Genomic DNA, 115,343 nt, shown 5'->3' with positions numbered 1-115,343 from the left:
GAGAACGCGGGGCCAGACCGGGCCTCTGTCTGTTCTGATCGGTGAGCCGATCAGCGGTGGATCAGGCCGGGATCATCCAGCCGAGCACCGGCGTCGACTGCAGGAACACGATGATGCAGACCACCAGCAGAAGCCCGAGCGACCACGGCAGGGCCTTGCGCAGGATGGAAGACTCCTGACCCTTGAGATCGACCGCCGTTGCGGCGATGGTGAGGTTCTGCGGGCTGATCATCTTGCCGACCACGCCACCCGAGGTGTTGGCAGCGGTGAGCAGGTGCTCGTTGATGCCGATCTGGTTTGCCGCGGTCTGCTGCAGCTTGGCGAACAGCGCGTTGGCCGAGGTGTCAGAGCCCGTGACCGCCGTGCCGAGCCAGCCGAGGATCGGAGAGAGGAACGCGAAGAACATGCCGGTCGCCGCGAGCCATTTGCCGATCCAGATGGTCTGGCCCGAGAGGTTCATCACGTAGGCGATGGAGAGCACCGTGGCGACTGTTGCGAGCGAGATGCGCGACTTGACGATGGTGTGCCAGAACTCGGCCAGGGCCTGGCCGACCGTCATGCCGAACTTGCCCTGGGCGGTGAAGGCGCTGTACACGATCGCGACGATGATGCCGGCGATGAGCAGGGTCGTACCCGGTGACGAGAGCCACGTGAAGGTGTACGTGGCCGATGGCGAGATCTTCCCGTCGGCCGTCATCAGGCCCTGGCTGAGGCCCGGCCACGGAATCTTCAGGTCGGTTGCGGTGAGGGCCTTGGGCACATCGACTCCGATGGTCCAGAGCTTCGTGATGCCGAAGAGGGTGATCACGATGATGTAGGGCAGCAGGGCCATCCACACGCGGACGCCGCTGAGCGGCTCTTCCTTGACCTGGGACATCTGGTCTTCAGGCGTGCTCGGCTTCCAGAACTTCAGCAGAATCGTGGCGATCAGGAACCCGCCGAGAGCGGCGACCACGTCGGTGAGTTCGTAGACGAAGTGGTGCGCGCACCACCACTGCAGCACAGAGAACGTGAGACCGGTGACCAGCGCCGGGAACCACAGCTGTCTGACGCCGCGGAACCCGTCGAGAATGAGCAGCAGCAGAATCGGCACGATCCAGGCGATCAGCGGAGTCTGCACGCCGACGACCTGTGCGATGGCCTCGGCCTGGGCGCGCTTGTCGCCATCGCCGGCGGTGAGGTTGCCGGCAGTCGTGATCGGCACGGCCATCGCACCGAACGCGACCGGCGCGGTGTTCGCGACCAGCACGGCGAGAGCGGCGCGCAGCGGCGGCAGACCGAGCGCGACCAGCATGACGCCGGTGATGGCGACGGGTGCGCCGAAGCCGGCGAGCGCCTCGAGCAGGCCGCCGAAGCAGAAGGCGATCAGCACGGCCTGAATGCGCATGTCGCCGCGGCCGACGCTCGAGAAGATGCGTCGCAGGTCGTCGCTGCGCCCGCTGAGCACGGTCACCTCGTAGAACCAGATCGCGGTGATGACGATCCACATGATCGGGAAGAGCCCGAAGATCGCACCCTGTGTGGCGGCGGCGACGGTGAGCCCGACTGACATCTTCATGCCGAAGATGGCGACGAGCATCGCCGTCAGCAGGGCTCCGAGGCCGGAGCGCAGGGCGCTGATCTTGAACCCTCCCAGCAGCACGAAGAACACCACGAGGGGGATGAGTGAGACGAGAGCAGTGAGCGGAAGGCTGCCGCCGATGAGGCTTGACTCCAGATTCGGAGTGAAGCCCTCGCTGAGCAGGACCGCGGTGTCTGAGGGCGACATGGTCGTGATTCTCTCCTTCGAGAAGTCGGACGTTGCTGACGCAGATGCGTCGTTGGGGAGATTATCGGGCGTGGTCAGACCACGTCAAGTCGTGAAATACGGTCGGTATGTCAGCAGGGGTCAGGATGCGCTCGTGTGGGCTTCGGTCAGCTGGTAGTAGCCCGTGATGTGCTCGGCCACCAGACGCGTGGCCGTCGCGTGATCGCCGTGACGAAAGGCCTCGAGGATGCCCGTGTGCTCGGCGTGCAGCGTGCGCGCGGTGGTCGGCCAGTCGGGCAGCTGTCTGGCCCGGTCGAGAGTGTGGTCGGCGATCGCGGTGCGCATGCCGTCCATGAGCGTCGAGATGAGCGGGTTGTCGGTCGCGCAGGCCAGCGCGGCGTGAAAGCTGGCGTCGAGCGCGAGATACTGTTCGACGGGAAGCTCGGGATCGGCCATACGGTCAAGCAGTCGCTGAGCGACGTCCCAGTGTGCATAGCCGGGATCGGCATGAGCGGCGACCCAGGTCTCGAGCAGCAGGCGGGTGTGCACGACGTCTTCGAATCGCACACTGCGCGAGCTGAGCTGCAGGCCGAGCGCAAGGGCGAGGGCCTGCTGCGGCTCGGCGATGACGATGGTGCCCGAGTTCGGGCCGGAACCCGTGGCCGAGGTGAGGGTTCCGAGAGCCTCGAGAATGCGGAGGCCCTCTCTGACCGTGCTGCGAGAGACGCCGAGATGCTCGGCGAGCTGGCGTTCGCCGGGCAGTCGGTCGCCGACCGCGAGCGTGCCCGCAGCGAGCTGGTCTCTGACCCAGGACATCACCGTCTCATGTGCTCTCATAGCCAGATGAGGATACCCTACATTGCCGCAGTTCCGTGAAAGTGGTGCCATGGGATCCAGCGGCGCCCGGACGTCGAGAGTGTGGTCAGACCACAGCATCGACGCCTGTTCCCGGGCTCGGCCGCCAGCTGATTCTGTCAGTCGCAGCGAACGGAGGCACTCCATGCGAGTGGGAATTTTCGGAACGTGTCTGGTCGACACGCTCTATCCAGATGTGATCAGGGCGACGGCTCGTCTGATCACGAGACTCGGCCACGAGGCGGTGTTCCCTGAAGGGCAGACCTGCTGCGGCCAGATGCACATCAACACCGGGTATCAGAAGGACTCGCTGCCGCTGGTGCAGAACTACGTCGACGTCTTCGGCGACTCGTCGATCGACGCCGTGGTGCTGCCGAGCGGCTCGTGCACGGGATCGGTGCGACATCAGCATCCGATGATCGCCGGCAAGTTCGGTGACGAGGCGCTGAGCCGCGAGGTCTCGTCGGTCAACGACAAGACGTACGATCTCGCCGAGTTCATCGTCGACGTACTCGGTCTCACCGACGTCGGGGCGTATTTTCCGCACACCGTGACCTATCACCCCACCTGCCACTCGCTGCGCATGATTCAGGTCGGCTCACGGCCCTACCGACTGCTGCAGAACGTCGAAGGCCTCGAGCTGCGCGAACTGCCCTTCGCGAAGGAGTGCTGCGGCTTCGGCGGCACCTTCGCCGTGAAGAACGCGGCGACCTCCACCGCAATGGTCGAAGACAAGGTCGCACACATCGAAGAGACGGGCGCGGAGTACTGCGCTGCGGGTGACGCCTCGTGCCTGACGAACATCGGCGGCGCAATGTCGCGCCTGCAGCTGGGCACGAAGACCATCCACCTGGCGCAGATCCTGGCGTCGACGCATGCCGACGCCGATCGTTCGATCACACTGCTGGGCGAGGAGGTGGCCGCATGACCACGTTTCTCGGCATGCCGGCCGTTCCGCCGGTCGCCCCGGCGGGGGTCGGCAACCTGCGCGGCACAGAGAAGTTCCAGCAGGCGGCAGTGCACGAGCTCGCCAACGAGCAGCTGCGCCGCAATCTGAACTTCGCCACTCACAAGATCCGCGACAAGCGACAGCACGTCGTCGATGAGATGCCCGACTGGCAGCGTCTGCGCGAGGCCGGTTCGCGCATCAAGCGCGAGGTGCTCGCCAACCTGCCCGATCTGCTCGAGCAGCTCGAAGAGAAGGTGACGGAACACGGCGGCCACGTGCACTGGGCGCGTGACGCCGCCGAGGCCAACGAGATCGTGCGTGGCATCGTCTCCGATCACGGTGCGAAGGAGGTGCTCAAGATCAAGTCGATGGCCACGCAGGAGATCGGCCTCAACGAGTACCTCGAAGAGCACGGCATCCATGCGCAGGAGACCGACCTGGCCGAGCTCATCGTCCAGCTCGGTCACGACAAGCCCTCACACATCCTGGTGCCGGCCATCCACCGCAATCGCAGCGAGGTGCGCGATATCTTCCTCAAAGAGATGCCGGGCGTCGACCCGGATCTCGATGACAACCCCGCTCATCTGGCCGAGGCGAGTCGTCGCTTTCTGCGCGAGAAGTTCCTGACCTCGAAGATCGCGATCTCTGGTGCCAACTTCGGCATCGCCGAGACCGGCACCCTCTCGATCTTCGAGTCTGAGGGCAACGGGCGCATGAACCTGACCCTGCCAGACACGCTGGTGACGGTCATGGGCATCGAGAAGCTGCTGCCGCGTTTCACCGACCTCGAGGTCTTCACGCAGCTGCTCCCGCGTTCGTCCACGGGAGAGCGCATGAACCCCTACACCTCGCTGTGGACCGGCGTCACACCGGGTGACGGCCCCCAGGAGTTCCACCTGGTGCTGCTCGACAACGGTCGCACGCACGCCCTCGCCGATGGCATGGGCCGCGAGGCGCTCAAGTGCATTCGCTGCTCTGCCTGCCTGAATGTGTGCCCGGTCTACGAGCACGCGGGCGGTCATGCCTACGGATCGACCTATCCGGGGCCGATCGGAGCCATCCTCTCGCCGCTGCTGACCGGCATGGAGGATTCGCACGACCCCAACAGCTCGCTGCCCTACGCGTCGAGCCTGTGCGGTGCCTGCTACGAGGTGTGCCCGGTCAAGATCGACATCCCGTCGATCCTCGTCGAGCTGCGCGATCAGAAGGTCAACACCGTCGGCTCCGGGCTCGAGAAGCCGATGCTGAAGACCGTCGCGTCGGCCATGAGCACCGGCAGACGCTGGCATGCCGCGCAGAAGGCGGCCAGCATCGGCGGTCGCATCGTGGCCGGCCCTGACAAGAAGATCACGAAGCTGCCCGGACTGCTGGGCGGGTGGACCGAGGCCCGTGACTTCCCGGCGCCGGCGAAGCACTCGGCTCGCGAATGGTTCAATTCGGCGGATGCCCAGCGCGAGCTGGCCGTCGAACGCGAGCGCTCCGGCGCGGTGCGGGCCGATCTGGCGACGCGAGCCGGCAACCAGGACGCACAGCACGATGCCGACTGGGAGCGGCGGCCGATGCCCGCGGGCGTCGGAGTCGCCGAGGCGCCGGACGACCGGCGAGAAGAACACAGCAGCACACAGGGGAGCACGAAGTGAGCACCGCACGCGAAGAGATCCTGGATCGAATCAAAGACGCCCTCACCATCGCACCGCCGGTGGTCGAGCCTGTCGTGCGCGACTACGACGCCGAGATCGAGCTGCCCGACGCCGAGCGCATCGACCTGCTGATCGATCGACTCGAAGATTACAAGGCCGAGGTGCGACGCGCCACGCCGAGCACCGTCGGAACCGAGGTCGCGGCGGCACTCGCCTCGGTGTCGGCGAACCGTGTCGGCATCCCGCCAGCACTCGATCGCGCCTGGCTGGGCGACTACGCGGGCGACGTGCAGGTCGACGACCCGTCCATTCCGGCCGCCTCGCTCGACAGTCTCGACGCCATCGTCACCGGGGCGGCGGTCGCCTGCTCGATCAGCGGCACGATCTTCTTGGACGGCAGCGGCACGCAGGGCCGTCGTGCGCTGACGCTGGTGCCCGACGTGCATGTGTGCGTCGTGCAGGACGCCGAGATCGTCGTCGACATGCCTGCGGCGATTCGCCGGCTGGTGCCCCAGCGGCCGATCACGATGATCGCCGGCCCCTCGGCCACTTCAGACATCGAGCTGCAGCGCGTCGAAGGCGTGCACGGCCCGCGCACTCTGATCGTGGTGATCGTCTCGGCCGAATAGCTGTCGAGGCGGAACACGCACAGACCCCGGTCGGCCTCGCGCCGGTCGGGGTCTGCTACGCTTTCGACGAAGACACGGGGTGCTCCGAGACCTGGAGCTGAGATGAGACCCGCTGAACCTGATCTCGTTCACACGAGCGGAGGGATGTCACACGATGGAATCGACGCGCGTCGAATCCGAAGCCGCGATCGTCGTCAGCGACGCGGTCTACACACCTGAAGGCGCACCGGCGCCGGTGCTCGACCGGCTGCACGTCAGCATCCGCACCGGCGAGCACGTCGCCATGATCGGGCGTTCGGGCTGCGGCAAGACCACGGCCCTGTCGCTGATCGCCGGGCTGCTCTCGGCCGATTCCGGCACGGTGCGCGTGCTCGGCCACACCGTCGCGGCCGAACGGGTGCGCAGCTGCGCGCTCATGCCGCAGGGCGACTCCCTGCTGCCGTGGCTCTCTCTGATCGACAATGTCGCGATGCCCCTGCGCAACCGCGGCGTCGCCAAGGCCGAGGCTCGCGAGCAGGTTCGCCCGCTGGTCGAGCAGTGGGGGCTCGACTCGGTCGCGCGCCGTCGGCCGCACGAGCTCAGCGGTGGCATGCGGCAGCGCGCCGCTCTGCTGCGGGCCCTCGCTGCCGACAAACCCGTGCTGCTCGCGGACGAGCCGCTGGGCGCCCTCGACGCGATCACCCGCGCCGACGGCCAGGCCTGGCTGCGCGAGCGGCTGCGCGACCGAGAGACCACGCTCGTGCTGGTCACACACGATGTGGACGAGGCACTGCTGCTGGCCGATCGAGTGGTCGTGCTGGCCGGACGGCCGGCGAACGTCACCTACGAGAGTCGTGGCTGGTTCGGCGATCGTCGCTCGCGCACCGAGCTGCTCGCCGACGTCGAACTGGCCGCCGCGCGAACCGGCCTGCTCACCGCACTGGCCGCACAGGGGGCGATGCGACGATGAGCACACCTGGCGAACAGAGTCGTCTGCGCCGAACGCTGCCGCCGACCGTCGCGATCCTGGTCGTGGTGGCCGTGTGGTGGGCCGTGACCGCCTGGTTCGGGGTGCCCAAGTACCTGATTCCGGCTCCGCAAGACGTCATCGTGGCGCTCGGCCGCTACTGGGGTACGCTCTGGTCGGCGACCGTCGTGACCGGCAGCGAGACCCTGCTCGGCCTGCTCGCCGGCGTCATCGCAGCGGCGATCATCTCGGTGACGGTGTATGCCGTGAAGCCGCTGCGCAGCGCGCTTGAACCCCTGCTGATCGGCACGCAGACCGTGCCGGTCATGGTCTTCGCGCCGATTCTCACAATCGCGCTCGGCTACGGCATCGCATCGAAGATCGTGATCGTCGCACTGCTCTGCTTCTTCCCGGTCACGGTCAGCCTGCTGGCCGGTCTGCAGGGCGTCGACCCACGGCTGATCGACACGATGCGCACGCTGTGGGCCAGCCCGGGCGGGCTCTTCTGGCGCGTGCGGATGCCGTTCGCACTGCCGCAGGGCTTCGCCGGGCTCCGCATCTCGGTGACGTTCGCCCCCGTGGCCGCGGTCTTCGGCGAGTACGCCGGCTCGAGCAACGGTCTGGGCTATCACCTCATCCAGGCGATCCCCAGACTGCGCACCGACTTCGTCTTCGCCGAGGTCGTGCTGCTCACCGCCATGACGGCCGCTTTGTACCTGTTGACACTGCTCGCCGAACGCCTGGTGTGCGGCTGGCAGCGCGACCGCCTGCGCTGAGCCTCGGTCGCCCGTCATCGCGGCGACGACGCACGCCGATCGATCGGCAGACCGAACCAGTCTGCAGTGCGCACAGCATCCAGACGGCCCACACCACCAGCACCAGCACCAGCAGACCACCCAGACCAGCAGAACCGATCTCACAGAGAAGACGAAGGAGAGACAATGACCATCTCGCAGACCACGCGCCCGAGGCAGACGCATCCCGGCATCCGCCGATCGATGACCATGGGGCTCGTCGCAGGAGCCGCCGCATTCAGCCTGGCGCTGAGCGGATGCTCGAGCCAGCAGCAGGATTCAGCAGCCTCGGGCAGCCTCGACCCGGTGAGCGTGCTGCTCGACTGGACGCCGAATCCCGACCATGTGTCGCTCTACACGGCACAGCACACCGGTGCGTATGAGCAGGCCGGAGTGAAGGTCGACTTCACCACGCCGAGCGGCACGGCAGACGCCGCCAAGATGGTGAGCCTCGGTCAGACCGATCTCGCGATCTCGTACGAGCCCGACACGCTGATCGCAGAGGGGGAGGGGCTCGACGTCATCTCGGTGGGCGCACTCGTTCCGACCAGTCTCAACTCGGTGATGACCTGGGAGGGCTCGGGCATCAACGGACCCCAGGATCTCGCCGGCAAGACGGTCGGCACCTCGGGGCTCGCCTCGCAGGAGACGACGATGAACTTCATCGCCAAGAAGCACGGCGTCGACCCTTCGACGATCACGTACGTGAACCTGTCGCAGGGGCTGAACCAGCCGCTGATCGATCATCAGGTCGACGCGACCATCGGCGCGTACCCGAACATCGAGGGCGTCGAGCTCGCCGAGCACGGCAGCTTCCCGTCGTGGTCGAACACAGAGCTCGGACTGCCCGACTACGACGAACTCGTCGTGATCGCCCAGCGTTCGCGTCTGCAGAGCGACTCGGCCTACGCCGAGCGCGTGCGCAAGTTCCTGGCAGGCACGGCCAAGGGCCAAGAGGCGGCCGAGGCGAGCACCGACACCGCTGTCGAGGCGTTGACCGAGCCGACCGACGGCGCCTACGAGCCCGACGTGCTGCGCCAGATGATCGAGCGCACGGTGCCGCTGCTGAAGAACGACGGCGGCTTCGGCCACCAGCCCGAAGACGACTGGGCGGCCTACGCCGCATGGATGCACGAGAACGGCTTGCTCGAGCAGGAGTACGACGGCCGTCAGGGGCTCACGAACGACTATCTGCCCGGCAGGTGATCGACCGACGGCAGCGAGCAGGGCTGCGGCGACATCGCACCAGGAGTGCTGATGTCGCCGCAGCCCTGCTCTGTCTCAGATGACGCCCTGGGCGATCATGGCGTCGGCGACCAGCTGAAAGCCGTGGATGTTCGCACCGCGAACGTAGTCGCCCGGGTGGCCGTACTCTTCGGCGGTGCGGCGCACCGAGCGGTGCAGACGGGTCATGATCTGCTCGAGACGCTGCTCGGTGTACTCGAACGTCCACGAGTCGCGTGAGGCGTTCTGCTGCATCTCGAGTGCCGAGGTGGCGACTCCGCCGGCGTTGGCCGCCTTGCCCGGGCCGAAGAGCACGCCGGCCTTCTGGAACCTGCGCACGGCGTCAGGTGTGCAGGGCATGTTCGCGCCCTCGGCCACCGCCCGCACACCGTTTCGCACCAGAGTCTCGGCGTTCTCGGCGTTGAGCTCGTTCTGGGTGGCGCAGGGGAGCGCCACATCGATGCCGTCGACGTCTGCGATGTCCCACACAGAACCGCTGTTGCGGTACTCGGCACGGCCGCCGCGGCGATCGACGTAGTCGCGGACTCGGCCGCGCTCGACCTCTTTGATCTCGCGCAGCAGTTCGAAGTCGATGCCGTCGGGGTCGTAGACGGCGCCCTGCGAGTCAGATGCGCCGACGACCGTGCCGCCGAGCTGCTGCACCTTCTGAATGGCGTAGAGCGCGACGTTGCCCGAACCCGAGACGATGACCTTGGCACCGTCGAAGCCCGCGTGGCGAGTCTCGAGCATCTCCCGGGCGAAGATGACCGCTCCGTAGCCGGTGGCCTCGGTGCGGGCGCGTGAACCGCCCCATCCGATGCCCTTGCCGGTGATGACGCCCGACTCGAACTTGTTGCGCAGCCGCTTGTACTGACCGAAGAGGTAGCCGATCTCTCGGGCGCCGACACCGATGTCGCCGGCCGGCACGTCGACGTATTCGCCGATGTAGCGCTGCAGCTCGGTCATGAACGACTGGCAGAAGCGCATGACCTCACGGTCGCTCTTGCCCTTCGGATCGAAGTCGGAGCCGCCCTTGCCGCCGCCGATGGGCAGACCGGTGAGCGCGTTCTTGAAGATCTGCTCGAAGCCGAGGAACTTCACCGTGCCGAGCAGCACGCTGGGGTGGAAGCGCAGACCGCCCTTGTACGGGCCGAGCGCACTGTTGAACTGCACACGGAACCCCCGGTTGATGTGCACGTGGTTGCGATCGTCAGTCCACGGAACGCGAAAGATGATCTGGCGCTCGGGCTCGCACACGCGTTCGAGAATCGCCGACTCGGCGTATTCCGGGTGGCGCTCGATCACCGGCTCCAGCGACTCGAACACCTCGTGCACGGCCTGGTGGAACTCGCGTTCGCCAGGATTACGGGTGAGCACGGCCTGGTACACCGAATCGATGAACTCAGCTGCTTTCGACATTCACGAACCTCTCTGCGGGGCTGCCCGGCGGCCAGAAGGCGGGCGCACCGGGGACGCACACGGCAGAGTGCGCATCCTGGTCAGTCTACAAAAGACGATGCGGGCCAGACGATGAAATCTCCATCATCCGACCCGCATCGTGAGCGCGGCTGTCCGAGCGATCAGTAGATCGCGTCGATCTTCGCCTTGTCGCGAACGGCTCCTTTGTCGGCAGAGGTGGCCAGAGCCCCATAGACCTTCAGCGCGGTCGAGATCTCTCGCTTACGATCCTTCGGGTGGTAGCCGTTGCCTTCTTCAAGCGCCGCACGACGGTCGGCGAGCACCTCATCTGACACGTTCAGCTCGATCTTGCGATTCGGGATGTCGATGGTGATCGTGTCGCCGCTCTCGACGAGCGCGATCAGACCGCCGGATGCCGCCTCTGGCGAGACGTGACCGATCGACAGACCCGAGGTGCCGCCTGAGAAACGCCCGTCGGTGATCAGAGCGCACTTCTTGCCGAGACCGCGGCCTTTCAGGAACGAGGTCGGGTACAGCATCTCCTGCATGCCCGGGCCGCCCTTGGGCCCCTCGTAGCGCACGACGACGACGTCGCCCGCCGTGACCTGCTTGTTCAGGATGACGTTCACCGCGTCTTCCTGCGACTCGACCACGACGGCCGGACCGCTGAACTTCAGAATGGACTCGTCGACACCGGCGGTCTTCACCACGCAGCCGTCCTCGGCCAGGTTGCCGTAGAGCACGGCCAGGCCGCCGTCTTTCGAATAGGCGTGGGCGATGTCGTGGATGCAGCCGTTCTCGGCGTCGAGGTCGAGGGTCTCCCAGCGTTCGGACTGCGAGAACGCCTTAGCGCTGCGCTGGCAGCCCGGAGCCGCATGGAACAGTTCGAAGGCCTCATCGGTCGCCTTGCCGCCGCGCAGATCCCAGTCTTCCAAGTAGGAGTCGAGCGTCGCGTGGTGCACCGAGTGCACGTTCTCGTTGAGCAGACCGCCGCGGTGCAGTTCGCCGAGGATGGCGGGAATCCCGCCTGCGCGGTGCACGTCTTCGACGAGATAGCTGCCGTTCGGCGCCACCTTGCAGAGGCAGGGCACATGGTGCGACAGCTCGTTGATGTCGCGCATCGTGTACTCGACGCCGGCCTCCTGCGCCGCGGCGAGCAGGTGCAGAATCGTGTTCGTCGAGCCGCCCATCGCGATGTCCATGGCCATCGCGTTCTGGAACGCCTCACGAGTCGCGATCGAGCGGGGCAGCACGCTGTCGTCGTCTTCGTCGTAGAACCGGTGGCACAGCTCGACCGCGAGCGATCCGGCGTTCTCGAAGAGCGCGCGGCGTGCGGTGTGGGTGGCGAGCGTGGTGCCGTTGCCGGGCAGCGACAGGCCGAGCGCCTCGGTCAGGCAGTTCATCGAGTTGGCGGTGAACATGCCCGAGCACGAGCCGCAGGTGGGGCAGGCGCTGGCTTCGAGGCGCAGCAGGTTCTCGTCGGACAGATTCGGGTCGGCCGTGCCCGACATCACCGAGATGAGCTCGACGCGCTTCTTCACGGTGCCGTCGACGAGTACCGCGGTGCCGCCCTCCATGGGCCCGCCCGACACGAAGACGGCCGGGATGTTGAGCCGCAGTGCGGCCAGCAGCATGCCGGGGGTGATCTTGTCGCAGTTCGAGATGCAGACCAGCGCGTCGGCCTGGTGGGCGTTGACCATGTACTCGACCGAGTCGGCGATCAGGTCGCGGCTGGGCAGCGAGTAGAGCATGCCCGAGTGGCCCATGGCGATGCCGTCGTCGACCGCAATGGTGTTGAACTCGCGGGGAATGCCGCCGGCAGCGGTGATCGCCTCTGAGACGACGCGCCCGACGGGGGCGAGGTGGGTGTGCCCGGGAACGAACTCGGTGAAGCTGTTCGCGACTGCGATGATCGGCTTGCCGAAATCTGATCCGTCGACGCCGGCGGCGCGCAGAAGAGCGCGTGCGCCGGCCATGTTTCTGCCGTGTGTGACGGTGCGTGAGCGAAGATTGGCCATCACTCCACACTACTCGGCCTCTCGGCTCACGTCATGTGAGGTCGGCCTGTATTGCACGGACTCGGTTTGGAGCCTTCCTGCGGTGGGCTGGCGAATCGACGCAGCCGAGTCGTATTCTGCGGATGCGATGCGGGCCCTGTCGTCCACCGGCTGATCTGCGGTGCGCGAGACCGACTCGAAGCCAGACGAGTGGCCGCGGTGAGTAGAGTCGAGGCATGAGAACAGTGAGCTCCCGTATCATCGCCGGCCTCGTCATCGTTGGTGTGGGGCTCGTGCTGCTCGCCAACGTGGTGATTCCCGACTTCCAGATGGGCAGCGTCTTCCGCCTCATCATCGGCATCGCCGTGATCGCTCTGGGCGTGTCGACGCTGCTGTCTTCGTGGTCGAATCTGTGGTGGGCGCTGGCACTGCTGGTGGTCGGGGTCGCACTCATCCTCGACAACTTCGGCCTGCTGCCGTTCAGCCCATGGGCGCTCATCGCCCCGGCCGCCGTCATCGCACTGGGGCTCAGCGTGCTCACGCGACGCCGACCGAAGGCTGCACCGAGCGCCGCCTCGGCCCAAGGGCACGCCTCCTGTTCCGGCGTGGCTGGGTCGGCAGCAGACGCCGGCCGATTCGGTGCTCCCAGCGGCGACGCAGCCCTCGATCAGAACGTGACGGCGGTGCTGGGCGGCTCTGAGGTGCGCAGCACGGCGCACGGATTCCGCAGCGCATCGATGACCGCTGTGCTGGGCTCGTCGACCCTTGACCTGACTCGTGCCGTGCTGGCACCGGAGGTGCGCATCGACGTGCTGGCATTCATGGGTGGGCTCGAGATCCGTATTCCTGATGGCGCCCGGGTGCGGGTCGAGGCGACGGCGCTGCTCGGCGGTGTCGAAGACCGGTCGGTCTTCTCCGTCTCGGCTGCCGATCCGTCGGTCGCCGCGACGGCGCCGGTCGTCGTCATCGGCGGTCAGGTGATGCTGGGCAGTCTCGAGATCCGCAACTGATGCGCGTCGAGCGCAGACGGCCTGCGCACCACACGCCTTCGCGAGACGCTTTGAGCGACTCAGCAGTCAGACCGACTCCGCTGCGCAGCCTCGTGACGCTCCTCGGCATGCTGACAGCCGTGCTGCTCTCGCTCGTGCTCGTGATGGCGCTGAGCTTCGTGACCACCCCGATTCCCGGGGCGCTGCTGATTCGCTCATCGTTCAACGCCGGCGGTGTGCAGGGCAACGAGGCTCTGGCCCCCTTCGTGCCGACCGGGGTCACGCGCGACGCCGATCTCGCCTACACGTCGAGCGGTCGCCCAGACGAACGACTCGACGTGTACCGACGCGCCGACGCGACGGCACCGGCCAGCACGATCATCTGGGTGCACGGCGGCGGGTGGGTCGGTGGTGACAAGTCGCAGGGCGAGAACTATTCGCGCATCCTCGCTGCGAGCGGGGCGACGGTGGTGCAGATCAACTACACGCTCTCGCCCGAGGCTCGCTTTCCGACTGCGGTGCAGCAGTTGGACGCCGCGACGACGTATCTGCTCGACCACGCCGATGATCTCGGCATCGCGACCGACCGACTCTTCTACGCAGGCGACTCCGCCGGCTCGCAGGTCGTGAGCACGTATCTCGCTGCTGTGGCAAGCCCCGACCAAGCCTCGCGGCTCGCTGTGCGGCCCCGGGTGCATGAGGGCGAGATCAAGGGTGCAGTGCTCTTCTGCGGTGCGTACGACGTGACCGCCGTACGAGCGAGCGGGCAGTTCGCCTCGTTCCTCAACACGGTGATGTGGGCCTACAGCGGCGTGCGCGACTGGCAGAGCGCTGAGGTTCTTCGTCAAGGGTCTCCCATCGACTCGGTGACCGCAGGCTTTCCGGCGGCGTTCGTCAGCGCTGGCAACGGCGACCCGCTGGAGTCGCAGTCGCGGGCGTTCGCCGCGCGTCTGCAGCAACTCGGTGTTCCTGTGGTCACGCAGTTCTACGACGAAGACCATGAACCGGCGCTGCCGCACGAGTATCAGGTGCTCTTCTCGAAGTATCACGAGGCGATCTCGGCCACACGAGCGGCAGTGCAGTTCGTGAGCGACCACGGCGGTTCCGACGTCGACGCCGATCGGGTGCCGGTGCTCGCCGCTGCACGATGAAGAGGCTGCCAGTAACATGAGTGCGTCACCCCAGCGTCGCCAACAGCGTCGTCGGGCAGCACTCGCACCCACACGTCAGGAGCTCGATGTCACCCTCTGATCACCACCCGCGACGTCAATTCATCGTTGGCCGTCAGTCGCAGAACTCGCAGACCTCCAATGTCCTCGGCTACCTGATCTTCGCCAGTCGTTGGCTCCAGGCTCCGCTCTACATCGGGCTCATCATCGCACAGCTGATCTACGTGATCGTGTTCTGGGTCGACCTGGGCCATCTGGTCACAGACGTTCTCACCGACTGGGGAAAACTCGATGAGACCACCATCATGCTGGCCGTGCTGGGGCTCATCGATGTGGTCATGATCGCGAACCTGCTGATCATGGTCATCATCGGCGGGTACGAGACTTTCGTCTCGAAGATAAACGCCGATGGGCACCCGGACGAACCCGATTGGCTGTCGCACGTGAACGCGACCATCCTCAAGGTCAAATTGGCCATCTCGATCATCACCATCTCGTCGATCCATCTGCTGAAGACGTTCATCGAGGTCGGTGACCTCGGCTCCGACCAGGCTCACAACGTGACCGGGGAGACCTATACGGCCACCGGTGTGATGTGGCAGGTGCTCATCCACCTCACGTTCATCCTCTCTGCGGTGGCTCTCGCCTGGATCGAGCGCATCCAGCGCCCGACCGATCATCAAGCCGAGGCCGATGCCGAGGCGGCCGACCTGCCCTCGCATCCGTCTGCGCCCGATGCAGCCCATCCCGCAGAGCCCGCTTCCACCGCCGTCGCATCGCGGGCGGCAGCGGCAGCTCTCGGGAAGCCGCGTGAGCGCTGATGCCAGAGAGTCGCTCTGCGGCTGCCCGGCAGCGGCGCACAGCGACCGACGGGTCGACGCCGCCGAACCGCTCCGGGCACGGACGCCCCGCGGCGGGCTCCGCCGGCGCCGCCCGGTCGGTCCTGCCCGTCGACGCGGCGCTCAGCCGGCTCTCGTCTGCGGGGCTCGCGCTCTCGGTGCTGCGCACTGCGCTACTCGCGATCGGCGTGGTCGCCGTGGGTCGAACTTTCGCCGGGGCGTTCGGCCCCGCGGGAGCGGCGTCCGCGGTGACGCCGCTCGTCGTGGTGACGGTCGTCTTCGTCGGTGTCGTGGTCGTGCAGTGGCTCGGCGAGTGCGCACAGGATGCCGCGGAGCGCCGGCTGCAGATCTCCGTGCGCGAGCGGCTCTTCACCCGGCTGGAAGGGTCGGGCCGGGCCGATGACCGGCTGCCCGCCGAGGGAGACTTCGCCGATCTCGCCACCGCCGACGCCGCGAAGTACGCGACCTATCGGGCCGAGTTCCACGGCAGCATCCTCGCCGCTCTGCTCGCGCCCGTCGTCGTGCTCGTCGTCATCGCCGTCGCGGTCGATCCCGTTCTGGCCGGATGCCTCGCGGCCCTGGTCGTTCTGGTCACGTCGGCAGTGGGGGCGTTTCAGCGACTCACCCGGCGTTCGATGGGCGGCTGGCGACGGCGGGAGGCGTCGCTCGCCGTGACGTTTCTGCAGGGCCTCCAGGGGCTGCGCACACTCGCGCTCTTCGGCGCGGGCGACCGCTATCTGCAGCGCCTGGCTCGCAGCGCCGAGCAGCAGCGCGCAGAGGTCATGCGTCTGCTGGCGGTGAACCAGCTGCTCATTCTCGTGCTCGACGGGCTCTTCTACGCGGGGGTGCTCGCCGGCTCGGCACTGCTGGCCGTGTGGCGCCTGCGTGCCGGTAACATCGATGTGACCGAGGGGGCGGTCGTGGTGCTGCTCGCGGTCGTGATGAGCACCCCGCTCGATGTGGTCGGCAAGTTCTTCTACCTGCGTGCACAGGGTCAGCGGGCCGAGAACCGGCTGGCCCGCGTGATCGGCTCGGCCGGTGCACAGCCCCGCCCCGCGACACGAGATGCACCCGGCCTTCCGGCTGACGACGCGCTGCTGCGCCTTGCCGACGCCGGTCTCGTCACCCCAGACGGGCGCAGGCTCGCACAGGGGCTCCGGCTCGACATCCGTCGTGGCGACCGCTGGGCGGTCACCGGCCGCAGCGGCGCCGGCAAATCGACACTGCTCGGGGTGCTCGCCGGCCGCCGCGACCCCGGCTCTGGCCGGATCGAGCGCGCCCCCGGGCTGCGCATCGTCGAAGTGGTGCAGAACCCGGTCATCCTCTCTGGCACGGTTCGCGAGAATCTGGCCCTCGGGCTGGGGCGCCTGCCGGATGTCAGCGGCTCTGACAGCGTCGCTCCGGCGGATGCCGCAGACGACACCGCCTGCTGGCGTGCGCTCGAGCTGGCCGGTCTGAGCGAGACGGTGCGGGAACGATCCGCCGGCTTGGACTCGACGCTGGGAGAGCGCGGCGCTGGGCTCTCCGGCGGCCAGCGCCAGCGACTCGCCGTGGCACGCGCGCTCATGCAACCGGTCGACGTGCTGCTGCTCGACGAACCGACCAGTGGGCTCGATCGTCAGACCGGCCGACGGCTGGTGGAGACCCTCGCCGATCTGCCCGACCAGATCGCCGTCGTCTGCGTCACACACGATCCGCAGGCGTTCGCCCGGCGCATGCGCACGCTGCGACTCGCCACAGACGGCATGCATGATGTGGAGGCACGATGACCAACGCGACGCACCCCAGCACTGCTGCCACGCTGCGCGAGCTGCTGCCCATGACGAAGGGGTTTCGCGGCAGCCTGAGCGGGTCGCTCGCGCTGCGCCTGATCTCACAGGCCACCGGCATCGCAGCCGTGGTCGCCGGTGTGCTGCTCGTCACGGCGAGTGCCCGCGACGACGTCTCAGCCTGGACGGTGGCTCTCGCACTCATCGGCCTGGCTCTGGTCAAAGGGCTCGCCCGCTACGGCGAGCAGTACCTCGGTCATCGCGTCGCCTTCATCCTGTTGGCACACCTGCGCGTGCGCTTCTTCGGCAGCCTGCTGCCACAGGCGCCGGCGGTGTCGGCTCGCAGCGCCAGCGGCGAGCTGCTCTCTCGGGCCAGCCGGGACATCGATCGGCTCGAGGTGTTCTTCGCACACACCATCGTTCCGGCAGTGAGCGCCGTGGTGATCAGCGTCGCGGTGGCGGTCGCTCAGTGGCTGGTCGCCGGGTGGATGCCGGCGGTCGTGCTGATCGTCGGTCTCGCGCTGGCCTTCGGCTGCGCCGGGCTCGGTCTGCGCGGCGAGGCCCAGATGGCATCCGACGCAGCCCGACTCGACGGCGAGAGCGCTCAGTTCGCGGCCGAGACGATGCACGCGCTGCTTGATCTGCGCGGTCTGGACGCCCTCGCTCGTCGCGGGCTGGGGTGGCGCGAGCTCAATCGCGCGCACACCGATACCATGTGCGCCGAGCAGCGACTCGGGCGCTTGCGTCGAACGCTGATGACGCTGGCCTGGCTGCTGACCGTGGCCGCGACGCTGCTCGTCGTGGTGACCGCAGGCCCGGCGACCGGTGCGCTCATCGAGGATCCGCTCAGCGCGGCCCTCGCCGCTGCCGCACTGGCGTTCACCGCATTTGCCGCACCCGAGTCGGTCGTCGGCTTCGTCAACGACTGGCGCGCCGTGCAGACGGCGACGCTTCGCGTGCAGACGACGATGACGAGCCCACCCGAGGTGGAGTTCCCGGCAGAGTCGTCTGCTGAGCAGTCGCCAGCGACCGGCGCGGCCCATGGGGGAGCTGCGGTCGTGATCGGCCCGCTGGAGTACCAGCATGATGCCGCACGGGGCGGCCGCGGTTCCCGGGTGCGCGTTCCCGAACCGATCAGCGTCGAGGCCGGCGCGCATGTGCTCGTCGAGGGCTCGAGCGGCAGCGGCAAGTCGACGCTGGTCGACCTGATCGCCCGCGTGCACGACCCGGATTCCGGCTCGGTGCAGATCGCGGGTCAGGATCTGCGGTCGCTGAGCCGTGCCGACCTGGTGCGCACCGTCGCCGTGGTCGACCAGGCGACCTTCCTCTTCGACGCCAGCATCGCCGAGAATCTGCGCATTGCGCGACCCGACGCAGGCGACGACGACCTGCGACGGGTGTGCGCGACCGTCGGACTCGGCGAGTTCGTCGAGGGGCTGCGCCAGGGCATCCGCACGCCGCTCGGGCGCGGCCACGGACGCATCGCTCTGTCGGGAGGCCAAGCCCAGCGGCTGGGGCTCGCTCGCGCGCTGCTGGCGCAGACCCCGGTGCTGCTCGCCGACGAGGTCACCTCACAGCTCGACGCCGGCACTGCCGACGACATTCGCCGCGTCGTGCTCGACCCGACGTCGGGGCGCACCGTGATCTGGGTCTCGCATCGCGACGACGCGTGGAACGGCCCGGTCATCACGGTTGGCGAGACGGGAGACGTTCGGCTGTCCGCGGCGAGCCGGCGCTGAGGGCCGCCTGGGCGCCGCTACTCGGTGACCAGGATGTTGCCGGCCGCTGGCAGGCCGAGATCGAGCGGCTGACCGTTCATCACCAGGCGGATCGTGCCTGCGGCGGGAATGCGCTCCCGCACGGTGATCGTGCTGTCGAGGGTGAGTCCGATGTCTGTGAGGTAGCGCAGCAGCTCCGGGTTCTCGTCTGAGACTCGTCGCACGTGCACGGTGTGTCCCTCGGGCACCTCGCTGAGCGGGTGGGCGTCGAGCGTCGGGATGCTGCCGTCGGCACGCGGTATCGGATCGCCGTGCGGGTCGCGGGTGGGAAAGTTCAGGCGGGCGTCGAGTCGTTCGATCATGCGCGGACTCACCGCGTGCTCCAACACCTCGGCCTCTTCGTGCACTTCATCCCAGTCATAGCCCAGATACGACACCAAGAAGGTCTCGAGGATGCGATGGCTGCGCACCAGGCTCACCGCTGCGGACTCGCCCACCGGAGTGAGCGTGATGTTGCCGTAGCGCTCGTGCACGACGTAGCCCTGGTCGGTGAGCCGACGGACGCCCTCTGAGACGGTCGATCGAGTGAGCCCCATGCGCTCGGCGAGCTGGCCGGTGGTTATGGGATCACCCGACCATTCGGCGAACTGCCAGATCTCTTTCAGATAGTCCTGGTTCGTCTGGGAGAGAGTGGCACGGGGGTCTGACATGGTTTCGATTGTACGTGCCGATCATCTGGCACAGCCGCCGCTCCCTCCGACGAACCTCCTGGTGGGGCATAATTGACCCGTGACTGAGCAGCAGAGGCAAGACGACATTCCGAGACCATGGCTCGACCTGTATCCCGATGACGTGCCCAGCGAGATCGGCCCGCTCGAGCCCCGGTCGATCGTCGATCTCGCCGATCAGACCTGCGCGCGATTCGGCGATCGCAAAGCGTTCACGAACATGGGTCAGACGCTCACGTTCGCCGAGGTCAAGCGGCTCTCAGACGACTTCGCCGCGTATCTGCAGGTGTCGCTCGGGCTGCGGCCCGGCGACCGCATCGTGCTGCAGATGCCCAATCTGCTGCAGTACCCGGTCGCGCTCTTCGGCGCCATCAAGGCCGGGCTGATCGTGGTGAACGCGAACCCGCTCTACACCGCACCCGAGACCAAGGCGGTCATTCTGCAGTCTCGAGCGCGCACCATCGTCGTGCTCGAGATGTTCGCCGACAAGATCGCCGACATCCTGCCCGACACGACACTGCAGAACGTCATCATCACTCGGCCGGCCGACCTCTGGCACAGCCCGGCCAGGCGGCTGCTGACGAACGCCGGCATGCGGCTGAAGGGCATGGTGCCCAAGTATCGACTGCCGGGCGCCATCGACTTTCGAGACGCGATCGCGCACGGGGCCGACCTGTGCCTGCAGCCGGTGCCCGCCGAACTCGACGACGTCGTCCTGCTGCAGTTCACCGGGGGCACGACCGGCACGCCGAAGGGGGCCATGCTCACGCACCGCAATCTGCTGGCAGACTCTCAGGCCATGCGGCACTGGATGCGGGTGATCCTCGACGAGGGAGCCGAGAACGTGCTCGCCGCACTGCCGCTCTACCATGTGTTCTGCATGACGGTGAACTGCCTCTGCTTCTTCGCCTACGGTCTGCACAACGTGCTCGTGACCAACCCTCGAGAGATCGCGCCGCTCACGAAGACGATCGTCCGGGAGCGCACCTCGGTGATCATCCTGGTGTCGACCCTCGCTCAGGCGCTGCTCGACCATCCACGATTCGCGAAGGCCGACTTCGACTTTCTGAAGCTCACGGTGGCGGGCGGCATGGCCCTGCGCGAGTCCACGGCGAACGAATGGCAGACCGTGACCCGGCGGCCCATGCTCGAGGGCTACGGGCTCACCGAGGCATCGCCAGTCGTCAGCGTGAACCCGACGTGGCGGCCGCCGGTCATCGGCACCGTGGGCATTCCGCTGCCGTCGACCGAGATCAAAGTGCTCGACGCCCAAGGCCGCGTCGCCGACTTCGAAGAGCCCGGCGACCTGTACGTGCGCGGGCCGCAGGTGATGAAAGGATACTGGGAGCGCCCGGACGAGACCGCCGAGGTGCTCGACGCCGACGGGTGGCTGGCCACCGGTGACGTCGCCGTGCTGCACCCCGACGGCTATTTCTCGATCGTCGACCGCAAGAAGGACATGATCTCGGTCTCAGGGTTCAACGTCTATCCGAACGAGGTCGAGACGGTGCTGAGCGATCACCCGCGGATCAAGACCGCCGGCGTCATCGGTGTGCCCGACGAGCACTCCGGCGAGGTCGTCAAGGCGTTCATCGTGCCGGCCGACCCAGACCTCACCGAAGACGAGGTGCGGCAGTACGCCCGCCGGTACCTCACCGGCTACAAGCGTCCGCGCTACATCGAGTTCCGTGACGAGCTGCCCATGTCGAACGTCGGCAAGGTCATCCGTCGCGAGCTGCGCGATTGAACGCGTCAGCGGGGGAGACCCTCGTCGTCATCCCCACCTACAACGAACGCGAGTCGCTGCCAGGCGTGCTCGAACGGCTGTTCGGCGCCCTCCCCGAGGTATCCGTCCTCGTGGTCGACGACGGATCCCCTGACGGCACCGGCCGTCTCGCCGACCAGCTGCGCGATCAGCATCCGTCACTGGCCGTGCTGCACCGCCGGCAGAAGCAGGGCCTCGGACCCGCCTATGCGGCGGGCTTCGCCTGGGGCGACGCCCACGGCTTTCGCTATCTGGTCGAGATGGACGCCGACGGCTCCCACCTGCCCGAGCAGCTGCCGAACCTGCTCGCCGCCGGCGGCGAAGGACGCCTCGTGCTCGGATCGCGATGGGTGCGCGGGGGGACGATCGTGAACTGGCCCTGGTATCGCAGTGCGCTCTCCCACGCCGCCAGCTCGTACTCGCGTCTGATGCTGGGGCTGAGACAGCGTGACGTCACCTCGGGGTTCCGCGTGATCCCCGTCACCGCTCTGCGCCCGCTGCGCCTCGAAGAGACGGCGAGCCACGGGTACTGCTTTCAGATCGATGTGCTGCGTCGCGCCGTGACCGCCGGTCTCGACGTGGTCGAGGTGCCGATCACCTTCGTCGAACGAGAGACCGGCCATTCCAAGATGGATCTCTCGATCATCGTCGAGGCCGTGCTGCGGGTGACCGTGTGGGGGCTGCAGCGGATGCTGCCCGGGCGGCGCTGAGAATTTCCGGTTCCACTTGCGCCGATGCATCCATGTGGATACTGTTGTAGATACAACCACTGATGTGCGGACGAAGGCCCGGCATCCCAATGAAGGAGCAGAGATCATGACCGATTCCGCAATCGCAGGCTTCACGACAGGCACGTGGCAGATCGACTCCAGCCACAGCAGTATCAGCTTCAGCGTGCGCCACCTCGTCACGAAGTTCCGCGGCAGCTTCACCGAGTTCGCAGCGACCCTCACCACGGGCGAGAACGAGCTCGACTCCAGCGTGACTGCCGAGATCCAGGCCGCCAGCATCTCGACCGGCAACCCCGATCGTGACGGCCACCTGCGCACGCCCGACTTCTTCGACGCCGAGAACCACCCCGAGCTCACGTTCCGCTCGACCGCGGTCACGCGCAGCGGCGATGACCTGGTCGTCACCGGCGATCTGACGCTGCGCGGCGTGACGCAGAGCGTCGACTTCTCGGTCGAGATCGGCGGCATCGCAACCAGCCCCTACGGTCAGACCGTTCTGGGGCTCGAGGCCAACACGACGATCCAGCGCGAGCAGTTCGGGCTCGAATGGAACAGCACGCTCGAGGCCGGCGGCGTGCTGCTGGGCAGCGACGTGAAGATCCACATCGAGGCTGAGTTCGTGCTCGACCAGCAGTGACCGAGCGGTGCCGGGCGCGCTGATCCGGCCACAGACGGGGCGACGGCCACGAGAGATCCACTGCGATCCTCGTGGCCGTCGTCGTCTCTGACGACTCGTCCGGATGCGGCGCATGCCGCTCGGTGTCACGAAGAGTTCACCGAATGGTCTCCCACCACTCGACTCGGCTCTCGGGGGTGTTTCACGTGTGCGATATTGTGAGAGGGCATCGACGCCCCGAACAGATGGAGATCTCATGCCCGACGGACTGCTCATCACCGGCGTAGGAGAGACCTCCGGCAAGTCGCTGGTCACCATCGGGCTGCTGCGGCAGGCTGCGGCCCGTTACGCACGCATCGGGTTTCTGCGACCGATCACCTCAGCCGACACGCCGACCGAGTCTCGCATCGTGCAGCTCGCCGAGCAGCTGCTTCCCGAAGGCGCTCTGACCGCGGCATCGGTCATGACTGCCGCGCACGCAGAAGAGCTGGTGGCAGACGACCGCGCCGACGACCTGATCGCCGAGTGCCTCGGCGCCTATGAGCGCCTCGCCGCCGAGGTCGACTTCGTGATCATCGAAGGCACCAATGCCGTCACCGTTCCGGTTCACGGCGAGCCCGACGTGAACGTCGCCCTCGCCCGGCATCTCGACGTGCCGCTGCTCGCCGTGGTCGACGGCTCTGACCGCAGCGCTGCACGCGTGGCCGCCGCGGTCTCCCTGACACGTCAGCGCCTGCGCCAGGCTCGATCCACGCTGATGTGCATCGTGGTCAACCGGGTCTCGCCAGAGGTCATCGACGAGGCACGCACGCTGATTCCCTCAGGATCGCTCGGACGCCCCGTCTACCTGCTGCCGTATGTCGAGAGTCTCTCCTGGCCGAGCGTCGAAGAGACCGCAGAGGCCATCGAGGCGCTGCGCATCGGCGCCGAGGGCGACGCAGACCACCTGGTGCGTCGCATCACCGTGGCGGCGATGGAGGCCGAGCATGCGCTCTCGGTGATCGGGTCGGGTGCGCTCGTGGTCGTTCCCGGCGACCGCGTCGAGCTGATCGATGCGGTGCTTCAGGCCGCCCTCGCCCCAGAGGCCGTCATCATCAGCGGTGACTTCGACATCTCCGAGCGTCTGCAGAGCGTCATCGACATCGCCAGCATCCCGGTCTACCAGAAGCGGGCTGACACCTTTGCGGTCGCGCAGGCCGCCAGTCAGGTGCGCGGCGAGATCGGCGCCGGCAACCCGACTCGCACACGCCAGGCGCTGAAGACGTGGGACGAGCACGCTGACGGGGCAGAGATCCTCTCCCGCTTCGAGCTGTCGCTGCGCGAGGTCACCACGCCAGAGCGCTTCGCCTACGAGCTCGCCCGCCGAGCTCGTGCGGCGCACGCCCGCATCGTCCTTCCAGAAGGAGGCGACCCGCGCATCCTCACGGCCGCCGCCGAGATCGCGAAACAGGGCCTCGTCGACCTCATTCTGCTGGGCGACCCCGACGAGGTGTCGAAGCTCGCGCGTCTGCACGGGGTGCGCCTCGACGGCGTCGAGATCATCGACATCGAGCAGTCACCTCTGCTCGATGAATTCGCGCAGACCTACCAGCAGCTGCGCGCGCACAAGGGTGTGACGCTCGAACAGGCCGCGCGACAGGTTCGTGACCCCAGTTTCTTCGGAACGCTTCTGGTGCACTCCGGCCGAGCCGACGGTATGGTCTCGGGTGCGGTGCACACGACCGCCGACACGATTCGTCCCGCCTTCCAGATCATCAAGACGCGGCCCGGCGCCACAGAGGTCTCGTCGGTGTTCCTGATGTGTCTGCCCGACCGCGTGCTGGTCTACGGAGACTGCGCCGTGATCCCGAACCCGACACCGCAGGAGCTCGCCGGCATCGCCGTCGCCAGTGCGCAGACCGCAGCGGCCTTCGGCATCGAGCCGCGCGTGGCGATGCTCTCGTACTCGACCGGCACCTCGGGCCGCGGATCATCGGTCGACGCCGTGCGCGAGGCGACCGAGCTCGCCCGCGCCGCGGCACCCGATCTGCCGATCGAGGGGCCGATCCAGTATGACGCGGCCAGCAATCTGAAGATCGCAGCCGGCAAGCTGCCCGACTCACCGGTCGCCGGGCGCGCGACGGTCTTTGTCTTCCCAGACCTGAACACGGGCAACAACACTTACAAGGCCGTGCAGCAGTCGAGCGGTGCGATCGCCATCGGGCCGGTGCTGCAGGGGCTGCGCAGGCCGGTCAACGACCTGTCGCGGGGCTGTACGGTCGACGATGTCGTCAACACCATCCTGGTGACGGCAGTGCAGGCGGGCGCCACGAAGCCCGCCGCGACTCAAGAGGAGGACAACGCATGAGCATGCTGCTGGTGAACGCGGGCTCGTCGAGCCTGAAGCTGAGCGTCGCCGACCAGGACGAAGTCGTCTACAACCGAACGGTTGCGACGCCGCCGGCCGAGATCACCGACGACGCGTGGGCCGAGCTCATCGCCGACTTCTCGTCGGTCAGCGGCGACATCGAGGTCGTGGTGCATCGCGTGGTGCACGGCGGGCGACTCTTCGGTGAGGCCGCGATCGTCGACGACAAGGTGATGGCCGGCATCGAAGAGCTCACCGATCTGGCGCCGCTGCACCAGCCGCCTTCGGTGGCGACGCTGGAGCGCCTGCGCGCGCTGCTGCCAGAGGCGACGCAGATCGCCTGCTTCGACACCGCATTCCACGCCAGAATGCCCGCCGAGGCCTACACCTATGCGATTCCTCGTGAATGGCGTGAGGGCCTCGGCGTGCGTCGGTTCGGCTTCCACGGTCTCGCACACGAGTACAACGTGCGCGAAGCGGCACGCCTCCTCGGTCGCGATCTCTCCGAGCTGCATATCGTCAGCGCACATCTCGGTTCCGGCGCCTCGCTGACGGCGGTGCGCGACGGTCACAGCGTGGACACGACGATGGGCTTCACCCCGCTCGAGGGGCTGGTCATGTCGACTCGTTCGGGCACGATCGACCCGGCGGTCTCGGCATGGCTCGTGGCCAACACAGGTCTCAGCGTGCGCGAGGTCATCTCGCGGCTTGAGCGCCAGTCGGGACTGCTCGGCCTCGCCGGCGACACGCACATGGGCAACATCGTCAAGCGTGCACACGCCGCGGAGCCCTCGGCGCAGCTGGCGCTGGCCGTCTGGGCGCATCGTGCCGCGGGCATGATCGGCCAGATGACGATCGCGGCGGGCGGTCTCGACGCCCTGGTGTTCAGCGGTGGCATCGGTGAGAACTCACCAGCTGCTCGCGCGCTCGTGCTCGAACGACTGCGACCGCTGGGCGTGCGTTTCGACGAGCGCCTCAATCAGCGCAACGAGATGAACAGCCAGATTCAGACCGAGGGGTCGTCGGCCGCGATCATCCTCGTCAGGACTCGCGAGGACGTGACGATGATCCGGCAGGCCGAGGCCCTCCTGTGGCAGCGCGATCACTGAGCGCCTGCTGGGCGTAGCGCAGGTAGGCCTCGGTGTTGCGCTCTCGATGGGCGCGGATGAACGCCTCGACCTCATCGGGGGAGTTCTTCTTCTCGAGCATCTGCAACAGGTGCTCGTGCTCTTCGACCAGGCCGTCGACACGCCCGGGCAGCAGACCGAAGACAGCGCCCTTCACGGCGGCGGCCTTCGCCCACCCCTCGTTGAGCGTCTGCATCAGGTACCGGTTGGGGCAGTCGCGGTAGAGCACGCGGTGGAAGAGCGTGCTGAACCGGTTGGCCTCGGCGAACCGCGATGCCTTGAGCGCCTCGATCAGGTGCCGATTGTAGAAGCGGGCCTCGTCGATGGTCTGCTGGCGGATGTGCGGCACGGTCTGGGCGACGGCCGCGCCTTCGAGCACCGAGAGCGTCGACATCATGTGCCGGTATTCCTGCGGGCGGAAGTCGGTGACCTGCGCGCCCACGTTGTGAGCGAATGTGACCAGACCCTCTGATTCGAGCAGACGGATGGCCTCGCGAACCGGAACGGGCGACATCTTGAGCTCGCGAGCCAGCTGCGAGATGACCAGGCGCTGGCCCGCCTGCAGTCTGCCTGCGGCGATCGATCGCTTGATGGCGTCGCGTGCCTGCAACGCCTTGCTGTTCGTCTGCTGCTCGGTCATCGTGTTCTCCCTCAGGATCCCGCGTCGGGGCAGTCGCCGATGACCGCCGTGATCATAATAGGACAGTCCCGGCGAAATGCCGGAGGGCGTGCCGCAGACCGCCGGAAACACCGGCTGCAGGTGGCGATGTCAGCGATGATCGGGCAGGCGGATGTCGTCGGCTGCGGGTACAATCTCTGCCGTGCACCCCCCAATCGACTTCGGCAACGCGTCTGCCCGCGATCTGCCCCCGGCCTACCCGCGCCGGGCGGCACGAGGCACCGCGAGTCGTCTGCGCGCCTGGCAGGCCGAGGCCCTCGAGCACTACTTCGCCGAGCAGCCGCGAGACTTTCTGGCCGCCGCCACGCCGGGTGCCGGCAAGACCACGTTCGCGCTGCAGCTGGCCGCGGGCCTGCTCGATCAGGGCGTCATCGATCGAGTGCTGGTCGTGGCCCCCACCGAGCACCTCAAACGGCAGTGGGCCGAGGCAGCCGAGCGAGCCCTCATCCGCCTCGACCCGAACTTTCGCAACGCCGATCGGGTCTTCGGGTCGCACTACGTCGGCGTGACGGCGACCTACGCACAGGTCGCGGCCAACGTCGAGGTGCACAGAGCGCTGGCCGAGGCGAAGCGCACACTCGTGATCCTCGACGAGGTGCACCACGGCGGCGACGCGCTGAGCTGGGGCGACGCGATCCGCGAGGCCTACGCGCACGCGACGAGACGGGTCTGCCTCACGGGAACACCCTTCCGCTCTGACGAGGCCCAGATTCCCTTCGTCACGTATGAGCCTCAGCCTGACGGCTCGAAGATCTCACGTGCCGACTACACGTACGGCTACGGTCGCGCGCTGCACGACGGCGTGGTGCGGCCGGTGATCTTTCTGACCTACGCCGGCAACATGCGGTGGCGTTCTCGCAGCGGTGACGAGATGAGCGCCGATCTTGCCGCACCCGCGACCAAAGACATCATCGCCCAGGCCTGGCGCACTGCGCTCGACCCGCGCAGCGACTGGATCGGTTCGGTGCTGCGTGCGGCAGATGCGCGGCTGACGCAGGTGCGTCGCGGGGTGCCCGACGCGGGCGGCCTCGTGATCGCCACCGACCAGACGCAGGCCCGGGCCTACGCCGGCATCCTCAGGCAGATCACGGGGGAGTCTGCAACCATCGTGCTGAGCGACGAAGACGGCGCCAGCGATCGCATCGAAGAGTTCTCAGCGGGGCAGCAGCGCTGGATGGTCGCAGTGCGCATGGTGTCAGAGGGCGTCGACGTGCCCAGGCTGGCCGTCGGCGTCTATGCCACGAGTGCCAGCACGCCGCTCTTCTTCGCACAGGTGATCGGCCGTTTCGTGCGAGCCCGCAAGCGCGGCGAGACGGCGACGATCTTTCTGCCGAGCGTGCCCGGCCTCGTCGGTCTGGCCCATGAGCTCGAGGTCGAGCGAGATCACGTTCTCGGCGGGCCCAGAGATCGCGACGACGACGGCCTTGAAGACTCGCTGCTCGAACAGGCGAACCAGCGCGAATCGGCCTCAGCCGATCTGCTGGACGGCGTCGACTTCGAACCTCTCGAGGCGCAGGCCGCTTTCGATCGTGTGCTCTTCGAAGGCGATGAGTTCGGCTCGGGCGCCGAAGCCGACAGTCTCGAAGAGCAGGACTTCCTCGGTTTTCCCGGACTGCTCGAACCCGACCAGGTGCGCTCGCTGCTCCGTTCGCACCAAGACGAGATCACCAAGCGCAAACAGCGCACCGCAGCGTCGTCGCCCCAGACCGAGGCGGCTTCCAGCGAGCCGCTCTTCAAACAGCTGAAGGCCAAGCGCGCCGAACTCCACCAGGCGGTGTCTGTCTGGGCGCAGATCAGCGGTGAGTCGCACAGCAGCATCCATTCCAGACTCCGCCGCATCAGCGGCGGCCCGGCCGTGCCTCAGGCAGATCTCGGGCAGCTGCAGAAGCGGCTGCAGACCGTGCGCGGCTGGATGCACCGCGGCCGCCGCTGACGTACGGCCCGATCCTGTTCATCCTGTTCATCCGGCTCATCTCCGGTGACGACACAGCGTTGACTCGGATGCCGGCTCTCGCCGTGCCGGCGAGCTGCCGAGGCTTCGCCGAGCCGTGATCTGAGCGAAGTCGCCCCGATCCGGCACAGGTTAGGGTCGTCTACTTTGCACTTGTATACAAGCCGGAGTAACGTCTCCAACAGGTGTCGCCGACAGGTGTCGGAGACCGACTATTTCACCGAAGTGAAGAGGAACGCACATGACCGAGACATTGGCCGTGTTGCAGAGCGACCCCACGGCGCTGGCGCTGGCGCGCTGGCAGTTCGGGCTGACGACTCTGTACCACTACCTGTTCGTGCCGCTGACGATCGGGCTGATGCTCATCGTCGCGATTATTCAGACCGCCTGGGTGCGCACCGGCAAGGTGAAGTACCTGAAGCTCACAAAGCTCTTCGGCAAGATCTTCCTGATCAACTTCGCCATGGGCGTCGTGACGGGCATCGTCCAGGAGTTCCAGTTCGGGCTGAACTGGTCGGAGTACTCGCGCTTCGTCGGAGACATCTTCGGCGCACCGCTCGCCATGGAGGGGCTCTTCGCCTTCTTCCTGGAGGCCACGTTCATCGGCGTCTGGATCTTCGGCTGGAACAAGGTGTCGAAGGGTGTGCACCTCGCTTCGGCGTGGTTGACGTCGATCGCGACCATTCTGTCGGCATACTTCATCATCGCCGCCAACTCGTTCATGCAGAATCCGGTCGGCTACGAGCTGAACCCGAACCGTGGACGCGCCGAGCTGACCGACATCGGCAAAGTGCTCACGAATCCGGTCGCGGTCTCAGCATTTCCGCATGCGATCACGGGTGCAGTCGTGTTCGCGGGGGCCGTCATCGTCGCGGTGTGCGCCTACCACCTGCGGCGCAATCAGCACGTCGAGACCATGCGCACCGGCCTGAAGATCGGTGCCTGGTCGGTGCTCGCCGGGTTCGTCGGCACGTTCATCAGCGGTGATCAGCTCGGCATCGCAATGGTCGAGACGCAGCCCATGAAGATGGCTGCCGCCGAGGCCATGTACCAGACCAGCACGGGTGCCGACGCCTCGTTCTCGATCTTCACCCTGGGCACTCCCGACGGTCACAGCGAGCTGTTCTCGCTGCGCGTTCCCTACCTGTTGTCGTTCCTGTCGACGCACACCTTCAACGGCACGGTCGAGGGCCTGACGAATCTGCAGGCCCAGTACACGCAGCAGTTCTGCACGGATGCCGCCAACGCCGCGCTGACCTGCCCCTCGAGCGGCTCGTTCATGCCGATCATCTGGATCACCTACTGGAGCTTCCGCTGGATGATGGGCCTGGGCGCATTCGCCGCGCTCATCGCCCTCGTGGCGCTGTGGCTCACCCGCAAGAAGAGCACGATCACCGTTCCCGACTGGTTCTGGAGGGTCGCCATCTGGGCTGCACCGGTGCCGCTGGTCGCCAACCTGGTCGGCTGGGTCTTCACTGAGATGGGGCGTCAGCCCTGGATCGTCTTCGGCCTGATGACGACGGAGAGCGCCGTCTCGCCGAACGTCCCGGCCTGGTCGGTCGGCCTGTCGCTGGCTCTGTTCACCCTGGTCTACGGGTCTCTTGCCGTGGTCGAGTTCAAACTCATCAAGAAGGCAGCACAGGACGGACCACCGGAGTTCGACGAACTCGACAGCGGGGATGAGACCGCAGAGGTCGATCCCCACAAACTGGCGATCACGTACTAGGTAATGGAGATTTGATCAAATGACTCTCGAAATTCTCTGGTTCTTCATCGTCGGGGTGTTGTTCGTCGGCTACTTCGTGCTCGACGGCTTCGACTTCGGCGTGGGTATGTCACTGCCCTTCCTCGGCAAGAACGACACCGAGCGCCGGCAGATCATCAACACGATCGGCCCGGTCTGGGATCTCAACGAGACCTGGGTGATCGTCGCCGGTGCCTGCCTGTTCGCCGCCTTCCCCGAGTGGTATGCCACGCTCTTCAGCGGCGCGTACCTGGCCCTGGTGCTCATCCTGATCGCCTTGATCCTGCGCGGCGTCTCGTTCGAATACCGCCATCAGGGTCACCACGAGAACTGGAGCAAGTGGTTCGACTGGTTCATCGTGATCGGCTCTGCCGTACCGGCGCTGCTGTGGGGCGTGGCAGTGGCGAACATCGTCAACGGGCTGCCGATTCTCAAGGTCGAGCACTCGTTCGTCTACCAGGGCACGCTGCTGACGCTGCTCAACCCGTATGCCCTGCTGGGCGGCCTCACGACCCTGCTGCTCTTCTTCACGCACGGCGTGCAGTTCGTCGCCCTGAAGACCGACGGCAAGGTCAAAGCTCGTGCGCATCGTCTGGGCCGCACACTCGGCCTGATCACGATCGTGGTGGCAGCGCTCTTCCTGCTGTGGACCAACATCGCCCACTTCTCGCCGATCGTGCTCGTGCTCTCGCTGCTGGCCGCGGTGACGCTGATCATCAGCTACTGGTGCAACTGGATCGAACGCGACGGCCTCGGCTTCACGTTCACGGCGCTCACCGTCGTCTTCGCCGTGCTGGCGCTGTGGATGGTGCTGTTCACCAGCTACCCGGAGCACATGGTGATGCCGAGCACGTACGGACTCGAGCACAGCCTGACGCTCACGAACGCCTCGAGTTCGACGAACACCCTCTCGTTCATGACCTGGGTGGCGGTGTTCGCCCTGCCGGTCGTGCTGCTCTACCAGGGGTGGACATACTGGGTGTTCCGCAAGCGCGTTCGCCGCGTCGACATCGAGCACGCGACTCTGGCACACTGACGCCACACCAGCCGGAACGAACCGCTTCGCTCGACTGCACGACTACACTGTTGTGGCAGGCGAGGGGAGCGGTTCTTCCGTCTGCGCCGATATCTTCGAACACGAGGTGAACGATCAAACCCATCGACCCCCGGCTGCTGCGCCGGGCAACGGCTGCACGAGGCTATCTGCTCGTCAGCGGGCTCATCGGTCTGCTGCAGATCGCCTGCATCCTGGTCTTCTCGTGGGCTGTGGCCCAGTGCGTGGCCGGTGCGCTCATGCAGCACCTCACGTGGGGCGAGAGCCTGCGTCTGGTCGGCCTCGCCGCGGTCGCACAGGGCCTGCGCGCCCTGCTGGCCTATGCCTGGAACGTCTCGTCCGAGGTCGCCGCGGCAACGGTCAAGGCGCAGCTGCGCGAGCAGATGGCGCAGAAGTTCGCCGCACTCGGCCCGGCCTGGCTGAGCAGCCGCTCGGCCCCGCAGCTGACCACGGTCTACGGGCGCGGTCTCGACGCCCTCGACGGCTATTTCTCGAAGTTTCTGCCGCAGCTCGTGCTCACCGCCATCTCGGTGCCGGTCTTCCTCGTCGTCCTCTGGCGCGAAGACCTGCCCTCCGCCATCACCGTGGGCATCACCCTGCCGCTGATCCCTGTCTTCATGATCCTGATCGGCTGGTACACCCAGCGGGTGCAGAACTCGGAGTGGGAGGCCTCTCGGACGCTCTCCGGGCACTTCGTCGACGTCGTCACCGGGCTCTCCACGCTCAAAGTCTTCGGGCGTCAGTGGCACCAGCGTGACGTGATCTCGGCGGTGACCGATCGCTACCGGCAGCGCACCATGCGTGTGCTGGGCATCTCGTTCATGTCGGGCTTCGTCCTGGAGCTCGCCTCGACTCTGGCGGTGGCCCTGGTCGCCGTCTCGATCGGCACGCGCCTCATCGGGGGAGGGATCGACCTGTACACCGGCCTGTTCGTGCTGCTGATCGCACCCGAGGCCTTCTCGCCGCTGCGCCTGGTGGGGTCGCACTATCATGCGGCCACTGAGGGCATCTCGGCCGCCGACGACGCGCTGAGCGTGCTCGACGAACCCGAGCCCGAGCCCGGGGCCGCGACGCACCCGACGCCCTCTCTCCGCTGGGCGACCGACGATGTGACCATGGCATCCGCCGAGCCGACCTCGAGTCTCAGACTCGACGACGTGCGCGTCACGCGGGGCGACGTCGAGCTGCAGCCCGTGTCACTGCGCGCCGAGGCAGGGCAGCTCACCGTGGTGAGCGGGCCGTCTGGAGCGGGAAAGAGCAGTGTGTTCGCAGCGCTTCTGGGCTTCGCGCCGGCGACCGGTGCGGTGAGCTGGCAGGCCGGGCGCATCGATCTCGCACGCGACGCGCCGCTGCGCGCTAACATCGCGTGGGCCGGGCAGCAGAGCGACCTCTTTCCCGGCACGATCGCCACCAATGTCGCCCTCGGGGTCGATCCAGACGAACCCGCCGACCCCGAACAAGTGAGGCGGTGCCTGCGGCTGGCGGGCGCCGGCCGACTCGACCCCGACCAGATGATCGACCCCATCGGCGGCGGCATCTCGGGCGGCCAGGCCCAGCGCGTCTGCATCGCGCGCGCCTACTACCGGGCGTTCTCGCGCGACTGCAGGATCGTGCTGCTCGACGAGCCGACCAGCGCCGTCGACGAGCAGACCGAGCGTGACATGATCGCCGGCATGCACACGGTCGCCCGCGACGGTCGTGTCGTGATCGCCATCAGTCATCGCCCGCGCGTGATCGCTGCGGCGGATGCTCGGGTGTGCGTCGCAGCCCAGCCGGCGAGCCCTGCGGGGGGTCTGGGCGATGCCGGAGCAGATGACTCCTCGACGACGGATGACCAGCGCAGCGGGGTGGTCGCATGAGCCGACGCACGACACCGCTGCCGGCCCCCGGCGTCGACGAGCGACTCGCCAGACTCGCCACGCCAGACCCGAAGCGCTTCTGGGCGGGTGCGCTCTTCGGAGTGCTCAGCGCCGCAGCCGCCATCGGTCTGACCTGGGCCAGCGCCTACCTCATCTCGGCGAGCGCGCTGCGGCCGCCGATTCTGACCCTGATGGCGGTCATCGTGAGCGTGCGGGCCTTCGCGCTGGGGCGCGCCTCCTTCCGCTACATCGAGAGACTGCTCAGTCACGACGCCGCGTTCCGCATGCTCGGGCGGCTGCGCGTCGGCGTGTTCGAACGTCTCATCCCGGGAGCGCCGGCGAACCTCTCGCATCTGGGCCGCGGCGATCTGATGAGCCGATTCGTGTCAGACATCGACGACCTGCAGGATCTTCCGCTGCGCGTCTGGCAGCCGCTCCTCACCTCGCTGGCGGTGAGTGCGGTCACGACCGCGCTGCTCGCGCTGATCTCGCCGATGGCGGCACTCGTGCTCGCCCTGAGCCTGATCGGCGCCGCAGTGCTCGGCGGTGTGCTGCCAGAGCGCGCCACCTCGGCTCGCACGCGCGAGGCCGCCCCGGTGCGGGCTGCGCAGAACGAGCACATGCTGCGCATGCTCGAGTCGATGGACGTGCTGACCGCCTACGATGCGCTGCCGCAGGCGCAGCGCGAGGCCCGGCGTCTGGCCCGTCGGCAGTCGGTGATCGACCGCTCGCGCGCCACCACGCAGGGGCTCGTCGATCTCTGTCTCACCGGATTCACCGGTGTCGCCGTGATCGGCGCGCTCTGGGCCGGGGGCACCGACCTGCAGGCCGGAGCGTTTCCCGGCAGCTGGCTCGCGGTGCTGGTGCTGGTGCCGATGACGATCTTCGACGTCTTCTCTCAGGTGCCGACCGCCATGACGGCGATCGAGAAGGTGCGCGTCGCCTCGCACCGCATCGGTGCGGTCATCGACGACGGCAGGCGGCTGAACGGCGGAGCCGACGATGCCGGTTCGTCTGCGGATGCCGGGGCCGGGCCCGCCTCGCAGCCAGACGAGCGAGCATCCGCGTTCTCGTCGCTGCAGCTGCGCGACGTCAGCATCGGCTGGCCCGGTGCACCGATCATCGCCGAGGGCATCGACCTCGACCTGCGGCCCGGCCGCCGTCTGCTCATCACAGGGGCGAGCGGTGCCGGCAAGAGCACGCTGGCGGCCACCATGGTGCGTTTTCTCGACCATCGCTCCGGCCGCTACACCATCGACGCACGAGACGCGCGCGACCTCGGCGGAGACGCCGTCCGACGGGTCGTCGGGCTCTGCGAGCAGCGACCCCACCTCTTCGCGTCAACAGTGCGCGCCAACCTGCTGCTGGCCCGGCCCGAAGCCGAGGACGCTATTCTGCTCGCGGTGCTGCGCCGAGTCGGCCTCGACGACCTGAGCCGCTCGCGCGACGGCCTCGACACGATCGTGGGAGAGAACGGCAGGCTGCTCTCTGGCGGCCAGGTGCAGCGATTGGCGTTGGCGCGTGCCCTGCTGGCCGAGTTTCCGGTGATCGTCTTCGACGAGCCGACGGCCAACGTCGACCCTGAGCTCGCCGACGAGCTGCTCGTCGACCTGCTGACCATCGCAGGCTTGCACGGCAGCACCCGTGACGGGAGGCCTCCCGCAGTCGTGCTGATGAGTCACGATCGGGTTCCTGCGACCCTGGTCGACGAGCACCTGCATCTGGCTGACGGACGGCTCACGCGGGTCGAGGCCGGCGAACAGGCGTGATCGAGTAATCTTGAGGCGGTCTGCCTCGTTTCCGACAGACCAGCGCGATCCATGAGAACAGGTGAAGAAGAGTTGAGCGACGAGACGGCAGAACAGCCAGAATACGACTTTCGCAGACTGCAGCAGAAGTGGCAGCCCATCTGGGCCGATCAGCAGCTGTTCGACGCCGAGCGGGCGGTGACCGAGCATCCCGAGCGACCGCGCAAGTACGTGCTCGACATGTTCCCGTACCCGTCGGGAGACCTGCACATGGGGCACGCCGAGGCGTTCTGCTATGGCGACATCGCCGCACGCTACTGGCGCCACCGCGGCTACAGCGTGCTGCACCCGATCGGCTGGGACTCCTTCGGCCTGCCTGCCGAAGACGCGGCGATCAAACGCGGCATCAACCCGCGCACGTGGACGTATGACAACATCGCACAGCAGAAGCGCAGCTTCGAGACCTACGCGCCGAGCTTCGACTGGTCGCGTGAGCTGCACACCTCCGACCCCGAGTACTACCGCTGGAACCAGTGGCTCTTTCTGCAGATGTACGAGCGCGGGCTGGCGTACCGCAAAGACTCCTGGGTCAACTGGGATCCGGTCGACCAGACCGTGCTCGCCAACGAGCAGGTGCTCGCAGACGGCACGTCGGAGCGCACCGGCGCACTGGTCGAGAAGAAGAAGCTCACCCAGTGGTACCTGAAGATCACCGACTACGCCGACCGCCTGCTCGACGATCTCGACGCGCTGGAGGGACGCTGGCCGTCGAAGGTGCTGCAGATGCAGCGCAACTGGATCGGCCGCTCCTACGGCGCCGACATCGACTTTCACATCGAGGGTCGGGAGCAGCCGGTCACCGTGTTCAGCACGCGTCCCGACACCCTCTACGGCGCCACCTTCATGGTGGTCGCCCCCGAGAGCGACCTGGCCGCCGAGCTCGTCTCGACCGCCAGCCCCGAAGCACGGATGCGCTTTCAGGACTATCTCGATCGCACGCAGCACGCCACCGAGATCGAGCGTCAGGCCAGCGACCGCCCCAAGACCGGCGTGTTCCTGGAGCGCTATGCGGTGAACCCGGTCAACGGCGAGCGGCTGCCCGTCTGGGCTGCCGACTATGTGCTCGCCGACTATGGCCACGGCGCGGTCATGGCCGTGCCCGCACACGACCAGCGCGACCTCGACTTCGCCCGCGCCTACGACCTGCCGGTACGCGTCGTGGTGGGCACCGACGAGGACGACCCCGCCGAGAGCGGCGTCGCAGTCACCGGAGACGGGGTGCTCACCAATTCGGGCCCGCTCGACGGCCTGCACAAAGACGAGGCGATAGCACGGGTGATCGAGAGGCTCGAGGCCGATGGCACCGGTCATGGCACGAAGACGTACCGCCTGCGCGACTGGCTGATCTCGCGTCAGCGCTACTGGGGCACGCCGATTCCCGTGCTGCACGCCGAAGACGGCTCGCTGGTGCCGGTGCCCGAGTCGCAGCTGCCGATCGAGCTGCCCGACACCGAGGGCCTCGATCTCAAGCCCAAGGGCACCTCACCGCTGGGTGCGGCCACCGAATGGGTGCACACCACGCTGCCCGGCACCGACGAGCCGGCGCTGCGCGACCCCGATACGATGGACACCTTCGTCGACAGCTCGTGGTACTACCTGCGCTTTCTGGGCGCCAACGACGCGGCACAGCCGTTCGACCCCGAGCAGGCCCGCCAGTGGGCGCCGATCGACATCTACGTGGGCGGCGTCGAGCACGCGATCCTGCACCTGCTCTACTCGCGCTTCATCACGAAAGTGCTGCACGACATGGGGTGGGTCGCGTTCGACGAGCCCTTCACCTCGCTGATCAACCAGGGCATGGTGCTGCTCGACGGCTCGAAGATGTCGAAGTCGAAGGGCAATCTCGTCGAGTTCGCCTCCGAGCTGCGCGATCACGGCGCCGACGCGCTGCGAGTCACGCTCGCCTTCGCGGGGCCGGTCGAAGACGACATCGACTGGGCAGACGTCTCGGTGCAGGGCTCGGCGAAGTTCCTCGCCCGGGCCTGGCGCGTCGCTCGCGACGTGAGCAGCGCATCCGCCGGTGAGTCCGCTGCCCTCGACGAAGGCGACCTGACGCTGCGGCAGGCCACGCACCATCTGCTGTCCGATGCGCCCGACCTGATCGAGGCGACCAAGTACAACGTGGTCGTGGCCCGTCTGATGGAGCTGGTGAACCTCGCACGCAAGACGATCGACCGCCCGCAGGGGCGCGGGGCCGCCGACCCGGCGGTGCGCGAGGCCGCCGAGGTGCTGGCCCGTGTGCTCGACCTGTTCGCCCCGTATCTCGCCGCTGAGATGTGGCAGATGCTGGGTCATGAGGATGCCGTGGCGCTGTCGGTCTGGCCAGTGGCCGATCCCTCGCTGCTGGTTCGCGAGGAGGTCACCGCGGTCGTGCAGATCAACGGCAAGGTGCGCGCACGGCTCCAGGTCTCGCCTGAGATCGCCGAGAGCGAGCTGCAGGAGCTCGCGCTGGCGAATGACCACGTGCAGGAGCTCCTGGGCGACCGCAGCATCCGTCGGGTGATCGTGCGTGCGCCGAAGCTGGTGAATATCGTGGTGGGCTGACCGGCAGCCGCATGACCGACACGTGCCCTCGGTGGGCAGCGGAGTGATCTCACTCGGCGCCCACCGGGGGCGCTGTTCTGCGCACAGACCGTGTCGTGCCCCGAAGCCGTGCACAGAGCTGCCCGAGACCCTGTGGAAAGTCGCTCGGTCGGCCAGAGTCGAGCCATGGCACCTCCAGCGCACCCGACGGCCTCGACTCGGTTTCTGCATGTTCGAGCGCTGATTCTGCTCACCGCGTTCGCGCTGGTCGTCTGCGTGCTCCTGTCTGCCTGTCGAGGCTCGGCGCAGACCACCGTCGACCCCGATCAGGGCGCTGCGACAACCCACGGGCAGCCCGGCTCGGCGTCGGGCGCAGATGCGCCCGACGGCGCTCTGGGCGCAAGCACGACGGGTGATGGCGTGCACGTGCATGTCACCGGCGCGGTTCGCGCGCCCGGACTCCATCGGCTCGATCGGGGTTCGCGCATCGCCGACGCCATCGAGAAGGCCGGCGGGTTCGCAGCCGATGCCGACATCGAGGCCCTGAACCTCGCTCGCGTGCTGGTCGACGGTGAGCAGCTGGTGGTGCCGCGTCGCGGTGAACAGGCGGCGGCGCCCACGCCGAGCAGTCCAAGCGCTGCAGCCGGGCAGCCGGGCTCGACATCCAGCTCAGCCTCGGGCGGCAGTGGCGTCGGCGGCCAGGTCAATCTCAACTCGGCGACGACCGACCAACTGCAGACGCTGCCGGGAGTCGGCCCGAGCACGGCGCAGAAGATCATCGACTCGCGCAACGCTGAAGGCCCGTTCGCATCGGTCGATGATCTGACCCGAGTGGCGGGCATCGGCGAGAAGACCCTCGAGAAGCTGCGATCGCGGGTGACGGTATGAGCGTGCTGAGACGCTCTCTGCTGGCCTCGCCGCAGCTGATCGAGTGGCGACACCTCGGTGACGTTCCGGCTGACCGCCCCAGCTGGCGGCCGGCGATGGCGCTGCTGGTCGTGCTCGCCGGCTGGATGGCGGCCTTAGGCCAGGGGGCCGGCGAGCCGGCCGCACGCGCCGAGCTGCGAGAGCGACTCGACCTCTTCAACCCCGGGTGGGCCCAGCAGATGCGGGCCGCGTTCCAAGATGTGCTCGCAGAGCTCGGCCAGCGACTCTCTGTCGACGCCGAGGTCACCGGGCTCATCGGCGGTGTCTCGGTCGGCGTCGTCGACGGTCTGCCTGAGACGACTGACGCGAACATGCTCGCCACAGGGCTCTCACACGTCACCGCCGTCAGCGGGTCGAACGTCGCCGTGCTCGTCGGTCTGGTGCAGGGACTTCTCGGGATCATGCACACACCGCGACTGTGGCGCGGCATCGGCGAGCTCAGCGGCATCTGGGGGTTCGCGCTCCTCGTCGGCGGCGAGATCACGGTGCTGCGTGCGGCGGCCATGCTCACGCTGGTGACGCTGATGCGCCCGCGGAGCGGCGGGCGCGGCATCGTGGGCATCTGTGCCGCCGTGCTGATCCTGCTGCTCTGGGAGCCGAGGCTCGCCGGCAGTGTGGCGTTCGGGCTCTCGGTCACGGCGACCGCAGGTCTCATGCTCTTCAGCGAGCCGGTCTCACGGTGGCTGCGCCGATGGATGCCAGAGACACTCGCCAATCTGCTCGCGCCGAGCGCGGCCGCCCTGCTCGTCTGTCAGCCGCTGCTGCTGCTCATCGACGGGCAGCCGGCCGCGGGCCATCAGCTGGCTGCGAATCTGCTGGCACTGCCCGCAGTGCCTGCGGTGACGGTGCTGGGGGTGCTCAGCTGCCTCCTCGCTGAGTGGGCTTCACCGCTGGCCGCCGCCTTCGCCCTGGCTGCGGTGCCTGGCGGATGGTGGATCGGTCAGGTTGCGGCATACTTCAGTGCACATCCCTTCGGCACAGTGCCGTGGCCGCCCTGGCCGGTCGGCGGCATCACAAGCGGGCTACTGGTCGCCCTCTTGGCGGTCGGCACACTGATCGGCGCGCGTCGCGGGCCGACACCTGCAGCAGAACCGTCGGCGGGCGGGCATCGCTGGCGAATCCGCTCATCCGGTGATCGCACAGACTGCGGTCGGCATCACCGAGGGCAGCCTTGGCGGTGGCGCGTGCGTCTGTTCAGCTTCGGCGGCGCTGTCCTGGTCGTCATCGTGACCGTCGCGATCACCGGTGTCGGCCAAGTGCTGTCGACCAGTCGTCTGCCGGTGGGCACTCCGCTGCTGCAGTGCGATGTCGGCCAGGGCGACGGACTCCTCGTGCAGGGCGGCGGCGCGACCGTGCTGATCGACACCGGCGAGTCTCCGCAGCAGATCACCGACTGCCTCCGCGGCGCGCAGGTCAGCGCCATCGATGTCGTCGTGCTGACGCACTCAGACATCGACCATGCGGGTGCCACCGAAGCGGTGGCGAAGGTCGCCAAGGTCGACACCGTACTGATTCCCGACGTCATCGACGCCAAACTGGACCGTTCTGCCTTGCGACTGCAGGCTCGTCAGATCGTGCGTGCGGGTCTCGGTGACGCCGGAACCATCCATCCGGTCAGCGCCCTCGCCGCTTGGCGTAGCACTGCACAGCGAACGCCGTCTGGGGCGGGCATCTCGTGGCGCGCGCTGCACCCCGAGAAGGCGGCGGCACATGGTGAGGCGGTCAGCCGTCCGGTGCGCGATCCGAACGCGAACGGTCTCGCGATGCTGATCGATCTGCCCGAGCTGCGCGTGCTGACGCTCGCCGATCTCGATGCCGAGGCACAGCGCGCGGTCGGTCGCGAGCTGTCAGCGCTGGGTGTACGAAAGATCGACGTTGCGAAGGTCGCCCATCACGGCTCGGCCGACCACTGGCCAGGGCTGTACTCTCAGCTGCGGCCGACGCTCGGTCTGATCTCGTGCGGTGACGGCAACTCGTATGGGCATCCGGCGGCGAAGCTGTTGGCGACGTTGCAGCGCAGCGGCACAGTGGTTCGCCGCACCGATCAGGATGGCCGGGTGGCGGTGAGCGTCGAGACGCGAGAACCGGGGTCTGCGGGCCGCGGCGCATCGAATCCCAGCGAATCGGCCCTGGGAGGTCAGCGGCTCGCGGTATGGTGTGAGCACGGCTGTTGAGACGACATGACGTCGCTCCGGCACACAGCACGATTCAGAACGAGAGCAGGAGTCGCGTGGCGGCGAAGGGCAAGATCCAACGTGCACGGTGGTGCGAAGCGCGCCTCGCTCCGCTCGTCCTGCTGAGCGGTCCCGAAGACCTCTTGGCCGATCGCGCCCGGCAGCTGCTGCGCGAAGCCGTGCGGCAGCAGGCGAACCGCCAACAGCAGGAAGTCGAGTTCTCCGACCTCGACGCGCGCGAGTACGCCTCTGGCACCCTGTTGAGCGTCGCCTCGCCGTCACTGTTCGCCCAGCCGCGCTTCATCTGGGTCGACCACCTCGAGCAGATGAACGATGCGTTTCTGAGCGACGCACTCGACTACGTCGCCCAGGCCGATCCCGATGTCACCGTCGTGCTGCGGCATCGTAAAGGCGTGCGCGGCAAGAAGCTGCTCACGGCCGTTCGCGATGTGCCCGCCGCTCTCGAGGTGGAGTGCGCAGAGCTCAAGCGCGACGACGACAAACAGACGTTCGTGCGCGAAGAGCTGCAGCTGGCCGGCCGTCGCATCGACCCTGACGCGGCCCGTGCCCTCGTCGACGCCTTCAGCGCAGACACGACCGAGCTGGCCGCCGCCTGCCGACAGCTCGTGGCCGACGTGAGCGAGAACATCACTCGAGCCGACATCGACCGTTACTTCGGCGGTCGCGTCGAGACCACCGGCTTCGCCATCGCAGACGCCGCGCTGGCCGGTCAGACGGCCAAGGCTCTGGTTCTGGTGCGACACGCCGGGCAGCAGGGTATGAACGCCGTGCCGATCGTCGCGGCGATCGCGACCAAAGTGCGGCTGATGGCCGCGGTCTGCGAAGTGCACGCCTCTCCGCAGCAGCTCGCCTCGAAGGTCGGGGGAGCACCCTGGCAGGTTCGTCGCGCCCAACAAGACGCCGCACGGTGGAACCCGATCGAGCTCGGGCGAGCCGTGAGGGCAGTGGCCGACACTGACGCGCAGATCAAGGGGCAGGCCGTCGACGGCGGCTACGCCCTCGAACGTCTCGTGCGCAGACTGGCGACACGGCGCATCGGCAGTTGAGCGCCTGCCCCGGCGTTTGATAGTGTAGATGCTTGGCCTGCACACCCTCGGTGTGATGTGTCCGCGTCGAACCCGACCGGGCTTACCAGAAGACTGACAGAAAGACGACAGTGGCGAACATCAAGTCCCAGAAGAAGCGCATCCTCACCAACGCCAAGCGCACTGAGCGCAACCGCGCGCTGAAGAGCGAGCTGCGCACCCTCTCACGCAAGACCCGTGAGGCCGTCGCAGCAGGCGACAAAGACAAGGCTCAGGCCGAACTGCTGGTCGTCTCGAAGAAGCTCGACAAGGCCGTCACGAAGGGTGTTCTGCACAAGAACACCGCAGCGAACCGCAAGTCGAAGCTGACCAAGCAGGTCAACTCTCTCTGAGTCTGAGACCCAGGAGTTCGCGAAGGCCCGCCCCTGAGCGGGCCTTCTGCATCGCAGGACGCAGAGAAACGAGGAGCGCATGCCCAGAGTCACCGACCAGCAGGCACGACAGATCGTGCCCGCAGCCACCGACTCGAAGCGCATCCGCAACTTCTGCATCATCGCGCACATCGACCATGGCAAGTCGACACTGGCCGACCGTATGCTGCAGATCACCGGCATCGTCTCTGACCGAGACATGCGCGCCCAGTATCTCGACCGCATGGACATCGAGCGCGAACGCGGCATCACGATCAAGAGTCAGGCCGTGCGCATGCCCTGGGCTCTCGGCGACGAGGGCTACGCCCTGAACATGATCGACACGCCCGGTCACGTCGACTTCACCTATGAGGTCTCGCGCTCTCTGGCCGCCTGCGAGGGAGCGATCCTGCTGGTCGACGCGGCGCAGGGCATCGAGGCGCAGACGCTGGCCAACCTGTACCTGGCGCTCGAGAACGACCTGACGATCATTCCGGTGCTGAACAAGATCGACCTGCCCAGCGCCGATCCCGAGCGCTTCGCGGCCGAACTCGCCGGCCTGATCGGCGGCGACCCAGCCGATGTGCTGCGCGTCTCGGGCAAGACCGGCGAAGGAGTCGAAGAGCTGCTCGATGAGGTCGTGCGTCGCATCCCGGCGCCGCAGGGCGATCCCGAGGCTCCTGCCAGAGCGATGATCTTCGACTCGGTCTACGACGCCTACCGCGGAGTGGTCACCTATGTGCGAGTTGTCGACGGCCGTCTGAAGCCCCGAGAGCGGGTGCAGATGCTCAGCACCAAAGCCACGCATGAGATTCTCGAGATCGGTGTGAGCTCGCCCGAGCCGAGACCGAGCGACGGCCTTGCTGCCGGCGAGGTCGGCTATCTGATCACGGGTGTGAAAGACGTCCGACAGTCCAAAGTCGGCGACACGATCACCGCACATGCCCGCCCGGCGACCGAGGCGCTGCCCGGCTACGACGAGGCCAAGCCCATGGTCTTCTCCGGGCTGTATCCGCTCGACGGCAGCGACTATCCAGATCTGCGCGAGGCGCTCGACAAGCTCAAGCTCGAAGACGCCGCACTGATCTACGAGCCAGAGACCTCGGTCGCACTCGGCTTCGGCTTCCGCTGCGGCTTTCTCGGCCTGCTCCATCTTGAGATCATCTCGGAGCGCCTGCGCCGCGAGTTCAACCTCGATCTGATCGCCACCGCGCCGAGCGTGATCTACGATGTCACCGCCGAAGACGGCGCTCAGGTGCACGTCACCAACCCCTCCGAGTTTCCCGACGGCAAGATCGTCGACGTGCAGGAGCCGATCGTGCGGGCCACGATCCTGGCGCCGAAAGACTACGTCGGCGCCATCATGGAGCTCTGTCAGTCTCGCCGCGGCACCATGCAGGGCATGGACTATCTCAGCGAGCAGCGCGTCGAACTGCACTACACACTGCCGCTCGGCGAGATCGTCTTCGACTTCTTCGACCAGCTGAAGAGCCGCACACAGGGTTACGCATCGCTCGACTACGAGCAGACCGGCACGCAGAGCGCAGACCTCGTGAAGGTCGACATTCTGCTGCAGGGTGAGAAGGTCGACGCGTTCAGCGCGATCGTACATCGCGACGCGGCCTACGCGTACGGGGTGAAGATGACGCAGCGCCTGCGCGAGCTGATTCCCCGTCAGCAGTTCGAGGTGCCCATCCAGGCGGCCATCGGCGCCCGCATCATCGCTCGTGAGAACATTCGGGCTCTGCGCAAAGACGTGCTGGCGAAATGCTACGGCGGCGACATCTCGCGCAAGCGCAAACTGCTCGAGAAGCAGAAAGAGGGCAAGAAGCGCATGAAGTCGATCGGTCGCGTCGAGGTGCCGCAAGAGGCCTTCATCGCCGCGATCTCGAGTGACGGCGGGAGCCAGAAGGGCGAGAAGCGCAAGTGACGTTCAGCGTCTACGTGCACATCCCGTTCTGCCGGGTGCGCTGCGGATACTGTGACTTCAACACCTACACCGGCACGCAGCTGCGCGGCTTCAGCCAGAGCGAGTACGCGCAGGTGGCGGCCGACGAAGTCGGCTATGCCGCGCGTGTGCTGCGCGATGGCGACCAGGTTCCCGACCACGTCGACACAGTCTTCTTCGGCGGCGGCACGCCGACCATGCTGCCGGTCGCCGATCTGACGATGATCCTGCACCGCATCCGCGATGAGTGGGGCCTGGCACCCGACTGCGAGATCACCACCGAGGCGAACCCTGAGACGGCCGACGCCGCCGCCCTCCGAGAACTCTCCGCGGCCGGATTCACCCGCGTGTCGTTCGGTATGCAGTCGGCCGTGCCGCACGTCCTGCGAACTCTCGACCGGGTGCATCGTCCCGAACGCATTCCACTGGTGGTGCAGTGGGCGCGCGCCGCGGGGCTCCAGGTCTCTCTCGATCTGATCTACGGCACGCCGGGCGAGTCAATGGCCGACTGGCAGAGCAGCGTCGACGAGGCCCTCGCCGAGCATCCCGATCATCTCTCGGCCTACGCGCTGATCGTCGAACCGGGCACGAAGCTCGCTCGGCAGATCAGACACGGTGCGGTGGCCGAGCCCGACGACGATCTCACCGCGGACAAGTACGAGTGGCTCGACGCACGCATGCGCCGAGAGGGGTTCGAGTGGTATGAACTCAGCAACTGGGCGCGCGTCGTCGATGACGACCTCGACCGACGCTGTCGGCACAACCTGCGCTACTGGCACAATGACGACTGGTGGGGCATCGGCCCCGGTGCGCACAGCCACGTCGGTGACCAACGCTGGTGGAACGTGAAGCATCCGGCGCCCTACGCCGCCCGGGTGCGCGCGGGGGAGAGCCCGGAGGCCGGCCGTGAGACGCTGGACGCCACCGCGCGCTACGAGGAGCGCATCATGTTGGGCAGTCGGCTGCGCGAGGGCATCGGCGTGACGGAGATCGCGGCCGACCGTCGCGACGAGCTGCCACTTCTGGCCGGCGACGGCCTGCTCGATGCGGATGCGCTGGCCGGTGGACGAGCCGCCCTCACGCTGCGTGGTCGCCTGCTCGCCGACCGTGTCGTCGCAGATCTGATCGCATGAGGGCTGGTTCGTCCCGTTGCGCGACGGGCGCGCTATGATTAGCACTCGACACATGAGAGTGCCAACAGGGGAGTCAAACCGGAGGTGATTGCCATGGCGACCGAACGAGGTCTGGCGGTGCTGCAGGCGATCGTGAACGACTATGTGGCCACTCGTGAGCCGGTCGGCTCGGCGGGTCTGGTCTCTCGACACCAGTTTCACGTGTCTGCGGCGACGATTCGCAACGATATGTCCGCCCTCGAAGACGAGGAGCTCATCTCGGCGCCCCACACTTCGGCCGGTCGGGTGCCGACCGAGAAGGGCTACCGCGTCTTCGTCGACAATCTGACCCGCCTGCGCGGCATCTCGGCGCCGCAGCGACGGGCGATCGAGCGCTTTCTCGCGCCAGGCGAGGGCGACCTCGATGTGACCATCGAGAAGACGGTGCGCCTGCTCGCCCAGCTCACCAACCAACTGGCCGTCGTGCGCTACCCGACGTTCTCGAGCACCCGCGTGCGCAAGGTCGACATCGTCGACGTCGAAGGCGGGCGGCTGCTCGTCGTGCTGATCACCAGTCGAGGCACGGTCGCCCAGCATCATGTGACGCTGCCCGCCGGTGCGTCGACGCGGTCGGTGCGCCCCTCGGTCGTGCGGCTGCGGGCACTGATCAACGACCAGCTGCGCGGCGTCGACCTGGAGCAGTTCGCCGAACGTGCCGAGCAGGTGCGCGAGTACGCGGCCCCAGACGACCGCCCGCTCGCCGAGCTGCTGCTGGGTGCGCTCGAACTCGGCGTCGAGGGGTCGCGGTCACAGCGCATCGTCGTGGCCGGCACCGGCAACCTGATGCGCACCGAGGCCGACTTCGATCACACGCTGGTGCCGGTGCTCGAAGCCATCGAAGAGCAAGTGGCTCTGCTGCGGCTGCTCGGCGAGATGGGCAGCGAAGACCCCGATGTCGCCGTGCGCATCGGCCGCGAGAACGAGCACGAGGGCCTCGAAGAGGCCGCCGTGATCTCAAGCGGGTACGGCTCCCAGCAGCGCGGCGAGTACGGTCGTCTGGCCGTGCTCGGCCCGACCCGCATGGACTACCGCGCCAACATGGCCGCGGTGCAGGCCGTCGCCAGCTATCTGTCGAAGATGCTGCGATGATCACGGCCCGCATGACTCCGGCCCGCGAGACGAACGACGACCACCACAATTGGAGACGAACAGAATGACCGATCACTACGAAACACTCGGTGTGTCTCGTGAGGCGAACCAGGACGAGATCAAGAAGGCCTACCGTCGTCTGGCCCGCAAGCTGCACCCCGATGTGAACCCCGACCCGCAGGCCGCCGAGCAGTTCAAACAGGTGACGCTGGCCTACGAGATCCTCTCAGACGAGACCAAGCGTGCGCAGTACGATCGCGGCGACAGCGGTGACGGGCAGTTCGGCTTCGGCGACATCTTCGACGCGTTCTTCGGCGGCGGCGGAGGCGGCCGCGCGCACCGTGGCCCCAAGCCGCGCCAGCAGCGCGGAGACGACGCGCTGGTGCGCATCGACGTGTCGCTGCGCGACGTCGTGTTCGGTGCGTCAGAAGACGTCGAGGTCGATTCGGCGAAGGTCTGCGAGACCTGCAGCGGATCAGGCGCGGCACCCGGATCGTCACCGGTGACCTGCGACTACTGCCACGGCGAGGGCTACGTGCAGCAGCAGGTGCGCTCTCTGCTCGGCAACGTGCTCACCGAGGCGGTCTGCCCCATGTGCAAGGGGTACGGCACGACCATTCCGCAGCCCTGCCCGGACTGCGCCGGCCAGGGCCGGTTGCGCTCGCGCGAGACCATCACGGTGCCGATTCCCGCCGGCATCGACAACGGTGTGCGTCTGCACCTCGCCGGTCGTGGAGAGGTCGGTCCCGGTGGAGGGCCCCGCGGCGATCTCTACTTCGAGGTGCACGTCGAGAACGACGAGACCTTCACGCGCGACGGCGACGACCTGCTCGCCTCGCTCGAGGTCTCGATGACAGATGCCGTTCTGGGCACCAGCGCGAAGATCGAGAGCTTCGACGGGCCGCTCGACATCGAGGTCAAGCCCGGTGCACAGAGCGCCGACGTGATCACGATCGCCGACCACGGCGTCACACATCTGCACCGCAACTCGCGCGGGGCACTGCGCATCTCGCTGCGCGTGGCGACTCCCACCAGGCTCAGCGCCGACCAGCGTCGCCTGGTCGAACAGCTCGCACAGCTGCGCGATGACGAGCCGCCGCACCTGACCACCGCCGCCACGTCGGGCTTCCAGCGCTTCCGCAAGCGCTTCATGGGTCGCGGCTGATGCCGCTGTTCCTGCCTGAGCGGCTGCTGCGCCTCGAGCTCCCCGCAGACAGCGACGAGCACACCGTGAGCCGCACACTCGCCCAGCTGCCCGTTCAGGCGTTCCACGACGCGGCCGCTGCATCCGCGTGGCAGGCCCAGACCGGCGACTTCGTGGCCTTCGCCGGCGCCGAGGCGCACCACGCGACCGCAGTGCGCCGGCTGAACCGAGGCGAGCCGGTGAGCGTCGCCGACGGCACTGGCCTCGAACTCGTCGGAACGATCGCGGCGACCACCAAGTCATCGCTCGCGCTGCGCGTCGCCCTGCGGCGCACCCACGAGCTGCCGACGCCGTCGCTGACGCTGGTGCAGGCGCTGGCGAAGGGCGGGCGCGACGAGCTCGCGATTCAGAGTGCGACCGAGGCAGGCGTGGATGCGGTGGTGCCGTGGCAGGCGCAGCGCAGCGTGTCGGTGTGGCAGGGGCGCAAGCTTGCGACCGGTCAGCAGCGCTGGGCGGCGGTCGTGCGCGAGGCTGCCAAGCAGTCTCTGCGTGCGCGCGTGCCCGAAGTCGGCGTGCCCGTGACGACGCCCCAGCTGGCGGCGGCGCTGAGCGGGGCAGGTGCAGAAGCCCTCGAGGGGCGCCTGGCGCTGCTGCTCGACCCGGAGGCGCCGGAACGGCTGACCACGGTGCCGCTCGAACGCGCAACGAATGCCGAGCGGGGCGAGGTCGTGGTGATCATCGGCCCCGAGGGCGGTACAGACCCTGCCGAACGCGATCGACTGGTGAAGGCCGGGGTGATTCCGGTGCGCTTGGGCGAGAGCGTGCTGCGCACGTCGAGCGCGGGTCTCGCGGCAATCTCGGTGCTCAGCGGTCGGCTCGGCCGGTGGTGAGCACGGGCCGACTAAGATGGGCAGCATGAGCGCCGAGACACCCAGCATCTTCAGCAAGATCATCGACCGTGAGATTCCCGCCGACATCGTCGCCGAGACCGACGATCTGATCGCGATCCGTGACATCAGCCCGCAGGCCGAACTGCACCTGCTGGTGATTCCCAAGAGCGCCGGCTACCGCAACGTCGTCGAGCTCGCCGACGACCCTGAGCTGCTCGCCAAAGTGGTGAAGATGGCAGGCGCTCTCGCGCGTCAGTATGCCGACGGCGAGTTCCGACTCGTGTTCAACACCGGTGCTGCCGCGGGGCAGTCGGTGTTCCATGTGCACGCCCACGTGCTCGCCGGACCGACACTCGACGAGGGAAAACTTGCCTGACGCTGCACCAGAATCTCCCCGCGGCACGGTACGAGTGCCGCTGAACACCTCGGCGGTGCGCGTGCTCGGCCCCGGCGACCTGCATCTGCGGCGCATCGAAGAGCAGTGGCCCGGCCTGCGGTTCCAGGTCGACCGCGACGGCATCGAGATCAGCGGAGCGGGCGAACATCGCGACGCCGCCGCACGACTCATCGAGAGTCTCGACGCCGAAGCGCAGCATCGGCAGGTCACCGGAGCCGTCGTCGACGCCGTGCTGCGACAGCAGGCGTCGACTGCGCTGGGCTCTGTCATCGTCGGCGAGGGTACGCGCAGCGTTCGCCCCAAGACATCCGGTCAGCAGCGCTACGTCGAGGCCATCGATGAAAACGTCATCGTCTTCGGACTCGGCCCGGCAGGCACGGGCAAGACCTACCTGGCGATGGCCAAGGCCGTGCAGGCGCTGCAGCGCAACGAGGTGAGCCGGATCGTGCTGACTCGGCCGGCCGTCGAGGCCGGCGAGCGACTGGGGTTTCTGCCCGGCGGGCTGCAAGAGAAGATCGACCCATATCTGCGCCCGCTCTACGACGCTCTGGGTGAGATGATGAGCCCGGAGTCCGTGCAGAAGCTGCTCGAACTCGGCGTCATCGAGGTCGCCCCGCTGGCGTACATGCGCGGCCGCACGCTCAACAGCTCGTTCATCATTCTCGACGAGGCGCAGAACACGACGCCCGAGCAGATGAAGATGTTTCTCACCCGGCTCGGCTTCGGCTCACGCATGGTGGTGACCGGCGACTCCAGCCAGGTCGACCTGCCGGTGCGTCGCAGCGGTCTGATCGACGCCGAGCGCGTGCTCGGCGACGTGGCCGACATCGAGATGGTGCGTCTGAGCAGTGACGACGTCGTGCGTCACGGCCTGGTCAGTGCGATCATCGAGGCCTATGACGAACGTGCGGCGGCTGCCGAGACCGACGAGCGACGACGAACCACACCGCGAACATCAGAAGGAGCACAGCAATGAGCGTCGAGATTCTCAACGAATCGGGCGTCACGATTGACGAGGGCCGTTTTCAGCGGCTCATCACCTATGCGCTCGACGAGCTGCACGTGCACCGCGATGCGGAGCTCTCGCTGATCTTCGTCGAGGTTCCGGCCATGGAGCAGCTGCACATCCGTTGGATGCACGAGCCGGGGCCGACCGACGTGCTGAGCTTTCCGATGGACGAGCTGCGACCGGGCACGGCCGATCGCCCCACCGACCCCGGTGTGCTCGGCGACATCGTGGTCTGCCCCGACGTCGCGGCCGAGCAGGCGGTTCGCGCCGAGCATCCCGCGGAGCAGGAGATGCTGCTGCTGGTCACGCACGGGCTGCTGCACCTGCTCGGCTTCGATCATGCCGAACCCGACGAAGAGAAAGAGATGTTCGCTCTGCAGAACGAGATTCTGATCACCTTTCTGCACAACGAGCGCATCGCGGGCCGATGACCCTGCTGCTGATTCTGATCGCCGTGCTGCTGATCGGAGCCGGGGGAGTGTTCGCCGCCGTCGAAGCCGCGATCGTGACCCTGCCCGTCGCTGAGATCCGCGAGATCGCCGACGAGCACCCGAAGCAGCGCAATCGGCTGCTGGCCATCGCCTCGCAGCCGCGCGAGCACGCCAACACGGCGGCGTTCGAGCGAGTGCTCAGCGAGATGGGGGCCGCAGTCGTGGTCACGATCGCGCTGGTGAACGCGCTGCCCAACATGGTGCTCGCGCTTCTGCTCGCAATCGTCGCCATGACCCTGGCGTCGTTCGTGCTGGTGGGCTCCTCGCCGCGCAGCCTCGGCATCAACCGGCCCGAGAAGGTGCTCGTTCGCACGGCTCGGCTGATCTCGATCTCACGGGTCGTGATCGGGCCGATCGCGGTCTCGCTCTCGTCGTACGGTCGACGCACCCGTCAGGCCACCGAGGCCGACCAGGACGACGACACGCAGCTCATGCACCTCGTCGACAAGGCGGTCGAGCGCGACGTGCTCGAGCAGGGCGAGCGCGAGCTGATTCACCAGGTCGTCGAGTTCGGCGACACACTGACGCGATCGATCATGATTCCGCGCATCGACATGCGCACACTCGACACCACGACCACGCTCGACGATGCGATGGACGTATTTCTCGAGAGCGGGTATTCGCGACTGCCGCTGCAAGATGAAGAGACCGAAGACGTCGTCGGAGTGGTGTACCTGCGCGACGTCGCGCGCGCCCTGTTCGAGCAGGATGCCGCCCGCGAAGGCCAGCGCACCGTGGAGTTTCTCGCGCGTCGCCCGAACCTCGTGCCCGAGTCGAAGCCGATCGACGACCTGCTCGCCCTGATGCAGCGCACGCGTCGCCACATGTGGATCGTCATCGACGAGTACGGCTCGGTCGCCGGGCTGGTCACTCTCGAAGACGTCATCGAAGAGCTCGTCGGCGAGATCAGCGACGAGCACGATCGCAACGCATCTGAGGTCATTCGGCTGGCCCCGCACCGCTATCGGCTGAGCGCGCGACTCGCCCTGGACCAGCTCGGCGACCTCTTCGACGAAGAGCTCGAAGACGATGAGGTCGACACCGTCGGCGGTCTGCTCATCAAGGCGCTGGGGCACCTGCCCGCGCTCAACGAGCGCGTCGTGGTCGGCGACCTGTCGCTGACCGCCGCCCGTATCGATCCGCGCAGCCATCGGCTGCTCACGGTGATCGCCGAACCGGCAGCAGGCGCTGCGGCCGCCGCGGCCGGGGCCTCTGCCACAGCGACGCGCTCACACACGAACGAGACCACGCTCGAGCGCGCCCAGCGCGAGCGGGACGACTCACACCCCGAAAGAGACGAATCATGACTGAATCCGCTGAGCCCACGAACCAATCCGAACCAGATCTGCTCCCTGGCTTTCACGCGGGCTTCGTCGCCTTCGTCGGCCGACCGAACGCGGGCAAGAGCACGCTGATGAACGCGCTCGTCGGCGAGAAGGTGGCGATCACCAGCGCCAAGCCGCAGACGACGAGGCGGGCGATCCGCGGCATCCTCACCACCGACGCCGGGCAGATCGTCGTCGTCGACACACCAGGCCTGCACCGACCGCGCACTCTGTTGGGCCAGCGGCTGAACGACATCGTCGAGGCCGAGCTCGACGGGGTCGACGTGGTGTGCGTCTGCCTGCCCGCCGACGAGGCGATCGGCCCCGGCGACCGACGCATCATCGAGCAGGTGGGGCGACATCCGCGCGCCAAGCGCGTCGCGCTGCTGACGAAGACCGACCGGGTGCGGCCCGATGACGTGGCCGCCCGCCTGGTCGAGATCGATGCCCTGGCCGAGTGGGCGACGCTGATCCCGGTCTCGGCTGTTGCCGACGATCAGGTGGATGTCGTGCGTGACGAGCTGATCCGGCTGCTGCCCGCCTCGCAGCAGCTCTACGACGCCGAGACCCACACCGAGGACTCGATCGAAGTGCGTGCCGCGGAGCTCATCCGCGAGGCGATGCTCGAAGACGTTCGCGACGAACTGCCGCATTCCCTCGCCGTGGTGATCGACGACGTCGAACGACCCGACGCTGAAGGCGGCGTCACCAAGATCTATGCCAGCGTCTTCGTCGAGCGTGATTCGCAGAAGGGCATCATCATCGGCAGAGGCGGGCAGCGGCTCAAGGCGTTCGGCATCGCAGCGCGCAAGCAGATCGAACAGCTGATCGGCGGGCGCGTGCATCTCGATCTGCGGGTCAAGGTCGCCAAGGAGTGGCAGACCTCGCCGAAGCTGCTCGACCGTCTCGGGTTCTGAGGCGCCGAGGCCGAACGCCTGCCTGGAGGCGTGTCTGCTATGATGTCTCGCATGCGTTCGGTGCAGCTCCTTCTTAGCCGCCGCGGCGAGTCTTAGATTCTGAGACCTTCCTCGCCGCGGAGTTTCGTCGTGGTCTTGACACGCAAGTCTCGAGGAAGAGAAGCACCATGAAGAACCGCCAGCAGCCCAGCGGCATGCACACCGACAAGTACATTCCCTATCATCAGCAGTTCTCGGTCGAGCTGCCTGATCGCACGTGGCCCGATCAGCACTTCACGAAGGCGCCGCGCTGGTGCGCAGTCGATCTGCGCGACGGCAACCAGGCCCTGATCGATCCCATGGATCCCCACCGCAAGCGCGTGCTCTTCGACCTGTTGGTCGAGCTGGGCTTCAAAGAGATCGAGGTCGGATTCCCGTCTGCAAGCCAGACCGACTTCGACTTCGTGCGCTCCCTGATCGAAGACGGGGCGATTCCCGACGACGTCACCATCCAGGTGCTGACGCAGGCGCGCGAGCACCTGGTGCACCGCACCTATGAGGCCCTCCGCGGTGCGAAGCGTGCCGTGGTGCACTTCTACAACTCGACCTCGGTGCTGCAGCGCGACGTCGTGTTCCACAAAGACCGCGCAGGCATCATCGACATCGCCGTCTCAGCGGCCCAGCTGTGCAAGCGCCTCGAAGGCGACATCCCCGACACCGAGATCACCTACGAGTACTCGCCCGAGTCGTACACCGGCACCGAGCTCGACTTCGCGGCCGAGATCAGCAACCGCGTCATCGAGATCATCGCCCCCACGCCCGAGCGCCCGATGATCCTGAACCTGCCCTCGACCGTCGAGATGACCTCGCCGAACGTCTATGCCGACTCGATCGAGTGGATGGGCCGTCACATCGATCGCCGCGACTCGGTGCTGATCTCGCTGCACCCGCACAACGACCGCGGCACCGGCGTCGCCGCCGCCGAGCTGGGCTTCCTCGCCGGTGCCGACCGTATCGAAGGCTGCCTGTTCGGCAACGGGGAGCGCACCGGAAACGTCGACCTGGTCACCCTGGCGCTGAACCTCTTCACCCAGGGCGTCGATCCTGAGCTCGACTTCAGCGATGTTCCCCGCGTGCGGCGCATCGTCGAGTTCTGCAACCAGCTCGAGGTGCACGAGCGCACGCCGTATGGCGGCGATCTCGTGTTCACCGCCTTCAGCGGGTCGCATCAGGATGCGATCAAGAAGGGCATGGAACGCATGCAGGCCGACGCAGATCGCGTTGGCAGAGACTTCAACGAGATCGCCTGGGCCGTGCCGTATCTGCCGATCGATCCGAAAGACATCGGTCGTGACTACGAGGCGATCATCCGTGTCAACTCGCAGTCGGGCAAGGGCGGCGTCGCCTACCTGCTGAAGGCCGATCACAACCTCGATCTGCCGAAGCGCCTGCAGATGGAGTTCTCGTCGGTCATCCAGCACAAGACCGACGCCGAGGGCGGCGAGGTGAGCAGCCCGCAGATCTGGTCGATCTTCTCAGACGAGTACCTGCCCGCCGACGATCAGGGCAACAGGTGGGGCCGCTACGAGCTGCTCGCTCTGAGCACGACTTCCGAGATGACCGGTCAGGTGCACATCGAGGCGAACATCCGCCGCGGTGACGAGCGCAGGCAGGTGAGCGCCACCGGCAACGGCCCGATCGACGCCTTCGTCAACAGCCTGCGCGACGCCGGCGTCGACGTGCAGGTCGAGGACTACGTCGAACACGCCCTGACGGCGGGCCGTGACGCGGTGGCAGCGGCCTACGTCGACGCCAGTGTGAACGGCGTTCGCCTGTGGGGCGTCGGCATCGACGCCGACAGCTCGACCGCCGCGCTCAAGGCCGTCGTGTCGGCAGTGAACCGTGCGATCCGCGCTGAGACGGCAGACGCGGGTCGCGAGCCGGCCACTGCATCCGCCGGAGCCTGACCCCGCGTGCCGCTGTATCGTGATGAGGCGGTCGTGCTGCACACCCATGACCTGGGCGAGGCCGACCGCATCATCACGATGCTGGCACGTCACCACGGGCGGCTGCGCGCCGTCGCCAAGGGCGTGCGCCGCACCTCGTCGAAGTTCGGCGCACGTCTCGAGCCCTTCAGCATCGTCGACCTGCAGTGTTTCGAGGGTCGCACCCTCGACACCGTCACGCAGGCGGTCACCCTGGTCAACTTCGGCGCCGCGATCGCCGGTGACTACGCGAAGTACACTGCGGGCACCGTCATGCTCGAGGCCGCAGAGCGGCTCAGCGCCGAGACGGCGAACCCGGCCCTCTACCGGTTGAGCGTCTCAGCGCTGCGTTCGCTCGCGCGCGGCGAACACGATCCGATCTCGACCGCCGACGCCTTTCTGCTGCGCGCGCTGTCGCTCTCGGGCTGGGCCCCGTCCTTCGGAGACTGCGCGCGCTGCGGTGCACCGGGCCCGCACCGACTGTTCTCGGCTGTCGCCGGCGGCATGGTCTGCGACGCCTGCGCACCGAGCGGGTCGCTCGTGGTCGAGCCGCGCACCCTGGAGGTGCTCGCGGGACTCCTCTCGGGCGTCTGGGAGCTCGTCGACGGCGACTCCGACGCCGACTCACTCGCACGCTCGCGCGCCCACGACGTCACGTCGAAATACACCCAGTACCATCTCGAACGTCGCGTGCGCTCGCTGCGCCACCTCGACGGGCAGGGCACGTAGAATCAGATCGCCATGACATCCTCAGCCGATTCGAAGCCCGCCCTGCTGCCGCTCGACTATGCCGGCGGGCAGCCGCCGAAGATCCCCGCGAAGTTTCTGCCGACGCACGTCGCGATCGTCATGGACGGCAACGGGCGCTGGGCCAACCAGCGCGGTCTGACGCGTACCGCAGGGCACCGTGCCGGCGAAGAGGCATTGCTCGACGTGGTCGCCGGCGCGATCCAGATGGGCATCAGACATCTGTCGGTCTACGCCTTCTCGACCGAGAACTGGAAGCGCTCGCCCGACGAGGTGCGCTTTCTGATGGGCTTCAACCGCGACGTGCTGCATCGGCGGCGCGATCAGCTGCACGCCTGGGGCGTGCGCGTGCGCTGGGCGGGCCGACGCCCGAAGCTCTGGCGGTCGGTCATCGCAGACCTCGAGATCGCCGAAGAGCTGACCCGTGACAACACGGTGATGGATCTCACGATGTGCGTGAACTACGGCGGGCGGGCAGAATTGGTGGATGCCATGCGCGCGATGGCCGAAGAGGTGGCCGCAGGTCGGCTGCGACCGCGGGGCATCACCGAACGCACCGTCGAGCATCACCTGTCGACCTGGCCGGTTCCCGACGTCGACCTCTTTCTGCGGCCGTCGGGCGAGCAGCGCACCTCGAACTTTCTGCTCTGGCAGTCGGCGTATGCCGAGTTCGTCTTTCAGGATGTGCTCTGGCCCGACTTCCGACGGGCGAATCTGTGGGATGCCGTGGTCGAGTACGCGCATCGCGATCGCCGGTTCGGGGGCGCGGTCGATCATCCCGCCGAAGCCGCGCCGGCGCGCAGCGTCGAGGCTCGCCCGGATTCCCAGCCGGGCGTCTAGACTGGATGCAGTGCGCCTGCGTGCGCTCAAGCCCTTTCGACCGCGGTCGGGCGACGTGCGAGTCACGTCTCGACCTCGGCGACAGCCAATGAATCAGGAGTGCGTGTGTCCAAGTCATCCCGTCTCGATGCGGTCATCTCACTCGCGAAGCGTCGCGGGTTCGTCTTTCCCTCGGGAGACATCTATGGGGGCACACGTTCCGCATGGGACTACGGCCCCCTCGGAGTCGAGCTCAAAGAGAACATCAAGCGCCGCTGGTGGGATGACTTCGTGCGCGGCCGCGCCGACATGGTCGGCCTCGACTCGTCGATCATCCTGCCGACCAAGGTCTGGCAGGCCTCGGGGCACGTCGAGACCTTCACCGACCCGCTCGTCGAGTCGCTGCACACCCACAAGCGCTACCGCGCCGACCACCTCATCGAGGCCTACACCGCCAAGCACGGGCACCCGCCGGTCAACGGACTCGCCGACGTGAACGATCCTGAGACCGGCCAGCCCGGCGCCTGGACCGAGCCGCAGCAGTTCTCCGGCCTGATGAAGACCTACCTCGGCGCTGTCGACAACGAACAGGGTCTGCACTACCTGCGCCCCGAGACGGCTCAGGGCATCTTCGTGAACTTCGCTCACGTGGTCACCGCCGCGCGCAAGAAGCCGCCATTCGGCATCGGCCAGATCGGCAAGGCCTTCCGCAACGAGATCACGCCCGGCAACTTCATCTTCCGCACCCGCGAGTTCGAACAGATGGAGATCGAGTACTTCGTCAAGCCCGAAGACGCCGACGAGGCGTTCAAGGCCTGGGTCGAAGACGCCTGGAACTGGTTCGTCGACCTCGGCATCGACCCGGCGAACCTGCGCCGCTTCGACGTGCCCGAAGACGACCGCGCGCATTACTCGACCGGCACGATCGACGTCGAGTACAAGTTCGGCTTCGAGGGCGGCGAGTGGGGCGAGCTCATGGGCATCGCCAACCGCACCGACTTCGACCTGAAGAACCACACCGAGGCCTCGGGCAACGACCTCAGCTACTTCGACCAGGCGACCGGCGAACGCTACATCCCGTACGTCATCGAGCCCTCGTTCGGCCTGACCCGCTCGCTCATGGCGTTCCTGGTCGACAGCTACGACGAAGAAGAGGTGCCGAACGCCAAGGGCGGCACCGACAAGCGCACCGTGCTGCACCTCGATCCGCGCCTCGCGCCGGTCAAGGTCGCCGTGCTGCCCCTGTCGCGCAACGAGAAGCTCTCGCCCGAGGCGCGCGGTCTCGCCGAGCGGCTGCGCAAGCACTGGAACGTGCAGTTCGACGACTCCGGCGCGATCGGTCGTCGTTACCGTCGCCAGGACGAGATCGGCACGCCCTATGCCGTGACCGTCGATTTCGACACCCTCGACGATCACGCCGTCACGGTGCGCGAACGCGACTCCATGACGCAGGAGCGCATCTCGCTCGATCAGATCGAAGGGTACTTGGCACAGCGGCTGATCGGCGCGTGACCGTGCCCCGCCCTCAGGGCCGGCAGGCGCAGCCGCTCGGCTGGCAGCACCAGCCACAGGGCTGGCACTGGGAGTGGGTGCAGCCCGAACCGCTGCAGTATCACCGTCTGCAGCTGAGCCTGCCGAACTACCGCTGGTGGCGACCGCTGCTGACCATCGTGCTCGCGATGGTCTACTACATGGTGCTGTCTGTGCTGCTCTTCGCGGTCTACGGCATCGCGCTCTTCGTCAACGGCGGCGGCCTCGCCGGTCTCGAATCGCTCGACACCTCGCGCATCACAGATCCGATGACCCTGTCGCTGCTGCTGGTGTCGGTGATCCTGATGGCGCCGGCCGTGCTGCTGGCCTGTCTGTCGACCGGGCTGCGGCCCTGGCGGCACATGCTGTCGGTCGCCTCGCGCATCCGCTGGCGGTGGATGCTCTGGTGCACCATGCCTGCGGTCGTCACCTTCGTCGGCACGCAGGTGCTGATGAATCTGTTCACGATCATCGGGTCGCTGACTGCGGGAGCGCTGACCGACGGCTCTGCCGGCGGGCTGGGCGACGGCACTGCCAGCGCCCAGCCGAGCACGCACGGCTGGGTCGGCTGGCCGGCCTACGCCGTGCTGTTCTGCATGATCGTCGTGCTCGTGCCGCTCCAGGCGGCCACCGAAGAGCTCGTCTTCCGCGGGCTCATCCTGCAGACGGTCGGCGGCTGGCTGCGTCAGCCCTGGCTGGCGGCCATTCCCAGCATTGTGCTGTTCACCGCGGGTCACGGATACGGCTTCTGGGGGCAGCTCAGCATCGTCGTGTTCGCCGTCACCACGGTCTGGCTGGCCATACGCACCGGTGGGCTCGAAGCGTCGGTCGCACTGCACGTGATCAACAACGCGCTGCTCTTTCTGGTGCAGGCGACCGGCATCACCGGTGACGACACGCTCGAAGGCAGCGTCGACAGCCCGATCGTGCTGCTCCAAGAGGTGATTCTCTGCAGCTCGTATCTCTGCTGGGTGCTCTTCGCAGCACGACGCCGGCGCATCGACAACACGTATCATCCACCGGCGAGGCCGGTACCCGTGTGGCACGGCTTCGAGCTGTCGGGCACCGCCTCGTCTGCTCCAGAGGCTGCAGCGACCCGCGACACTGTCCCGATCCGAACCGTTCAGCCGTCTGCCGACGACTCCCAATCGCATCCCCCGATGCAGAGAACGCAGAAGTAGAACATGACAGATCATCTCTCGGCCCCCTCAGCCACCGGCGGCCTGCAGATCGGCCGGCTGCACGTCGACACCCCAGTCGAACTCGCACCGATGGCCGGCATCACGAACCGGGCCTTCAGGCACCTGGCCCGCGACTACGGCGGCGGCATCTACGTCTGCGAGATGATCACGACGCGCGCCCTCGTCGAACGCAACGCCGAGACGATGCGTCTGATCACCTTCGACGACGACGAGACGCCGCGCTCGGTGCAGCTCTACGGCGTCGACCCGAAGACCGTGGGCGAAGCCGTGCGCATGATCGTGGCCGAAGATCTCGCCGACCACATCGACCTGAACTTCGGCTGCCCGGTGCCCAAAGTGACCCGCAAAGGCGGGGGAGCGGCCCTGCCCTGGAAGCACGACCTCTTCGCCTCGATCGTGCAGACCGCGGTGCGCACCGCCGGCGACCTGCCCGTGACGGTGAAGATGCGCAAGGGCATCGACGACGACCACATGACCTTCGAATGGGCTGCGAAAGCGGCCCGCGACGCCGGAGTCGCTGCGGTCGCGCTGCACGGGCGCACGGCGGCCGAGCACTACTCGGGGCATGCCGACTGGTCTGCGATCGCGCGGCTGCGCGAGATGCTGCCCGACGTGACGGTGCTCGGCAACGGCGACATCTGGTCGGCCGAGGATGCGATCCGCATGGTGCGCGAGACCGGCGTCGACGGCGTGGTGGTCGGTCGCGGCTGCCTCGGGCGGCCCTGGCTGTTCCAAGATCTTGAGCGGGCGTTCGCGGCATATGCCGACGACCCGACGCGGCCGAGCTACGAGTATCAGCCGGCACAGCCGAATCTGCGCGAGGTCGGAGCGGCTCTGCTGCGACACGCCCGGCTGCTCGGCGACTTCTTCGACGACGAGATGCACGCCTGTCGCGACATCCGCAAGCACGTCGCCTGGTACTTCAAGGGGTATCCGGTGGGCGGCGAGCTGCGCCAGCGCATGGCCCTGGTCGAGACGTTCGGCGAGCTCGAAGACCTGGTCGGCCAGCTCGATGCGAGCGTGGAGTATCCGGGCCGGGACGCCGAGGGGCCGCGCGGCCGAGCCGGTCGCCCCAAGCGCCCGCACCTGCCCGAGCACTGGCTCGAGTCGAACCTGCTCGACGAAGAGCAGTCGTCGTGTCTGCTCGAGGCCGAGCTCGACGTGAGCGGCGGCTGATCGCATGAGCGTTCGTGAGAACGATGTGAACGAGGCTCAAGAGGATGCGACGACAGCGGTGACGTCATCCGGTCGCCTGAAGCGGGCGAAGTACGCCAGAGCCGACCGGGAGCGCTGGTATCCAGAGACGCACACGAATCGCCGTGGCGACTTCGAGCGCGACCGCGGCCGTATGATCCATTCGTCGGCTCTGCGGCGGCTGTCGGCCAAGACCGGGGTGTTCTCGCCGACCGCCGGGCTCGACTTCGTGCGCAACCGGCTGACGCACTCGCTCGAGGTCGCCCAGGTCGGGCGCGAACTCGGCAAGTCGCTGGGGCTGAATCCGAATCTGGTCGACAGCGCATGCCTCGCCCACGACTTCGGCCATCCGCCCTTCGGACACAACGGCGAGATGGCCCTGGCCGAGTGGGCGGTGCACTTCGGCGGCTTCGAGGGCAATGCGCAGACGCTGCGGCTGCTGACCCGTCTCGAGACCAAGCGCATGGTCGACGGCGTGAGCTACGGGCTCAACCTGACTCGTGCGACGCTGGATGCCACAGCCAAGTACCCATGGGGGGTCGCAGAGGGCGTGCGCCGCGCGGATGAGACCGGCGGCCCGTTGAAGTACGGCGTCTACGCCGACGACCTGCCGGTGTTCGAGTGGCTGCGAGCCGGGGCCCCGGCCGGGCGGCGCTGCGTCGAGGCTCAGGTCATGGATCTCAGCGACGACATCGCCTATTCGGTGCACGACTTCGAAGACGGCATCGTCGAGCGCTATGTCGATCCTGAGGTGATCAACGATCCTGAGCATCTCGACGAGGTGCTGCGCGGTGCGATGATCTGGACGGGCACCCGGCACTCCGCAGACGAGCTGGCCGCTGCGCTGCATCGTCTGCAGCAGCTGCCGCTCTGGCTGTGGAACTGGAGCGAGAGCCGCGAACATCTCGCCCAGCTCAAAGATCTGACCAGTGAGCTGATCGGCCGCTTCTGCAGGTCGGTGACCGAGGCCACCCGTGCGGCGCATCCGGTCGGCAGTCTGATCCGCTACCGGGCCGATGTCGAGCTGCCGGTCGAGACCTCGGCCGAGATCACCCTGCTGAAGGGCATCGTCGGCATGTTCATCATGGCCTCTGACAGCCTGCAGCCCTATTACGAGCGTCAGCGGTCGATGCTGGCGGCGCTGCTCGACAGCCTGTGGAAGACGGGGGACGCGCACCTCGAGCCCGCCTTCCGCGAACTGTGGCGAGCGGCGCCCGATGACGACGGGCGTCGGCGTGTGATCGTCGACCAGGTGGCGATGCTCACGGATCTCTCGGCAGAGCACTGGTATGCACGATTCGCCGACGGGTAGTCGCCGCCCATCGACATCGCGGAACGCGCAGGCGGTCCGAGCCAGACGGGCGAGCCGTGAAGAGCATCTAGACTGGTGGGCATGGCTGGACGGATTGCACGACGCGACATCGACGAGATTCGCTCGCGCACCGACATCTCAGAGGTCATCGGCCAGTATGTGACGCTCAAGTCGGCCGGCATCGGGTCGTTGAAGGGGCTGTGCCCGTTCCACGACGAGCGTTCGCCCTCCTTCCACGTTCGACCCCAGCTCGGCTACTACCACTGCTTCGGCTGCGGCGAAGGCGGCGACGTCTTCACCTTTCTGCAGAAGATGGACCACGTCACCTTCACCGAGGCGGTCGAACAGCTCGCCGATCGCTTGGGCTACGAGCTGCACTACGAAGACGGCGGCCCCGACCTGCAGGCTCGCGGTCGTCGCGCGCGTCTCCTCGAGGCCAACGAAGCCGCACGCAGCTGGTTCGCCCAGCAGCTCAACAGCCCCGAGGCGAAGGTCGCTCGCGCCGAGCTGCTGCGCCGCGACTTCGACTCTCATGCAGCTCACGAGTTTCACATGGGGTATGCGCCCAAGGGCTGGAACGGCCTGCGCGATCATCTGCAGCAGCGCGGATTCACCAACGACGAGCTGATCGCCGCCGGCCTCGTGTCCCAGGGGCAGCGCGGCGTCTACGACCGTTTTCGCGGCCGGCTGATGTGGCCGATCATCGACCTCACGGGGCGAACGATCGGGTTCGGTGCGCGCAGACTCTATGACGACGATCAGGGGCCGAAGTATCTCAACACTCCAGAGACCGACGTCTATCACAAGGCCAAGGTGCTCTACGGGCTCGACCTCGCCAAACGAGCCATCGCGAAGAAGCGCCAGGTGGTGGTGGTCGAGGGCTACACCGACGTGATGGCCTGCCATCTGGCCGGTGTCGACACCGCCGTCGCCACCTGCGGCACCGCCTTCGGCCCCGGACACATCGAGGTCATCCGTCGTGTGCTCGCCGACGACGCGTCGAAGCCGGCCGAGGTCATCTTCACCTTTGATCCCGACGAAGCAGGGCAGAAGGCCGCCCTGCGCGCCTTCGCCGAGGAGCAGCGCTTCGTCGCGCAGACCTACGTCGCCATCGCACCCGACGGGCTCGATCCCTCCGACCTGCGCATGACCCGGGGCGATCAGGCCGTGCGAAGCATGATCACCGCGAAGACGCCGCTCTTCGAGTTCGCCATGCGCCAGGTGATCAAGCGCTTCGATCTGAACACCGTCGAGGGTCGTGTGCAGGCACTGCAGCAGGCCGCCCCGATCGTCGCGGGTCTGCGCAATCGCGCGCTGCAGCCGGGCTATGCCCGTGTGCTCGCCGGTCTGGTCGGGGCTGATCCCGATGAGGCGCTGCGCATGGTGCGAGCCTCCCAACGCGACCGTTCGCGGCATCCCGCGTCTGCGCCCGCCGCTCGCCCGGAGCCCGATGCAGGCCCGGCGCCCGGGGCCTCGGGCTTCATTCGCGCGCGCGAACCCGAACAGACGCCGGATGCTGCGCCGGCGCCCGCCCCGGTTCAGCCGATTCACCGCGCCGATCTGCCGATGGGCTCCCAGCACGCCAGACGCGAGGTGCAGCTCGCCGAGGTGCTCCTGCAGGTGCCCGAGCTGTGTCCGCCCGATCTGCGCGGCCGGGTCGAGCAGCTCCCGGTCAATGAGCCGCATCTTCGCCAGCTGCTCGAGGTGCTGCTGTCCGTGCCGAACTATGCCGAGCAGAAGAACCGCGTCGAGACGGTCGGCGAGCGTGTCGCGCCCGAGCTGCAGTCACTGGTCGGCGAACTGGCCATGGTTCAGCTGCCGGTGAGCACCGGAGCCGAAGCGGCCGCGTACGCACGCGAGGTGCTGACCCGGTACCTGCTCGATCGACTCGACCAGCGCATCCGCGAGCTGCTCGGTAGACTTTCGCGTGGGGCGGCCGTCGCCCCGCCAGACCAGGTGCGCAACGTGCAGCGCATGCTCGTCGACCTCGAGCATGAGCGCAGAGACCTGCAGGAGTCGATCGCCTGAGCACGTCGCCCGCACGATTCAGCCATCACACAGAGGAGTCCCATGACGATCACCGTTCTTCCCGAGGCTCAGAGTCCGTTCGTCAAGGCCGTCGCAGCCGGCGGAGCCGAGGCGCAGCCGCTCAGCGCCGAGACCGAGGGCGTGGTCTGGCTCGATCCGAAGGGCGCCGCACAGCTGGGCGAGGTGCTCGACGGCAACCCGCAGGTGCGCTGGGTGCAGCTGCCCTTCGCCGGCGTCGATGCGTTCACCGAGGTCTTCACGAAGCACAGCTCGATCACCTTCACCTCGGCGAAGGGCGCATATGACGAGCCGGTCGCCGAGCACGCTCTGGCGCTCACCCTCGCCGCCCTGCGTGATCTCGGCCCCTACGCACGGCGCACCAGCTGGAGCGGGCAGGCAGGGCGCTCGCTCTACGACCTTCGCGTGGCAGTCGTCGGCGCCGGCGGCATCGGGCGCGAGATCGTGCGTCTGCTGCAGCCGTTCCGCGCGAAGATCACGGTCGTGCGCCGTCGTCAGCAGCCCGTCGAAGGTGCTGATCGAGTCGTGGACGATCAGACGTTCCGCAGCCTGATGGGGGAGTTCGACGTGGTCATCCTGGCTGCTGCGCTCACCGCGGGCACACAGCATCTGCTCGCGGCCGAGGAGTTCAGGGCGCTGCCGAATGACGCGGTCGTCGTGAACATCGCTCGGGGCCCGCAGATTGACACGGATGCTCTGGCCGAGGCCGTCTCGCAGGGCGAGATCGCGGGCGCCGGCGTCGACGTGACCGATCCCGAGCCGCTGCCCGACGGGCACCCGCTGTGGTCGGCGGGCAACGTCATCATCACGCCGCACACGGCGAACACCTGGGCGATGGCGCAGAAGCCGCTGTCAGCCCGGATCAGTCACAACGTGCGCGCATTCCTCGGCGAGACCGACGGCGGCAGCACCGTCGAGTTCGCCGGCGTGGTCGACAAGCAGGCCGGCTACTGAGTCGCGAGACAGAAGACAAGAGAGCAGACACACAATGACGAAGCGCCGATTTCCAGACCCCAGAGAGTTCAGCCAGTTTCTGCGGCTGAAGCCGTTCGAGCCGAACGGCAAGAAGCGCCGGCTCGACAAGGCGGCAGATCTCTGGGACATCCGACAGATCGCAAAGCGTCGCACACCGAAGGTGGCCTTCGACTACACCGACGGCGCGGCTGAGAGCGAGATCAGCCTGCGGCGCGCGCGGCAGGCCTATCGAGACATCGTCTTCCACCCCTCGGTGCTGCGCGACATCGCCGAGATCGACACCAGCACCGAGGTGCTCGGGAGCACGGCGGCAATGCCGCTCGGCATCTGTCCGACCGGCTTCGTGCGCATGATGAATCATGAGGGCGAGGTCGCCGCAGGTGAGGCGGCGCGCGACGCGGGAGTCCCCTTCAGCCTGTCGTGCATGGGCACCACATCGATCGAGACCCTCGCCCAGAGCACACCAGGCGGGCGCAACTGGTTCCAGCTCTACCTCTGGAGAGAGCGCGACCGGTCGCTGAACCTGATCGAGCGCGCGCAGAAGGCGGGCATCGACACGCTGATCGTGACCGTCGACACCGCAGTGGCCGGCGCCCGTCTTCGAGACGTGCGCAATGGCATGACCATCCCACCGAGGCTCACCGGCAAGACGTTCCTGAACGGGGCGGTGCGCCCTTGGTGGTGGTTCAACTTCTTGACGACCGAGCCGCTGAGATTCGCAGCACTGGACTCGTGGCAGGGCACGGTCGGCGAGCTGGCAAACCAGATGTTCGACCCCACCGTCTCGTTCGACGACGTCGACTGGCTTCGTGAGCAGTGGAAGGGCAAGCTCGTCGTCAAGGGCATTCAGAACGTCGACGATGCAAAGCGCGTGCGCGACCACGGCGCCGACGGCGTCTGGCTGTCGAATCACGGCGGCCGGCAGCTCGACCGTGCGCCGGTGCCGCTGCATCTGCTTCCCGAAGTGCGCGCCGAGCTCGGCGACGACTATTCCATCCTCATCGACACAGGCATCATGAACGGGGCTGACATCGTCGCCGCCGTGGCCAACGGTGCCGACATGGCGATGATCGGGCGCGCCTACCTCTACGGGCTGATGGCTGCGGGCAGAGAGGGCGTCGCCAAAGTGCTCGAACTGCTGCGCGGCGAGTACACCCGCACTCTGCAGCTGCTGGGTGTGAACAGCACAGCCGATCTCACCCCAGAACATGTCGAGCTGCTCCAGCGCCTCACCCCGGTGCCGCGCCCCACGCGCGGTGCGGCCAGCGCGACTGCGACGCACTAGACCACGCCATCATCCCCCACGCGTGCAGCAGGCCCGTCGACGAGCCGGGCCCAGCGCAGCGCGAGGTCGCGGTCGGGCGCGTGCAGACGTATATGCTCAGGTGTTCGCCGGCGAGGTGCCATATGATGCTGCCATGAGCACATTGAGACTTGAACAACTGAACGCGAAATACATCATCGCGGCGAACGCGCTCTCGTTGAAGCCCGGCCAGGCGCAGTACATCGCCCCCGTCTCGTACTCTGCTGCCGTCTCGGTGGTGAATCCCGACACCGCATGGCAACGGGTCGTCGTCGATGACGAGACCGATGAAGTGGTCGGTTTCATCCACGGCAGCTTCGACCCCGACGCCGACCGCGACGAGTTCAGCGCTGCGCTCTGGCGCATCCATGTCGATGCACGTGGTCAGGGGCGAGGCATCGGACGATTCGCGGTCGATGCACTGGCCGACGAAGCTCGCTCACGCGGCTGCGCGGCGCTCTACGTGATCTATGAACCGGGGGAGGAGGGGCCCGGCCCGTTCTTCGAGCACGTCGGCTTCGAGACCATCGGCGAGACGCCCTATGGCGAGTCCGTCGGACGCATGCCGATGTGAACTTGGGCGATGCTGGCAGCGCGTGTACATCTGGCACATCAGATGATGATTATGCGATACACTGTGCAACGGGGGAGCAGGGGGGGGAGTTCGTCTCGGGTCTTCGGGCCCGAGACGAACAGTTTGATTCGCCTCAACAAGGAGTCCTGTGACTGCCCCCGAACGCATGTCGGCACTCGGGGGCGTCGGTCGGCCTCTCGATGAGGGCATCTCACAGGCCATCACCGCGGCTGTCGTCGACATCACGCTCACGCACGGGCTCAGCGCAGTGACGATATCTTCGGTCGTCTCTGCGGCGAAGACGACGAGACCGGCCTTCTATCGCCGTTTCACGAACCTCGATGAGATGCTGCTGATCATCGTCGACTCACGAACCACAGCGTTCACCACATCAGACCATGGATCTCTCGAAGAAGACCTCTGTGCCATTCAGCTCGCCTGCGTCGAACGGCTGAACGATCGTTTTCTGCGTTCGGTGCTGCCGTATCTGGCCTACCGAGGCTCGTCGGGCGACCGGTCCAGACAGCTGTCGAGCAGAGACTTCGCCAGGGCCTTTCGCAGTGCTGTCCGATCCGCTCTCGAACGGTCGGTCGATCGGGGAGAGATCGACGAGATGCCGAATGCGGATGAGATCTGCGGCATTCTCTCCGGAATGCTGCTGCCCCGCGCGTTCTGCTCCCACGACTCGCAGGATCTCGGCGAGGTCGACGCCCGGCGCAGTGCGCAGGTTGCCGCTCTGGCGGCCACGCTCCACCCGTGAACCTCTGATGGCGTGATACCCAGTCTGCTGATCGATCGTGCAGCGCGCCCTGCGGCAGTTCAGGGCGAGCACCGGCAAGGGGCATGATGGTAGGCATGAGAGAGACGCCAATCTACTTCTACTCGTCGGCGAGCGGTCTCGTGCGCCGGTTCGCCGGGCACCTGAAACGGGAGGTCCGTGATCTCTCAGACCATGATGTGCGCAACAGCGTCACCGACGGCCCATGGGTACTCCTGACGCCCTCGTACAAGGCGGGCAACGGCGACAATGACACGCTGCCGAAGGCTGTGCTGAAGTTTCTCGCCTCGGCGCAGAATCGTCGGCAGATGGTCGGAGTCATCGGATCTGGCAACCGGAACTTCGGTGAGCACTACCAGGCAGCGGCACGACAGATCGCCGCGCGCTCCGGGCGGCCCATGCTCTTCGAATTCGAGCTCTCCGGCACGCAGGAAGACGTGGCCAGGTGCAGAGAGATTCTCGAGGAGCTCGACCAGCAGTTGGAGGAGAGGCATCATCGGCAGAGAGCATGAACAGGGCATGAAAAAAGCCCCCGCCAGGATGATTCGACCGGCTGGGGCTTTTGCTCCCCCGGTTGGACTCGAACCAACAACCCTTCGGTTAACAGCCGAATGCTCTGCCAATTGAGCTACAGGGGAATACCGCGTTGCAACTTCTCCATAATAGCAACTGGCTGTCGTGACGCCAAACTCAGGCAGTTCTACAGGTTCTCAGCGGCAGCCTCGGGCGTGTCGAGAGACGCAGAACACCCCTGCCGCTCAGGGCAGAGGCGTTCGACGTTTCGTCGCCGGGCGAATCAGTCGTTCGAGAACCAGGTCGAGACCTGCAGTGCGGTGAAGAACCCGGCCGTCATCATGAGCAGGCCGAGCAGGTGCTCCCACAGCCCGGCGTCGCCCTTCATCGGCGCGTTTCCGAGCACGAAGCCGCCACCGATGAACAGGCCCAGCGACACGATGACGAGAATCAGCGAAGTGAATGTGAGGCCGTGGCTCACGGCTTGGATCTTGCGGCCCGGTTCGTTCTTGGCGCTTGGCGCGTTCATAGTCTTGCTCCTCGATGCGTTGCATGTTCGGCTCGTGGCGCGGTGCGCGACACGTCGCCGTCACGCACAATCATCTCATGCAGGGCGCGCCGCGCCGGTTCACACTCTGTCATCTTGCCCGCCGCAAAACTGACTCGCCGTAGCATGGGCACTTCAACGCGGTGTATCCAAGTGGACGAAGGAGACGGTCTCATAGCCCGTCGCGCCAGCCGTCGCAGGTTCGAATCCTGCCATCGCGTCTCGACCGAGTGTCAGGGGATGCGCGACTCGGTCGCCATCTGCGCCGATGACCTGCCCAGGGTTTGCATCTGCGCCGGCGATCTACGTACTATTTCGTGTCTGCTGATCTCGCTTCCCCCCCCCCTGTGAGGTCAGCAGACTTTTTTCTGCGTCGGCATCGTCTTCATGCGTCGATGTCGTCGATTCCGGGTGTCCAAGAAAGCCCTGGCCGGCCCCATTTCTGTTTGCGGATGATCTTGCGCGCGGCATAGGCGTGGGGATCCTCCAGACGATCTACGTAGAGAACGCCGTCGAGATGGTCGTACTCATGCTGGAAGATGCGAGCGAGCCAGCCTTCGGCGTGCGCCTCGTAGTGCTCTCCGTTCTCGTCCTGAGCCTTGAGAATCGCCCGCGTCGATCGGCGGGTCGGGAATCTCAGGCCCGGCACCGAGAGGCAGCCCTCTGCATCTTCGTCGTCGTCGAGTTCGCCGATGGGCAGGGGAGTGACCCAGAGTTCCGGATTCGCCGCAACGCCGGTGTGCTCGGTACCGTGATCGTCGGTCCAGCCGTAGACGAAGAGTCGTGCGTCGACCCCGACCTGTGGTGCGGCGAGCCCGACCCCCGGCGCTTCGTACATGGTTTCGAACATGTCGGCGACCAGGGTGCGCAGGTCGTCATCGAAAGCGGTCACAGGCTGGGCGACGTGGTGCAGCACGGGCTCGCCCGTCACCACGATGGGAAGAATGGTCATGGCTCCATTATCCGCCGTGACTCCACGATCGGCCGACGCACCGCGCCACAGAGCCGACGCGTCGAGCTCGACCGATACCATGGAGGCACCGATCGAACAGGACGTGAATTCGTGGGCAATGCCATCGCCATCCTGATCGCAGCGCTGGGCGCCGTGATCATGTCCATCGGCACCCAGATGCAGAGCTCCGGCGTCGCCAAGACCGACAAGAGCATCGACGAGCATGCGGGCACGGGCGGATTCAGCCTGCGCGAGCTGCTGAACCTCTTCCGCTCGAAGCGCTGGGTGTTCGGCACGCTGCTGCTCGGGCTCTCCGTGGTCGTGCAGGTCACCGCGCTGAGCATGGCTCCGATCATGGTCGTGCAGCCGATCGGAATCATCGCACTCGTGCTGACGACCTACCTGAACGCGCACCTGGCCAGTCTGCACATCGGCCGTTCGGTGCTGACCGGTGTGGCGATGTGCATGGTCGGCATCGGACTCTTCGTCTTCATGGCCGCGACCATCGCCGAAGACCATCCCGTCACCGATCAGCGCCTCCTCGCCGTACTGGTGCTGCTCGCCTGCGTGCTGGTCGTCTTCGCCATCGGCTTCGCCCTGTTCGGCCGCAGAACACGTGCCGTCGTCTACATCATCGGTGCTGGTGTGCTCTTCGCCTTCGTCTCGACCCTCGCCAAACTGCTGGTCGCCCGCGTACGCGACGGCGACTTCGAATGGCTCACCATCGTCACCGCCCTCGCCCTGGCCGTGACCGCTGCGCTCGGGTCGTGGTTCGTGCAGAACGCCCACGCCTCGGGGCCGCCTGATCTGGTCATGGCCGGGCTCACCGTGATCGATCCGCTGGTCGCCGTGCTGATCGGCATGATCGTGCTCGAAGAGGCGACGAAGGCGCCCCTGTGGATGCTGGTCGCCTTCGTGATCACGGGTGCGGTCGGTGTCGGCGGCGTCTTCGTCATCGCACGCCACCACCCACAGGTGCGCGGCGTCAGGCGTGCCGAGGAGCGTCTCAAGATCAGCCCTCCGCCGCGCTCCTGAGACGGGAGTATCATCGTCGCTGTGCAAGGCAAATGGGTGCGCAGAACGATCGGAGCCGCGGCCACCGCGGCGACCGTCGCCGGGGGAATCCTCCTGTCGACCTCGCCTGACGCAGGCGCTCGACTCGCACCGAGTTCGGCGACGACCGGTGACCCGCGTGGTGACCACGCGGCGAGTCACGATGGCTCCTCGAACGGCACCACGGCATCCGCATCGGGCGCGCCGGCGACACCAGACCGGCCCAGCGCCGCCGGCGAACATGACGGCCCGACTCGGCACGTTGGTGCCGACATGCTGGTGATCGGTGACTCGTACACGTCAGGCGAGGTTCTCGACGACCCGACCGCGCGGTTCACCACCCTCATCGCCGAGCGCATGGGGTGGACGGAGAACAACGTGGCATTGGGCGGCACCGGCTACGTGACCGCCTGGGGAACTCCCGACGACCCGCGACCCGACTATCAAGACGTGCTCGACAGTCTGCCCGACCCCGCGGCCGACGTCGTCATGGTCACCGGCGGTGGCAACGACATCGGCGCATGGGACGACCTCGGGGACCAGTACGACGCCGTGCTCGACTTCTTCACCGATCTGCGCGACCGGTACCCGCAGGCCACGATCTATGTGGTCTCGCCCTTCTGGAACGCGGCCGACGAGCCGGGTTCACTGCCGCAGATTCGTGACGACGTGCGGCGGGCCGCCGGCGAGATCCACGCGACCTATCTCGACGTGGGGCAGATCATGCAGGGGCATCCCGAGTGGATTCTCGCCGACGGCGACCACCCGAACGAGATCGGCAACGAGGTGATCGCCGACCGCCTCATCACGCTGATCGACGCATCGCAGGTCGGTCGGTACGACGACGACGTTTCGACGCCTCAGGCGCTCAGAGACTGATCGCCGCCGTGAGCGAGCCGGGCGGCACCTCGGTGAAGCCCGCATCTTCGATGCGCACCGCAAGCTCGTCGGCCGGGATGCCCGGCACGACGTGCACCGCGCAGCCGGCAGCGGTCCAGGCCGCCGCCTCGGCCGGCAGCTCGTCGGCGAAGATCTGCACCGCATGGCCGAGCTGAGCGAGGGTCTTGCCGGTCGACATGTGCAGCGCATCGTTGACGTGCACCGTGATCGCGCCTGGATGCGGCGGGCGACCGATGGCCTCTGCCTGGAGCCCGGAGACCTGCGCGCTGCGCAGCACCGGCGGGTACTCAGACGGGCGCAGGGGAGCGAACACCGCGACCGTCGCGCTGCCCACGGTGACAGTGACATGCGGCAGGTCGAGGGCGTCGATCTGCCGCCACGCCCGGTTGCGTGCCCGCTTGACGATCTTGCGGATGCGATCGTCGGTCCAGGCGCGCACGCGTGCGATGCACTCGGGGCGGGCGTCGTACAGCATCGCGGTGATCGCGCGCGCGGCCGCGTCGTAGAGATCTTCGGCGCCGGCCTGCAGGTGGCCCTCGGGCGTCTTCGCGCCGTCGACGACGATGACGAGCGCGAGGGGGTCGGCCTCGTCGTGGGGATGCGGCATGCCGGGTGCGCGAGCTGCGGGCCCCGGGGTCTGGGCCGGGTTCTGGGCCGGGTTCGATGCCAGAGTGGTCGGCACGTCAGCGCTCTGGCGTGCGATCAGGGGTTGCTCTGCAATGCTCATCAATGCACATGGTAGGCGCCCCTGCCTGTTCATGTCGGAGGCACCGGGTATGCTCGAACATATATTCGAACGATCGGAGGTGTCGTGGTAGCAGGTTTTCCCTCTCCCGCGCAAGACTATTTCGACGGCACACTCGATCTGAACGAGCATCTGATCGACGATCCGCTGACGACATTCGTCGTGAAAGTTGTCGGCGACGCAATGGTCGGGGCCGGCATCTTCGACGGCGACGAGATCATCGTCGATCGTTCGCTCACCCCGTCAGACGGCAGCATCGTCATCGCCGTGGTCGACGGCGAGCTGACGATCAGACGGTTTCGGCTGACGGCTTCCGGCCCCGAGCTGCATGCGGAGCATCCCGGGCATCCAGTGATTCGCATGCGCGAAGGCCAGGAGCTGTCGATCTGGGGAGTCGCGACACGATGCCTGCATCGACTGTGAACGGGGCGGCAGGCGCCCGGTCGAAGACACGTGGCGAGCGCTTCGCACTGGTCGACGTCAACTCGTGCTTCGCCGCCTGCGAGCGCATCTTTCACCCGGGGCTCGAGGGCAGACCCGTCGTGGTGCTCTCGAACAACGACGGCTGCGTCGTGGCTCGCAGCGCCGAGGCGAAGGCGATCGGCATTCCCATGGGCGAGCCATGGTTCCGGCTGCAGGCCTGGGCCGACAAGCACGGTGTCATCGCACGGTCATCGAACTATGAGCTCTACGGCGAGATTTCCGGGCGCATCATGTCGATGCTCCAACGGTTCAGCGACTGCGTCGAGGTCTATTCCATCGACGAAGCATTCGTGCGCGTGCACGGCACCACAGATCAGATGACGGCTGCCGCTCGCGAGATGCGCCATCGCCTCCGCCATGACATCGGCGTGCCGGTGTCAGTCGGCATCGCGCCCACCCGAACCCTCGCGAAGCTGGCGAGTCACGGCGCAAAGCTGAACACGGCACTGAACGGGGTCGCCAACACCGACTGGTATTCGGCCGATCAGCTCGATCGCATCCTGCGAGCAACGCCGGCGAGTGAGATCTGGGGCGTCGGGCGGCGCACCAGCAAACGGCTCGCCGTCTTGGCAATCGACACCGCAGCCGCGCTGCGCGACGCCGACGTCGAGCAGATGCGTCGTCGATTCAGCGTCAGCATGGCCCACACCATCCTCGAGCTGCGCGGACAGCCCTGCATCGACTACGACGTGCAACCCAGCACACGGCAGCAGGTGATGTACTCGCGATCGTTCTCGACTCCTGTCACGACAGTCGACGAGATGCATGAAGTGCTGACGGTCTATGCACAGTATGTGACCCGACGGCTGCGGGCACAGGGCTCTGTTGCCGGAGCCGTGCAGGCATTCGCATCCACAGCCTGGGCGAGCCCTCCGATGCACACGGCGAGCGGGGCGATCGAGGTGACCCCGCGTACAGACGACCCGGTGACGGTCGCGAAGCGGGCGCATGCGCTCATCCTGCCGCACATGCTCGACGACCGCCGCTATGTGCGTGCAGGCATCACGTTGAGCGATCTGCGACAGCCCGGAGAACAGCAGGAGTTCGACCTCTTCGACGAACCGCCTCAGGCGACGGGCCGACTGGGATCGATGCTCGACCAGGTGAACGAACGGCTTGGCGGCAACGCGGTCGCTCTCGGAGCGGCAGGTCTGAAGACCGGGCCGGCGTGGCAGATGAAGCGCGACATGCTCTCACCGCGAGCGACGACCAGATGGGACGAGCTCGCAACCGTCATCGCGAGATGATCGCTCAGAGGCCTGTTCTGCGAGACACGGCCATCGAACTGCATCGCTGTGCCGCACCCGGTACGATTGACTGTTGGCTGCGGCATCTCAGCGCGCAATCGCGGTCGGGGGCGTTAGCTCAGCTGGTTAGAGCACGGGACTCATAATCCCTTGGTCGTGGGTTCAAGTCCCACACGCCCCACGTTTTGCCCCGGTATTCCGCGGATCGCCCCTGATCCCGAAGGGCCGCGGATGTTCCAATCCAGCAAAAACTCAGCAAAAACCCCTCCGAACAGTGGTCTCGGCTCAGGCATATCCCGATTTGTCCCGCCTGCGAACGTGGCCGCCCTCGACGCGCATAGGGGAGTGCATGACACCACAACATGCAGCATCGCCATCCCTGTTGACGATCAAAGATCTCGCCCGGTATCTGAGCGTCTCGGAGAAGACGATCCGCAATCTGCGGTCGAAGGGCGAAGGCCCTCGCGCAGTGAAGATCGGCGGATCCGTCCGTTGGCGGCAGGAGACCGTCGACCAATATCTGCTGGAGATGGAGGGAAACTCTCCCGATCAGAAAGCAGCCTGAGCTGATGGGTCGGCCGACGAAAAGTCCGGGTTCGCATTCGCCGTTCTCTGTCCATCAGGCAGGGGAGCGTTGGATCGCCAGATGCCGGGTCTACCCGATGGACGGCGTCTCACGTCAGATCGAGCGCAGTGGCCCTGACCCGGCTACAGCGCTGGCACTGCTCCAAGCGGCGGTGACGCAGCTTCTCGGCAGTACTCACACTCTCGGCGTCGACTCGACACTCGAAGCCGCTGGGAAAATGTGGCTTGAGGCATATCGGCGGTCTCACCCCAATGCTGCCCCCGGGACACTCGACCAGTATCAGCGTTGCTTGAATCGGACGCTGCACAACCGCCTGTCGAGAGTGCTGATCCGCGAACTGAGTGTCCCCCTACTCGAAGGCATCGTCGCCAGCATTCTGGCGGAACGGGGAGCGTGGAACGCCAAGATGTCTCGGATTGTGCTCAGCATGGTCTGCCAGCATCTCGTGCGCATGGGGCTCATTGAGCGTGACTTCGCGGCTGCGACCACACCGATCAGGCCGGCGAAGACGGAGCGCGAGGCGCTGAGCGCTCATGATGTCGACGTGGTGCGCAGGGTGCTGATCCAGTGGGAGTCGACGAAACGTCGGGGCGTGCGGCCGAATGCGGACATCCGTCGGATCCTCGACGTGGTGCTGGGGACGAGCATGCGACCGGGGGAGGTGCTCGCCCTGAGGCGCAGGGACGTGCTGATCGCCGACGAGCAGGTGTTCGTCTCTGTGAACGGAACCATGCAGCAGAACGGGCAGCGCAAGCCGACACCGAAACGGGCTCGTCAGATGCGCATCATCTGTCTGCCGGTGTTTGCCGCCGACATCATCATGACGAAGCTGCAGGTGCAGACGGACGACGACGGTTACCTCTTCCAGACTCGGCAGGGCACACCGTACCTGCTGAACAATCTGGACCGGGCCTTTCGGAAGTTCCGTGACTGGGCCGTCGACCAGGGGCTGTTCGACGATCTCGAGTCAGCGGTCGACAATGTGCTGTTCTCAACGATGCGCAAGACCGTGGCCACGGAGATCGCCTCCCTCGGTGATCTGGAGCTCGCAGCGAAGCTCTTGGGCCACGCGTCGACGGAGACCACACGGCGGTTCTACATCAAGGAGCTGCCCTGGGTGGATCAGCGCACGGCAGCGCTGCTGCAGGACGCATTCGGATACGGCGACTGAACCAGACGACCCGGCGCCGGACAGTGGTCGGGTTGGAACGCATACGCAATGGTCATGGAGGACATCTCAGCCAAAGTTCAGTCTGTCGTCTCGTGGTTGTCCGGGCTCACCGGGCTGTCCGCCGGCACCATCCTGCTGCTCGCCGCATCCAGTGGCATTGCGTGGGCGAAGAAGCTGGCGAAGGTAGCGGTCTTCGTCTTGCTGATCGCCGTTCTCGTGTTCGGGTACCTGCATGGATGGTTCGCGTTCCTCGGCGCTGACCCGCGGCTCTACCGAGGCGCATAGGTCGAATGCATGGACACATTCGAGAGCACACAGTCAGCTCGGCATGACGAGGGTACGCGGTTCTTCCGAGGACTCGGCTACGGCCTGGCGTTCAGCCTCCCCGTCTGGGCGGCGATCGGGGCGACCGTCTGGAGGGTGACCCTCTACCGGTGATCCGTCGGCGACTTCAGCTCGAGTGGCAGCACACATTGCAGGCATGAGCTCCTTCGACCCGGCCAAACACCCTCGCGGCAATCTCACCACCGGCAACGGCGGCCAGTTCGCTGCCCGGAGACTCACGATCAGTGAGGTCAGCCTCGACGACGGTCCACCGCCGCCTCCGGCGTTCGGGCGCAAGTACCAGGGGCTGCACGAGCACGGCTTCCCACCGCCACGGCAGGTGCCACCCCTGCAGGTCGCACCTGGCAGTGATCCCGACGACCCGGAAGCCGTCCGCTACCGGGTCGAACACCGTGACCGTGGCCCCATCCCGCCGATGCCACCGGCGCGCTGAACGACTTCAGGACACGTTGTACCTCGCGAAGTCTGCCGCAGCGTGGGACAAGTCTTCGAGCGTACCGTTGTTGAAAACCACAGCGTCGAACGCCCCTGACGTAAGAGAGCGCTCGGACGGGTGAGCCGCAAGACGACGGTCGATGTTGCGATCCACCCAGATTGTGAACCCTCCGAGCCGTTTGATCAGGGCCAGCTCGTTCGGGAATCGTACCCCTGTGATGACTACACTGGCTCCTTCGTTGAAGGCCTCTTCGATTCGTCGCTCGGCGATGTTTACCCAGCAGTTCTGGTTGATGATGTTCCGCCCGACGTCGGTGCCGAGGCGTTGGAGTAGGGCACGGACCTCCGGGTGGGCTTTCGCCTCGGTGAACGAGAGACCGCTGGCGATGAGGTCGCTGAAACGCACGCCCGGTTCGACGTACGGGTTCAGCGCAGCGAGGGCATCATGCAGGGGGTCCGAGAACCCCAGGACGACCGTCGGCTCGTGATGCTCTGCCAAGAGCCCTGCAAAAGTGTCTTTCCCGGAACGGTAGTGTCCGCCGATGCCGAACAGGCGCGGGTAGTGCGTTGGAGCAGATTCGGTCATGCGGTGGTCTATGCGCGTGGCAGCAGCCCACATTCGTCGATGGGGCGTCGACACCGACTTGGAACGGACGCGAACCACACCAGACTTTGGGAGAGTACATGGGCAGATGGAATCGGTTCCTGCATCCGCGAGGCAACCGTCGAAACGGCAATCCAGGGCAATTCGCTCAGAAGCAGCAGGCTGCACCGGAGACGACGCTCAGCGGCATGTCTCCTGGCGCCCGCTCGATTGCGCGGATGCTCGTGGAAGATGACTTCCAGATCAGCTCCCGAGACTACGACACGGAAGCGATCGTCGAAGAGTGCTTCGAGGAACGAGACGATCACGTCGGGCTCAAGCCGGCGTACCGCGAGCCCGGGAGCCTGATGGCGGCCTTACCTGGTTTTCAGCGTGAGCGACACGAGAAGGACCCCAACCGCCTCTCCGCATAGGCATTTGGTGTCCATGTCGAACAGTGAGGACCTCATGCTCAAAACTCCACGCGGGCGCATCATCACCAGCGCGCTCCTCTCGCTTGCCCTGCTGTCCAGCGGTGCACCAGCTGTGGCCGCAGACGGTGGGCAGCCGACGCTCGAGCCCAAGCTGAGCGTGACCGACTTCACCGAGACCGGCATCACCGTCACCTCCCAAGGAGTGAACTCCTTCTTCCTGACAGATGAGAGCGACCATTCCAGCGACCGGTCGATACGCGGGTACGTATTCTTCGACCCCGACATGGTCAGTGAGACGACCATCCCAGTCAACGACGTCATCGACATGTTCGCCAACAAATTGGGCACAGACCACGGTCGGATCAGGATTGAGGGCTATGCGTTCTCGACTGATCTGGACGAGAGGGGGCAGGGGCCTCTGGCCACCGCAGAAGTCGACATTCCGGAGCCCGGCAGCACCGACTCGACTGTCTCCTTCGTCTCCAAAGACATCAGCGACAGCTCTGTGCTCCGTGTCGGTGACGATGTCGAGTACGTGCAATACGCGCTCACGCACGATGGCCATGTCTACTCCGATACGCTGCCGGTCGCTCACGACGACACTTGGGGCGACCCCAATATCACCACGAGGTCCGTCAGTATCGACTCACCATTCCACAGCGGGTTCATCGACCTCGAGTCAGGTGATCCGGTGAGCGTCACCGGGTACACCAAGGACTGGAAGAAGACTGCCACAGAGACCGCCGTTGTCAACACTGATGCCGCGGACTCGAACGCCGTCACCATCACGGACGGCGGACGAAAGGGGAAGGTCAACGCAGGTGGCGTGCACAATGTGTCCGTCATGTTCAATGGCTCGAAAGCAGACATGCCAGATCCGAGGCTGTGGCATGTGGGGCTCAGATTCACCACCGACGCGGACGGCAACTGGGACATGGCCCACCCCGACTATGTCGAAGCCACCACACCTCCAGGTGTGGATGGGGACATCTTCACCACGGATGAGTGGAAAGCGAAGCTTCAGACGCTGTTCTCCACGCCGGGCACCCATGCATACGTCGATGCGTGGGACACCGAACCAGTCGAGAGCGGCAAGGGGTGGTCGAACTGGGGCCACAACATGCGAGAGTACGTCGTTGCAGACTCGGGGACTGTGACCACCCATGCGATGTCCCGAGGACGGGTGACAGTCAACGGTGAGGTACCGCACGGTGATGAGCGCTTCGCGAATCGCTATCGGAATGTCCAGCTCCCCGTCCTATCCGACAGCGGGTCAGAGGACACTGACACCCCGACCACTCCGGTGGACCCCGATACCCCCGCAACACCCACTGATCCAGCAGCCCCAGGGGCTGACAACCAGACAGACGATGATTCGTCGGCGACGCAGGCCCCCGGTGAGGTGCAGTCGGAAACGCCTGACAGTGAGAATGTCGTCGTGCACGATGACCCGGCGGCCACGAGCGGGCTGCTCGCCCGAACCGGTGGTTCGTCAGCGACCATCTGGATTGGTGCCGCAGCCCTGGCCCTTGTGATCGCAGGCGTCGTCATCATGACTGTCGCTCGTCGAAAGGCACACCTGCCAGCGCACCGGTGATGGGCGCATAGGTGGTCCCATGAAGATTCTGCGGTACAGCGGGCCACGTTCGCTCGCAAGCGATTTCGGGCTGAGAGCGGACGAAGTCGGGATCGTCTCGCCGGGGATGGGACCAACTCTCATCCACACTGGCGTTCATGTCGCTCTCCCAGATGATGTCTCAGCGATCGTCTCGCTCTACCCGGAGCAGCGGGCTCGAGGTCTGCACCTGGACGGGGCATCGACCTTTCTGCCCCCGGGCTTCACCGGCGAGATCACCCTGCTGCTGATCACCGCAGGTCCGAGGGTCGTGCCGGTGAAGTCCGGGCAGCCGCTCGCACGCCTCACACCAGTCCGTGTGGTCGCACTGCATCCAGTCCGAGTGCTGGCTCCAGCAGCGCGCGGGCTCGGAGGTCGACTGGAGGGAGTGTGACGGCATCCGCGCATACGACCTTCTGACAGCACCTCTGCAACGAAGGAGCACACCATGACTGAACAGCGCATCTCCAAACGGATCCGCACCGCACTCGATCGCACCGCCGACATGCCCGGAGTCGCTGTCGTCGTGGGGGAGCGTGCAGCTGACATCGACTACGACAGCCTGTATCTGGCACGTGTGATCGGGGTCGTGAAGATCACCGATGAGAGCCTCACCTCCGCTGACGAGGACGGGGTGCTCCGGATCGACACCAGCGACTTCGACGACCCGTACGACCGCATCCAGTACTTCCTGCGCGCGATGCTCCAAAGCGCCGGCGTCGCCTTTCAGCACAACGGCGAACACTCACTGCTGATCCGCGGCCTCAGCCCGATCGACGTGATGATCATCCGCGGGTTCGCAGCGCAGCAGCAGGCGGCTGCCTGAACACAGACTCGACGGCAGGGGCCCCACCTTCACCGGCACCCTGACCTTCACCGGCACCCTGCCGTCGACCATGGGGCTGTAGCTCAACGGCAGAGCGCAGGTAGGCCGCCTGGTTGCTGGTTCGAATCCAGCCAGCCCCACAGAAGCGCCGCACACATCCGTGAGGTGGAACAGCCCCAGAACAGACGGAGAGAGCAATGGCAACAAGCGCAGGCCCAACACGAGGAATCAATGTCGGAGTGACCCCCGGAAATGGCACCCCCGGAAGCTTCGCACCACACGCCCACAGCCACTATGACGGCCCCGACCTCGGGCAAGAGCCGAGCGTGCCAGCCGAAGCGGTCGCCGCGTACTTTGCGGCAGTGTCCAGCCGGCCGAGGTTCGACGAAGGCGAGCACTATGCTGCCAACCACGTCGTCGCAGAGCACCTGCTGCTGACCTCACCAGAAACCGCCCACCTCGACGATGACAGTCTGCACCGGCAGGCCGCGGTTCTCGGCGAGCTCGCATTCCAGGCCGGGCAGCCTGTCGCACAGACCGCCGCACAGGAGCTGGATCTCGTGCAGTCCGACGTGAGTGTCAGCCAAGCGACCGTGCTCGCCGAGAGACTCGCAGGGCTCTGCCAGAAGTCATGGAAGCGCTCATTCCAGTCACGTGACCCGCTCGAATCGCAGGTATGGTCGCAACGCTGCCGGGCCTATGCGTTCGCGGCAGTGGACACCGCTGGCGGATTCACCATCGCCGAAGACCGGGAGGCAAAGGCCTCACGTGTCGCCAGCCGTCTGGGGGAAGGCATTCCACCTGCGGAAGTCGTCGCTGAACTCTGACTCTCACCGCTACGCATAGGTATCCGTCGTACAGCCAGACGATGGAGGAGCGCATGAGCGACCAGCCGCAGAAGACCCTGACCCGACGAGCGATCCGGACGGTCGTAGACCTCGCACTGGCGCTCGATCATGGGCTAGTACCGTCTCAGGTCGTCACCGTTACAGCTGTCGCGCTCGGTGTCTCCCGCCCGGAGGTCCCCGACACGAGTGAGCTGATCTCGCGCATCCTCCTCTCCGACGACAAGGCCACACCGATCGCTGACGTCATCCGTCTGGCTGCCGTGGACCCGCTCGACCTTGCTCTCGAAGTCCTGTCGTTGGAGCGCGAGGGCATCAAAGCAGTCTGGTCAGTCCTCGAAGCCCTCGGTGCGACGGACGGCGGGAGACTCCCGCAGGCCGACACTCAGGCTGCTCGTCGGACGGCGCAGGTGCTCGCCCGGTTGTCGCCGGAGACCATCGCCATCGCCGAGGCAGCAGCGCAGTTCTGCCGCGGCGTTGTGCCGAAGTCAGACGCGGTGCCGGAAACCGCTGAGCTGGACGAGGAGCAGCTGGAGTCAGAGGAGACGGCACCCGAAACGGTGAGCGACGGGTTCCTCAGCGCCTACGAGGAGGACTGACCCGCTGTGGCCAGATCGAAGAAGTCGAAGAAGCCAGCTGGAGCGAAGGCATCTGGCCCTCAGAGCGCCACACCGTGGCAGGACGCCGGCCTCGTCGACGTTCCAGATGAGCGGTCCCCTGTCAACGCGAAACAACCGAAGTGGCGCAAGCGCTACCGGCTGCTGGCGTGGGCGTCACTGATCGGCATGCCCATCGTGCTCGTGGTGGATCTGAGTCTCGCCACAAAGATCATGGACCCGAGCTTCGGCAGCTCCGCCGTGCAGGTGGCTGACCAAGTGGACTCTGTCGGGAAGTCGACGGCGTGGCTGACGATGCAGAAATGGCTCGCCGGCGACCCTGCACCGATGCCGGGAGCAACCATCGTCTCCTGGGACGGCTTCTCGACGAAGAGCCAGGACAAGAGCGTCTCACAGCAGGTACTGCAGGCGTGGGGCGAGCGGGATTACTCCGTGGAGATGCACCGGTTCACCCTGGTTGACAAGGCCGGTCAGGTGTACGAGGCTGACGTGACCGTCGCGGTCGACGGCAATGGCCAGTCTGAAGCGGTCGGCACGCCGTCGGCATTCCCGGTCGCGCCGTCGTCGAGCGGGTGGTCGACGAAAGGTCCGTGGATGGACACCGTCGAGACCACGAAGACCGATGCCATGAGCGAGGCCGTCAACAACTGGGCGAAGGCCTACACCTCTGGGGACTCGGCGACACTGCGTCTCGCGGTCGGGGATCAGGACGCCAGCCACACGTACATGACGCTCGCGAAGGTCGGCTCTGTCTCCACGATCATTCAGAAGGCGGCGTACAAGCCGATGCTCAAGGACAAGACCTACGAGTCACAGCAGAACCCGTCGACGGTGATCGCTCAGGTCGAGATGAAGGTCGCATGGGACGGTCAGGACCCGCGCGAAGTCGACTCGAAGGGGCAGAAGCAGACGTTCGACGTGCTCATTGAGAGCGCGAACACCGCCAGCCCGAGAGTCGTGGCCTGGGGTGCCACCGGCACCGGGCCCGACCTTGAGCCCTACCAGAATGCTGTCACCGGCCGCCAGATCAAGAAGGACGCCGGCCAGGCGAAGACCCAGCCGACGCAGCCCGCCCAAGCACCCACCGATCAGCAGCAGCCTGATCCGTCGGTGCCGATGGATGCGCAGTAGAGGAGCAACCTTTGAGCAAACACTCAAACGCCGGCGGCATGCACCAGCCAGCCACACACCCCTCGTGGCCGACGACAGTCCGTTCCCGCAGAAAGAACGGCATCATCCAAGGCATCAGCAATGACGTCTGGCTGTACAAGCGCGTGCCGCTGGCGCCGATCCGTGACGCGAAGACCGTTGAGGACGCCCTCGGCGCGCAGCGTGTGCTCGACAACGCCTTCGAGGCCTGCGCATCACTCGCCAGCGTCAGCGGGTCAAAACGCGGCATGAACAAGGGCCGCTACCGACAGTTTCATCTGATCAGTGTGGTCGTGCCCAGATTCTTCCAGCCGCCGATCGACCATCCCATTCACGACTATCTCCTGGAATCTCACGGAGACGTCGTCACCCAGGAGAAGGTCGTGCTGTTCGGTGTCCGGCTGAACAATAAGTTCGCCAGCCGTGGCTTCAAAGAGGCGGTCGAGTCTGTTGTTGACACCATGGTCTCCGGTGGAGTGCCGATCTCAGACTTTGAGGCCGACTATCAGAAGGTGAACGCCGCCCTCGAACGCGCCGGACTGCTCGACATGCGCGATCGTGACTTCAAACTCGCGAATGGGTGGTGGAACTTCGGACGGAACCCCGACATCCCCTTCGTGCCGTACCGCGACCACGTCAGATTCTTCACCGACAGTCGAGCGACCCGGGCTGCCGAGCTGATGGGGTTCGACAAGCCAGAGCTCTGGGACGACATCGAGGGGCAGCGCCCACTGACGTTCGCCGCCGTCGGAGACTTCGACCTGAAATACACCTCGGAGACCGAGTCATGGGTGCGCTGGGCGATGGCGCTGCAGGACGTCGGCGCTCCGATGATCTCCATCCGGGGACTGGTGGAGCCGCCGAAGATCACCCGCTCGGAGGTGCGAGGGCAGATCGTCCAGTACCGTGGCGACATCCGAGACCGCCAGTCAGCAGGCAAGCTCTCCAAAGACGAGCTGGAGCAGAAGCTCGCCGAGCTGGAGTCGATCGACCAGGCGTACTCAGCGGCTGGCTCCGCTCCTCCCACTCTTGTGGACACCTCGATCGTCTGCGCCATCCCCGGGCAGGTCGCCGACCTCGAAGACATCAGCATGGGCACCATCTTCTCCATGAACGCCATGAGCGACAGACAGGATCTCGCCTGGATGGAGTCGCAACTTGCCAGCCCGTGGCGATCGAACCCAAATCTGGAGGATCTGCCATCCACGACGGTCGCATATTCCGGGGTGCTGTCACAGTCGGCGGTTGGCGACGAATCAGGCATCTGCATGGGGTTCACCCAGAACGACAGCCAGCCGGTCTGGCTGAGCCCAACCGCCGTGGCCGACGAAGACGTACCGCCGATCTTCCTCGTGGCAGCAGGCTCCGGGTCAGGCAAAACCATGATGCTCCTGAACATGGCCGACCAATTCAGCCGCATGTCGGTTCCGAACATCATCGTCGACCCCAAGTACGGGTCAGACCACACCGCTGCAGTCATCGCCTCAGGCGGCCAGGTCATCTCCATGGACGACCTCGCCTCATCGGACGGCGCCCTCGACCCGCTGCGCTTCTCCGTCGACAACCCGCAGGAACAGATCGACACCGCCGCCGCCACAATCCTGCAGATCCGCCCATGGGCCGAGGAGCCGGAACGCTACGAGCGGGAGCTCAACAGCGCCATCTCCTACGGCGTCCGTCAGCGTGGCGCGAAATGCACCGGAGAGGCGCTCGCGTACGCCTACAAAGACGGCAAGGCGTCCAAAGAGATGGTCATGCCGATCTTCCAGCTGAAACAGGACAGCTCGCTTTTCGGCTCATTCTTCGGCATCCACCCAGAGTCTGCGGCGCTCGGCTCCTACGACGGCACCACCCTCCTGAAGCTCGGGAAGACCCGACTGACACTCCCCACGAACCCGAACGCCCACAGGAACCTGAACGAGCGCATCGGCGTTGCAGTGGTGAAGATGATGTTCGTCGGAGCGATGATGAGTCTGACAAACCGTGACGGCGTGATCCTGCAGGATGAGTCATGGCTGCTGACGAACACGAGCCCCGAGGCAGCCGAGGAGGCCGGTCGTCTCTGCAGGTCGATGCGAGTGCTGCCCGTGTTCTTCTCCCAAGACATCACCGGAGCCATCCGCGCTGGTCTCGGCCCCCACGTCTCGCGTGTCGCCATCGGCCACATCCGTGAGCGCAATGAGGCCATCGCTGCCCTGCAGGTCGCCAGAATCGAACCCACGCCTGACGTCGTCCAGCGGATCATGGAGAAACCGATGCGTGGCGGCTCGGATGGCAGCCAGGTCGTCAACTGGTCGTCCATGGCATCGCTGCGCCGGCGCAACCCAGACGGTACCAGCGAGATCGTCCGAGGTTCGGTCTTCATCATCACCGACCTCGCAGGACGATCCGCGCCGGTGGAGATCCGGCTGTCGAAAGAGTTCCTCGCCCGGGCCTCCACGAACCGTCAGGACATCATTGCGCGTGAACAGGCAGGTGCCGCCTCACCCGCATAGGTGTCAGCATGGGATGGTGTGCGACACAAGGTGACTGCCGGCAGCTGATGCGTGAACTCGACAACTCGAGCGTCGACGTGATCATCACCGACCCGCCCTACGAGATCGGGCAGACGCAGAAGCCCGGCCTGCACTGGGATGACCACGGCATCGCATTCGACCCAGACGTCTGGGAGCAGTGTGCTCGAGTGCTGAAGCCCGGCGGGCACCTCGCAGCATTCGGGGCCTCGAAAACATACCATCGGTTGGCCTGCGCGATCGAGGATGCCGGGCTCGTCGTCAGAGATCAGCTGATGTGGCTGTACGCCTCCGGTATGACGAAAGGGCTTGCCTTCGACCGTGTGTTCGTGAAGACTGGCCGCCCAGACCTGGCTCACGAGTACGCCGGCACGCACTCCAAACTGAAGCCGGCGCATGAGCCAATCTGCTTGGCAGGCAAGCCGTTCGACACGAACATGCCAGACGGCGTCGCCCAATGGGGAACCGGCACCCTACAGATCGACCAGTGCCGGGTGCCGACCGAAGATGAACTCGGTCGCATGCCCGGGCAGTCTACTGATGTTCTGCGCCTCGGCACCAGGGATATGCCGAGCTCCACGCACGAACTCGGACGGTTCCCGACGAACGCAATCCTCGTCGACGACGGCGCAGGAACCACACGTGAGCTCATCGACGATCTGGTCATCACCGGGCGCCCCAGGCAGGTCGCCCACATGTTCCCGAGCGTGGTGGACCAGGTGTTCTATTCGTCGAAGGCCGCCAAAAGCGAACGACCCACCGTCGACGGGGCCGGGCATCTCACGGTGAAGCCCCGTGCTGTGATGCGCTGGCTGGTGAGCCTACTGGTGCGTCCGGGGCAAGTCGTCCTGGACCCATTCTGCGGGTCAGGTACGACTCTGCAGGCAGCTGACGAGCTGGGGGCCGAGGCCATCGGATTCGACCTTGACCCCCACTCGATACGCCTCGTTCAGGCCCGTATGTCAGATCGCAAGACCAGCCACTGACGATGTGAGACGGACGACCATCTCCTCAATCCGCTCGATGCGGCCGCCGGCGCCCAGGCAGGTGGCCACCCTCTTCAGCGCAAGGTCTACTCGCAGGTCATCCCACTGCTGCGATTCCCGCAACGGGCTGAGCGAACCGTCAGCGCGCACCCGCGAGCACCTCGTAGCGATTACCGCGGAAACTGCCTCCGGCACTGACTCCTCAGCCGACTCAGGCAGCAGCGCGCTCGCGGCGTCAGTGATCTGGGCGATGTGTTCGTCGGTCGGCCGGATCGCACCGGCGATGAACCCTCGCATCACCAGAGCCGTCGTGCGCGGCCCTGACTCCAAGAGCGTGGAAGCCTCAGCGAGTGTCAGCCCGTCCCAGAACCGCAGGGCAAGGTCCGGGATGCTGTTCTGCTGGCTGGCGGTCATGGTCCCTTCGACAAGGGCAACCCACGCGGCCAGTGACTCGAGCGGCAGCGACGGTGTCGTCTGCAGCAGACGCTCCAGCGCTCGTCGACCGTCTACGGTGGCGACAGGCCGGCCGGAGATCCCCAGGTAGGTGAGGACTCCGACAGCGGCGGGATGCATCAGCTCTCTCGGGCGCCGGTCCGTAGACGTGAGCATCCGATCGAAGGTGTCCAGTGCCTGGTCGAACCGCTGGTCGTCTGAGGTGGTCTCGTCGTCGGTGGCCAGTGCGGCCTCCAACCGGATGCTCGCGGCGCTGGCGCGCTGCGATTCCGACGGGTCCTCGCGGATGATGCCGGTGAAGGTCTCCGATTTTGCTGCGCGAGCTCGAATATCCCGATGCTTGGACAGGGCGGTCATCTTCATCATCTGCCGTGCCCACCCCAGCAGCGACCGCCCGGATCGGATCATCTCCAGATCGAGTGTCGAATGAGACCGTGCTGTGTCACGGATAGCCGCGATCTTCTTCTCAATGTCGAAGACGATCTCATCCACCAGGTCATGGCCGATCTGACCTGAGAACCGATAGCGTCCGAAGACGACCTGCTCTGCCACTCTCGCCTGGATGACGATTGCCGCGAGCTGGCCGCGCACATGTCGCTCCTGATCGGGTGACTGGGAGCCTGAGTAGTAGGCGCAGACGAGGTCTTTGGCTTGCTGGTCGTACTGGTCGTTGATCGCACGGTACGGTGATGTTGTCTCGGCCATGAGCGTCGGGCACGGTCAGGCTCCGCGCACATACGCGGATTTGAAGCCGATGTGCCCCCTCCGCGCTGGCATGTGCGCGGCCCGATCGCACGGCGTTACGACGCATATAGTCCCGTAACACCCGCAACGGAATAGATGTCAGCTGATGGCGGCATCCCGGTCGACGATGTTCACCGGTTTCACACCCGCTCGGTCCTGCTGCCTGACCCCAAAACGACGCTTCGTCTGATCGGGGTCGAAGACCCGACCGGTGACCGGGTCGAGTTCGACTTTCGCCCGGCGGGCGCGGCCTTTGATGATCGCGTTGTAGCGTTCACCGGGGGAGCGGGCGTTCAGGATCTGAGACGCCGTCTGCTCCGAAACCTTGTAGCCGTAGACTGTCCCGCCCATCCGCATGGCGAGCACGCCTCGTGCCTTGTCGTAGCCGGCCTCGCTGATGAAGCTTCGACGCTGAGACAGCGGCTTGAGAGGCACACCCATCTGCTTGGCACGCTGTCGCCGACGGTTCATCAACGAGCGCACCGAGCTGAGCGCGGTTCGAGGGCGACGCGACTCGAGGACGGCGTTGGCAGCCTCCGCGAGCTTCAGTCCCACCTGGTCGGTCGGGTCGAAGCCGAGAGCTTTCGTCGACCAGACTCGAGGCTCATGCTCGGTCACTCGCACCCATGAGCTCACCTGCCGGCCGTTGATAGTCGCCGAAACCGGCACGTCGAACGTGCGGTACCCGTGCGTCGCCGAATAGCGGCGGATCGCAGTCGCGCTCGGCATCCGAAGGGTGACACCAGCGCCCTCATACCTCATGCGGTGGGTGCGGCGGTTGCCGGACAGCGCCCGCCCAGAAGTCTGCCCGGGCGTGTAGTCGTCGGGCATCTTCTCGAAACCTGCGCCGGCGGCCTCGTGCTCTGCCGAGATGAACGACCCCGACCACCACCGCTTGATGCCACGGGTGTCCGACGGGTCAAGCGATGTCGATGCTGCGGCGGCGCCGACGGAGCGGCTGCTGTCGGCGAGTGCCTTCGCCCGCTGCTGCTGTGCGGTCTTGCTGACGTTCAGTGGGTGAGGCGCAAGCGACACCTCCGGCGTGCTCTGCAGCTTCTCCGCGAAACTGCCGGGGGTGCCTTTGCCCGGGGTGATGCCGATGTCTTTGCCACGGATGTGCTCGCTCATGACCAGTGATGTGTGCTGCCCGCGCACATGACGGGACATGAAGCATCTGAGTGCAAAGTTCGTCGTCATCCTGGTGGCCGTCATCGTCGCGGCAGGCCTCGGCAGCATGAAGCTCGGCGCCCTTGACGCGCTGAAACAGGCGGTCGGCACCACCTGGAGCGACCCGCAGACGCAGGGCACTCTCAGGGACCTGTTCGGCACGGGCCGCGACGTGCTCTCCAACGGCTCGAAGGTGATCGCCGACGCCGCCACTACGATCGCTGGGCAAGGCGATCAAACCTCTCAGGTGCGGGGCTCCGAACTCGGCTTCGACGTCAGTCAGGTGAAAGACACGCTCGGTGGCCTGCAGGTTCGCGCCGATGACCGTGGCGACGACTACAACCGGGAGGGTCAGTTCGGCCCGGCCTGGCAGGACGTCGACGGCAACGGCTGCGACACCCGCAACGACATCCTCGCCAGAGACCTCACCGCCGTCCGCAAGGATGGCAAGTGCACCGTGGTCTCCGGGCACCTCGAAGACCCGTACACCGCCCGGGGGATCGACTACCAGCGCGGCCGGGCAACCTCATCCGCAGTGCAGATCGACCACCTCGTTCCACTGAAGAACGCCTGGCAGTCCGGTGCCCGCAACCTCAGCCAGGAACGCCGGGTCCAGCTCGCCAACGACCCGCTGAACCTGCTGGCCGTCGACGGCCCGACCAACCAGGCGAAGAGCGACAAAGACGCCGGCGAATGGCTCCCGGCGAACGCCGCCTTCCAATGCCAGTACGTCGAGCGCCAGGTCTTGGTGAAAGCGAAGTACGGGCTCTGGGTCACCAATTCGGAGCGTGACGCCATGGCTGGTGTCCTCGACCGTTGCCAGCAGTGAGCGGGATCAGAAGTCGTCGTAGGTCTCTGGTACCACCGCTGGGTTCGCTGAAGACGGTTCTGATGCGCGCTCAGGGTCGGTCTCCGGTGACGCCACGTCGTTGAAGAAGCTTGCGAGGTCGTCAGCGATGTCGACTTCCTCGACAATGCCGACATCCTCAATGACCGGTGTCTCGTCCACGACTTCGACCGTGGTCGTGCCGTCGTCTTCCTCCAAGACGCCGAGACGGTGGCCTGAGCTGTTCCGTCGGTACACATCCAAGTCCGGCAGCTCTTCCGGCCGCAGCGGCGAGCGACGAGTCTTCAGGTGCGCGCCGAGATCCGCTTGTGGCGTGTACCACACCTGAATGACCTGCGTAGGCCCGACCAACGGCTCCCACAATCCGCGGCCTTTCGGTATGAAGGACCCAAGCTCGGGCGCATCGTCCGGGTTCCGCAGCGCCGACATTCTGTCCCCGTAGGAGGCCTTTCCGAGCAGCGTGCGTGCCAGGTTCACTTTCAGGTCGCCACCACCTGGGACCGTGTCCAAGAGCTTTGCAGAGAGCTTCTGAGTTCCGAGCAGCAGAGTCACGCCTGCAGATCGTGCTTCGCGTGCGATCTTGCCGGTGATGGTCCCGATGGTGGCTTTGTCGCTGTTGAGCGCGATCACGCGTTCCCGCTCCGCCATCTCATCTGGATCACTCGACGGGTCAGGCACCTGTTCCTTGCCCATGAGCGAGGTGAACTCATCAACCATGACCCAGATGCGGGTGGGTCGCACACTCTCCGGCAGGTCCGCGTATGACGGCACGCCATGAGCGGCATTGAGGTCTTTGCGCTTGGTCACTTCGGCATAGATGTGCTTCAGTACCGCCGCAGCATCGGTGATCGTCGATGCGAACGCGGATGCGTAGGGGCGGACGAATGCGAAGTCGGCACCGCCTTTCATCGGGTCGATGATGTAGACGTGCTCCTCATGTGCCGCCGCAGCGTAGATGAACGTCTGCGCGAGCACAGATTTCCCAGAGCCGGTCAGGCCAGACAGGAGGGCATGAGGACTTTCCTTCGGGTCAAAGATGACGGGCTCGCCTTCGACCCCCATGGCGAACGGCACGCATCCCTCGTCTGCGAGGCGATCGACGAGCTCGAAGTCGTACGGGACGCCTTTCGGCAGCGGGTTCTCTCGGCAGACGAGCATGCGGACATGGTCGGGGCCGGTTTCGCTGTCGCGAATGTCGATGAAGTCGTTGCCGGATGCTGCCCTGAGTTTGCCGACCTTCTCCCGGACGTCGGCGGGCGCGAGCCCCATCGGCAGCTTGAACGTGAGGTCCTGCACCCGGTCGTTGTGAGGCAGAACCCCCGCTGAGACGAGTGAGGGCACTGCGCCGTTCTCGCTGACGACTTTCGCGGCGATGAAGACCTGCTGCCAGTTGAGGCTGGTCACATACTCACGGTTGCTGTCAGCCGGGTTCGCGTACTCGATGCCGTCAGCACCGGGAGCTGCGCCGACGACGATGGTGGCCCGCCCGGTCTCCGCACGGTCGACGATCAGCCATTCGACACCAAGGGTCTGCCGGATCTTCTCTGACTGTCTCCGGAGTGCATCGAGAGTCACTCCGGCGCCGAGGAAGATGTCCATTCGCCAGATGGTGCCGGACGACGTGGCGGTGGTCAGAGCGGTGAGTTTCGTCAGGTGCGGGCGAGCGAGACGGCAGGCGTCGAACGCGTGGGAGAGGAAGCCGGCCAGGATGAGCCGCTGCGCTTCGTTGCCTCGCCCCGCCGGGACATAGTCCTGTGGAAGGGTCGGCAGGTCTGTTCCCGCGGGCACGGAGACGACCATGAACGCTTCGGAGTGGGCGCGACCATCTCGGCTCGCAGGGTCCTTCCACGGCTGCACGGAAGCGAACGGTGCCGCTTTCAGCGTGGTCTTCAGCTTGTGCTCGGTGTCCTGGTTGGTGAACTCCGCAGGCGTGACACCCTGAGGTGTCACGAAGCCCCAGGTACCGACTGTGATGCTGCGCGCGACACCCGTTCTTCGGTCGATGTGGCGGTACTGGTACTCGCGCTCCGTCGACGGTTGCAGTACCGGTTTGCGTCCGCCCTGTTTGACGATGTCCGTCCAACGTTGATCCCAGCGACGAACCCTCGCGAGCTCGTCGAACCGGTGCACCCAACGCGGTTGAATGCGAGCGATCGGTGGTTCGGTGAGAGCACCAAGGTATGCGCAGTCATTCTCCGGATCGGCAATGATCTCGCATCCGAGTTCTGCCGCCACACGATCGAGGATGCCGAGCTCCATGAGGACGCTGACGGTCACGTCAGGGTTTGCCGGGCTGCGCCACACTGTGCCGAACGCGGCCCTCGCATCATCGAAGCCGTCGTCGGTGTCTCGCTGAGATGGCGGGTCCGTGATCGGGGCGAGCTGCTCGAGGACGAGCGGCGGGAGCTTCTGCACTGCGTAGGCGGCGCGGGAGGCGACTGTCTCGATGACCAGCTGGCGGATGTCGTCGTCAGTCTCGGCGGCAGAGACGGCTGGCCAGTCGTCCGTGAACCAGGTGATGACGCGAAACCGTGTCGGATGCGATGTCGACGGCACTGGCTGCCCCTGGCTGTCGAGGTTCGGCTCAATGAGCAGTGCGACGGTGGCTCCCGGGTCGACGAGGGTTTCGAAGTCCTGCAAGCGAGCGAACATGCCGCGTGACCCGACCTCCGGAGGGGCGTCGAACGTGTCGATGGTGGCCACGTCGCCAGACAGCCGGGAACGGTCGACCAGACGCGGGGCCGGGTCGAGCTTCAGCACCTCCCAGCGAGGAGCCCACTGTGCGCGCCCATCGACCATGTCCCGCCAGTGGGCGATGACCGGCCCATGGAGCCCCACCTGCAGGGAGAAGGGGACGCAAGCAAGGCCGAGAAACAGCGAGCTGAGGAACGAGACCTTCGACCCAAGCGCACAACCCGCGACAACCACGAGCGCAGCCGCGAGGACCCCGGAGCCGAGACTGATCATGGTACGCAGGTTGCTGGAGGTCAGCCGCTTCCAGACCTCGGGCAGATCGAGTCCGGGGCGTGGCTGGACATCATCGGCGAACTGCCGGGCGATGGCCGGAACCTGTAGAGCGAGCACAAACGCGCCCCACGCGTTCAATGCCGGGAACAGCGGCCACACCACCTGAAACGGCGCGCTCAGCGGCAGGAACCATCCCGCGACCCCTGTGAGAAGCGCGGTGAAGGAAGCCATGAGCGGCGGCCAGCCGATCGAGCTGATCTGGGGGACGATGAGTGAGAACCGTCCGGCGCGGAACATCTCGTGGCGGGACATGGACTTCTGCTCCGCCGTAGATGCCGGCTGGACTCGACCGGTTCGGTCTTTCTTGCCTGTGAGGATCGGCGGCTGAGAGAACCAGCATGCAGCGACGACGAGGATCCAGAGCAGGGCGACGGCGGGTACCTGCCACAGCCACCAGGCGAGCGCGGCGACCGGCACGGACCCGACGAGCACCCATGGTGCGATGTCGGTCTCATTCTGAGGTGGTCTGACAGCCATGAACCGACCTATGCGTGAATAGCCAGCTCGGCGAGCCGGTCAGTGATCTGCGTCCGACCGGGCTTGGCGCGGATGGCTTGATGGCGAGCGAACCTCGGGCCGGCGACGACACGAGCTCCCCGTGGACGGTAGAGCCCGAGACGAAGTACCGCATGATCGTTCGACGGCCACACGACCAGCAGACAGTACACACGGGCACCAGTCCGCAGGAAGCCACGGACAGCCTGCTCCGCCATCGGCAGCGTCTTCTTGTCCGCGAACGGGAACCGCTCACCCCCACGTCGAGACACACCCCTGAACGTCCAGTAGAAGCCCGGCTTCCAGACTTTGGAGTCGATCAGCCACACGTCGCTGCCGGAGACCACGATGTGGTCGATGTTCGCGCTGATCCCCGGGATCGGTATGCGGCAGTCGTGGATCACGTCGGCCCCGCCGGGACGCATCGCCAGGCGATCCAGCACCTCGGCCGTTCGCAGCTCGCCTGTCCGTCCGATACGAGCGACGTCCTCGTTCGCAGCCCACCCCGCGGAGTGCTGCAGCGACCCACCAGGCACTCCGATCACCCGACCGTACGAGCGCGTCACGCGAGCACGCTCTTCACCAGGATGACAATCACCCCGAGGGCGAGCACGCCGGTGAGCGCCCAAACGATCCCGCGGACCTTCGGCTGGTCAATGAGCTTGTTGTTGTCGTCTTCGTCTTCGCGCAGCAGGAACTTCATACCGGGGATGTATGCGTGCGAGGGGACTTTCGCGGCGGGGAGTTGCCGAACGCCGCCGAGAGTATGTCCTGTGCGGGGCTGTGCGCGTCACTGAGGCACTGGGGGCAGTTTCGGTGTGATGGGGTCAGCTGTGGGCTGGTAGGGCTGCTGGGGCCGTTTCTGTGCTGGCGCGGGGTGGTCTCGGCGGTGGGGTGCTCTCGAGTGGGAAGCGCCGGGGCCGATCTCGGCTGTAACGACATCAGCTCCAGCCGTGGGCTGGAACGACAGTCGCTGTGCTCCTGTCACCGCTGTCACCGCGGTGTCACCGGTGGTGTGGTGACAGCGAAGCCCTACTGCGGTCTGGGCAGGAGGGGGTTGTCACCACTGTCACCACTTTTTGTAGACCTCATGTAAGAGAGAGATATATAGGGGGCTCTCCCCCCCCTCTCTTCCTCTCATCTGGAGGGGGTGTCCCCCAATCGTGGTGACAGTGGTGACAGACCCCTGCTGGCCAGTAAATATATGGGATGTAGCGTCACACGAGGGGTGGTGACAGGGTGGTGACAGCGGTGACGGCGGAAATGTGTTATGCTCTCCCCGTGCGAGCCGGGGAGAGCATAAAGGTTTTTCGGCCCCGGTGTGCGGCTTCTGCGGTTCGGTCCGTTTCTGTGGCGCGGGTGGCCTTCGATCGCGTCCCACACATGGTTTTCACGGGTTCCGAGGGTTGTCTGGTGGTTTTCCGGAATGTTATGCTCTCGACACAGCGAGAGAGAGCATACAGGTTCCCAAGGGAGCCGCTGGCGGCCGCTACCGGCACCATTCTTCGAACAATGCGCGCACGTCTGATGCGTACAGCTCAGAGTTGTGCAGTCCGTTCATCTCGATGGCAACGACTTCATCGGTGTCTGTTTTCAGTGCGATATCCACGACGTAGTCGCCACAGGTGGAATGTGCTTCCCGCCAAGCAGCCGTGTAGCTCTCCGCCCATTGCAGATACCGTGCCACCAGCTCCGGCGCCTCGAAGACGGGAGACGCACCCCGAGTGCGCTCAACCCTCGGATCGAATGGGCGTGCGAGCGCGTCGAGCGGGGTGAGGTGCTCGATGCAGCCCGCACCAGTCACGACCTTGTGACCCACAACGAAGAACCTGTACTCAGCGCTCAACGGCACCCATGGCTGCACCAGGAGTGCACCAGGGCGGTCGGGCGACCACATGCTGACCTTGCTGAAGAAGTCATGGCTGTCGAACGGCGACGTGGTGGTGAAGAAACTCATCTTCGGGTCGATGTCTTTGACACAGACTCGTCCAGGAGCCAGTGCGTTGATGGTGTCCTTCGTCGCAGGGAACCCCTGACCTTCCCCACACGTGGTGCGGATGACCGGGCGCCCGGCATGCGCGAGAAACACCGGCTCTGCCCAGTAGCTGTTCACGACTCGTTCGCCTTCCAGACGGGGATCGCTGAGATACGACTGCGAGAGGTGTCCGATGTTGGCGACCGGACCGACGAGCTTCATGCGAGCGAGACGACCGGCATCCGTGCAGACCTCGCCCGTTGCCGCGTTCACGGCCTGGCGCTCAGTGGTCGTGCGGACCCAAACATGCTCCCTGGGATGCACGTTCAGGAGGGTGTCCAGCCGCAGGATGGCTTCCAGCCAGTCTTCCCGATCGCCGGTCGGCTGAGAGCTCGGGTGCCAATGCTGCCAGAGCGCCTGGAGCTCTGGAAAGCCACTGACGTAGCCCATCGGGGTCGACCAGAAGAGGATGTCTTCAGTCATGCTGAGACCTCCGAAGCGTCAGACGCGCGAAGAGGTCGCGGTTCGCTCCCTGTGCCCGCTGTTGTGCTTCGGCTTCGGTATCAAAGAGCGCCCAGAAGCCCAGTTCGTTGTCTCCGATGGCGTGGACGGCCCAGACTGTTCGTCCGCCCTCGGGGGATACCTGCTGCAGAGGGTCAGTGACGGAGACGTCCTCGATGAGGCGATGCCCACCGCCGTAGACGATCACTGCGGGCACAGTGACCGAGGCGGGTGTCCTGGACGTGTCAGGGAAGCCAGCGAAAGCCTCGCCGGTCCACCCCCAGAGGAGACCTTCCTCGTCGAGCAGGATCACTCCTCTGCGTCGCTGTCTCCGCAGGGGCTGTGGACGCTGCCGGTGTCTTCTCATGCCACTCGTGTGCGCGGTTGGCTAGGATTACCGCGAGCTGATCGGGGGAGCGGATGATGTCGGATGACGAGCTGGCGCAGGCTGCCGCACAGGTGAGGCGACGGATGCGCGGCACTGCAGTTGACGTTTCGGTGAACATCGCCGAAGCGATGAGCGTGTTCGCACCACTCGGGTGGGCGATGTCTGCGGTGTGGCCATACCAAGGCACCGTCCGTGCCCTGAAAGCTGCGGAAGACGGCGCCACGACCGACCAGCTCGACCAGATACTCACCGACATCTGGAACGGGGAGCACGCACGCTGGATGGAGATCGGGGTCGAGCGCCTGCGGCGAGGAGGCAACGCTCACTGGCCGTTCAAGGCCGACCTCTGGCGTCGCGTTGATCTGGTCCAGAAGGCGATCGCACACCATCAGGCAGGTGCCTATGAGGCAAGCATTCCGATCCTGTTCGCGCAGATTGAAGGCCTTTCGTTCGACATCACTGAAAAGGCCTTCTTCACGAAGTGGCAGCCGATTCCAGCGGTCGACGACGAGACCCTGGCTGGCCTGGGCGGCAACATCGAGGTCGTCCGCAGGGTCTGCAACGCAGACGTCAAACAGCGGCAGTCCTTGGGACAGTTCTCCAGGCACGGCGTGATGCACGGGCGAGAGCTCACCTACGACACGAAGGTCAACTCGACGAAGGCGATCGTGCTGACCATCAGCGCCTTCGAGCACTGGCTGCCACAGGCGGACAAAGTCGCAGCAACACTTCGGGCCGAGCATGGGCGAGAGGTCGCCGGTCATCCGGGTGTCGACGAGACAGGCCGGTTGCTTGACGATCGCGGTGTGCCCGAGCTTCGCAACGTCAGGTACGACCTCGAAGGCCGGTACATGCTGTGGATCAACACTGGTGGGATTGAGCCGTTCGATCTGCGCCGAGATCTTGGCGAACTTGCAACGACACACGGTGCGGCACGGGGCAGATTCACAATCCATGGTGACAACGTCGCTTTCTGGTGGAGCTATCGACTGCCGAGCGGGCACATCCTCGGCTGGGCGGCCCGCAAGATCCGTCCAGGAGCGCATCCGCCGCACGAGTCCTGGTGGTGGGGTGCCGCGGCGGCCCCGGAGAACGCACCCTGGGAGGACCCGACCGGTTGGGCCCAGTACCCCGGGGACGCCGAGGGCGCTTGGCGTCCGGACGACCCACTCTTCTAGGCGTGTCGGCAAAGACACCTATACTCTGAATCGAACATGTGTTCGAATACTTGGAGGTGGTTGCCGTGGCACAGATTGCGAAGATCGAACCGCACGGTCGTGTGACCGTGCTCGCCGCACTGAGCCCGGTTCATGCTGGGTTCCCCTCGCCGGCGCAGGACTACTTCGACGGCTCCATCGACTTGAACGAGCATCTGATCGCAGACCCCGTAGCGACCTTCATCATTCGTGTCGCCGGCGACTCCATGATCGGCTGTGGCATCAGCGACGGCGACGAAGTGATCGTGGACCGCTCGCTGCGGCCCGTTGACGGCAGCATCGTCATCGCCGTCGTCGAAGGTGAACTCACCATCAAACGGCTGCGCCTGACCGGGCGCGGCCCGCAACTACACCCGGAGAACCCCGACTACCCGGTCATCCATATCGGCGAGGGGCAGGAGCTCTCCGTGTGGGGCGTGGTGACCAGATGCCTGCACCGAGTCTGACGCGGTTCGCGCTCGTCGACGTGAACTCCTGCTTCGCAGCCTGCGAACGAATCTTCGACCCGTCCTTGGAAGGCCGACCGGTCGTGGTGCTGTCGAACAACGACGGCTGTGTGGTCGCACGAAGCGCCGAGGCAAAGGCCTTGGGCATTCCTATGGGCGAGCCGTGGTTTCGACTGCAGGCCTGGGCCGACAAGCACGGGGTCGTGGCGCGCTCGTCGAACTATGAGCTCTACGGCGACATCTCCGGACGCATCATGGCGATGCTGCGACGATTCAGCGACCAAGTCGAGGTCTACTCGATAGACGAGGCCTTCGTTCGCCTGAGCGGCACCGTCGGTGAACTGGTGTCCACCGCCCGTGAGATACGCCGACGCATCCGCCACGACATCGGCGTGCCCGTCTCCGTCGGTATCGCCCCGACCAGAACGCTTGCGAAACTGGCCAGCCACGGTGCGAAGTCCAGCCGAACGCTCGCAGGGGTCGCCTGCACCGACTGGTACACGCCGGACCAGATGAACCGCATCCTCGACTCCACGCCGGTCAGCGAACTCTGGGGAGTCGGCCGCAGGGGAGTGAAGAGACTCTCCGGTATCGGCATCGAAACGGCGCTGCAACTCAGGGACTCTGATCCCCAGAACATGCGCAGCAGGTTCAACGTGAACATGGCGCACACCATTCTCGAGCTGCGCGGCACACCATGCATCGAGATCGGAGACCACGACGCCATCCGTCAGCAGGTCCTCTTCTCCCGCTCCTTCTCAACGCCCGTGAGCACGCCGACAGAGATGGGGCAGGTGCTGTCCATCTACGCGCAGAACGCCAGCCGAAGACTGCGAGCGCAAGGGTCAATCGCGGGCTCTGTCTACGCGTGGGCTCAGACAGCCTGGGCGACACCCCCGATGCACACCGCAGCCGCCGCCTGCGAGATCGTCCCTCGGACCGCAGACCCGGCGCTCATCACCAGAGCGGCGACAGGACTGGTGCTCCCCAGGATGCTCGAAGGGCGCCGCTACGTGCGAGCCGGGGTGAGCCTCAGCGACATCGCACAAGCCGATGACCAGGTGCCCTTGGACCTCTTCGACGCAGACACACCCGCATCACGGGTCTGCGGTCTCATGGACCGGGTGAACGATCGGCTCGGCAGGGGAGCGATCGGGCTCGGGCTCGCGGGCCTGCAGACACCACCAGACTGGCAGATGAAGCGGGAGATGCTCTCTCTACGGGCGACCACGCACTGGGACGAACTCGCGATCGCACGATGACGAGCTACCGGCCTTCCACCTCAGCAGCACGCGCCAGATCATCCGCGGACTGCGCAGACCCCGCGGTGTTCAGCAGACGGAACACCTCGGCCTCGGCAGCCAGGGACTTCACCTGAGCCTTAATTGCCGGCATCGGCCATTGGGAGCTCATAACCATACGCGTGTACCTCGAACGCGGCGCCGTCTGCGAAGGTGAAGTCCCCTGACGCTCGATACCGCGTTCCTCACGCCCCTAGGCGGTCACACTGTCGGCAAGCTGGCGACGTCCTGTGAACCACACACGTAGGCGTAGGGTTTGGTGGCAGGCAGAATGACGGCCGACAGATAGACGACGCGAGATTGGGGCGGACACGCAGAATGAGCATCTTCAGCAACATTGGTCAGGGAAATCCAGCTGACAGCACCGTCGACCCGAAGCAGCTCTTCCGTGCCCTTCCGAAACCCTCTGGGTCGCCGTTCCGTTTCCCTCACGACATCCAGACAGAGGTCTGGGACAAGTGGTTCCAGCGACGCAATGAGCCTGACCTCGTGGTGAAGATGAACACCGGGAGCGGAAAAACCGTCGTCGGACTGTTGATTCTCAAGTCCTCACTCAACGAGAAGAAAGAGCCAGCCGTCTATTTGGTGCCCAACAAGCAGCTGGTCGCACAGGTTTGCAGAACCGCCGATAACTTGGGAATCAAGTGGACCAAAGACCCGCGAGACCCAATCTTTCGCCAGCATCAAGCCATACTCATCACCACAGTGCACACCATGTACAACGGCAAATCGAAATTCGGACTCCACGGTACCCTTGCTCAGTCGATCCCGGTCAGCACGGTGATCATTGACGATGCACATGCCTGTATCCCGATCATTGAGGAGCAGTTCTCGCTTACTATTCCTGCGCAATCCCCGCAGTATCGTGAGCTCCTGGCCCTGTTCAACGAGGAGCTCAAGAAACAGTCAATGGCAGGGCACACTGCGATCATGGAAGGTAGAGGGACACGGTCGGTTCCAGTGCCGTATTGGGATTGGCAAGCTCAGCAGGACAGTGCATATCGTATCCTCAGCACCTTCGCGGGTGACGAGGGACAGAACGAGAATGCGCAGTTCGGCTGGCCGATGCTGCAGGAGCATCTTCAGCTCTGCGAGGCAGTGTTTTCGCCTCAGCAGGTCGAAGTGCGACTACCATACCCTGATTTGGCAGTTGTGCCCTCCTATATGAAAGCCAGTCGCCGCATATACATGACCGCAACTCTGGCGGACGACTCGATGCTCACGACACATATGGCTGTGGCGTCGGAGTGCGTCACCGACCCAATTGTTCCCTCATCGGCAGGCGACCTTGGCGATCGGATCATCTTGACGCCAATGGAGACGAGCCGCGTAATCACCAAAGAACAAGTACTCGCAAGCGTGCAAGTGTGGGCGCAAAACCGTAATGTTGTCGTAATCGTTCCATCACGACATCGAGCGCAGGACTGGGAGTCCCTCACAACGGAGATCCACGACGCCAGCACCATCGAGAGTGTGGTGCAGAAACTCACCCGAGGTCATCTGGGACTCGTCGTGCTGATCGCCCGCTATGACGGAGTCGATCTGCCTGGCGACGCTTGTCGGATTCTCATCCTCGACGGACTTCCGGAGCGCTACTCACCGTTCGAGCAAGTGGAAGCTGCCGCGCTCGGAGGCACCGAGACCATGAACGTACGCCAAGTGCAGCGCATCGAGCAGGGTATGGGGCGCGGCGTGCGCTCCACCGACGACTACTGCGTCGCGATGCTGCTTGATCCTCGGCTAGTCGAGAGACTCTATGATGCCAGCGCCAAGGAACAGCTCTCGCCAGCGACCCGCGCTCAGTACGAACTGTCAAATGCTCTCGCGGCGGAGGGTCGGGGTAAAACAATGTCCTTTTTTGACGAAGCCATTGAGGGATTCCTAGAGCGCGATCCGGAGTGGGTTAGCGCCAGCAAGCAGTCGATCGCCAATGTCACGTATGGGGAGGCCAGCGTCGTGCCTCCCGAGGTCAGGGCCGAGCGTGATGCCTTTACTTGCGCGATGTCTGGCCAGTATTTGGAGGCAGGTCGGGTCCTGCAGCAGATCTACGACAAGGTCCCAGACAATCGGCTCAAGGGCTGGCTCAAGCAGCGCGGCGCAAGCTACATCAACCTCGTTGACCCCGAACAGGCACGTAAACTGCAGTACAGCGCCCGCACCGACAACAACTACATCCTCAAGACTTCGGGGCAGTCCTCAGCTCGTCGCCAGCCGTCCAACGCGAACCAGGCAGCGGAGGCGGCCCAGTACATGAACAAGAACTACTCAACCCTCCAGAGCTTCGAAGTCGGCATCGAGTCGTTGCTCCGCGACCTCACCCCGAGCATCGAGTCAGGCACCTACAGGCGGTTCGAGGCAGCGTTCGAAACACTCGGGTGCATCCTCGGTTTCACGTCATCTCGGCCCGATAATGAGTCTGGTCGTGGGCCGGACAATCTTTGGACGATGAGCACTGGACAGCACTGGGTGGTCGAGGCAAAAAGTGAGGCGGCCGCTGAGACGATCAGCCGTGACTACCTCGGGCAGCTCTCGGGGTCTGCCGACTGGTTTGACGCTACATACGCAGGCACCTCATTCACACAAGTGCCGATCCTCATTCATCCATCACGCACACCCAACTGGGACGCAACTCCGCGGCAGGGGGCACGTATCATGTCCTTCGAACGTCTCAAAGAACTACGAGACGCAGTCAAGAATTTCGCCGTGGCACTTGCGGATAAAGAGCGCTTCCGCGACCAAACAGCAGTCGGGGCAAACCTCCGACAGTTCCACCTCAGCGCAGATGAACTGACACAGCAGTGGACCCAGGACTTCCTGCCTCAGGCATCTCAGCACTAGATCATTGAGGAGAGGTCGCCGTCATCGCTAGAAAAATGCGAGGAGGTAGCCGGAAATCACTGTACTGGCGCCACCCGTCGCCGATCACTCACTGTCCTTGATGGTGAGGGGCACGTGATACTGAGCTGCGGAGTCAGTCAGGTATTCACGGCACCGGGCATTGACTGCCTGGATTCCGGTGACGGTGATGGCCTTGACTCGTCGCGACAGGACATGCACCGCGGCGTCGATGAATGACTGGTTGAGTGAGGCGGTCATGCTGCCGTCAAGCTGGAGCTCTTCGGCGTGACTCAGGTCGATGGCGTTTGCCCATCTGGTACCGGCGGCGCGGGAGGCCCCGAGTCTCGGGAGCTCGGCGATGACGATTCGGGCCTGTACCGATTTCGACTGATCCTCTGTGCGCCGGTGCAACTCGTCTCCATCGGTGCGGTGTGTCATGCAGCCGCCTCACCACCGTGACGAGCGATCAGTTCGCGGACGTCCTCGACTTCGACGTAGCCGCGCCAGTGCTGGTCACGGTTGATGATCCAGCCGCCCTCTGGCGGTTCGACGCCCTCCGGTATGACCACCTCGAGGTGGGTGTATGGTCCGGCGGAGTCGGCCATTGGCAGACTGTGCACGAGGCTGTTCGCGTAGACGCCGAGCACTGCGCCGTCCGCGCAGGTGATAATCCCGGAGGCCTGGTCCGTGGTGCCGTGGTCGATGATTCGGTCAAGTGTGGCGGTTGCGCTCATGCGGCTTATGTGCGCGGAGTGGCGCAGACCGCTCACTCGGGGAGACGGACGGTGATGGTGTACCCACTGCCGTAGTACCCGTTGCCCGGGGTGCCGACAGCGGTGAGGATCGTGCGGTCGGGCACTGTCCCGCCTTCCGCGTACACGGTGATGTGGAGGTATTCGAGGTCGTCGCTGTCGCATTCCCTCTGTTGCGTGGGGAACTCCACACGAGTGATGGCGTTGTCGAACGCTTCTAGACGGGTGATCGAGTAGTTCCCGGCAGAGCACCCTCCGCACCCGATATTTCCGGAGACTTCTAAGCGGATCCCGGAGTCCAAGACGAGGGTCCGTCCCTCTTCAACCCGTGTGACACGACACCCGAGGAGTAGCTCACGGATGATCTCCGATCCCGCATCGGACACGCGCTGACCGTCGCGCACCAAGGGCACGAACTTCTTCTCCCAGGCTGCGACAGTCGTGCGGTTCAGTCGACCCGCAGGCAGCGCCCGCCATGCGATCCTGCGGAGCGTCGTACTCGTCGGCCCGTCACCCACAGGGTCGGGGACAATGACCACGGGCGTGCGGTCACGGCGACGGATCCATACGGAACCGGGCTCGATCATCATGATGTGACTCCTCCGGCTGTTGCACTCATGATGTCCATGTGCGCGGGAGTCTCGCTGTCGCGCTCGTCGTGGAAACAAGCTCCCATTCGTCGTCGACGAGCCATTGGAGCGTCCAGCAAGTCTGGCCGACGTCGACGAACCTCCACCTGTGCTCACCGAGTTCGAAGCTGGAGCTCTCAGTCAGCGGGCCGTTGACAGCGCGTTCCAGACGTGAGCGCAGTATGGCTGCCACGACTGTGAGTCGTGGTTCTTCTGTGGCACAGAGGAGGAACCGGTACGCAGCAGAGGCCGTCCGACTGCGGACTGCCGCACGGGTGCGCTGAATGATCGCCAGTCGCGTCGGGCGCAGGCTGAGGACAGCACCAACGTGGACGAGTACTGCGGCTGCGGACATAGTTACTGCGAACCACCAGCTCGAGGAACCCAGCAGCCCGGCGACCAGCACCACTTCAGGGCCGAGGACGATCGCAGCTCGCTCAAGCGCGGTCATCGGGTACGGTGGCCAGCCGCGGTGAAGTCTGCTCATGCCCATCGTCTATGCGTGCCCCAGACCCCGATACTCCACGACACGACCTGCCCTCAAAGCCGCCCGGATGCCTGCTCTCATTCCAGGTGTGATGCCGTGGTCGACGTAGACGACCGTCGCGTCGGCTCGCTCCGCAATCGCGAGACCCGCGGAGATTCCGAGGTCCCGTTGGAAGGGGTCATGGTCGTCGAGGACACCATCTTGCGTGTACAGCAGGTGGCTGGCAAACGGTGCCTCACCGCGCGACAGGCAGTCTGCAAGGCACTCCCTGGCGTAGGTGACATTCTCATAGACAGTACCGGCGTATGGAGATTCGACAACGACCACCCTCATCGGGCTTCCGCCTCGGCGTCTTGGATCACACGCAGGCGGCGTTTGCCTCCCACTTGTGTGCCGTCGCCACGGCGGAAGCGGTAGACGATTCCTCCACGGTGCACGATGACCTGAGTCGCGGTCAGACGCTGCACGAGTACACGCTCCCGGTAACGCAGGTGAGGCACATCCATCCAGAGTGGAGTCCCGATTTCGAGGCGGGTGAAGTCATGCGGTGAAGTCATGATGATGATGTGCGCGGTGCCGGGTTAGGCGGCGCTGATGTGGATGCTGTGGGGGCCGATGCGCAGGGTGTCGCCGGTGGTGATGATGGTGCGTGTGTGTGGGTGTAGGCGTGTGGTGTGGCCGTCGTGTGTGAGGTAGGTGCCGTTTCCTGAATCGAGGTCGGCTGCCCAGAGTCTGCCGTCCGTCGTTGGTGCGATTTCGACGTGGTTGCGGGAGATGATGTGCTGTGGGTCGTCGATTGTGATGGTGTGCTGCGAGGGGGAGGTCTGATCGGGGCGGCGTCCGATGATGGTGGGGCTGGTGATGGTGTGTTCGGTGTGATTCGAGATGATCAGCTTCCACCTGTTTTCGTGCGCCCTGGGTGCGCTGGTCTGCGAGAGGCGCGGCGGGGGCGAGGTGCGGCCAGGTGCGGCGGGGATTCGTGGGGGTGCGCTGACGATGTCTTGTGAACGCCGAGGCAGGGTGTAGGGGGTGGTGACGTGTGTGCTGGTGCCATAGGCGGCTTCGAGCGCTCTCAGATCGAAATGCCCGGTGCCGATGGGCGCATTGGATGTAACAGCTGTGACGAGGTTTTGCCCGGTCTTCTTGGGAGTGTGGCGTTTACGCATCTGCGGTCTCGGTGAGCTCGAGTGTGGCGGTGACGGTGTCGAACAGTTCGGTGAGCGGGTCTGCGAGGTCGAGGGCGGGCGAGGCGCAGCTGATCAGTGCGATCTGGTCGCCTGCGGGTACGAAGGTCTGCATGATGAGGCTGCGCACGATTGTGTGGTCGTGGTCGATGAGCATGTCTCGGATTCCGGTGAGGCGTGGTGCGAGGCCTGCTTTGGGCAGGACGGCGGTCGAGAGCGTCAGTGGGGTGTCGGGTGAGTCTTCGGTGTCTTTGATGCTTTGAATCTGGGTGATGATGGCAGTCTCGGCGTCTGTGCCGGGTGTTCTCGGTGGTCTTGGCAGTGATGAGACGGTGACTGAGCCTGGGATCAGTGCGCCGTCTGCGGGTATGGCGAAGCATGCGCAGTATCGGGCTCCGGCATCCCATGCCTGTCTCGCGGTGGTGCGCAGGTATCTGGTGAGGTCTGCGCGCAGCGGTCGTAGTTCGGGGTTCTCGTCGATGCGTTTTGCTACGAGTGCGGTGATCGACGCGTCTCTGGTGTTCGGGCGCACGTCGAGTTCGCTCCAGTCGGAAGGGATCGTGATGGCGAATTCGGTCATGAGTGTGCCTCTCTGCCGGGCGTGTGGCCTGCTGCCGTTCGGTGTGCCTGTTCAGTGTTCTCGGTGTTGGCCGTGGACGCTGGGGCCAGGGGGATCTGCACGGGGCGCAGTCCGGTGCCGGCGAGGTTGGCCCAGCCGCGCCCTGCCGGTGTGTCGGCGTTGATCTCTGCTCGGGTGATGCGTGTGCCGATGAGGTCGCCATCGGTCAGCTGCTGCGGGTCGAGCAGAATGCCCTGCTGGTTCTTTCTGATGTCCACTCTCCATGAGCTGAACCCGGTCGCGACGTCTGCGAGGGTGCCGGCGATGACGATCGCCGCCTGGTGGTCGATCAGGGTCGGGATGATCTGTTTGAGCCACGCCTCGGCAGGCATGTCGCGGGTGAGTTCCACGTCGTCGACGAGCAGCAGATGGTGCGCGTCGTCGATCAGCGGTGTGAGCGACTCCTCGGTGATCGTGGCAGGGTCGGTCAACACCGTGGCGCCAAGCGCTGCAGCGTGGTCGGTAAGCGCGTTGCTGCGTGGTGTGATCACCGTCAACTGCCATCCCCGTGCTGCAGCGGCCGCAGCGATGGTGCGCAGTGTGTTGGTGCGGCCCGATCGGGCAGGCCCGGCCACCAGCAGAGTCGGGGTGAGCTCCGGGGAGAACTGCTGCACGGTGACGTCTTGACCGCCGAGCCCGAGTGGCAGCCCGGCCAGGCCGTCTGCCTCGTCGATGAGCTGCTGCCAGGTCAGGCTTTCTGGCATGAGCCGCACGGCGTGGGGGCGCTGGTCGCTCGGGATGCTGCGGTCCCGGTCTGCGAGCCTGGTGGCGAGTGCGGAGACGGCGTCTGCCTGCGCCCTTGAGGATGCGTCGGCGCTGACGAGCGCGATCTGCAGTTCGGTGCCATCCCCTGCGGTGAAGGCCCGCCCCGGAGGAATGGACTCCGGCATTTTGCGTGGGGTGAGGCCGGCGAATCCGTAGTCGTTACGGTCGGTGAGGTTGAGCAGGATCTTACGGTCGGTGAGCGCCGCAGTCCGTCCGACCAGCAGCTGTCGGTCGCCGGCGATGACGAAGTGCACACCGACGGATGCCGCTTCGCGCAGCATCGTGTGCACGGCCTCGACGACCTGTCCGGCGTTGACGTCGGCGAACATCGCGGTGAATGCCTCCCACCCGTCGATGAGCATCATCAGTCGCGGCGGTGCCTCGCCGAGGTCGAGCTGTTCAAGCTCGGTGAGGTTGGCGACTCCGACACTGGTCAGCAGTCGTTGCCGCTGACGAATCGTCTCTTGCACGCGGGCCAGCAATCGCACCATGCCATCAGTCTCAAGGCGGGCAATGACCGAGCCCACATTGGGCAGAGCTCGCAGGGCAGCGAGCCCGCCAGCGCCACAGTCAATGGCGTGGAGGTGTACGCGATTCGAGGGGAATCGCGCACTCACCGACGCAGCGATGGTGCGCAGTGCGGTCGTTCTCCCCGAACGAGGGGCACCGACGATGAACAGGTGGGCGAAGTCGGCGAAGTCGATGGTCTCTGTGCTCTGCTGCTGCTGATCCGGCTGGTCTGAGAGTGCGAATCCTGCGGGTGAAGTCCCCGCAGCGCCCGTACCCGAGTGGCGTCCAGATGGAGGCTGGATTTGGTCGAGGGTGACGATCTGGGGCAGTGCTGGCAGCCATGGACGGCGGGGCGCGCGGCCCTCCAGCGCCTGCCACGCCTCACTGATTGCTCCCACAAGGTCGGCAAGATCGGTTGCAGACCCCGCGTCCCTACCGTCATCGGCGCGCCTTCGCACGGGCGACGGCGCGGCAAGATCGTCGAGGCCAATGGTGGTGATCAACGGCTCGGTCGGCCCGGAGTCGCCATGCACCGGTCGCCGACCTCCGACACGACCCGATTGAAAGGGCACCAACGAAGTCGATCCGAGTCTCGCGAAAGCTCGCCCAGGGGTAGCTTTGGAGATCTGCGCAGCGTCATCTGCATCGATGACGTCAGTGGATTCCGCAGAGTCTGTCACACGCAGGGCGATGCGCAAGTTCGTGTTGGCCCGAATCGCCGGTGAGATGACTCCGCTGGGCCGCTGGGTGGCGAGCAGCAGGTGAATGCCGAGAGAGCGTCCACGCTGGGCGATGTTCACGAGACCGTCGACGAAATCCGGGAGTTCACGCACCAGAGAGGCGAACTCGTCGATGACGATCAGCAGTCGCGGCAGCACCGGCAGCGACTGCTGACGCTCCCTCTGCTCCACATAGTCTTCGAGGTCTTTCGCACCAGCGCCGGAGAGCACCCGCTCCCGGAACGCCAACTCGGCACCGAGGGAGGCCAGGGCACGCTCCACCAGGTGGGAGTCCAGGTCGGTGACCATGCCGACCGTGTGAGGCAGACCCACGCAGTCCTTGAACGCAGCTCCCCCCTTGTAGTCGACGAGCACAAAGGTCATCCAGTCTGGTGTGTTTGCGACGGCGAGTGAGGCCACGATCGTCTGCAGCAGCTCGGACTTTCCCGAACCGGTCGTGCCTGCGATCAGGCCGTGGGGGCCGTCCGCTCGAATGTCGATGGCAAACGGGCCGTCCAAGGACTCTCCGATCACAGCCGATGTCGAAGCCGGATCCAGCGCCCACCTCGCGGCGACTGCCTGGCTGGTCGGAGTATCGAGATCGAGCACGTCCAGCAGCCTTGACGAGTCGGGCACGGCCGAATCCGTCACGCTCGGGCTGACATCCTCGACACCGGCCACAGCACGGCAGGTGAAATCGGTCCAAGCGCCATCCACGAGATCCTGTCGCACGTCGACCAGTGTCTCCTCCGCCTGCCGCTGCACTCGCACGCGAGCACGACGGCAGTCGACGACAGTCTGGCACTCTTCTGGCAGCAGCCTGGGATCCGTCTCTGTACACACGCAGAACACCCCGACAGCAGGGCCGTCGCGCAACACCCTGAGCAGGCCCGGCATCGTGCGCAGCCTGTGCGCGTCGGCGATGAACACCACCACCGTCGACCCGAAGCCGACTGGTGACGTGCGCTGAGTGCCTGCGGCCTCGTGCCGCTGATCGATCAGCGAGATCAGTTCGGCGATGCGTGCCGCGATGTCCGTGGCCCCGAAGCCCACCGTGCGCATCACGGGCTGGCCGAGAGCAGGGCGCAGCGAAGGCAGCCACCGGGTCGTTCCCCACCGTGTCACAGCCCCGCGGTCACCCGGTTCCGGAGCGGCCAAGAGATACAACTGCGTGTCGCGTGGAGAATGCAGTACTGCGACCTGCGCCAGCCACCAGGCGATCATGGCGTCCGCGCTCTCATCGCCAGAGACCCCGACAACCCCGACATCAGCCAACGAAACCGTCACCGGGGCATCCTGCACATCCCAATGCTTGGTACGCCTATGCTCAAGCTGTTCGGGGTCGTCCAGACTCACGACAGATGGTGCGGTCTGCGTACCGACCCGCAACTGCAGATAGTCAGTGTCTCTCGGACGCCGCTCCCACAGTCGTGGCGTCGGCCCAGCGGCGATCACTGACACGGCCGCGGGATCAGGAAACCTGTCGTGTCGCAACCGTCGATCCGCGGCGACAGCTGTCAAGGTGTCGGCCTCGATCTCGGTGCGATCATGCTCGTACTCGCCCAGACGTTTCTGGTACTGCGCCCGCCCTGACCGTTTCGAGGCAAACCAGTTGCCCACCAGCATCAGTGGCGAGAACAGACCGAACAGCAGCATCGTTGCCCGCTGATACACCAGAGCCATGGTGACTCCCATGACCAGTGGCAGCAGCGCTGTCAGCCACGGGATCGAGCGTTTCGACTCCTCCTGCGGCCGAGGCGGCAGACGAAACCTTCCCTCGACAGCAGGAGGCACGATTCTCGGCGGCCTGTTGAACGCAGCGACACCACGCTCGGGTACATAGTCCACAGCAGCGCGCTCAACACCCGCCGGCTGCACCTCGACGACCACATCGTCGTAGGAGAGCTGATCACCCCACGCAAGCACTGTGCGCTCGGAAAGCGGGGCTCCCCACAGCGTCGCCGCAGAAGAGGCACCCTGTGGTATCGCAGCCACGCTCCCATGGCCTTCGACGACCAAGACCACGTCACACCCGAAAACACCCTGTTGTCGAGTGCGTACATGCGCCCCAGCGTCGGCACCCAATACGAGAAAGCCTGCAGTCAAATAATGAACACGGCCAGCTCCAATGCCGGAGACCACACGCACCTGCACACCCGCATCAGGGATCGTGGGCCCGGGCTGAGGCCTGTCCGCGATGCCCAGGAGCGACACCCACGACCCCTCGTGCAACCCGGTCTCGCCCAAAACGGCATCGGGAGGGAAGACAACGCCGTCCACAGCGACTTGCACCTGATCGGGCGACGCCTCACTCGCCGTGACGTTGAGCAGAGTCGGCACAATGGCTGCGACCGAAGACTCTGCCTCGACATCCAGAAAGACCGTCGAACTCGCACCGGCGGCGACGTCCAGCACACTCACCAGCACACGCATCGGGCCCCCGAGTTTCTGCTTGAAAACGAACGACACCAGACTACTGGTGCTTCGGTGAACAATACGTAACGTTGCGAATACTCAGTTGTGCGGGAAGGCCACGCGGCGATAAGGTTCCCGTGTGCCCAGATCGGTGCACGGGAGAACACTGGAGGGGAATCCCCATGGCAAATGTCAAGGTCACCTATGACGAGCTCAGCACTGTCGCAAGCCAGCTCACCACAGGCAAGGGCCAGCTCGAAGACCAGCTCACACAGCTGAAGAACCTGGTTGACAACCTCATCGAAGAAGGGTTCGTCACTGACACCGCCTCAGGGGCGTTCGGTGCTTCATACACCGAATTCGACACCGGAACAAGAAATGTGCTGCACGGCCTCGACGGGCTTTCCCAGTTCCTCACCCGCGCTGCTGACCAGTTCCAGCAGACTGATTCTTCGCTGGCCTCATCACTCGGCAACTGAGCCGCGCAGTAGCAGCTCATACCGGTGTGCGGGCCGCAGCGCCTATGCACCGATGCCACGCCTGACCGGTCGAACACGCAGCTGGCAGGTCGTGGCCGCAGACTCATAGTTCTCTGGTCGAGGGGGAGACACATATGCCTGATCTTCAGGTAGACATCAGTGCGCTGACAGGCCTGGCCGGGCAGATGCGTGGCACGTCGAATCGACTGCACGGTTTCGGCGGCGGCATAGACCACGGCGCCCTCGGTGACGGGCAGGTCGGTGCAGCAGCTGGTGAGTTCGATTCCCACTGGGGTGAAGTCACCGAGAAGATCGACACGAACATCGACTCTCTGTCTGGCATGCTCTCCGACTCGGCCACGTCATACCAAGACACCGACCAGCAGATCGCAGCCTCACTGACCACGCAGACCAGCGGCGGGGGCATGTGATGGGCAGGTTCAGTGATTGGTCGCCGGCTGACCAGTCGGGGGACCCGACCCCGGGTGATGCGTTTGGTGTGCGGGGGTTGGCGTCGCGGTGGGATCGGGTAGCGTCAGTGGCCGCTGATGTGCAGGCCACGCTCGAGCAGGTACGCTCGGCTTCGGGTTCTGGCGTGTGGGTTGGTCAGGCCGGTGATGTGTTTCGTGACAAGCTCGGGGATTTCCCGGATCAGGTTTGGCGGGTGCGGGATTCGTTCTCACAGGCCCGTGACGCGTTGAACTGGTGGGCGTCAGTGATGGAGTCTCACCAGTCAACGGCCGACCAAGGTCTGGCTTCCGCTGTTGCGGCGCAGGCTGATCTCGCCTCGGCGCAGGCCTCGCTGGCCTCCGCGCAGTCTGCTCAGCAGTCTGCGCAGGCCGAGTACTCGCAGCAGAACAGGGTATTCCAGCAGTGGGGATCTGCACCCGCCGGTCAGGTGCCTGCTGGGTTGAGTGTGCCGTCGGGGTCTGTGGTGCGCTCACTGTACCGGCAGCAGCAAGACGCCGCAGGCCGTGTCGGGTCGGCGTCGACCCAGGTCGGTGACGCGCAATCCCGCCTGGACGCGGCCAGGCGTTTGGTGGCCTCGGCCAAGCAGTCGTACCAAGAAGACGCACACACCACGGCCGGGCGTCTGCAGGCCGCGACCGACAGTGCGATCCCCGCGGACTCTTGGTGGGAGAAACTCACCAACTCGGATGCGTGGAAAGTGCTGGTCACGGTCGCGACGGTCGTGGTCGTGGTCGCTGCGGTAGCGGGGCTGTTCCTGTCGGGGCCTGCGGGGTGGATCGCTGCCGGTATCGCGTTCGGTGCTGGGGCGTTGTTGACGGCTGACGATATCGCGGAGTACGCGAAGGGCAACATGTCGACCGGGCAGTTCCTGCTGGCGATGGGGCTGAACTTCATCCCGGGCGGGGCGATCGCCAAGGGCGGCAAGGCCCTGGCAAAGGGTGTCGGGGCGATCGCTCGTGGCGCGGGCAGGGTGGCTTCCGCGTCTGGTCGTGTCGGGCAGGTCGCGACCCACGCCGCAGACGCTGTTGTGTCCGGGTCGAAGAAGGCGTGGAGTGCCGCCCAGCGTGCGGGTGACCGGGTGTCTGCCGCGTCGCAGCGTGCGTGGGATGGTGCGAAACGGTCGGTTCGCAGCGACCCGATCTATCAGGGCGTGCTCGCCTCGGGCAAGCGCGCGATCGACAACGTCACGGATCTGGTGGCCCGCGCGAGTGGGCGGCCCTCGTTGGCACACGCCGGCGCCGACGCCGAGCGCTCAACATCACGGATCACCGGCGACCTCCACGACGGAGCACACACCAGACAGGCCACCACCCCAGACACCGGCACTGGCACGAGCACTGGTGCTGGCAGGCATTCGGCGTCCGGGGGTTCTGACGCAGGCTCGCCCGCAGGCCATGACGGCACCCATTCTTCGCCGCGCGGCGACACACTTCACGGCGACATGCCCCGCGGTGACACGCCACAGGCGGGCACACCAGACCCGGCACACGCTCCGGCGGCCCCGGACACACCGCACGCCGGGGATGCGCCTGCCGCACGCTCCGAGAAGCCCGAGAACACGTCGGCCCACAGTGACACCGACGGGCACGGCGACACCCCTGGCGACAGCGGCAGCACCAGCGGCGACGGCACGAGCGACGGTGGCCCTGGCGACAGCACGGGCAGACGCGGTGGAGACGGGCCTGGCGGTGATGAACCCGGTGGATCGGGTGGTGTTGGTGGTAGCGTGCCTGGTGATGGCGGGAGCAGCCGCCAGTCAGTGGAGTGGGGGCAGATGGGCATGTCAGCGGTCTCGAATGGGGCGTTCGGCGCGGTGGGCAACACCGGCGTCTATCTCGCCACGACTGATCAGCAGGACTGGTCCGTCCAAGGAGCCGCAGCCGCAGCCGCCGGCGGAGCCGTCGCAGGAGCAGCCGGAGCACAAGGCGGACACCTCGCCAAACCACTCCAAGACAAGTCTGAGTTTGTGAAGGACTTTGTGGAATACGGTGTTCCTGCTGCTGCGGAAGTCGCTGGTGGTCTGGTGCAGGCTGGTCTGGACGATTCCGACGACCCGTATACGGTGCAACAAGGCCTTCTGGATGCGCTTGGTGGTGCGGCCTTGGCCAAGTTCCCGGGTGCTGAAGATCTCGCGTCCGGTGTGCCTTCCTTTGGTGCGCACGTGGCTGCGGCCTATGCAGGCGAGCACGCGGGCCTCGGTGTCGACGCGATCAAGTACGTCATCGACCAGGTGGCCCAGAAGGATGTCAGCCCGGACCCTGAACCCGCTCCTGCACCACCCCCACCGTCTGAAGAAGGTGCTCCTGGAGACCCCCAGTGATGGCGGAGGAAGTGAAGCAACCCGACCAACGCCAACCCGTCTGGCCGAGGATCGTGTGGTGGGTCACGCTCATCTGCTTCCTGGTGTCCGTTGCCGTCGTGATCTACGTGCCCACACAGGTGCCACTGACAACCACCATTTCGGGCGGGATGCGCCACTTCCGCGGAGGCGCCCCACTGCTGGTCCTGCTGATATCCCCATTCGTGCTGTGGCAGCTGTGGCGGGGGGCGCAGAAGGATGTACATAGGGGTCGCCATTGGCCCTTACCTATCCTCCTGCTGGCCATGCTACTAGCCGTCCCATTCGTCCTCGTGCTGAGTGCGGGGCAGGTGTATTTGGGGGTTGAGTTCTTGCGTGCGGGTGGTGCGCTGGGATGAGCACGGTCTCGACAGCTGATCAGGGTCTGGCTGCTGCGGTGGCGGCGCAGGCTGATCAGGTGCCGTCGGGGGTTGAGTGTGCCGTCGGGGTCTGTGGTGCGCTCACTGTACCGGCAGCAGCAAGACGCCGCAGGCCGTGTCGGGTCGGCGTCGACCCAGGTCGGTGACGCGCAATCCCGCCTGGACGCGGCGAGGCGTTTGGTGGCCTCGGCCAAGCAGTCGTACCAAGAAGACGCACACACCACGGCCGGGCGTCTGCAGGCCGCGACCGACAGTGCGATCCCCGCGGACTCTTGGTGGGAGAAAGGGTCTGCTGCAGCTTTGGTTGACTGTTTTCCTTATGCTGCTTGTGCAGTGGGTTGATAGGTTATCTCGTATTCGAGTGGGGTGAGTTTTCCGAGTGCTCGTTGTCTGCGTCGTCTGTTGTAGGTGCCGTTGATCCAGCGGACCAGCGCGAGGCGGAGCTCTTGTCTGGTGGCCCATTTCTTGCGGTCGAGAACGTTGGTCTGCACGAGGTTGAAGAACGATTCCATGGCGGCGTTGTCCGCGCAGGTCCCGACCGCACCCATCGACTGCGCCAGCCCGTTGGAGTCGAGAACGCGACGAAATTTCCGTGCCCGAAATTGACTGCCTCTATCGCTATGGACGATCAGACCGGGCGCGGGGGATCGCCGATTGATCGCGTCGGTGAGTGCTGCGACAGCGAGGCTGGCTTTCATTCTAGAGTCGATGGAGTAGCCCACGATCCGGTTGGAGAACACGTCTTTGAGCGTGCAGAGGTAGAGCTTGCCTTCGCGCGTCCAGTGCTCGGTGATGTCGGTCAACCACAACTGGTTCGGGCCGTCAGCGGTGAAGTCTCGCCGGACTTGGGCCTCGGCCGTCGGCGGACCCCACGAGCCTGTGCGCCTGCCGGTACCGACGATGACCGACCGGATCCCGTTCTCAGAGCACACCCGCCAGATCCGCCGCTCTGATGCGCTGGTCGCACCGGTGGCCTCCAGCTCCCAGGCGATCTGCCGATACCCGTACTCCGGGTCCTCCTGGTGCATATCGAAAGCTTGATTGGCCAGATGGGCATCGTCCCAATCACGCTGCGACACTCCTACAGCCAGCCATTTGAAGTAGCCCTGCTTCGTGATCTTCAATACCCGGCACGTCACCGTGACCGGCACCCGCAAGCGGGTACCGGTCACGGCCAGCTCCTGGACGAGCGGGTAGATCATTTTGGGAACTTGAGATTCGCCTGCGACAGATACGCCGCCGCGCGACGCAGCACCTCGTTCTCCATCTCCAGCTCACGAATGCGTTTCAACGCCTGCGCGGACGCTCTCATCGTCTCCGCGTCCCCACTCGTCGGCAGCCCGTGCGTCGCGTACTGAGCCTTCGCGACCCAGGATTGCAGGGCAGACTTCGAGACCCCCAGGTCAGCACACACCTGCTTCTGCGACATCCCCGACTCCACCAGCCCGGCAGCGTCCTTCTTGAACTCGTCCGTGTACTTCTTCGGCATGATCAACATCCTTCCGTATGCCCCGAAAGACACACAACCTTGGAGTCAACCAAACCCACAGCACACCCGTTTCCGTACCGTGCGTTGGTTCCATTTGCGGTCATGAATGGTACTGATGATGTGTTTTGTTTTGATGGTGCTGATTTGTCGGGCGATCCGGCGGTGTTGGTGATTCATACGTTTTGTGATCCGGGGTGGGAGTATCGGGGGCATTGGCCGAATTATGCGGCGTGGTTGGAGCGTGCGGAGCAGTTGCATGCGTTGTTCGTCGCGGATGATGACCGGTATCTGGAGTGGGATGTCCCGTTGTACGACGAGGCGTGGAAGGCGCCGCCGCGCCGCCGCAGGTGGTGGAGGCGGTCATGAGCGGGGTGAACCGGCTGCGCCTGTCTCAGCTGCTGACGCAGGCGCTGAGGCATGTGCCCGGCGAGTTCGGGCTCGTGCTCGACGACTAGGTGTGGGCGAAGCTGTCTGACGTGGTCGCTGCTATCGGCCGAGTAGGTTTCACCGGTGTGGAAGATTCCACGGTGCGCGAACTGGTCGCCCATCAGACGAAGACTCGTCTGGAGATCAGCGGGGATCGGATCCGTGGCGCGTACGGGCATTCGTTGTCGACGGTCGTCGATCACGTTGTCGTCTCGACACCACCTCCGGTGCTGTTCCACGCGACGTCGCCTGAGGCGTGGGGGCACATTCTTCGGGAAGGCCTGAAGCCGATGGGACGCCAGTTCGTGCATTTGGCCACCAGCGCAGAACAGGCCATGATCGTGGGACGACGCCACGCCCAGCGACCGGTCCTCTTGCGCATCGACACTGCACGTGCGGCAGGCCACGGCGTGCAGTTCAGGAACGGGTCCGATAGCGTCATTCTCACCGATTACGTACCCGCAGATTGCATCGCCGCCGACTCCTGACCACGGCCCGGAAATCATGGTCTGCCGAATATTGAGCGTGTGGATGCTCACGTGGCAGAGCAGATGGAAGACTTGACCCAGTGGCAGGCGCAGCATTCGTTTTTGGATGTGCGTTTCGGCGTGGTGAAGGGATAGCAGAGAATTGCCTGTAGATGCTCAGTACGTGTTGCCAGGGTTCGTGCCGTCAGGGGTGGCGGTGTCGAAGAAGGCCAGGCGTCGATTTCGCAAGGTGCTGCCGCCCGGTGTGTT

103 protein-coding genes, 4 tRNA genes and 1 riboswitch (1 of these 108 cut by a window edge) are annotated in these 115,343 nt (G+C 65.8%); of the genes, 80 read left to right on the top strand and 27 right to left on the bottom strand.

All coding sequences use genetic code 11. The annotated features are described in order from the left end of the window. Positions 1 to 61: 61 nt before the first annotated feature. Together LRX77_RS01100 and LRX77_RS01095 are read right to left on the bottom strand one after the other, a co-directional pair. A complete protein-coding gene (locus LRX77_RS01100; protein WP_231830983.1) occupies positions 62 to 1,768 on the bottom strand; it encodes an L-lactate permease in 1,707 nt (568 codons plus the stop codon). Between the two features lie 120 nt (positions 1,769 to 1,888). Continuing rightward, positions 1,889 to 2,563 carry a FadR/GntR family transcriptional regulator gene (locus LRX77_RS01095; protein WP_231830982.1) on the bottom strand — a complete coding sequence of 225 codons (675 nt, stop codon included), beginning with the start codon at positions 2,561 to 2,563 and terminating at the stop codon, positions 1,889 to 1,891. A 184-nt stretch (positions 2,564 to 2,747) separates the two neighbouring features. On the opposite strand from LRX77_RS01095, the gene LRX77_RS01090 reads away from it, so the two are divergent. The 6 genes from LRX77_RS01090 (at position 2,748) to LRX77_RS01065 (ending at position 8,766) form a co-directional block, all read left to right on the top strand. Then, positions 2,748 to 3,530: a (Fe-S)-binding protein gene (locus tag LRX77_RS01090; protein WP_231830981.1), complete on the top strand. Its 783-nt coding sequence runs from the start codon at positions 2,748 to 2,750 to the stop codon at positions 3,528 to 3,530. Next, positions 3,527 to 5,191: a LutB/LldF family L-lactate oxidation iron-sulfur protein gene (locus LRX77_RS01085; protein ID WP_231830980.1), complete on the top strand. Its 1,665-nt coding sequence runs from the start codon at positions 3,527 to 3,529 to the stop codon at positions 5,189 to 5,191. Before LRX77_RS01090 ends, LRX77_RS01085 begins: the two co-directional genes overlap by 4 nt. Continuing rightward, complete coding sequence (locus LRX77_RS01080) at positions 5,188 to 5,820, top strand: LutC/YkgG family protein (protein WP_231830979.1); 633 nt, start codon at positions 5,188 to 5,190, stop codon at positions 5,818 to 5,820. The genes LRX77_RS01085 and LRX77_RS01080 overlap by 4 nt, the downstream gene beginning before the upstream one ends. 65 nt (positions 5,821 to 5,885) lie before the next feature. Then, a riboswitch (TPP riboswitch) is annotated at positions 5,886 to 5,982 on the top strand. Next, positions 5,975 to 6,769 (top strand): ABC transporter ATP-binding protein, encoded by a 795-nt coding sequence (locus LRX77_RS01075; protein ID WP_231830978.1) that lies wholly within the window; start codon positions 5,975 to 5,977, stop codon positions 6,767 to 6,769. It overlaps the preceding riboswitch by 8 nt. Continuing rightward, positions 6,766 to 7,542: an ABC transporter permease gene (locus LRX77_RS01070; protein ID WP_231830977.1), complete on the top strand. Its 777-nt coding sequence runs from the start codon at positions 6,766 to 6,768 to the stop codon at positions 7,540 to 7,542. The genes LRX77_RS01075 and LRX77_RS01070 overlap by 4 nt, the downstream gene beginning before the upstream one ends. A gap of 165 nt (positions 7,543 to 7,707) precedes the next feature. Further along, a complete protein-coding gene (locus tag LRX77_RS01065) occupies positions 7,708 to 8,766 on the top strand; it encodes an ABC transporter substrate-binding protein (protein WP_231830976.1) in 1,059 nt (352 codons plus the stop codon). Between the two features lie 75 nt (positions 8,767 to 8,841). On the opposite strand, the gene gdhA is transcribed toward LRX77_RS01065, so the two are convergent. Next, on the bottom strand, positions 8,842 to 10,203 hold the full coding sequence (gene gdhA / locus LRX77_RS01060; RefSeq protein ID WP_231830975.1) for an NADP-specific glutamate dehydrogenase: 1,362 nt from the start codon (positions 10,201 to 10,203) through the stop codon (positions 8,842 to 8,844). A 161-nt stretch (positions 10,204 to 10,364) separates the two neighbouring features. After that, the gene (gene ilvD, locus LRX77_RS01055) at positions 10,365 to 12,221 is read right to left on the bottom strand and encodes a dihydroxy-acid dehydratase (RefSeq protein WP_231830974.1); all 1,857 of its coding nucleotides are present in this window, start codon (positions 12,219 to 12,221) and stop codon (positions 10,365 to 10,367) included. Between the two features lie 215 nt (positions 12,222 to 12,436). Here ilvD and LRX77_RS01050 point away from each other — a divergent pair, with 215 nt between their 5' ends. From LRX77_RS01050 to LRX77_RS01030, 5 genes are all read left to right on the top strand, one after another. Next, positions 12,437 to 13,210: a LiaF transmembrane domain-containing protein gene (locus tag LRX77_RS01050; protein ID WP_231830973.1), complete on the top strand. Its 774-nt coding sequence runs from the start codon at positions 12,437 to 12,439 to the stop codon at positions 13,208 to 13,210. A gap of 50 nt (positions 13,211 to 13,260) precedes the next feature. Then, positions 13,261 to 14,340: an alpha/beta hydrolase gene (locus LRX77_RS01045; protein WP_231830972.1), complete on the top strand. Its 1,080-nt coding sequence runs from the start codon at positions 13,261 to 13,263 to the stop codon at positions 14,338 to 14,340. Positions 14,341 to 14,426: 86 nt separating this feature from the next. After that, entirely contained in the window at positions 14,427 to 15,179 is a 753-nt protein-coding gene (locus LRX77_RS01040; RefSeq protein WP_231830971.1) for a TIGR00645 family protein, read from the top strand. Then, positions 15,179 to 16,966, top strand: coding sequence for an ATP-binding cassette domain-containing protein (locus tag LRX77_RS01035; RefSeq protein WP_231830970.1), 1,788 nt, complete (start codon positions 15,179 to 15,181; stop codon positions 16,964 to 16,966). The genes LRX77_RS01040 and LRX77_RS01035 overlap by 1 nt, the downstream gene beginning before the upstream one ends. Continuing rightward, on the top strand, positions 16,963 to 18,705 hold the full coding sequence (locus LRX77_RS01030; RefSeq protein ID WP_231830969.1) for an amino acid ABC transporter ATP-binding/permease protein: 1,743 nt from the start codon (positions 16,963 to 16,965) through the stop codon (positions 18,703 to 18,705). The genes LRX77_RS01035 and LRX77_RS01030 overlap by 4 nt, the downstream gene beginning before the upstream one ends. A gap of 17 nt (positions 18,706 to 18,722) precedes the next feature. Here LRX77_RS01030 and LRX77_RS01025 read toward each other — a convergent pair whose 3' ends face one another. Continuing rightward, positions 18,723 to 19,394: a metal-dependent transcriptional regulator gene (locus LRX77_RS01025; protein ID WP_231830967.1), complete on the bottom strand. Its 672-nt coding sequence runs from the start codon at positions 19,392 to 19,394 to the stop codon at positions 18,723 to 18,725. A gap of 79 nt (positions 19,395 to 19,473) precedes the next feature. On the opposite strand from LRX77_RS01025, the gene LRX77_RS01020 reads away from it, so the two are divergent. The 5 genes from LRX77_RS01020 (at position 19,474) to LRX77_RS01000 (ending at position 25,980) form a co-directional block, all read left to right on the top strand. Then, positions 19,474 to 21,159, top strand: coding sequence for an AMP-binding protein (locus LRX77_RS01020; RefSeq protein WP_231830966.1), 1,686 nt, complete (start codon positions 19,474 to 19,476; stop codon positions 21,157 to 21,159). Then, complete coding sequence (locus LRX77_RS01015; RefSeq protein WP_231830964.1) at positions 21,156 to 21,887, top strand: polyprenol monophosphomannose synthase; 732 nt, start codon at positions 21,156 to 21,158, stop codon at positions 21,885 to 21,887. Before LRX77_RS01020 ends, LRX77_RS01015 begins: the two co-directional genes overlap by 4 nt. A gap of 106 nt (positions 21,888 to 21,993) precedes the next feature. Then, on the top strand, positions 21,994 to 22,545 hold the full coding sequence (locus LRX77_RS01010; protein ID WP_231830963.1) for a YceI family protein: 552 nt from the start codon (positions 21,994 to 21,996) through the stop codon (positions 22,543 to 22,545). Positions 22,546 to 22,780: 235 nt separating this feature from the next. Continuing rightward, a complete protein-coding gene (pta, locus tag LRX77_RS01005; RefSeq protein ID WP_231830962.1) occupies positions 22,781 to 24,871 on the top strand; it encodes a phosphate acetyltransferase in 2,091 nt (696 codons plus the stop codon). Further along, the gene (locus tag LRX77_RS01000) at positions 24,868 to 25,980 is read left to right on the top strand and encodes an acetate/propionate family kinase (RefSeq protein WP_231830961.1); all 1,113 of its coding nucleotides are present in this window, start codon (positions 24,868 to 24,870) and stop codon (positions 25,978 to 25,980) included. Before pta ends, LRX77_RS01000 begins: the two co-directional genes overlap by 4 nt. Here LRX77_RS01000 and LRX77_RS00995 read toward each other — a convergent pair. Beyond that, positions 25,913 to 26,638 (bottom strand): GntR family transcriptional regulator, encoded by a 726-nt coding sequence (locus LRX77_RS00995; RefSeq protein WP_231830960.1) that lies wholly within the window; start codon positions 26,636 to 26,638, stop codon positions 25,913 to 25,915. The genes LRX77_RS01000 and LRX77_RS00995 overlap by 68 nt on opposite strands. A gap of 151 nt (positions 26,639 to 26,789) precedes the next feature. Between LRX77_RS00995 and LRX77_RS00990 the strand changes: the two genes are divergently transcribed. The 33 genes from LRX77_RS00990 to nrdI all read left to right on the top strand — a co-directional run bounded on the left by LRX77_RS00990 (position 26,790) and on the right by nrdI (position 67,511). After that, positions 26,790 to 28,610: a DEAD/DEAH box helicase gene (locus LRX77_RS00990; RefSeq protein WP_269453593.1), complete on the top strand. Its 1,821-nt coding sequence runs from the start codon at positions 26,790 to 26,792 to the stop codon at positions 28,608 to 28,610. Between the two features lie 259 nt (positions 28,611 to 28,869). Next, positions 28,870 to 30,354: a cytochrome ubiquinol oxidase subunit I gene (locus tag LRX77_RS00985; RefSeq protein WP_231830958.1), complete on the top strand. Its 1,485-nt coding sequence runs from the start codon at positions 28,870 to 28,872 to the stop codon at positions 30,352 to 30,354. A gap of 19 nt (positions 30,355 to 30,373) precedes the next feature. Then, positions 30,374 to 31,408, top strand: coding sequence for a cytochrome d ubiquinol oxidase subunit II (cydB, locus tag LRX77_RS00980; RefSeq protein ID WP_231830957.1), 1,035 nt, complete (start codon positions 30,374 to 30,376; stop codon positions 31,406 to 31,408). Between the two features lie 113 nt (positions 31,409 to 31,521). Then, positions 31,522 to 33,285, top strand: a complete 1,764-nt coding sequence (cydD, locus tag LRX77_RS00975) for a thiol reductant ABC exporter subunit CydD (protein ID WP_331716126.1) — start codon at positions 31,522 to 31,524, stop codon at positions 33,283 to 33,285. Beyond that, positions 33,282 to 35,054 carry a thiol reductant ABC exporter subunit CydC gene (gene cydC / locus LRX77_RS00970; protein WP_231830956.1) on the top strand — a complete coding sequence of 591 codons (1,773 nt, stop codon included), beginning with the start codon at positions 33,282 to 33,284 and terminating at the stop codon, positions 35,052 to 35,054. The genes cydD and cydC overlap by 4 nt, the downstream gene beginning before the upstream one ends. Positions 35,055 to 35,105: 51 nt before the next feature. Beyond that, entirely contained in the window at positions 35,106 to 37,637 is a 2,532-nt protein-coding gene (leuS, locus tag LRX77_RS00965; RefSeq protein ID WP_231830955.1) for a leucine--tRNA ligase, read from the top strand. A 165-nt stretch (positions 37,638 to 37,802) separates the two neighbouring features. Continuing rightward, positions 37,803 to 38,504, top strand: coding sequence for a helix-hairpin-helix domain-containing protein (locus tag LRX77_RS00960; protein WP_231830954.1), 702 nt, complete (start codon positions 37,803 to 37,805; stop codon positions 38,502 to 38,504). Further along, positions 38,501 to 40,717 (top strand): ComEC/Rec2 family competence protein, encoded by a 2,217-nt coding sequence (locus LRX77_RS00955; RefSeq protein ID WP_231830953.1) that lies wholly within the window; start codon positions 38,501 to 38,503, stop codon positions 40,715 to 40,717. The genes LRX77_RS00960 and LRX77_RS00955 overlap by 4 nt, the downstream gene beginning before the upstream one ends. Positions 40,718 to 40,773: 56 nt before the next feature. After that, positions 40,774 to 41,784: a DNA polymerase III subunit delta gene (gene holA, locus LRX77_RS00950; protein ID WP_231830952.1), complete on the top strand. Its 1,011-nt coding sequence runs from the start codon at positions 40,774 to 40,776 to the stop codon at positions 41,782 to 41,784. 110 nt (positions 41,785 to 41,894) lie between these two features. Beyond that, positions 41,895 to 42,155 carry a 30S ribosomal protein S20 gene (gene rpsT, locus LRX77_RS00945; RefSeq protein ID WP_231830950.1) on the top strand — a complete coding sequence of 87 codons (261 nt, stop codon included), beginning with the start codon at positions 41,895 to 41,897 and terminating at the stop codon, positions 42,153 to 42,155. A 79-nt stretch (positions 42,156 to 42,234) separates the two neighbouring features. Then, positions 42,235 to 44,103, top strand: a complete 1,869-nt coding sequence (gene lepA / locus LRX77_RS00940) for a translation elongation factor 4 (protein WP_231830948.1) — start codon at positions 42,235 to 42,237, stop codon at positions 44,101 to 44,103. After that, positions 44,100 to 45,254 carry a radical SAM family heme chaperone HemW gene (gene hemW, locus LRX77_RS00935; RefSeq protein ID WP_231830947.1) on the top strand — a complete coding sequence of 385 codons (1,155 nt, stop codon included), beginning with the start codon at positions 44,100 to 44,102 and terminating at the stop codon, positions 45,252 to 45,254. The genes lepA and hemW overlap by 4 nt, the downstream gene beginning before the upstream one ends. Positions 45,255 to 45,347: 93 nt before the next feature. Beyond that, positions 45,348 to 46,382: a heat-inducible transcriptional repressor HrcA gene (gene hrcA / locus LRX77_RS00930; protein WP_231830946.1), complete on the top strand. Its 1,035-nt coding sequence runs from the start codon at positions 45,348 to 45,350 to the stop codon at positions 46,380 to 46,382. Between the two features lie 64 nt (positions 46,383 to 46,446). Next, positions 46,447 to 47,547 carry a molecular chaperone DnaJ gene (dnaJ, locus tag LRX77_RS00925; RefSeq protein ID WP_231830945.1) on the top strand — a complete coding sequence of 367 codons (1,101 nt, stop codon included), beginning with the start codon at positions 46,447 to 46,449 and terminating at the stop codon, positions 47,545 to 47,547. Next, entirely contained in the window at positions 47,547 to 48,416 is an 870-nt protein-coding gene (locus LRX77_RS00920; RefSeq protein WP_231830944.1) for a 16S rRNA (uracil(1498)-N(3))-methyltransferase, read from the top strand. The genes dnaJ and LRX77_RS00920 overlap by 1 nt, the downstream gene beginning before the upstream one ends. Positions 48,417 to 48,441: 25 nt before the next feature. Next, a complete protein-coding gene (locus LRX77_RS00915) occupies positions 48,442 to 48,792 on the top strand; it encodes an HIT domain-containing protein (protein ID WP_231830942.1) in 351 nt (116 codons plus the stop codon). Then, positions 48,785 to 49,789, top strand: a complete 1,005-nt coding sequence (locus LRX77_RS00910; protein WP_231830941.1) for a PhoH family protein — start codon at positions 48,785 to 48,787, stop codon at positions 49,787 to 49,789. The genes LRX77_RS00915 and LRX77_RS00910 overlap by 8 nt, the downstream gene beginning before the upstream one ends. After that, entirely contained in the window at positions 49,786 to 50,253 is a 468-nt protein-coding gene (ybeY, locus tag LRX77_RS00905) for an rRNA maturation RNase YbeY (RefSeq protein ID WP_231830940.1), read from the top strand. The genes LRX77_RS00910 and ybeY overlap by 4 nt, the downstream gene beginning before the upstream one ends. Then, a complete protein-coding gene (locus LRX77_RS00900) occupies positions 50,250 to 51,620 on the top strand; it encodes a hemolysin family protein (protein ID WP_231830939.1) in 1,371 nt (456 codons plus the stop codon). Before ybeY ends, LRX77_RS00900 begins: the two co-directional genes overlap by 4 nt. Further along, a complete protein-coding gene (gene era / locus LRX77_RS00895; protein ID WP_231830938.1) occupies positions 51,617 to 52,555 on the top strand; it encodes a GTPase Era in 939 nt (312 codons plus the stop codon). Before LRX77_RS00900 ends, era begins: the two co-directional genes overlap by 4 nt. A gap of 167 nt (positions 52,556 to 52,722) precedes the next feature. Next, a complete protein-coding gene (leuA, locus tag LRX77_RS00890) occupies positions 52,723 to 54,501 on the top strand; it encodes a 2-isopropylmalate synthase (RefSeq protein WP_231830937.1) in 1,779 nt (592 codons plus the stop codon). 6 nt (positions 54,502 to 54,507) lie between these two features. Next, positions 54,508 to 55,248, top strand: coding sequence for a DNA repair protein RecO (recO, locus tag LRX77_RS00885; RefSeq protein ID WP_231830936.1), 741 nt, complete (start codon positions 54,508 to 54,510; stop codon positions 55,246 to 55,248). 12 nt (positions 55,249 to 55,260) lie between these two features. Then, positions 55,261 to 56,106, top strand: a complete 846-nt coding sequence (locus LRX77_RS00880) for an isoprenyl transferase (protein WP_231830935.1) — start codon at positions 55,261 to 55,263, stop codon at positions 56,104 to 56,106. Positions 56,107 to 56,211: 105 nt separating this feature from the next. After that, entirely contained in the window at positions 56,212 to 57,597 is a 1,386-nt protein-coding gene (locus LRX77_RS00875; RefSeq protein ID WP_231830934.1) for a glycine--tRNA ligase, read from the top strand. Continuing rightward, complete coding sequence (locus tag LRX77_RS10455; RefSeq protein WP_231830933.1) at positions 57,594 to 58,796, top strand: CPBP family intramembrane glutamic endopeptidase; 1,203 nt, start codon at positions 57,594 to 57,596, stop codon at positions 58,794 to 58,796. The genes LRX77_RS00875 and LRX77_RS10455 overlap by 4 nt, the downstream gene beginning before the upstream one ends. A 3-nt stretch (positions 58,797 to 58,799) precedes the next feature. After that, the gene (gene dusB, locus LRX77_RS00865; protein WP_231830932.1) at positions 58,800 to 59,993 is read left to right on the top strand and encodes a tRNA dihydrouridine synthase DusB; all 1,194 of its coding nucleotides are present in this window, start codon (positions 58,800 to 58,802) and stop codon (positions 59,991 to 59,993) included. A 4-nt stretch (positions 59,994 to 59,997) separates the two neighbouring features. Then, positions 59,998 to 61,323 carry a deoxyguanosinetriphosphate triphosphohydrolase gene (locus tag LRX77_RS00860; protein WP_231830931.1) on the top strand — a complete coding sequence of 442 codons (1,326 nt, stop codon included), beginning with the start codon at positions 59,998 to 60,000 and terminating at the stop codon, positions 61,321 to 61,323. 81 nt (positions 61,324 to 61,404) lie between these two features. Continuing rightward, positions 61,405 to 63,351, top strand: a complete 1,947-nt coding sequence (gene dnaG, locus LRX77_RS00855) for a DNA primase (RefSeq protein WP_231830929.1) — start codon at positions 61,405 to 61,407, stop codon at positions 63,349 to 63,351. Positions 63,352 to 63,393: 42 nt separating this feature from the next. After that, positions 63,394 to 64,323: an NAD(P)-dependent oxidoreductase gene (locus tag LRX77_RS00850; protein WP_231830928.1), complete on the top strand. Its 930-nt coding sequence runs from the start codon at positions 63,394 to 63,396 to the stop codon at positions 64,321 to 64,323. A gap of 34 nt (positions 64,324 to 64,357) precedes the next feature. Next, positions 64,358 to 65,629 (top strand): alpha-hydroxy acid oxidase, encoded by a 1,272-nt coding sequence (locus LRX77_RS00845; RefSeq protein ID WP_231830927.1) that lies wholly within the window; start codon positions 64,358 to 64,360, stop codon positions 65,627 to 65,629. 133 nt (positions 65,630 to 65,762) lie between these two features. Further along, a complete protein-coding gene (locus tag LRX77_RS00840; protein ID WP_231830926.1) occupies positions 65,763 to 66,221 on the top strand; it encodes a GNAT family N-acetyltransferase in 459 nt (152 codons plus the stop codon). 148 nt (positions 66,222 to 66,369) lie between these two features. Then, positions 66,370 to 66,981 (top strand): TetR/AcrR family transcriptional regulator, encoded by a 612-nt coding sequence (locus LRX77_RS00835; RefSeq protein WP_231830925.1) that lies wholly within the window; start codon positions 66,370 to 66,372, stop codon positions 66,979 to 66,981. A 95-nt stretch (positions 66,982 to 67,076) separates the two neighbouring features. Continuing rightward, positions 67,077 to 67,511, top strand: a complete 435-nt coding sequence (gene nrdI, locus LRX77_RS00830) for a class Ib ribonucleoside-diphosphate reductase assembly flavoprotein NrdI (RefSeq protein ID WP_231830924.1) — start codon at positions 67,077 to 67,079, stop codon at positions 67,509 to 67,511. A gap of 53 nt (positions 67,512 to 67,564) precedes the next feature. Here the strand turns inward: nrdI and LRX77_RS00825 are convergent. Together LRX77_RS00825 and LRX77_RS00820 are read right to left on the bottom strand one after the other, a co-directional pair. After that, positions 67,565 to 67,637: transfer RNA gene (locus tag LRX77_RS00825), tRNA-Asn, on the bottom strand. A 158-nt stretch (positions 67,638 to 67,795) separates the two neighbouring features. After that, positions 67,796 to 68,041 carry a hypothetical protein gene (locus LRX77_RS00820; protein ID WP_231830923.1) on the bottom strand — a complete coding sequence of 82 codons (246 nt, stop codon included), beginning with the start codon at positions 68,039 to 68,041 and terminating at the stop codon, positions 67,796 to 67,798. A gap of 157 nt (positions 68,042 to 68,198) precedes the next feature. Between LRX77_RS00820 and LRX77_RS00815 the strand changes: the two genes are divergently transcribed. Continuing rightward, positions 68,199 to 68,280: transfer RNA gene (locus tag LRX77_RS00815), tRNA-Met, on the top strand. Between the two features lie 164 nt (positions 68,281 to 68,444). Here LRX77_RS00815 and def read toward each other — a convergent pair. Continuing rightward, positions 68,445 to 69,011, bottom strand: coding sequence for a peptide deformylase (def, locus tag LRX77_RS00810; protein ID WP_231830921.1), 567 nt, complete (start codon positions 69,009 to 69,011; stop codon positions 68,445 to 68,447). A 111-nt stretch (positions 69,012 to 69,122) separates the two neighbouring features. Between def and LRX77_RS00805 the strand changes: the two genes are divergently transcribed. After that, on the top strand, positions 69,123 to 70,046 hold the full coding sequence (locus LRX77_RS00805) for a DMT family transporter (RefSeq protein WP_231830920.1): 924 nt from the start codon (positions 69,123 to 69,125) through the stop codon (positions 70,044 to 70,046). 36 nt (positions 70,047 to 70,082) lie between these two features. Further along, positions 70,083 to 70,943, top strand: coding sequence for an SGNH/GDSL hydrolase family protein (locus tag LRX77_RS00800; RefSeq protein WP_231830919.1), 861 nt, complete (start codon positions 70,083 to 70,085; stop codon positions 70,941 to 70,943). Here the strand turns inward: LRX77_RS00800 and LRX77_RS00795 are convergent. Next, complete coding sequence (locus LRX77_RS00795) at positions 70,933 to 71,691, bottom strand: peptidyl-tRNA hydrolase (protein ID WP_231830918.1); 759 nt, start codon at positions 71,689 to 71,691, stop codon at positions 70,933 to 70,935. The two genes, LRX77_RS00800 and LRX77_RS00795, sit on opposite strands and share 11 nt — an antisense overlap. Before the next feature lie 84 nt (positions 71,692 to 71,775). Between LRX77_RS00795 and LRX77_RS00790 the strand changes: the two genes are divergently transcribed. From LRX77_RS00790 to LRX77_RS00760, 7 genes are all read left to right on the top strand, one after another. After that, complete coding sequence (locus tag LRX77_RS00790) at positions 71,776 to 72,132, top strand: LexA family protein (RefSeq protein WP_231830917.1); 357 nt, start codon at positions 71,776 to 71,778, stop codon at positions 72,130 to 72,132. Continuing rightward, positions 72,114 to 73,439 (top strand): Y-family DNA polymerase, encoded by a 1,326-nt coding sequence (locus LRX77_RS00785; protein ID WP_231830916.1) that lies wholly within the window; start codon positions 72,114 to 72,116, stop codon positions 73,437 to 73,439. Before LRX77_RS00790 ends, LRX77_RS00785 begins: the two co-directional genes overlap by 19 nt. 107 nt (positions 73,440 to 73,546) lie before the next feature. Beyond that, a tRNA-Ile gene (locus LRX77_RS00780) sits at positions 73,547 to 73,620 on the top strand. 168 nt (positions 73,621 to 73,788) lie between these two features. Continuing rightward, positions 73,789 to 74,004, top strand: coding sequence for a helix-turn-helix transcriptional regulator (locus tag LRX77_RS00775; protein WP_158031256.1), 216 nt, complete (start codon positions 73,789 to 73,791; stop codon positions 74,002 to 74,004). 310 nt (positions 74,005 to 74,314) lie between these two features. After that, positions 74,315 to 75,196: a site-specific integrase gene (locus LRX77_RS00770; RefSeq protein ID WP_192496665.1), complete on the top strand. Its 882-nt coding sequence runs from the start codon at positions 74,315 to 74,317 to the stop codon at positions 75,194 to 75,196. Positions 75,197 to 75,250: 54 nt separating this feature from the next. After that, positions 75,251 to 75,481, top strand: coding sequence for a hypothetical protein (locus LRX77_RS00765; protein ID WP_158031258.1), 231 nt, complete (start codon positions 75,251 to 75,253; stop codon positions 75,479 to 75,481). A gap of 196 nt (positions 75,482 to 75,677) precedes the next feature. Then, entirely contained in the window at positions 75,678 to 75,974 is a 297-nt protein-coding gene (locus LRX77_RS00760; RefSeq protein WP_158031259.1) for a hypothetical protein, read from the top strand. Between the two features lie 6 nt (positions 75,975 to 75,980). Here LRX77_RS00760 and LRX77_RS00755 read toward each other — a convergent pair whose 3' ends face one another. Next, positions 75,981 to 76,562, bottom strand: coding sequence for a deoxynucleotide monophosphate kinase family protein (locus tag LRX77_RS00755; protein WP_158031260.1), 582 nt, complete (start codon positions 76,560 to 76,562; stop codon positions 75,981 to 75,983). 98 nt (positions 76,563 to 76,660) lie between these two features. On the opposite strand from LRX77_RS00755, the gene LRX77_RS00750 reads away from it, so the two are divergent. From LRX77_RS00750 to LRX77_RS00705, 10 genes are all read left to right on the top strand, one after another. Then, positions 76,661 to 76,993, top strand: coding sequence for a hypothetical protein (locus tag LRX77_RS00750; protein ID WP_158031261.1), 333 nt, complete (start codon positions 76,661 to 76,663; stop codon positions 76,991 to 76,993). 34 nt (positions 76,994 to 77,027) lie between these two features. Beyond that, positions 77,028 to 78,590 carry a hypothetical protein gene (locus LRX77_RS00745; protein ID WP_231830915.1) on the top strand — a complete coding sequence of 521 codons (1,563 nt, stop codon included), beginning with the start codon at positions 77,028 to 77,030 and terminating at the stop codon, positions 78,588 to 78,590. A gap of 106 nt (positions 78,591 to 78,696) precedes the next feature. Further along, the gene (locus tag LRX77_RS00740) at positions 78,697 to 79,002 is read left to right on the top strand and encodes a hypothetical protein (protein WP_231830914.1); all 306 of its coding nucleotides are present in this window, start codon (positions 78,697 to 78,699) and stop codon (positions 79,000 to 79,002) included. Positions 79,003 to 79,056: 54 nt separating this feature from the next. After that, on the top strand, positions 79,057 to 79,434 hold the full coding sequence (locus tag LRX77_RS00735) for a hypothetical protein (RefSeq protein WP_158031264.1): 378 nt from the start codon (positions 79,057 to 79,059) through the stop codon (positions 79,432 to 79,434). Positions 79,435 to 79,506: 72 nt separating this feature from the next. Beyond that, positions 79,507 to 79,574: transfer RNA gene (locus LRX77_RS00730), tRNA-Ala, on the top strand. Between the two features lie 99 nt (positions 79,575 to 79,673). Next, positions 79,674 to 80,261: a hypothetical protein gene (locus tag LRX77_RS00725; RefSeq protein WP_158031265.1), complete on the top strand. Its 588-nt coding sequence runs from the start codon at positions 79,674 to 79,676 to the stop codon at positions 80,259 to 80,261. Between the two features lie 53 nt (positions 80,262 to 80,314). Further along, complete coding sequence (locus LRX77_RS00720; protein ID WP_158031266.1) at positions 80,315 to 80,878, top strand: hypothetical protein; 564 nt, start codon at positions 80,315 to 80,317, stop codon at positions 80,876 to 80,878. A 6-nt stretch (positions 80,879 to 80,884) separates the two neighbouring features. Next, positions 80,885 to 82,027 carry a hypothetical protein gene (locus LRX77_RS00715; RefSeq protein WP_158031267.1) on the top strand — a complete coding sequence of 381 codons (1,143 nt, stop codon included), beginning with the start codon at positions 80,885 to 80,887 and terminating at the stop codon, positions 82,025 to 82,027. Between the two features lie 11 nt (positions 82,028 to 82,038). Further along, a complete protein-coding gene (locus LRX77_RS00710; protein ID WP_158031268.1) occupies positions 82,039 to 84,540 on the top strand; it encodes an ATP-binding protein in 2,502 nt (833 codons plus the stop codon). Positions 84,541 to 84,587: 47 nt separating this feature from the next. Further along, positions 84,588 to 85,544 carry a DNA-methyltransferase gene (locus LRX77_RS00705; protein ID WP_192496667.1) on the top strand — a complete coding sequence of 319 codons (957 nt, stop codon included), beginning with the start codon at positions 84,588 to 84,590 and terminating at the stop codon, positions 85,542 to 85,544. On the opposite strand, the gene LRX77_RS00700 is transcribed toward LRX77_RS00705, so the two are convergent. Both LRX77_RS00700 and LRX77_RS00695 read right to left on the bottom strand, forming a co-directional pair. Next, positions 85,521 to 86,489 carry a hypothetical protein gene (locus LRX77_RS00700; RefSeq protein ID WP_231830913.1) on the bottom strand — a complete coding sequence of 323 codons (969 nt, stop codon included), beginning with the start codon at positions 86,487 to 86,489 and terminating at the stop codon, positions 85,521 to 85,523. The genes LRX77_RS00705 and LRX77_RS00700 overlap by 24 nt on opposite strands. A gap of 351 nt (positions 86,490 to 86,840) precedes the next feature. Further along, positions 86,841 to 87,869, bottom strand: coding sequence for a KTSC domain-containing protein (locus LRX77_RS00695; RefSeq protein WP_158031271.1), 1,029 nt, complete (start codon positions 87,867 to 87,869; stop codon positions 86,841 to 86,843). 37 nt (positions 87,870 to 87,906) lie between these two features. Between LRX77_RS00695 and LRX77_RS00690 the strand changes: the two genes are divergently transcribed. Then, complete coding sequence (locus LRX77_RS00690; RefSeq protein WP_225733203.1) at positions 87,907 to 88,737, top strand: HNH endonuclease family protein; 831 nt, start codon at positions 87,907 to 87,909, stop codon at positions 88,735 to 88,737. A 6-nt stretch (positions 88,738 to 88,743) separates the two neighbouring features. Here LRX77_RS00690 and LRX77_RS00685 read toward each other — a convergent pair whose 3' ends face one another. The 5 genes from LRX77_RS00685 to LRX77_RS00665 form a co-directional block, all read right to left on the bottom strand. After that, complete coding sequence (locus LRX77_RS00685) at positions 88,744 to 92,259, bottom strand: FtsK/SpoIIIE domain-containing protein (RefSeq protein WP_231830912.1); 3,516 nt, start codon at positions 92,257 to 92,259, stop codon at positions 88,744 to 88,746. An 8-nt stretch (positions 92,260 to 92,267) separates the two neighbouring features. Then, entirely contained in the window at positions 92,268 to 92,843 is a 576-nt protein-coding gene (locus LRX77_RS00680; RefSeq protein WP_225733204.1) for a nuclease-related domain-containing protein, read from the bottom strand. Further along, positions 92,840 to 92,980, bottom strand: coding sequence for a hypothetical protein (locus LRX77_RS00675; protein ID WP_192496668.1), 141 nt, complete (start codon positions 92,978 to 92,980; stop codon positions 92,840 to 92,842). The genes LRX77_RS00680 and LRX77_RS00675 overlap by 4 nt, the downstream gene beginning before the upstream one ends. Before the next feature lie 786 nt (positions 92,981 to 93,766). After that, complete coding sequence (locus tag LRX77_RS00670) at positions 93,767 to 94,735, bottom strand: ATP-grasp domain-containing protein (protein ID WP_158031274.1); 969 nt, start codon at positions 94,733 to 94,735, stop codon at positions 93,767 to 93,769. After that, entirely contained in the window at positions 94,728 to 95,066 is a 339-nt protein-coding gene (locus LRX77_RS00665) for a hypothetical protein (RefSeq protein ID WP_231830911.1), read from the bottom strand. The genes LRX77_RS00670 and LRX77_RS00665 overlap by 8 nt, the downstream gene beginning before the upstream one ends. A gap of 107 nt (positions 95,067 to 95,173) precedes the next feature. On the opposite strand from LRX77_RS00665, the gene LRX77_RS00660 reads away from it, so the two are divergent. The 4 genes from LRX77_RS00660 to LRX77_RS00645 all read left to right on the top strand — a co-directional run bounded on the left by LRX77_RS00660 (position 95,174) and on the right by LRX77_RS00645 (position 100,943). Beyond that, a complete protein-coding gene (locus LRX77_RS00660; protein ID WP_231830910.1) occupies positions 95,174 to 96,319 on the top strand; it encodes a hypothetical protein in 1,146 nt (381 codons plus the stop codon). Between the two features lie 74 nt (positions 96,320 to 96,393). Beyond that, a complete protein-coding gene (locus LRX77_RS00655) occupies positions 96,394 to 96,804 on the top strand; it encodes a LexA family protein (protein ID WP_225733256.1) in 411 nt (136 codons plus the stop codon). After that, positions 96,786 to 98,066 carry a Y-family DNA polymerase gene (locus LRX77_RS00650; RefSeq protein WP_158031277.1) on the top strand — a complete coding sequence of 427 codons (1,281 nt, stop codon included), beginning with the start codon at positions 96,786 to 96,788 and terminating at the stop codon, positions 98,064 to 98,066. Before LRX77_RS00655 ends, LRX77_RS00650 begins: the two co-directional genes overlap by 19 nt. Positions 98,067 to 98,423: 357 nt before the next feature. Next, on the top strand, positions 98,424 to 100,943 hold the full coding sequence (locus LRX77_RS00645; RefSeq protein ID WP_158031278.1) for a DEAD/DEAH box helicase: 2,520 nt from the start codon (positions 98,424 to 98,426) through the stop codon (positions 100,941 to 100,943). 84 nt (positions 100,944 to 101,027) lie between these two features. Here LRX77_RS00645 and LRX77_RS00640 read toward each other — a convergent pair whose 3' ends face one another. The 8 genes from LRX77_RS00640 to LRX77_RS00605 all read right to left on the bottom strand — a co-directional run bounded on the left by LRX77_RS00640 (position 101,028) and on the right by LRX77_RS00605 (position 109,077). Next, positions 101,028 to 101,381, bottom strand: a complete 354-nt coding sequence (locus LRX77_RS00640) for a hypothetical protein (RefSeq protein ID WP_158031279.1) — start codon at positions 101,379 to 101,381, stop codon at positions 101,028 to 101,030. Then, positions 101,378 to 101,677, bottom strand: a complete 300-nt coding sequence (locus LRX77_RS00635) for a hypothetical protein (RefSeq protein ID WP_158031280.1) — start codon at positions 101,675 to 101,677, stop codon at positions 101,378 to 101,380. Before LRX77_RS00635 ends, LRX77_RS00640 begins: the two co-directional genes overlap by 4 nt. Before the next feature lie 32 nt (positions 101,678 to 101,709). Beyond that, positions 101,710 to 102,285 carry a DUF7448 domain-containing protein gene (locus tag LRX77_RS00630; RefSeq protein ID WP_158031281.1) on the bottom strand — a complete coding sequence of 192 codons (576 nt, stop codon included), beginning with the start codon at positions 102,283 to 102,285 and terminating at the stop codon, positions 101,710 to 101,712. A 535-nt stretch (positions 102,286 to 102,820) separates the two neighbouring features. After that, a complete protein-coding gene (locus LRX77_RS00625) occupies positions 102,821 to 103,144 on the bottom strand; it encodes a DUF7768 domain-containing protein (RefSeq protein WP_158031282.1) in 324 nt (107 codons plus the stop codon). Then, positions 103,141 to 103,278: a hypothetical protein gene (locus tag LRX77_RS00620; RefSeq protein ID WP_231830909.1), complete on the bottom strand. Its 138-nt coding sequence runs from the start codon at positions 103,276 to 103,278 to the stop codon at positions 103,141 to 103,143. The genes LRX77_RS00625 and LRX77_RS00620 overlap by 4 nt, the downstream gene beginning before the upstream one ends. 114 nt (positions 103,279 to 103,392) lie before the next feature. After that, on the bottom strand, positions 103,393 to 103,977 hold the full coding sequence (locus LRX77_RS00615; protein WP_158031284.1) for an FHA domain-containing protein: 585 nt from the start codon (positions 103,975 to 103,977) through the stop codon (positions 103,393 to 103,395). After that, complete coding sequence (locus LRX77_RS00610; protein WP_158031285.1) at positions 103,970 to 104,575, bottom strand: hypothetical protein; 606 nt, start codon at positions 104,573 to 104,575, stop codon at positions 103,970 to 103,972. The genes LRX77_RS00615 and LRX77_RS00610 overlap by 8 nt, the downstream gene beginning before the upstream one ends. Further along, a complete protein-coding gene (locus tag LRX77_RS00605) occupies positions 104,572 to 109,077 on the bottom strand; it encodes an FtsK/SpoIIIE domain-containing protein (RefSeq protein WP_231830908.1) in 4,506 nt (1,501 codons plus the stop codon). The genes LRX77_RS00610 and LRX77_RS00605 overlap by 4 nt, the downstream gene beginning before the upstream one ends. A gap of 128 nt (positions 109,078 to 109,205) precedes the next feature. On the opposite strand from LRX77_RS00605, the gene LRX77_RS00600 reads away from it, so the two are divergent. The 3 genes from LRX77_RS00600 (at position 109,206) to LRX77_RS00590 (ending at position 112,293) form a co-directional block, all read left to right on the top strand. Continuing rightward, positions 109,206 to 109,502: a WXG100 family type VII secretion target gene (locus tag LRX77_RS00600; protein WP_158031287.1), complete on the top strand. Its 297-nt coding sequence runs from the start codon at positions 109,206 to 109,208 to the stop codon at positions 109,500 to 109,502. Between the two features lie 134 nt (positions 109,503 to 109,636). Beyond that, positions 109,637 to 109,933: a WXG100 family type VII secretion target gene (locus LRX77_RS00595; RefSeq protein ID WP_158031288.1), complete on the top strand. Its 297-nt coding sequence runs from the start codon at positions 109,637 to 109,639 to the stop codon at positions 109,931 to 109,933. Between the two features lie 287 nt (positions 109,934 to 110,220). Continuing rightward, positions 110,221 to 112,293 carry a hypothetical protein gene (locus LRX77_RS00590; RefSeq protein ID WP_231830907.1) on the top strand — a complete coding sequence of 691 codons (2,073 nt, stop codon included), beginning with the start codon at positions 110,221 to 110,223 and terminating at the stop codon, positions 112,291 to 112,293. A gap of 715 nt (positions 112,294 to 113,008) precedes the next feature. Here LRX77_RS00590 and LRX77_RS00585 read toward each other — a convergent pair. Continuing rightward, positions 113,009 to 114,180, bottom strand: a protein-coding gene (locus tag LRX77_RS00585) for an IS3 family transposase (protein WP_231830906.1) whose coding sequence is annotated in 2 segments (ribosomal slippage) — positions 113,009 to 113,901 and positions 113,901 to 114,180 — 1,173 coding nt in all. Because the reading frame shifts where the segments join, the coding sequence is not laid out codon by codon here. A 39-nt stretch (positions 114,181 to 114,219) separates the two neighbouring features. Between LRX77_RS00585 and LRX77_RS00580 the strand changes: the two genes are divergently transcribed. The 3 genes from LRX77_RS00580 to LRX77_RS10450 form a co-directional block, all read left to right on the top strand. Further along, positions 114,220 to 114,546, top strand: a complete 327-nt coding sequence (locus LRX77_RS00580) for a hypothetical protein (RefSeq protein ID WP_231830905.1) — start codon at positions 114,220 to 114,222, stop codon at positions 114,544 to 114,546. Positions 114,547 to 114,635: 89 nt separating this feature from the next. Next, positions 114,636 to 115,094 carry an RNA 2'-phosphotransferase gene (locus LRX77_RS00575; RefSeq protein ID WP_331716119.1) on the top strand — a complete coding sequence of 153 codons (459 nt, stop codon included), beginning with the start codon at positions 114,636 to 114,638 and terminating at the stop codon, positions 115,092 to 115,094. A 196-nt stretch (positions 115,095 to 115,290) separates the two neighbouring features. Next, on the top strand, positions 115,291 to 115,343 hold the 5' portion of the coding sequence (locus LRX77_RS10450) for a T6SS immunity protein Tdi1 domain-containing protein (protein WP_231830903.1). Its footprint extends 484 nt past the window's final position; only the first 53 of its 537 coding nucleotides appear in the window; the start codon lies at positions 115,291 to 115,293; the stop codon falls past the right edge of the window.

The sequence above is a fragment of the Pseudoclavibacter sp. 13-3 genome (assembly GCF_021168475.1).
GTDB lineage: Bacteria > Actinomycetota > Actinomycetes > Actinomycetales > Microbacteriaceae > Pseudoclavibacter_A.
The sequence above is the reverse complement of the archived record's forward strand: the minus strand, read 5'-3'. Positions and strand labels throughout refer to the sequence as shown.

What these genes read in the sequence shown, in the direction of transcription:
- hrcA (WP_231830946.1), top strand. Translation starts at nt 45,348, where the DNA reads ATGGCGACCGAACGAGGTCTGGCGGTGCTGCAGGCGATCGTGAACGAC.
- LRX77_RS00630 (WP_158031281.1), bottom strand. Translation starts at nt 102,285, where the DNA reads ATGATGATCGAGCCCGGTTCCGTATGGATCCGTCGCCGTGACCGCACG.
- LRX77_RS00625 (WP_158031282.1), bottom strand. Translation starts at nt 103,144, where the DNA reads ATGAGGGTGGTCGTTGTCGAATCTCCATACGCCGGTACTGTCTATGAG.
- LRX77_RS00850 (WP_231830928.1), top strand. Translation starts at nt 63,394, where the DNA reads ATGACGATCACCGTTCTTCCCGAGGCTCAGAGTCCGTTCGTCAAGGCC.
- LRX77_RS00820 (WP_231830923.1), bottom strand. Translation starts at nt 68,041, where the DNA reads ATGAACGCGCCAAGCGCCAAGAACGAACCGGGCCGCAAGATCCAAGCC.
- LRX77_RS00765 (WP_158031258.1), top strand. Translation starts at nt 75,251, where the DNA reads ATGGAGGACATCTCAGCCAAAGTTCAGTCTGTCGTCTCGTGGTTGTCC.
- LRX77_RS00785 (WP_231830916.1), top strand. Translation starts at nt 72,114, where the DNA reads ATGCCTGCATCGACTGTGAACGGGGCGGCAGGCGCCCGGTCGAAGACA.
- LRX77_RS00690 (WP_225733203.1), top strand. Translation starts at nt 87,907, where the DNA reads ATGAAGCATCTGAGTGCAAAGTTCGTCGTCATCCTGGTGGCCGTCATC.
- LRX77_RS00745 (WP_231830915.1), top strand. Translation starts at nt 77,028, where the DNA reads ATGCTCAAAACTCCACGCGGGCGCATCATCACCAGCGCGCTCCTCTCG.
- LRX77_RS00985 (WP_231830958.1), top strand. Translation starts at nt 28,870, where the DNA reads ATGACCGAGACATTGGCCGTGTTGCAGAGCGACCCCACGGCGCTGGCG.
- LRX77_RS00860 (WP_231830931.1), top strand. Translation starts at nt 59,998, where the DNA reads ATGAGCGTTCGTGAGAACGATGTGAACGAGGCTCAAGAGGATGCGACG.
- cydB (WP_231830957.1), top strand. Translation starts at nt 30,374, where the DNA reads ATGACTCTCGAAATTCTCTGGTTCTTCATCGTCGGGGTGTTGTTCGTC.
- LRX77_RS01065 (WP_231830976.1), top strand. Translation starts at nt 7,708, where the DNA reads ATGACCATCTCGCAGACCACGCGCCCGAGGCAGACGCATCCCGGCATC.
- LRX77_RS00675 (WP_192496668.1), bottom strand. Translation starts at nt 92,980, where the DNA reads ATGAAGTTCCTGCTGCGCGAAGACGAAGACGACAACAACAAGCTCATT.
- LRX77_RS00915 (WP_231830942.1), top strand. Translation starts at nt 48,442, where the DNA reads ATGAGCGCCGAGACACCCAGCATCTTCAGCAAGATCATCGACCGTGAG.
- LRX77_RS00960 (WP_231830954.1), top strand. Translation starts at nt 37,803, where the DNA reads ATGGCACCTCCAGCGCACCCGACGGCCTCGACTCGGTTTCTGCATGTT.
- leuA (WP_231830937.1), top strand. Translation starts at nt 52,723, where the DNA reads ATGAAGAACCGCCAGCAGCCCAGCGGCATGCACACCGACAAGTACATT.
- LRX77_RS01040 (WP_231830971.1), top strand. Translation starts at nt 14,427, where the DNA reads ATGTCACCCTCTGATCACCACCCGCGACGTCAATTCATCGTTGGCCGT.
- dnaJ (WP_231830945.1), top strand. Translation starts at nt 46,447, where the DNA reads ATGACCGATCACTACGAAACACTCGGTGTGTCTCGTGAGGCGAACCAG.
- LRX77_RS00645 (WP_158031278.1), top strand. Translation starts at nt 98,424, where the DNA reads ATGAGCATCTTCAGCAACATTGGTCAGGGAAATCCAGCTGACAGCACC.
- LRX77_RS00750 (WP_158031261.1), top strand. Translation starts at nt 76,661, where the DNA reads ATGGGCAGATGGAATCGGTTCCTGCATCCGCGAGGCAACCGTCGAAAC.
- LRX77_RS00740 (WP_231830914.1), top strand. Translation starts at nt 78,697, where the DNA reads ATGGGACCAACTCTCATCCACACTGGCGTTCATGTCGCTCTCCCAGAT.
- gdhA (WP_231830975.1), bottom strand. Translation starts at nt 10,203, where the DNA reads ATGTCGAAAGCAGCTGAGTTCATCGATTCGGTGTACCAGGCCGTGCTC.
- LRX77_RS00600 (WP_158031287.1), top strand. Translation starts at nt 109,206, where the DNA reads ATGGCAAATGTCAAGGTCACCTATGACGAGCTCAGCACTGTCGCAAGC.
- nrdI (WP_231830924.1), top strand. Translation starts at nt 67,077, where the DNA reads ATGAGAGAGACGCCAATCTACTTCTACTCGTCGGCGAGCGGTCTCGTG.
- def (WP_231830921.1), bottom strand. Translation starts at nt 69,011, where the DNA reads ATGACCATTCTTCCCATCGTGGTGACGGGCGAGCCCGTGCTGCACCAC.
- LRX77_RS00795 (WP_231830918.1), bottom strand. Translation starts at nt 71,691, where the DNA reads ATGAGCATTGCAGAGCAACCCCTGATCGCACGCCAGAGCGCTGACGTG.
- LRX77_RS00845 (WP_231830927.1), top strand. Translation starts at nt 64,358, where the DNA reads ATGACGAAGCGCCGATTTCCAGACCCCAGAGAGTTCAGCCAGTTTCTG.
- LRX77_RS00775 (WP_158031256.1), top strand. Translation starts at nt 73,789, where the DNA reads ATGACACCACAACATGCAGCATCGCCATCCCTGTTGACGATCAAAGAT.
- LRX77_RS00840 (WP_231830926.1), top strand. Translation starts at nt 65,763, where the DNA reads ATGAGCACATTGAGACTTGAACAACTGAACGCGAAATACATCATCGCG.
- LRX77_RS00920 (WP_231830944.1), top strand. Translation starts at nt 47,547, where the DNA reads ATGCCGCTGTTCCTGCCTGAGCGGCTGCTGCGCCTCGAGCTCCCCGCA.
- LRX77_RS01085 (WP_231830980.1), top strand. Translation starts at nt 3,527, where the DNA reads ATGACCACGTTTCTCGGCATGCCGGCCGTTCCGCCGGTCGCCCCGGCG.
- LRX77_RS00615 (WP_158031284.1), bottom strand. Translation starts at nt 103,977, where the DNA reads ATGCGTAAACGCCACACTCCCAAGAAGACCGGGCAAAACCTCGTCACA.
- LRX77_RS00670 (WP_158031274.1), bottom strand. Translation starts at nt 94,735, where the DNA reads ATGACTGAAGACATCCTCTTCTGGTCGACCCCGATGGGCTACGTCAGT.
- LRX77_RS00955 (WP_231830953.1), top strand. Translation starts at nt 38,501, where the DNA reads ATGAGCGTGCTGAGACGCTCTCTGCTGGCCTCGCCGCAGCTGATCGAG.
- LRX77_RS01030 (WP_231830969.1), top strand. Translation starts at nt 16,963, where the DNA reads ATGACCAACGCGACGCACCCCAGCACTGCTGCCACGCTGCGCGAGCTG.
- LRX77_RS00610 (WP_158031285.1), bottom strand. Translation starts at nt 104,575, where the DNA reads ATGACCGAATTCGCCATCACGATCCCTTCCGACTGGAGCGAACTCGAC.
- LRX77_RS01010 (WP_231830963.1), top strand. Translation starts at nt 21,994, where the DNA reads ATGACCGATTCCGCAATCGCAGGCTTCACGACAGGCACGTGGCAGATC.
- LRX77_RS00590 (WP_231830907.1), top strand. Translation starts at nt 110,221, where the DNA reads ATGGAGTCTCACCAGTCAACGGCCGACCAAGGTCTGGCTTCCGCTGTT.
- LRX77_RS01100 (WP_231830983.1), bottom strand. Translation starts at nt 1,768, where the DNA reads ATGTCGCCCTCAGACACCGCGGTCCTGCTCAGCGAGGGCTTCACTCCG.
- LRX77_RS00720 (WP_158031266.1), top strand. Translation starts at nt 80,315, where the DNA reads ATGAGCGACCAGCCGCAGAAGACCCTGACCCGACGAGCGATCCGGACG.
- ybeY (WP_231830940.1), top strand. Translation starts at nt 49,786, where the DNA reads ATGAGCGTCGAGATTCTCAACGAATCGGGCGTCACGATTGACGAGGGC.
- LRX77_RS00650 (WP_158031277.1), top strand. Translation starts at nt 96,786, where the DNA reads ATGCCTGCACCGAGTCTGACGCGGTTCGCGCTCGTCGACGTGAACTCC.
- LRX77_RS01025 (WP_231830967.1), bottom strand. Translation starts at nt 19,394, where the DNA reads ATGTCAGACCCCCGTGCCACTCTCTCCCAGACGAACCAGGACTATCTG.
- LRX77_RS00660 (WP_231830910.1), top strand. Translation starts at nt 95,174, where the DNA reads ATGATGTCGGATGACGAGCTGGCGCAGGCTGCCGCACAGGTGAGGCGA.
- LRX77_RS00760 (WP_158031259.1), top strand. Translation starts at nt 75,678, where the DNA reads ATGAGCTCCTTCGACCCGGCCAAACACCCTCGCGGCAATCTCACCACC.
- LRX77_RS00755 (WP_158031260.1), bottom strand. Translation starts at nt 76,562, where the DNA reads ATGACCGAATCTGCTCCAACGCACTACCCGCGCCTGTTCGGCATCGGC.
- LRX77_RS00640 (WP_158031279.1), bottom strand. Translation starts at nt 101,381, where the DNA reads ATGACACACCGCACCGATGGAGACGAGTTGCACCGGCGCACAGAGGAT.
- LRX77_RS00995 (WP_231830960.1), bottom strand. Translation starts at nt 26,638, where the DNA reads ATGACCGAGCAGCAGACGAACAGCAAGGCGTTGCAGGCACGCGACGCC.
- pta (WP_231830962.1), top strand. Translation starts at nt 22,781, where the DNA reads ATGCCCGACGGACTGCTCATCACCGGCGTAGGAGAGACCTCCGGCAAG.
- LRX77_RS01050 (WP_231830973.1), top strand. Translation starts at nt 12,437, where the DNA reads ATGAGAACAGTGAGCTCCCGTATCATCGCCGGCCTCGTCATCGTTGGT.
- leuS (WP_231830955.1), top strand. Translation starts at nt 35,106, where the DNA reads ATGAGAACAGGTGAAGAAGAGTTGAGCGACGAGACGGCAGAACAGCCA.
- LRX77_RS01035 (WP_231830970.1), top strand. Translation starts at nt 15,179, where the DNA reads ATGCCAGAGAGTCGCTCTGCGGCTGCCCGGCAGCGGCGCACAGCGACC.
- LRX77_RS01000 (WP_231830961.1), top strand. Translation starts at nt 24,868, where the DNA reads ATGAGCATGCTGCTGGTGAACGCGGGCTCGTCGAGCCTGAAGCTGAGC.
- LRX77_RS00880 (WP_231830935.1), top strand. Translation starts at nt 55,261, where the DNA reads ATGACATCCTCAGCCGATTCGAAGCCCGCCCTGCTGCCGCTCGACTAT.
- LRX77_RS00695 (WP_158031271.1), bottom strand. Translation starts at nt 87,869, where the DNA reads ATGAGCGAGCACATCCGTGGCAAAGACATCGGCATCACCCCGGGCAAA.
- LRX77_RS00685 (WP_231830912.1), bottom strand. Translation starts at nt 92,259, where the DNA reads ATGGCTGTCAGACCACCTCAGAATGAGACCGACATCGCACCATGGGTG.
- LRX77_RS00990 (WP_269453593.1), top strand. Translation starts at nt 26,790, where the DNA reads ATGTCGTCGGCTGCGGGTACAATCTCTGCCGTGCACCCCCCAATCGAC.
- era (WP_231830938.1), top strand. Translation starts at nt 51,617, where the DNA reads ATGACTGAATCCGCTGAGCCCACGAACCAATCCGAACCAGATCTGCTC.
- LRX77_RS01090 (WP_231830981.1), top strand. Translation starts at nt 2,748, where the DNA reads ATGCGAGTGGGAATTTTCGGAACGTGTCTGGTCGACACGCTCTATCCA.
- ilvD (WP_231830974.1), bottom strand. Translation starts at nt 12,221, where the DNA reads ATGGCCAATCTTCGCTCACGCACCGTCACACACGGCAGAAACATGGCC.
- cydC (WP_231830956.1), top strand. Translation starts at nt 33,282, where the DNA reads ATGAGCCGACGCACGACACCGCTGCCGGCCCCCGGCGTCGACGAGCGA.
- LRX77_RS00705 (WP_192496667.1), top strand. Translation starts at nt 84,588, where the DNA reads ATGCGTGAACTCGACAACTCGAGCGTCGACGTGATCATCACCGACCCG.
- LRX77_RS01095 (WP_231830982.1), bottom strand. Translation starts at nt 2,563, where the DNA reads ATGTCCTGGGTCAGAGACCAGCTCGCTGCGGGCACGCTCGCGGTCGGC.
- LRX77_RS01075 (WP_231830978.1), top strand. Translation starts at nt 5,975, where the DNA reads ATGGAATCGACGCGCGTCGAATCCGAAGCCGCGATCGTCGTCAGCGAC.
- LRX77_RS00735 (WP_158031264.1), top strand. Translation starts at nt 79,057, where the DNA reads ATGACTGAACAGCGCATCTCCAAACGGATCCGCACCGCACTCGATCGC.
- LRX77_RS00635 (WP_158031280.1), bottom strand. Translation starts at nt 101,677, where the DNA reads ATGAGCGCAACCGCCACACTTGACCGAATCATCGACCACGGCACCACG.
- LRX77_RS00900 (WP_231830939.1), top strand. Translation starts at nt 50,250, where the DNA reads ATGACCCTGCTGCTGATTCTGATCGCCGTGCTGCTGATCGGAGCCGGG.
- LRX77_RS00595 (WP_158031288.1), top strand. Translation starts at nt 109,637, where the DNA reads ATGCCTGATCTTCAGGTAGACATCAGTGCGCTGACAGGCCTGGCCGGG.
- LRX77_RS01070 (WP_231830977.1), top strand. Translation starts at nt 6,766, where the DNA reads ATGAGCACACCTGGCGAACAGAGTCGTCTGCGCCGAACGCTGCCGCCG.
- dusB (WP_231830932.1), top strand. Translation starts at nt 58,800, where the DNA reads ATGACAGATCATCTCTCGGCCCCCTCAGCCACCGGCGGCCTGCAGATC.
- dnaG (WP_231830929.1), top strand. Translation starts at nt 61,405, where the DNA reads ATGGCTGGACGGATTGCACGACGCGACATCGACGAGATTCGCTCGCGC.
- lepA (WP_231830948.1), top strand. Translation starts at nt 42,235, where the DNA reads ATGCCCAGAGTCACCGACCAGCAGGCACGACAGATCGTGCCCGCAGCC.